Source organism: Acuticoccus kandeliae (assembly GCF_003073115.1).
Map to the genome: position 1 here is coordinate 461,053 of NZ_QBBV01000004.1, position 115,343 is coordinate 576,395.

The 115,343-nt window shown below is 68.8% G+C and carries 101 protein-coding genes, 1 tRNA gene and 1 pseudogene (2 of these 103 only partly in view); 36 read left to right on the forward strand and 67 right to left on the reverse strand.

The annotated features are described in order from the left end of the window. On the reverse strand, positions 1-462 hold the start of the coding sequence (locus DBV35_RS25310) for a methyltransferase (protein WP_342752399.1). It extends 612 nt beyond the left edge of the window; 462 of the gene's 1,074 nt are visible here — the first part of the coding sequence; the start codon lies at positions 460-462; the stop codon falls past the left edge of the window. A 238-nt stretch (positions 463-700) separates the two neighbouring features. Then, a complete protein-coding gene (locus DBV35_RS25315; RefSeq protein WP_108663169.1) occupies positions 701-1,057 on the reverse strand; it encodes a GFA family protein in 357 nt (118 codons plus the stop codon). 334 nt (positions 1,058-1,391) lie between these two features. Between DBV35_RS25315 and DBV35_RS25320 the strand changes: the two genes are divergently transcribed. Continuing rightward, positions 1,392-2,429 (forward strand): FUSC family protein, encoded by a 1,038-nt coding sequence (locus DBV35_RS25320; RefSeq protein ID WP_108663170.1) that lies wholly within the window; start codon positions 1,392-1,394, stop codon positions 2,427-2,429. Positions 2,430-2,442: 13 nt separating this feature from the next. Here the strand turns inward: DBV35_RS25320 and DBV35_RS25325 are convergent, their stop codons facing one another. The 19 genes from DBV35_RS25325 to DBV35_RS25410 form a co-directional block, all read right to left on the reverse strand. Then, a complete protein-coding gene (locus tag DBV35_RS25325) occupies positions 2,443-3,273 on the reverse strand; it encodes a transporter (RefSeq protein WP_245944084.1) in 831 nt (276 codons plus the stop codon). 138 nt (positions 3,274-3,411) lie between these two features. After that, positions 3,412-4,770 (reverse strand): sigma-54-dependent transcriptional regulator, encoded by a 1,359-nt coding sequence (locus DBV35_RS25330; protein ID WP_108663171.1) that lies wholly within the window; start codon positions 4,768-4,770, stop codon positions 3,412-3,414. Continuing rightward, positions 4,763-6,223, reverse strand: coding sequence for a sensor histidine kinase (locus DBV35_RS25335; RefSeq protein WP_108663172.1), 1,461 nt, complete (start codon positions 6,221-6,223; stop codon positions 4,763-4,765). The genes DBV35_RS25330 and DBV35_RS25335 overlap by 8 nt, the downstream gene beginning before the upstream one ends. Before the next feature lie 30 nt (positions 6,224-6,253). After that, on the reverse strand, positions 6,254-7,459 hold the full coding sequence (mnhG, locus tag DBV35_RS31190) for a monovalent cation/H(+) antiporter subunit G (RefSeq protein WP_205648862.1): 1,206 nt from the start codon (positions 7,457-7,459) through the stop codon (positions 6,254-6,256). Then, a complete protein-coding gene (locus DBV35_RS25345) occupies positions 7,456-7,749 on the reverse strand; it encodes an MrpF/PhaF family protein (protein WP_108663173.1) in 294 nt (97 codons plus the stop codon). The genes mnhG and DBV35_RS25345 overlap by 4 nt, the downstream gene beginning before the upstream one ends. Then, positions 7,746-8,093: a Na+/H+ antiporter subunit E gene (locus tag DBV35_RS25350; protein ID WP_108663174.1), complete on the reverse strand. Its 348-nt coding sequence runs from the start codon at positions 8,091-8,093 to the stop codon at positions 7,746-7,748. Before DBV35_RS25350 ends, DBV35_RS25345 begins: the two co-directional genes overlap by 4 nt. Further along, entirely contained in the window at positions 8,090-9,610 is a 1,521-nt protein-coding gene (locus DBV35_RS25355; RefSeq protein ID WP_108663175.1) for a proton-conducting transporter transmembrane domain-containing protein, read from the reverse strand. Before DBV35_RS25355 ends, DBV35_RS25350 begins: the two co-directional genes overlap by 4 nt. After that, positions 9,603-9,986, reverse strand: a complete 384-nt coding sequence (locus DBV35_RS25360) for an NADH-quinone oxidoreductase subunit K (protein ID WP_108663176.1) — start codon at positions 9,984-9,986, stop codon at positions 9,603-9,605. The genes DBV35_RS25355 and DBV35_RS25360 overlap by 8 nt, the downstream gene beginning before the upstream one ends. After that, positions 9,983-10,384, reverse strand: a complete 402-nt coding sequence (locus DBV35_RS30740) for an MnhB domain-containing protein (RefSeq protein ID WP_205648863.1) — start codon at positions 10,382-10,384, stop codon at positions 9,983-9,985. The genes DBV35_RS25360 and DBV35_RS30740 overlap by 4 nt, the downstream gene beginning before the upstream one ends. Positions 10,385-10,387: 3 nt before the next feature. After that, positions 10,388-12,661 (reverse strand): hydrogen gas-evolving membrane-bound hydrogenase subunit E, encoded by a 2,274-nt coding sequence (gene mbhE, locus DBV35_RS25365; protein ID WP_245944086.1) that lies wholly within the window; start codon positions 12,659-12,661, stop codon positions 10,388-10,390. A 273-nt stretch (positions 12,662-12,934) separates the two neighbouring features. Further along, entirely contained in the window at positions 12,935-13,231 is a 297-nt protein-coding gene (locus DBV35_RS25370; RefSeq protein WP_108663177.1) for an antibiotic biosynthesis monooxygenase family protein, read from the reverse strand. A 74-nt stretch (positions 13,232-13,305) separates the two neighbouring features. Continuing rightward, positions 13,306-15,087 (reverse strand): potassium/proton antiporter, encoded by a 1,782-nt coding sequence (locus DBV35_RS25375; protein WP_205648864.1) that lies wholly within the window; start codon positions 15,085-15,087, stop codon positions 13,306-13,308. 185 nt (positions 15,088-15,272) lie between these two features. Continuing rightward, positions 15,273-16,034, reverse strand: a complete 762-nt coding sequence (locus tag DBV35_RS25380) for a siderophore-interacting protein (RefSeq protein ID WP_108663468.1) — start codon at positions 16,032-16,034, stop codon at positions 15,273-15,275. Between the two features lie 97 nt (positions 16,035-16,131). After that, entirely contained in the window at positions 16,132-16,683 is a 552-nt protein-coding gene (locus DBV35_RS25385) for a PadR family transcriptional regulator (RefSeq protein ID WP_205648865.1), read from the reverse strand. Positions 16,684-16,898: 215 nt separating this feature from the next. After that, on the reverse strand, positions 16,899-17,813 hold the full coding sequence (locus DBV35_RS25390) for a DUF2950 family protein (RefSeq protein WP_157961974.1): 915 nt from the start codon (positions 17,811-17,813) through the stop codon (positions 16,899-16,901). Between the two features lie 20 nt (positions 17,814-17,833). After that, a complete protein-coding gene (locus tag DBV35_RS25395) occupies positions 17,834-19,567 on the reverse strand; it encodes a DUF3300 domain-containing protein (protein WP_205648866.1) in 1,734 nt (577 codons plus the stop codon). Positions 19,568-19,764: 197 nt separating this feature from the next. Next, positions 19,765-21,168 (reverse strand): amidase, encoded by a 1,404-nt coding sequence (locus DBV35_RS25400; protein WP_108663181.1) that lies wholly within the window; start codon positions 21,166-21,168, stop codon positions 19,765-19,767. Beyond that, complete coding sequence (locus tag DBV35_RS25405; RefSeq protein WP_108663182.1) at positions 21,165-21,383, reverse strand: hypothetical protein; 219 nt, start codon at positions 21,381-21,383, stop codon at positions 21,165-21,167. Before DBV35_RS25405 ends, DBV35_RS25400 begins: the two co-directional genes overlap by 4 nt. 97 nt (positions 21,384-21,480) lie before the next feature. Then, positions 21,481-22,380: an IclR family transcriptional regulator gene (locus DBV35_RS25410; protein WP_170135039.1), complete on the reverse strand. Its 900-nt coding sequence runs from the start codon at positions 22,378-22,380 to the stop codon at positions 21,481-21,483. Positions 22,381-22,675: 295 nt separating this feature from the next. On the opposite strand from DBV35_RS25410, the gene DBV35_RS25415 reads away from it, so the two are divergent. From DBV35_RS25415 to DBV35_RS25455, 9 genes are all read left to right on the forward strand, one after another. After that, positions 22,676-23,713, forward strand: coding sequence for a 2,5-dihydroxypyridine 5,6-dioxygenase NicX family protein (locus DBV35_RS25415; protein WP_108663469.1), 1,038 nt, complete (start codon positions 22,676-22,678; stop codon positions 23,711-23,713). A 110-nt stretch (positions 23,714-23,823) separates the two neighbouring features. Then, positions 23,824-24,684, forward strand: coding sequence for an ABC transporter ATP-binding protein (locus DBV35_RS25420; RefSeq protein WP_205648867.1), 861 nt, complete (start codon positions 23,824-23,826; stop codon positions 24,682-24,684). Continuing rightward, complete coding sequence (locus DBV35_RS25425) at positions 24,677-25,501, forward strand: ABC transporter permease (protein ID WP_108663184.1); 825 nt, start codon at positions 24,677-24,679, stop codon at positions 25,499-25,501. Before DBV35_RS25420 ends, DBV35_RS25425 begins: the two co-directional genes overlap by 8 nt. Continuing rightward, the gene (locus DBV35_RS25430; RefSeq protein WP_205648868.1) at positions 25,485-26,693 is read left to right on the forward strand and encodes an FAD-dependent monooxygenase; all 1,209 of its coding nucleotides are present in this window, start codon (positions 25,485-25,487) and stop codon (positions 26,691-26,693) included. The genes DBV35_RS25425 and DBV35_RS25430 overlap by 17 nt, the downstream gene beginning before the upstream one ends. 75 nt (positions 26,694-26,768) lie before the next feature. Next, positions 26,769-27,770 carry an ABC transporter substrate-binding protein gene (locus tag DBV35_RS25435; RefSeq protein WP_205648869.1) on the forward strand — a complete coding sequence of 334 codons (1,002 nt, stop codon included), beginning with the start codon at positions 26,769-26,771 and terminating at the stop codon, positions 27,768-27,770. A 96-nt stretch (positions 27,771-27,866) separates the two neighbouring features. Beyond that, positions 27,867-28,724, forward strand: coding sequence for an FAD binding domain-containing protein (locus DBV35_RS25440; RefSeq protein WP_157961975.1), 858 nt, complete (start codon positions 27,867-27,869; stop codon positions 28,722-28,724). Beyond that, positions 28,721-31,006 carry a xanthine dehydrogenase family protein molybdopterin-binding subunit gene (locus tag DBV35_RS25445; RefSeq protein ID WP_108663188.1) on the forward strand — a complete coding sequence of 762 codons (2,286 nt, stop codon included), beginning with the start codon at positions 28,721-28,723 and terminating at the stop codon, positions 31,004-31,006. Before DBV35_RS25440 ends, DBV35_RS25445 begins: the two co-directional genes overlap by 4 nt. Then, positions 31,003-31,494, forward strand: a complete 492-nt coding sequence (locus DBV35_RS25450; RefSeq protein WP_108663189.1) for a (2Fe-2S)-binding protein — start codon at positions 31,003-31,005, stop codon at positions 31,492-31,494. The genes DBV35_RS25445 and DBV35_RS25450 overlap by 4 nt, the downstream gene beginning before the upstream one ends. Continuing rightward, positions 31,491-32,897 (forward strand): amidase family protein, encoded by a 1,407-nt coding sequence (locus tag DBV35_RS25455; RefSeq protein WP_108663190.1) that lies wholly within the window; start codon positions 31,491-31,493, stop codon positions 32,895-32,897. Before DBV35_RS25450 ends, DBV35_RS25455 begins: the two co-directional genes overlap by 4 nt. Positions 32,898-32,949: 52 nt before the next feature. Here the strand turns inward: DBV35_RS25455 and DBV35_RS25460 are convergent, their stop codons facing one another. Beyond that, a complete protein-coding gene (locus DBV35_RS25460; protein ID WP_108663191.1) occupies positions 32,950-34,272 on the reverse strand; it encodes an NAD(P)/FAD-dependent oxidoreductase in 1,323 nt (440 codons plus the stop codon). A 57-nt stretch (positions 34,273-34,329) separates the two neighbouring features. Further along, positions 34,330-34,941: a helix-turn-helix domain-containing protein gene (locus DBV35_RS25465; protein WP_108663192.1), complete on the reverse strand. Its 612-nt coding sequence runs from the start codon at positions 34,939-34,941 to the stop codon at positions 34,330-34,332. Positions 34,942-35,093: 152 nt separating this feature from the next. Here DBV35_RS25465 and DBV35_RS25470 point away from each other — a divergent pair, with 152 nt between their 5' ends. The 9 genes and pseudogenes from DBV35_RS25470 to DBV35_RS25510 all read left to right on the forward strand — a co-directional run. Continuing rightward, the gene (locus DBV35_RS25470) at positions 35,094-38,939 is read left to right on the forward strand and encodes a hydantoinase B/oxoprolinase family protein (protein WP_245944088.1); all 3,846 of its coding nucleotides are present in this window, start codon (positions 35,094-35,096) and stop codon (positions 38,937-38,939) included. Further along, a complete protein-coding gene (locus tag DBV35_RS25475; RefSeq protein ID WP_108663194.1) occupies positions 38,936-40,543 on the forward strand; it encodes an ABC transporter substrate-binding protein in 1,608 nt (535 codons plus the stop codon). The genes DBV35_RS25470 and DBV35_RS25475 overlap by 4 nt, the downstream gene beginning before the upstream one ends. A 61-nt stretch (positions 40,544-40,604) precedes the next feature. Continuing rightward, the gene (locus DBV35_RS25480) at positions 40,605-41,621 is read left to right on the forward strand and encodes an ABC transporter permease (protein WP_108663195.1); all 1,017 of its coding nucleotides are present in this window, start codon (positions 40,605-40,607) and stop codon (positions 41,619-41,621) included. Next, a complete protein-coding gene (locus DBV35_RS25485; RefSeq protein WP_108663196.1) occupies positions 41,618-42,565 on the forward strand; it encodes an ABC transporter permease in 948 nt (315 codons plus the stop codon). The genes DBV35_RS25480 and DBV35_RS25485 overlap by 4 nt, the downstream gene beginning before the upstream one ends. Beyond that, positions 42,562-43,584 (forward strand): ABC transporter ATP-binding protein, encoded by a 1,023-nt coding sequence (locus tag DBV35_RS25490; RefSeq protein ID WP_108663197.1) that lies wholly within the window; start codon positions 42,562-42,564, stop codon positions 43,582-43,584. The genes DBV35_RS25485 and DBV35_RS25490 overlap by 4 nt, the downstream gene beginning before the upstream one ends. After that, positions 43,581-44,348, forward strand: coding sequence for an ABC transporter ATP-binding protein (locus DBV35_RS25495; RefSeq protein WP_108663198.1), 768 nt, complete (start codon positions 43,581-43,583; stop codon positions 44,346-44,348). The genes DBV35_RS25490 and DBV35_RS25495 overlap by 4 nt, the downstream gene beginning before the upstream one ends. Positions 44,349-44,477: 129 nt before the next feature. Continuing rightward, positions 44,478-44,798 carry a DMT family transporter gene (locus tag DBV35_RS25500; RefSeq protein ID WP_108663199.1) on the forward strand — a complete coding sequence of 107 codons (321 nt, stop codon included), beginning with the start codon at positions 44,478-44,480 and terminating at the stop codon, positions 44,796-44,798. 107 nt (positions 44,799-44,905) lie between these two features. Continuing rightward, a complete protein-coding gene (locus tag DBV35_RS25505; RefSeq protein WP_108663200.1) occupies positions 44,906-46,084 on the forward strand; it encodes an MFS transporter in 1,179 nt (392 codons plus the stop codon). 100 nt (positions 46,085-46,184) lie between these two features. Further along, positions 46,185-46,967: pseudogene (locus DBV35_RS25510) on the forward strand (MFS transporter); the annotation flags it as partial. Here DBV35_RS25510 and DBV35_RS31495 read toward each other — a convergent pair. Continuing rightward, on the reverse strand, positions 46,967-47,245 hold the full coding sequence (locus DBV35_RS31495; protein WP_245944089.1) for a hypothetical protein: 279 nt from the start codon (positions 47,243-47,245) through the stop codon (positions 46,967-46,969). The pseudogene DBV35_RS25510 and the gene DBV35_RS31495 sit on opposite strands and share 1 nt — an antisense overlap. A 39-nt stretch (positions 47,246-47,284) precedes the next feature. After that, positions 47,285-48,169 (reverse strand): LysR family transcriptional regulator, encoded by an 885-nt coding sequence (locus tag DBV35_RS25515; protein WP_205648870.1) that lies wholly within the window; start codon positions 48,167-48,169, stop codon positions 47,285-47,287. A 284-nt stretch (positions 48,170-48,453) separates the two neighbouring features. Between DBV35_RS25515 and DBV35_RS25520 the strand changes: the two genes are divergently transcribed. Next, positions 48,454-53,637, forward strand: coding sequence for a cadherin-like domain-containing protein (locus DBV35_RS25520; protein ID WP_108663201.1), 5,184 nt, complete (start codon positions 48,454-48,456; stop codon positions 53,635-53,637). A 76-nt stretch (positions 53,638-53,713) separates the two neighbouring features. On the opposite strand, the gene DBV35_RS25525 is transcribed toward DBV35_RS25520, so the two are convergent. Genes DBV35_RS25525 through DBV35_RS25550 form a run of 6 tightly spaced genes read right to left on the reverse strand, consistent with a single transcriptional unit; the run spans position 53,714 to position 59,539 of the window. Further along, the gene (locus DBV35_RS25525) at positions 53,714-54,739 is read right to left on the reverse strand and encodes a Gfo/Idh/MocA family protein (RefSeq protein WP_108663202.1); all 1,026 of its coding nucleotides are present in this window, start codon (positions 54,737-54,739) and stop codon (positions 53,714-53,716) included. Next, on the reverse strand, positions 54,736-55,605 hold the full coding sequence (locus DBV35_RS25530) for an amidohydrolase family protein (protein WP_157961976.1): 870 nt from the start codon (positions 55,603-55,605) through the stop codon (positions 54,736-54,738). Before DBV35_RS25530 ends, DBV35_RS25525 begins: the two co-directional genes overlap by 4 nt. Then, positions 55,589-56,650 carry an isocitrate/isopropylmalate dehydrogenase family protein gene (locus DBV35_RS25535; RefSeq protein WP_108663472.1) on the reverse strand — a complete coding sequence of 354 codons (1,062 nt, stop codon included), beginning with the start codon at positions 56,648-56,650 and terminating at the stop codon, positions 55,589-55,591. The genes DBV35_RS25530 and DBV35_RS25535 overlap by 17 nt, the downstream gene beginning before the upstream one ends. 25 nt (positions 56,651-56,675) lie before the next feature. Then, positions 56,676-57,986 (reverse strand): TRAP transporter large permease, encoded by a 1,311-nt coding sequence (locus DBV35_RS25540; RefSeq protein WP_211100051.1) that lies wholly within the window; start codon positions 57,984-57,986, stop codon positions 56,676-56,678. Then, on the reverse strand, positions 57,983-58,546 hold the full coding sequence (locus tag DBV35_RS25545) for a TRAP transporter small permease (RefSeq protein WP_157961977.1): 564 nt from the start codon (positions 58,544-58,546) through the stop codon (positions 57,983-57,985). Before DBV35_RS25545 ends, DBV35_RS25540 begins: the two co-directional genes overlap by 4 nt. 15 nt (positions 58,547-58,561) lie before the next feature. Next, the gene (locus tag DBV35_RS25550; protein ID WP_108663206.1) at positions 58,562-59,539 is read right to left on the reverse strand and encodes a TRAP transporter substrate-binding protein; all 978 of its coding nucleotides are present in this window, start codon (positions 59,537-59,539) and stop codon (positions 58,562-58,564) included. 260 nt (positions 59,540-59,799) lie between these two features. On the opposite strand from DBV35_RS25550, the gene DBV35_RS25555 reads away from it, so the two are divergent. Together DBV35_RS25555 and DBV35_RS25560 are read left to right on the forward strand one after the other, a co-directional pair. Next, positions 59,800-60,441: a GntR family transcriptional regulator gene (locus DBV35_RS25555; protein WP_170135040.1), complete on the forward strand. Its 642-nt coding sequence runs from the start codon at positions 59,800-59,802 to the stop codon at positions 60,439-60,441. 2 nt (positions 60,442-60,443) lie between these two features. Further along, complete coding sequence (locus tag DBV35_RS25560) at positions 60,444-61,094, forward strand: aspartate/glutamate racemase family protein (RefSeq protein WP_108663208.1); 651 nt, start codon at positions 60,444-60,446, stop codon at positions 61,092-61,094. Positions 61,095-61,241: 147 nt separating this feature from the next. On the opposite strand, the gene DBV35_RS25565 is transcribed toward DBV35_RS25560, so the two are convergent. From DBV35_RS25565 to DBV35_RS25585, 5 genes are all read right to left on the reverse strand, one after another. Next, positions 61,242-61,853 carry a ferric reductase-like transmembrane domain-containing protein gene (locus DBV35_RS25565; protein ID WP_108663209.1) on the reverse strand — a complete coding sequence of 204 codons (612 nt, stop codon included), beginning with the start codon at positions 61,851-61,853 and terminating at the stop codon, positions 61,242-61,244. Between the two features lie 4 nt (positions 61,854-61,857). Then, the gene (locus tag DBV35_RS25570; RefSeq protein WP_108663473.1) at positions 61,858-62,370 is read right to left on the reverse strand and encodes a peptidase associated/transthyretin-like domain-containing protein; all 513 of its coding nucleotides are present in this window, start codon (positions 62,368-62,370) and stop codon (positions 61,858-61,860) included. A gap of 537 nt (positions 62,371-62,907) precedes the next feature. Next, on the reverse strand, positions 62,908-63,657 hold the full coding sequence (locus DBV35_RS25575; protein WP_483860589.1) for a GIY-YIG domain-containing protein: 750 nt from the start codon (positions 63,655-63,657) through the stop codon (positions 62,908-62,910). A gap of 437 nt (positions 63,658-64,094) precedes the next feature. Next, a complete protein-coding gene (locus tag DBV35_RS25580) occupies positions 64,095-65,048 on the reverse strand; it encodes a hydroxymethylglutaryl-CoA lyase (RefSeq protein WP_108663210.1) in 954 nt (317 codons plus the stop codon). Positions 65,049-65,104: 56 nt separating this feature from the next. Beyond that, entirely contained in the window at positions 65,105-66,028 is a 924-nt protein-coding gene (locus DBV35_RS25585) for a LysR family transcriptional regulator (protein ID WP_108663211.1), read from the reverse strand. A gap of 318 nt (positions 66,029-66,346) precedes the next feature. On the opposite strand from DBV35_RS25585, the gene DBV35_RS25590 reads away from it, so the two are divergent. The 5 genes from DBV35_RS25590 (at position 66,347) to DBV35_RS25610 (ending at position 71,478) form a co-directional block, all read left to right on the forward strand. After that, positions 66,347-67,324, forward strand: coding sequence for an SMP-30/gluconolactonase/LRE family protein (locus tag DBV35_RS25590; RefSeq protein ID WP_170135041.1), 978 nt, complete (start codon positions 66,347-66,349; stop codon positions 67,322-67,324). Positions 67,325-67,462: 138 nt separating this feature from the next. Then, positions 67,463-68,461, forward strand: a complete 999-nt coding sequence (locus DBV35_RS25595; protein ID WP_157961978.1) for a TRAP transporter substrate-binding protein — start codon at positions 67,463-67,465, stop codon at positions 68,459-68,461. 21 nt (positions 68,462-68,482) lie between these two features. After that, on the forward strand, positions 68,483-69,007 hold the full coding sequence (locus tag DBV35_RS25600) for a TRAP transporter small permease (protein ID WP_108663214.1): 525 nt from the start codon (positions 68,483-68,485) through the stop codon (positions 69,005-69,007). Next, entirely contained in the window at positions 69,001-70,278 is a 1,278-nt protein-coding gene (locus tag DBV35_RS25605; protein ID WP_157961979.1) for a TRAP transporter large permease, read from the forward strand. The genes DBV35_RS25600 and DBV35_RS25605 overlap by 7 nt, the downstream gene beginning before the upstream one ends. 15 nt (positions 70,279-70,293) lie before the next feature. Next, positions 70,294-71,478: a CaiB/BaiF CoA transferase family protein gene (locus DBV35_RS25610; protein WP_108663216.1), complete on the forward strand. Its 1,185-nt coding sequence runs from the start codon at positions 70,294-70,296 to the stop codon at positions 71,476-71,478. A 46-nt stretch (positions 71,479-71,524) separates the two neighbouring features. Here the strand turns inward: DBV35_RS25610 and DBV35_RS25615 are convergent, their stop codons facing one another. Beyond that, entirely contained in the window at positions 71,525-72,433 is a 909-nt protein-coding gene (locus tag DBV35_RS25615; protein ID WP_157961980.1) for a LysR family transcriptional regulator, read from the reverse strand. A 104-nt stretch (positions 72,434-72,537) separates the two neighbouring features. On the opposite strand from DBV35_RS25615, the gene DBV35_RS25620 reads away from it, so the two are divergent. The 7 genes from DBV35_RS25620 (at position 72,538) to DBV35_RS25650 (ending at position 82,435) form a co-directional block, all read left to right on the forward strand. Beyond that, the gene (locus DBV35_RS25620) at positions 72,538-73,245 is read left to right on the forward strand and encodes an HpcH/HpaI aldolase family protein (protein ID WP_157961981.1); all 708 of its coding nucleotides are present in this window, start codon (positions 72,538-72,540) and stop codon (positions 73,243-73,245) included. A 53-nt stretch (positions 73,246-73,298) separates the two neighbouring features. Beyond that, a complete protein-coding gene (locus DBV35_RS25625) occupies positions 73,299-74,267 on the forward strand; it encodes a tripartite tricarboxylate transporter substrate binding protein (RefSeq protein ID WP_108663219.1) in 969 nt (322 codons plus the stop codon). A 27-nt stretch (positions 74,268-74,294) separates the two neighbouring features. Beyond that, complete coding sequence (locus DBV35_RS25630) at positions 74,295-74,720, forward strand: tripartite tricarboxylate transporter TctB family protein (protein ID WP_108663220.1); 426 nt, start codon at positions 74,295-74,297, stop codon at positions 74,718-74,720. Positions 74,721-74,736: 16 nt separating this feature from the next. Then, complete coding sequence (locus tag DBV35_RS25635; RefSeq protein WP_108663221.1) at positions 74,737-76,251, forward strand: tripartite tricarboxylate transporter permease; 1,515 nt, start codon at positions 74,737-74,739, stop codon at positions 76,249-76,251. Then, positions 76,248-76,907, forward strand: a complete 660-nt coding sequence (locus DBV35_RS25640; protein ID WP_108663222.1) for an RraA family protein — start codon at positions 76,248-76,250, stop codon at positions 76,905-76,907. Before DBV35_RS25635 ends, DBV35_RS25640 begins: the two co-directional genes overlap by 4 nt. A 538-nt stretch (positions 76,908-77,445) precedes the next feature. After that, a complete protein-coding gene (locus DBV35_RS25645) occupies positions 77,446-81,336 on the forward strand; it encodes a beta strand repeat-containing protein (RefSeq protein WP_108663223.1) in 3,891 nt (1,296 codons plus the stop codon). Between the two features lie 364 nt (positions 81,337-81,700). Further along, positions 81,701-82,435 carry a helix-turn-helix transcriptional regulator gene (locus DBV35_RS25650; protein ID WP_157961982.1) on the forward strand — a complete coding sequence of 245 codons (735 nt, stop codon included), beginning with the start codon at positions 81,701-81,703 and terminating at the stop codon, positions 82,433-82,435. Between the two features lie 150 nt (positions 82,436-82,585). Here DBV35_RS25650 and DBV35_RS25655 read toward each other — a convergent pair whose 3' ends face one another. The 14 genes from DBV35_RS25655 to DBV35_RS25720 form a co-directional block, all read right to left on the reverse strand. Continuing rightward, positions 82,586-83,872 (reverse strand): TRAP transporter large permease, encoded by a 1,287-nt coding sequence (locus tag DBV35_RS25655; protein ID WP_108663225.1) that lies wholly within the window; start codon positions 83,870-83,872, stop codon positions 82,586-82,588. Further along, complete coding sequence (locus tag DBV35_RS25660) at positions 83,869-84,342, reverse strand: TRAP transporter small permease (RefSeq protein ID WP_108663226.1); 474 nt, start codon at positions 84,340-84,342, stop codon at positions 83,869-83,871. The genes DBV35_RS25655 and DBV35_RS25660 overlap by 4 nt, the downstream gene beginning before the upstream one ends. 85 nt (positions 84,343-84,427) lie before the next feature. After that, entirely contained in the window at positions 84,428-85,462 is a 1,035-nt protein-coding gene (locus DBV35_RS25665) for a DctP family TRAP transporter solute-binding subunit (protein WP_157961983.1), read from the reverse strand. A 290-nt stretch (positions 85,463-85,752) separates the two neighbouring features. After that, the gene (locus DBV35_RS25670) at positions 85,753-86,556 is read right to left on the reverse strand and encodes an IclR family transcriptional regulator (RefSeq protein ID WP_245944091.1); all 804 of its coding nucleotides are present in this window, start codon (positions 86,554-86,556) and stop codon (positions 85,753-85,755) included. Continuing rightward, the gene (locus DBV35_RS25675; RefSeq protein ID WP_245944092.1) at positions 86,493-88,016 is read right to left on the reverse strand and encodes an NAD-dependent succinate-semialdehyde dehydrogenase; all 1,524 of its coding nucleotides are present in this window, start codon (positions 88,014-88,016) and stop codon (positions 86,493-86,495) included. Before DBV35_RS25675 ends, DBV35_RS25670 begins: the two co-directional genes overlap by 64 nt. After that, positions 88,013-89,659 (reverse strand): GMC family oxidoreductase, encoded by a 1,647-nt coding sequence (locus DBV35_RS25680; RefSeq protein WP_108663230.1) that lies wholly within the window; start codon positions 89,657-89,659, stop codon positions 88,013-88,015. Before DBV35_RS25680 ends, DBV35_RS25675 begins: the two co-directional genes overlap by 4 nt. After that, positions 89,656-90,477 carry an N-acyl homoserine lactonase family protein gene (locus tag DBV35_RS25685; protein ID WP_108663231.1) on the reverse strand — a complete coding sequence of 274 codons (822 nt, stop codon included), beginning with the start codon at positions 90,475-90,477 and terminating at the stop codon, positions 89,656-89,658. The genes DBV35_RS25680 and DBV35_RS25685 overlap by 4 nt, the downstream gene beginning before the upstream one ends. After that, positions 90,474-91,478 carry a glutamate cyclase domain-containing protein gene (locus tag DBV35_RS25690; RefSeq protein ID WP_108663232.1) on the reverse strand — a complete coding sequence of 335 codons (1,005 nt, stop codon included), beginning with the start codon at positions 91,476-91,478 and terminating at the stop codon, positions 90,474-90,476. The genes DBV35_RS25685 and DBV35_RS25690 overlap by 4 nt, the downstream gene beginning before the upstream one ends. Then, positions 91,475-92,395, reverse strand: coding sequence for an NAD(P)-dependent oxidoreductase (locus DBV35_RS25695; RefSeq protein ID WP_108663233.1), 921 nt, complete (start codon positions 92,393-92,395; stop codon positions 91,475-91,477). Before DBV35_RS25695 ends, DBV35_RS25690 begins: the two co-directional genes overlap by 4 nt. After that, positions 92,392-93,144, reverse strand: coding sequence for an ABC transporter ATP-binding protein (locus DBV35_RS25700; protein ID WP_108663234.1), 753 nt, complete (start codon positions 93,142-93,144; stop codon positions 92,392-92,394). Before DBV35_RS25700 ends, DBV35_RS25695 begins: the two co-directional genes overlap by 4 nt. Beyond that, a complete protein-coding gene (locus tag DBV35_RS25705) occupies positions 93,137-93,910 on the reverse strand; it encodes an ABC transporter ATP-binding protein (RefSeq protein WP_108663235.1) in 774 nt (257 codons plus the stop codon). The genes DBV35_RS25700 and DBV35_RS25705 overlap by 8 nt, the downstream gene beginning before the upstream one ends. After that, positions 93,903-94,889, reverse strand: coding sequence for a branched-chain amino acid ABC transporter permease (locus DBV35_RS25710; protein WP_157961984.1), 987 nt, complete (start codon positions 94,887-94,889; stop codon positions 93,903-93,905). The genes DBV35_RS25705 and DBV35_RS25710 overlap by 8 nt, the downstream gene beginning before the upstream one ends. Beyond that, entirely contained in the window at positions 94,882-95,748 is an 867-nt protein-coding gene (locus DBV35_RS25715; protein WP_108663237.1) for a branched-chain amino acid ABC transporter permease, read from the reverse strand. Before DBV35_RS25715 ends, DBV35_RS25710 begins: the two co-directional genes overlap by 8 nt. Positions 95,749-95,772: 24 nt before the next feature. Then, positions 95,773-97,050, reverse strand: coding sequence for an ABC transporter substrate-binding protein (locus DBV35_RS25720; protein ID WP_108663238.1), 1,278 nt, complete (start codon positions 97,048-97,050; stop codon positions 95,773-95,775). Between the two features lie 350 nt (positions 97,051-97,400). Here DBV35_RS25720 and DBV35_RS30745 point away from each other — a divergent pair, with 350 nt between their 5' ends. Beyond that, positions 97,401-97,571 (forward strand): hypothetical protein, encoded by a 171-nt coding sequence (locus DBV35_RS30745; protein ID WP_205648873.1) that lies wholly within the window; start codon positions 97,401-97,403, stop codon positions 97,569-97,571. Positions 97,572-97,875: 304 nt separating this feature from the next. Here DBV35_RS30745 and DBV35_RS25725 read toward each other — a convergent pair. From DBV35_RS25725 to DBV35_RS25765, 9 genes are all read right to left on the reverse strand, one after another. Further along, positions 97,876-97,952 (reverse strand) — tRNA-Arg (locus tag DBV35_RS25725). A gap of 112 nt (positions 97,953-98,064) precedes the next feature. After that, on the reverse strand, positions 98,065-99,303 hold the full coding sequence (kynU, locus tag DBV35_RS25730) for a kynureninase (RefSeq protein ID WP_281262246.1): 1,239 nt from the start codon (positions 99,301-99,303) through the stop codon (positions 98,065-98,067). 2 nt (positions 99,304-99,305) lie between these two features. Then, positions 99,306-99,719 (reverse strand): TfoX/Sxy family protein, encoded by a 414-nt coding sequence (locus DBV35_RS25735; RefSeq protein ID WP_108663239.1) that lies wholly within the window; start codon positions 99,717-99,719, stop codon positions 99,306-99,308. After that, complete coding sequence (locus DBV35_RS25740; protein ID WP_157961985.1) at positions 99,716-100,573, reverse strand: isocitrate lyase/PEP mutase family protein; 858 nt, start codon at positions 100,571-100,573, stop codon at positions 99,716-99,718. Before DBV35_RS25740 ends, DBV35_RS25735 begins: the two co-directional genes overlap by 4 nt. A gap of 97 nt (positions 100,574-100,670) precedes the next feature. Further along, positions 100,671-101,504 (reverse strand): alpha/beta hydrolase, encoded by an 834-nt coding sequence (locus tag DBV35_RS25745; protein WP_108663241.1) that lies wholly within the window; start codon positions 101,502-101,504, stop codon positions 100,671-100,673. A gap of 7 nt (positions 101,505-101,511) precedes the next feature. Further along, positions 101,512-103,131: an indolepyruvate oxidoreductase subunit beta family protein gene (locus DBV35_RS25750; protein WP_108663476.1), complete on the reverse strand. Its 1,620-nt coding sequence runs from the start codon at positions 103,129-103,131 to the stop codon at positions 101,512-101,514. Between the two features lie 10 nt (positions 103,132-103,141). Continuing rightward, entirely contained in the window at positions 103,142-105,289 is a 2,148-nt protein-coding gene (locus DBV35_RS25755; RefSeq protein WP_108663242.1) for a thiamine pyrophosphate-dependent enzyme, read from the reverse strand. 145 nt (positions 105,290-105,434) lie between these two features. Then, the gene (locus DBV35_RS25760) at positions 105,435-105,926 is read right to left on the reverse strand and encodes a MarR family winged helix-turn-helix transcriptional regulator (RefSeq protein WP_108663243.1); all 492 of its coding nucleotides are present in this window, start codon (positions 105,924-105,926) and stop codon (positions 105,435-105,437) included. A gap of 8 nt (positions 105,927-105,934) precedes the next feature. Continuing rightward, complete coding sequence (locus tag DBV35_RS25765) at positions 105,935-106,714, reverse strand: cyclase family protein (RefSeq protein WP_108663244.1); 780 nt, start codon at positions 106,712-106,714, stop codon at positions 105,935-105,937. Positions 106,715-106,913: 199 nt separating this feature from the next. On the opposite strand from DBV35_RS25765, the gene DBV35_RS25770 reads away from it, so the two are divergent. Beyond that, the gene (locus tag DBV35_RS25770) at positions 106,914-107,240 is read left to right on the forward strand and encodes an NINE protein (protein ID WP_108663245.1); all 327 of its coding nucleotides are present in this window, start codon (positions 106,914-106,916) and stop codon (positions 107,238-107,240) included. Between the two features lie 196 nt (positions 107,241-107,436). On the opposite strand, the gene DBV35_RS25775 is transcribed toward DBV35_RS25770, so the two are convergent. From DBV35_RS25775 to DBV35_RS25805, 7 genes are all read right to left on the reverse strand, one after another. Next, on the reverse strand, positions 107,437-107,901 hold the full coding sequence (locus DBV35_RS25775) for a GNAT family N-acetyltransferase (RefSeq protein ID WP_108663246.1): 465 nt from the start codon (positions 107,899-107,901) through the stop codon (positions 107,437-107,439). After that, on the reverse strand, positions 107,898-108,932 hold the full coding sequence (locus tag DBV35_RS25780) for a Zn-ribbon domain-containing OB-fold protein (RefSeq protein ID WP_157961986.1): 1,035 nt from the start codon (positions 108,930-108,932) through the stop codon (positions 107,898-107,900). Before DBV35_RS25780 ends, DBV35_RS25775 begins: the two co-directional genes overlap by 4 nt. Further along, complete coding sequence (locus DBV35_RS25785; RefSeq protein ID WP_108663248.1) at positions 108,929-110,116, reverse strand: thiolase family protein; 1,188 nt, start codon at positions 110,114-110,116, stop codon at positions 108,929-108,931. Before DBV35_RS25785 ends, DBV35_RS25780 begins: the two co-directional genes overlap by 4 nt. Positions 110,117-110,153: 37 nt before the next feature. After that, entirely contained in the window at positions 110,154-111,110 is a 957-nt protein-coding gene (locus DBV35_RS30750) for a flavin reductase (protein ID WP_108663249.1), read from the reverse strand. Between the two features lie 252 nt (positions 111,111-111,362). Next, entirely contained in the window at positions 111,363-113,492 is a 2,130-nt protein-coding gene (locus DBV35_RS25795) for a putative bifunctional diguanylate cyclase/phosphodiesterase (protein ID WP_108663250.1), read from the reverse strand. Between the two features lie 95 nt (positions 113,493-113,587). After that, positions 113,588-114,424, reverse strand: coding sequence for an SDR family NAD(P)-dependent oxidoreductase (locus tag DBV35_RS25800; protein WP_108663251.1), 837 nt, complete (start codon positions 114,422-114,424; stop codon positions 113,588-113,590). Positions 114,425-115,129: 705 nt separating this feature from the next. Next, positions 115,130-115,343, reverse strand: partial view of a class II 3-deoxy-7-phosphoheptulonate synthase gene (locus DBV35_RS25805; protein ID WP_108663252.1) — the final stretch only. It continues 1,166 nt past the right edge of the window; only the last 214 of its 1,380 coding nucleotides appear in the window; its start codon lies off the right edge, out of view; it ends in the stop codon at positions 115,130-115,132.

Sequence of the window (115,343 nt, forward strand, 5' to 3'; positions counted from 1 at the left end):
GGAGAACCAGTCGGCATAGGACGCGGTCGCGTCTTCCGGCAGGTCGTCGGACAGGGCAAGGTCGATCTGGTCGAGCAACCGATACATCTGCCGGTCGACCTGGAGGCGCAGATAGTCGCCGAAATCGTACTTCGCGCCCTTCACGAGGAAGGCCTCGGCGGCGGGCGAGTTCTGGAACGCCTCGCCGTCCACCGACACGAGGCCGAGGCCGGCGAGGGCGGTCAGGAGGGTGCGGCAACGTTCGACATGAAGCCCGGAAGCCTCGGACAGTTCGGCGGGCGTCATCGTCCGGCCGGACAGGTGCGTGAAGACTTTATGGTGAAGCGCGGCGAACAATGCTTTGGATCCCATAAAGCCGAAGGCAATATCCGATATTTCTTCTGGCTTTGTCAGAATCGTCATGTACAGGTCTGTCCTTTCGGCAATACTGAATAGGCGCCGGAATCGGCGAGGATGGATCATCGGCGCTGCTGATGGCGAGGATGTGACGCCAAACGCCCCCATTTGGCAACCCTTTGGCACCTGGGGTGAGGCGAAACGCCAGACACGCCGCGCGCACGGCGCGCGATTCAGACGCGTGCGTTGCGAATATTCTGCGACCTCGGCGTGAAATCATCACCGTCGTCGGGATCGATTGACGGTCCCTCTCCCGACCGGCCAAACACCGCAAAATCGGCCCGAAATCAGAGGCTTCGCGTGCTCAATCGAGGTCGTGAAGGGCGGGCATCCCGTCGAGCTGGCGGATGGGGACGGTCAGCATCACGATCGGGTCCATCATCCGCGCGTTGATCCCCATCCGGTCGACCTTGGGGTTCAGCGATTCCCAGTGGGAGACGCAGCCGCACGTGGCGCAATGGTGCATCGCGATGGACGGCTTGTCCTGGACGTAAGGCACCAGGATCTCGGCGCCCGAAACGATGATCACGTCGAACGGCGTGTAGTAGGCCCACACCCCGCCGATGCGGCGACAATAGGAGCAATGACACGCCGTCAGGACCGACGGCATATGCGGGAGCGCGAGACGAACGCAGCCGCAATGACAGGACGCCTTGATCATCCGCCCCCCAATCGTCCCGCTCGTTGGCCGAGTTTCCCGCGCGCCTGCGGCCCACGGTCAGGACTCTTCTTATGTGCGCCGCCAGGATTGGAAACATGATCGCGTGCGACCGCCGAGCCGCGGGAACATCATCCCGGCAGCGCCTACGATCGTCGTCATGAAGCACGACAAGGCAGAACAGGCGATTAAACGGACGCGTTTACAGGCAGCGACTATGAACGAGAAATTGAATAATGCAAATGAAGCCGCGCGACGGAGGCGGAATTCAGAGCCGTTCCACTTCTGCCGGACCTTCCTGTAGGAAGAGCGCGTCACCCATCGCCGGAGCCTGCCGTTGGCCGACACCCCGCCCGCCGACCCCGCGACACCGCCCTTCTGGTTCGGCGACCGGCTCCTCGCGCGCTCGCTGCGCTTCACCTTCACCGCCATGGCCCCGCTCGCCGCGATCATCGCGATCGAGCCCGGCACCTGGCTCGCCTACGCGATCCTCACCGGCATCCTGGGCTTCCTCCTCGACACCGGCGGCCCCTCGCGCGCGCGTCTCGGCGCGATCGGCGTCGCCGGGGCGGTGGTGATCGCCGGCACCGCCATCGGCACCCTCGCCCACGGGCATGGGCTCGCGGTGATGATCGTCCTCGCGGCGAGCGGCCTCCTCTACGGCCTCGTCGAGAGCATCCACCCAAGCGCCGCCTTCGCCGGCCGCTTCCTGTGCCTCTCCCTCGCGATCGGCGCGCTCTACCTGCCGCTCGAGGGGCAGGATGTCGTCGCCGTCGCGCTGATGGTCCTCTACACGTGGCTCGTCTCTGTGCTGTGGGACACGGCGAGCGGTCTCTGGCGCCCCTCCACCGCCCCGCGCTGGCGCGAGGTGGTCGACGCGGTGCGCGCGAGCCGGCTGGAGCGGTGGGTCTTCGCCCTCATCGTCGCGGCGATCGTGGCGCTCGCCTATTTCGTCACGGGCCGGCTGGGCCTCGAACGGGCGAACTGGTCCCTCCTCGCGATCGTCATCATCCTGCGCGCAGACCCGTCACAGAGCGTCGGCATGGCCGCGTCCCTTCTCGTCGGCACGCTGATCGGCGTCGCGATCGGGGCCGCCTACGCGCACGCCTTCCCGGAGCCGAACGCGCTGATTTTCGGGATGATGATCGCCGCGCTCGTGCGCTGGCCTGCCCAGCAATTCGAGGGCGTCTTCGGCATGGCGGCGATCACCGTCTTCATCGTCCTGCTGCTCGACTTCGTCGCCCACCATGCCGGAGTCACGACGCACGCGCCGGCCGAGCGGCTGATCGACATCGCGATCGGCTGCGCCTTCGCCGTGATCGCGCTCGGCCTCAACCAGATCGCGCAGGGGCTGATCCGGCGGCCGCAATCCTGAAGGGCGCCGCCCCTCACTTCGGGAAGAGCATCGTGAAGTTCGCGCGCAGGCCCCAGTCCGGCCCATTCTCCGGCCGGTTCACGTAGACGCGCCCGCCCACCTGGAAGCTGACCGGCTGCTTCCCGATGGTCGTCACCTTCGAATACATGAGGTTCAGCGGGACGGTCGCCTGCTTGGCATTCCAGTCGTAGGTCGTCTCGCTGTTCAGCGCGATCGTCTGCCCGCTGCCGAATGCGTAGCTGAGGAAGGGCTGAAAGAAGGTCGCGTTCACCTCCGCGTCCTTGTCGACGGTCCAGATGTGGTTGGCGAGCGCGCCCATCGTCCACGGCCCCTTCTGGACGAGGCCGACCGCCGTCGGGCCGAGGCCGAACTGGCCGGTGCCGAGATATTCGTCGGTCCCGGTCGGGATGTAGAAGATCGGGCCGATGCCCCAGATGAGCCCACCCGGCCCCGGCGCACTCGGCGACAGGAAGAGGCTCTGCGTCAGGTCGCCGAGCCCGAAAACGTCGCGCGGATAGATGTCCGTCGCCCACCGCACCGGGACGATGGTGCGCGAGATGATGTTCCAGTCCTCGTTGATGCTGATCGGCAGGACGGGCTGGATGTTGAGGGTCTGGTTGATGCCGTTCCCGTCCGGCCCGAGGCCGAAATCGATGTTGTACTGGAACGGGACGCTGATGAGGCTCGCCACCGGGTTCGAGAGCTGCTTGGCGAGCTGGTTGGCGTCGTCCGCCTCGGCACTGCCTGTCATGAACACGGCGGCCGCGAGGCCGAGGACGCCGAAGCGCGAGGCACGGTGCGCGATCCGCGACGCGGTCTTCGAGACGTTCGAAAAGATCCCCATGACGCGGGACTCCAACATGAACGCGATGGTGGAGTGTACAGCGCACGGGCCTTTGCAGCATGAAAGGACGGACGCGAACCGCCCCGCACGGCTCGCCTTTCGCGCGAACTGCGCCTTCCCGACAACACGGGGGTTGGCTCAGGGGCCGTCCGGGTCGCTGCGCCCGGCGAGGCCGTAGCGCGTCATCTTCTCCCACAAGGTGGTGCGCGAGATGCCGAGGCGCTTCGCCGTCTCGCTCGCGACCCCGTCCGCCCGCTCCAGCGCGCGCTTGATGTGGGCGCGCTCGGCCGCCTCGCGCGCCTCGGAGAGCGGCACCTCGGCGCCGATCAGCGAGACCTCCGCCCCCTGCCGCTGCTGGTCGGGGAAGAGGTCGGCGGCGTGGATCTCCGGCCCTTCGCTGAGCGCCACCGCGCGGTCCACCCGGTTGATCAGCTCGCGCACATTGCCCGGCCAACCGTGGAGGCGCGCGCGGGGCAGCGCGTCGGGGCCGAGCGCCATGTCGGGCCGGCCGAAGCGCGCCGCCGCCTCCTCGAGCCGCCGCTTCAGATGGCGCTCCACGTCGAGCGGGCGCTCTGAGAGCGGGGCGAGCGTGCAGCTCACCACGTTGATGCGGAACCACAGGTCCTCGCGGAAGCTCCCGTCGGCGACCATGGCGGCGAGGTCGCGGTTCGTCGCGCACACCACGCGACCGCGAAAGGCGAGGTTCTGCTTGCCGCCGAGGCGGCGGAACTCGCCCGTCTCGAGAAGGCGCAAAAGCTTCACCTGGAGAGAGAGCGGGAGCTCGCCCACCTCGTCGAGGAAGAGCGTGCCCGTCCCCGCCTCCTCGGCGACGCCGACATGGCTCGCCGCCGCGCCGGTGAAGGCGCCCTTCTCGTGGCCGAAGATGATCGACTCGGCGAGTTCGGGCTGGAGCGCGCCGCAATTGACCGCCACGAACGGCCGCCCGGCCCGCTCGCCCGCGCCGTGGAGATAGCGCGCGGCGACCTCCTTGCCCGTCCCCGTCTGGCCGAGGAGGAGGACGGGAAGGTCCGTGTTCGCGACGCGCGAGAGGGTGCGGGCGAGATCCTGCATCTGCGGCGAGACGCCGAGCGCGGAGGCGGCGTCCGGCGGCGGCGCGGCGTCGCGCACGCGCTTCGCCGCCGCCTCCAGCGTCTCGATCAGCGCCTCCACCTCGAACGGCTTGGTGATGTAGTTCCAGGCTCCCTCGCGCACGAGGCGGACGGCCTGGTCGATCGACCCGAACGCCGTCATGAAGACGATCGGCACCATCCCGCCGGCGCGGAACTGATCGCGCATCACGTCGTCCCCGTCCCCGTCGGGAAGGCGGATGTCGCACACGACGAGGTCGGGGCGGGCGCGGCGGATCGCGCGCGCCGCCTCGCGGGCGCTGCGCACCCAGGTGACGGCGAACCGCTCCAGCGTCAGGCGGTCCTCCAGCGAAGCGCCGAGGATCTCGTCGTCTTCCACGAGGAGGAGGTTCGGCCGCGTCTCAGTCATCCAGTCCCTCTTTCGGCGCGGCGCCATCGGCGGGGATGATCACCGTGACCGCCGTGCCCTTGTCCGGCGCGCTCTCGATGGAAAGCTCGGCGCCGATCCGCTCGACGAGGCTCGCGACGAGCCAGATGCCGATGCTGCGCTCGTGCTCGATCCCCTCGGTCCCGCCGCCGGTCAGCGCCGCGATCTGTGCAGGCGACATGCCGTCCCCCTCGTCCCGCACCCTTACATGGCCCCCGGTCCCCGACCCGGCACCCCGCAGCGACACCGTGACGTGGCTGCCGCGCGGCGTGACGCGGATCGCGTTGAGGAGGAGGTTGAGGAGGATCTGGCGCAGCCCGTCGGCGTCCGTCTCGATCCAGTCCTCGTCGGCAAGGTCCCAGCGGACGCTGACATCGGCGTGGCGGGCCTGGCTCGCGATGAGGAGGTCGAGCTCGCGCACCTCGCGTCCCGTCAGCCGCCGCCGGCCGGAGCGCCGCCGATAGGCCGCGAGCGTCACGTCGACGATCGAGCCGATGGAATCGAGCCCGCGCGCCAGGAGGTCGAGATTGCGCTGGCGCACGTCCGCATCCTCGCCATAGCGGCGCAGCGTCGAGACCGCGTTCATGAGGCCCGCCAGCGGGTTGCGCACCTCGTGGGCGAGCGTCGCGGCGAGACGGGCGAGCACCGCGTCCCGCTCCCGCTCGGCGGCGGCCGACAGGGATTGGCGCCGCGCCGCCTCGGATTGCTCGCGCAGCGCGAGGGCGGCTTCGAGGCGCGTCAATTCGGTGCCACGCAGATGCGGGTCGGCCTCCGCCTCCCCGCTCGCCGCGAGGCGGGCGATGAAGCCGTCGAGAGGAGCGAGTGTGCGGCGGGTGAGATAGTAGGTCATCAGCGCGGCGAAGACGGCGACGAGGATGTCGATCGCGAGGGCGACGAGCTCGGTCCGCCGCGTCCCCTCGAAGACGCCGCGCGCGTCGAAGGTGGCGGTGATGACGAAGGCGCCGGCCGGGCTGTCATAGATCCGCGTCGCCTCGGCCTGCGCCTCGCGGCGGTTGAAGACGACCTTCGTCATCCCGCTCTCGGCGTCCGACACCGCGTCGAGATTGGCGCGCAGGATGGCGTTGTCCGTCTCGCCGATGAAGACCGTCTCCGACGCGCCGTCCTTGCCCTTCCAGCGGATCGCCATCGCCTCCTCGAGGAGTGCGGTGCGGTAGACGAGGAGCGGGGCGGCGGCGGCGGCGACCCCGTCCCGCCCGCCGGGCAGCGCCATCGCGATCGCCCCCGCGACGGCGTCGAGATAGACGACCGCCTGGTTGCGCAGGATCTCCTCCTCCGAGGCGCGCAGGATGCGCACCCCGATCTGGGTGGAGCCGACGGCGACGATGAACATCGCGAAGGCGATCGTGAGGGGAAGGAGCGTGCTCAGCGACACGCGCCGCTCGAGGCGCAGCAGGCGATCCTGCGATCGGCTCATCCCGTCTCCTTCCCGGCGGCGCGGCGCCGCCTAGCCCTTCTCCATCGCGAGGATGTCGCCGGAGAAGCCCGGCGCGAGCCGCTCGGTCCAAGCCATACCGTACCAACGGGCCCGAAGGGGACGCGGCATGGTGGCGAGGAGGACGGCTTCGGCATCGGGCGGGACCGCCGCCATCGGCGAGACCGTCGCGCCGTGGTCGGCGGCAAGGTCGGCGATCGCGCGGCGGCGCGCCTCCCCGTGACGCCCGACGAGCGCCACCTCGCGCACCGGCCAGAGCCGGGTCGCGAGCGCCCAGTCGAGGAGGCCGGGCAGATGCGCCTCGCCCCGGTCGAGGATCGCGATGCGCCCCGCCCCGGCCGCGCGCGCCGGACCGGCATAGAGGACCGGCCCGTCGTGGATCGCGGGAAGGTGCAGGAGCGCGTCCGGCGCCCAGCTCATCCCCGAATGGACCGGGTCGACCCCGTGGTGGAACCACCCGTCCTGCGGCGCGACGAGGAGCGCGCGGCCCGCGCCCTGGTGGCGCAGGAGCGTCTCCGGCGCGCCTTCGTCATAGCGCACGGTGAGGTCGACGCCCGCCGCGTCCACCTCGGCCTGGAGCGCGGCCATTGCCCGCCCGCACGCCTTGCGCATCTCGGCGCGTGTGCCGGCGGGGTCGTCGGCCGCCTCGATGGTGCGGCTGTCGAGGATCGCGTGGGCGGTCAGCGGGCTGTCGTTCGCCGCACCGATCGCGTGCGCGCGGCGGAAGACGTGCCGCTCCTCCCCGCAGATCACCGTGAAATGGACGCTTTCGAGCCGCTCCAGCCGGGTGTGCGCGGCCGGCGCCGGAACGAGTGCGCTCGTCCCGCCGAGGCCCGGCAGGGCGGCGGCCGGACCATCCGCGACGAAGCGCTCGCCGAGGGGCTTCGCGGCGCGGTCGAGAACGCCGTCGAGCGCGTTGCCCCCCGTCAGTTCGCCGAGCGGCGTGCCGGAGATGTAGGCCGCACGCCCCAGGAGATGGCCCGCGACCGGCACGGTGAGGAGGAGGAAGACGATCGTCAGTCCCCCCATCACCGCGACGTCGGTCGCCTGCTGGCCGACGAGCGTGCCGAGGACGACGAGCCCGGCGCCGAGCGTCCCCGCCTTCGTCGCGGCATGCATCCGCTGGAAGGGGTCGGAGAGGCGCATCACGCCCACCGCCGCGATAAGGAGGAAGGCGACCCCGCCGATCTTGAGTGCGAGCGCGATGAGGGCGGTCACGACGCATCTCCTTCCAGCCGTTCGAGCAGGCCCGCGAAGGCGCAGGTCGCGAGGAAGCCGACGAGGGCGAGCCCGAAGGCGACGTCGAGGAACTCGCGCCGCCCGGTCGCGGCGGTGACGAGCGCCGCCGCGGCGACGGCGATCGCCGTCACCATGTCGAGCGCGATGAAGCGGTCGGCATAGGATGGGCCACGGATCATGCGCATCGCGGCGAGGCAGAGCGGGATCATCAGGATCCCGATCAGCACGGTGGCGAAGGTGGTGATGTGCGCGTCGATGGTCTCGATCATGCCTCGATCTCCTTGATGCGGCGTTCGAACTTGGTCTTGATCTCATCCACGACCGCCTCCTCCGAGGTCGCGTCGAGGACGTGGACGTAGAGCGTGCGCCGGTCCTCGCTGACGTGCAGCGAGGTGGTGCCGGGTGTGAGCGTCACGCAGTTGGCGAGGGTGGTGATCCCGGCGTCGGTGGTGATTTCGAGCGGGACGGCGACGATCGCGGACTCGGACCGCGGGTCGGCGCGCAGCACCGTGCGGGCGACGGCGATCGAGGAGACCACGAGCTCGCGCAGGAACACGGCGGCGAGGAGCAGCGTGTAACCGACGCGGCGCGGGGCGCTTGCGAGGCTGGTCATTGGTCATTCTCCGCAATTCGGGTCTCGCCGAAGACGGCGGCGATGTAGTCGGTGGGATCGGCCATCGCGTTCGCCGCGTTGTCGGCGAAGGCGATCAGCGGCTCCGGGGAGAGGCTGATCGCGATGGTGATGGCCGCGAGGCCGCCGATCGCCGCGAGCATCGGGCGCGGCACGCGGCGCGGCGTCTCGCGCGGCCCGGCCGGCGCCTTCCAGAAGGCCTCGATCCAGATCTTCGTCATCGAGAAGATGGTGAGGAGGCCGACGAAGAGGCCGATCGCGCCGAGCCAGGCCGCATCCACGCGGAAGGTCTCGTCGATGACGAGGAACTTCGCCCAGAAGCCCGAGAAGGGCGGGATGCCCGCCAGGGACAGGGCCGGGATGAGGAAGAGGACCGAGAGGAGCGGCGCCGTGCGCATCAGGCCGCCGGCCTTGCGCACGTCGAACGTGCCCGTCGCGCGGTAGATCGCGCCGGCGACCAGGAAGAGGTTCGCCTTCACGATGATGTGGTGGACGATATAGAAGATCGCCGCCGCCATCGCAGCCGGCGTCGCGATCGCGAGGCCGAGCATGATGTAGCCGATCTGGCTGACGATGTGGAAGGACAGGATCCGCCGCACGTCGTACTGGGTCGCCGCGCCGAACACGCCGAAGAGCATTGTCCCGGCGGCGAGGATCGCCACCATCGGCCGGATCCCGCTCCCCTCCACCTCGAAGATCAGCGTGAAGACGCGGAAGGCGGCGTAGAGGCCGACCTTGGTGAGGAGGCCGGCGAAGACCGCCGACACCACGATCGAGGCCGTGTGGTAGGAGGCCGGGAGCCAGAAGAAGAGCGGGAAGAAGCCCGCCTTGATCCCGAAGCCGAGGAGGAAGAGGAGCGCCGAGATGGTGAGCGCGGCCGAGGGCTCGGTCTCCGGCAGCACAAGCGCGAGGTCGGCCATGTTGAGCGTGCCCGCGACCCCGTAGAGGAGCGCGATCGCCATCAGGAAGAGGATCGTGGAGAGAAGGTTCAGCACCGCATAGCGCAACGCCCCGTCGAGCTGGGCACGGGTGCGCCCGAGCGTGATGAGGCCGAGCGCGGTGATGAGCATCACCTCGAACCAGACATAGAGGTTGAAGATGTCGCCGGTGAGGAAGGCCCCGTTCACGCCGACGAGGAGGCCGAAGAAGAGCGGGTAGAAGCCGGCCCTCACCTCGCGCCGCTTGAGGTCGGCGAGGCCGAACACGGTCGCCGCGAGCGCCAGGATCGAGGTGATGACCACCATGCCGGCGCTGAACAGGTCCGCGACGAAGCTCACGCCGAACGGCGCGGCCCAGCTGCCGAACTGCTTCGCCTGGACGCCGTCCTCGAGGACGAGGCGCAGGAGGAGGAGCGCGCTCGCGGTCATCGCCGCGAGGCCCGCCGCCGCCACGAAGGCCTGTCCGCGCGGGTTGCGCCACAGGACCGCCGTCAGCGCCGCGACGCCGAGCGGGACGAGGAGCGGCAGCAGGATCAGGGATGCGTCGAGATGATCAGCCATGGGACTTCCGGGTGGTGAAGGGGCTGCCGAGATCCTCGGCGGCGGTGAGCGCGGCCGTGTCGATCGTGCCGGTCGCGCGATAGAGCTGGAGCGCGAGGGCGGCGGCGAAGGCGACGAGCGAGAAGCCGATGACGATCGCCGTCAGGATCAGCGCCTGCGGCAGCGGGTTCGCGGCGTCGGCGGGGAGCATCTCGACACCCTTCTCGATGACGGGAGGCGCGATCGCCTGGAGCCCGCCCGCGAGGAAGATGAGGAGATTGGTCCCGGCAGAGAGCAGCGAGAGGCCGAGGATGATGCGCATCACGTTGCGCGACAGGAGGAGGTAGATCCCCGAGGCGATGATCGCGGCGATGGCGAGCGAATAGACGAGGCTCACGGCGCGACCTCCTCGTAGAGACGCAGGACGAGGCAGAGGACGCCGCCGAGCACCACGAGATAGACGCCGATATCGAAGATCGTGGCGGTGCCGAGATGGACCGCCCCGCTCGTCCACCAATGGGTGAGATAGGAGGCGTCGCTGAGGAGGCCCGGCAGGCCGCTGAGGCAGGCGATGGTGAGGCCGGTGCCGAGGAGCACCACGGGGTGGATCCGCAGACGCCGGCGCACCGCGCCGACCCCCTCGGTGAGGGCGAGCGTCGCGAACGCCGCCGCCGCCATCAGGCCGCCGACGAAGCCGCCGCCGGGGTCGTTGTGCCCCCGCATCAGGATGAACACCGAGCCGGCCAGCATCAGCGCGAAGAAGACTCGGGACATGGTCGCAAAGATGATCGGCATGGATCAGCCTTTCGTGGGTTGGTTGGCCGCGCCGCGGCGCAGGAGCGCCCAGGCGGCGAGCGTGGCGAAGGCGACGACCGCGACCTCGCCGAGCGTGTCGATCGCCCGGAAGTCGACGAGGATCACGTTGACGACGTTGCGCCCGTAGGCCTCGAGGTAGCTGGTGGCGCCGAAGAACTGGCTGAGGGCGAGGTCCGGCGGGGTCGACGACATGCTCGCCGCGCCGATGAAGACGATCACCCCGAAGAGGCCTGCGATCGCCGCATCCCGCCGCCGCTCGCGCGCCGTGCGCGAGTGGCTCCGGGCGAACGGCAGGCGCAGGAGCACCGCCGTCAGGATCACGACGAGCAGCGTCTCCACCGCGAACTGCGTGAGGGCGAGGTCCGGCGCGCCGTTGAGGAGGAAGATCAGCGCCGAGGTGAAGCCGACGATCCCCACCGCGACGAGCGCGCCGATGAGGGAGCGCGCGAACGGGGTGGCGACGGCCCCGGCCACCGCGATGACGAGCACCGCGACGAGGCTGAAGCGGATCGGCCCGGCCGCCGTCAGCGACAGCGTCTCCCCGGCGAAGACGAGGCCGAGGACGAGGAGGCCGACGACGCTCGTCATCACCACCGCCGTGTAGCGGTGCTGGTCGCCGTTCTGGAGGAGCTGGGTGGAGCGGCTCGCGAGCCCCAGCGTTCCGTCGAAGGCACGCTGGTAGAAGCGGTCGCCGAAGACGGTGTGCAGGATCCGCCGGCGCCGGAGCGTGACGTGGATCGGCGTCCAGAAGACCGCGATCGCGATGCCGGTCGCGATGACGACGCCGCTGAGGAGGAGCATCGGCGTCACCCCGTGCCAGAGCGCGAAGGAGACGTCGACCGGCGCGCCGGTGAGGGCGAGCGCCGCGGGCGCGATGAGAAGCCCGGCGACGACGTTCGGCACGATGCCCATCGCGATGCCGCCGAGCGCGAGCGCGAGCGGGCCGACGAGGAGCAGCGGCGTCTCGCCGTGGCGCACCTTCAGGGGGCGGCGGCTCTTCATGAAGAAGGGCCGGATCGAGACGACGCCCGCGACGCCGACCATCACCGAGTTGACGATCACCGCGACGGCGACCGGCACGATGTTCCAGTCGCTCGTGAGCTGCGCCTCGAAGAGATATTCCTTCGAGATGAAGCCGATGAAGGGCGGCAGGCCCGCCATCGAGAAGCTCGCGAGGACGGCCGCGAGCGCCGTCACCGGCAGGATCCGCGCAAGGCCGCGCAGGCGCCCGAGATGGGCCTCGCCGGTGGCGTGGATCGCGTTGCCGGCGCAGAAGAAGAGCGCGGCCTTGTAGAAGGCGTGGGTGATGAGGAAACCCACCATCGCGACCACGGCCACCTCGCCGTCGAGCCCGATCAGCATCACGAGGATGCCGAGCGAGGCGACCGTCGACTGGGCGAGCACCGCCTTGAAGCCTGTCGCCCGCAGCGCCTCGAAGGAGGCGACGAGCATGGTGAGGCAGCCGACGATCACGAGCGCGCCGCCGAAGGCCGGAACGTCGGCGAAGACGGGGTCGAAGCGGGCGAGCAGGAAGATGCCGAGCTTCACCATCGTCGCGGAGTGGAGATAGGCCGAGGCCGGGGTCGGCGCCTGCATCGCGTTCGGCAGCCAGAACTGGAACGGCACCTGCGCCGATTTCGTGAACGCGCCGAGGAGCATCAGGACGATGATCGGGGCGAGCCAGGGGCTTGCCGCGAGCTCGTCGGAGCGGGCGAGGATCTCGGTGTAGGAGAAGGTGCCGAGCGAGATGCCGATGAGGAGGATGCTCGCAAAGAGGGCGAGCCCGCCGCCGCCCGTCACGATCAGCGCCTGGAGGGCGGCCTTTCGCGCCTCGCCCTTGTGGCTGTCGAAGCCGACGAGCAGGAACGAGGTGAGGCTCGTCATCTCCCAGAACAGGAACATCACGACGAGATTGTCGGCGAGCACCGTGCCGAGCATCGCCGTCATGAAGAGGAGGATGAGGGAGAGGAAGCGGCCCGCCGTCGCGCGCGGCTTCTCGGCGAAATAGCCGCCCGCATAGAGCGTCACGAGCGTGCCGATGCCGGTGATGAGGAGCGCGAAGAGGAGCGAGAAGCCGTCGAGGCGGAAGGAAAGCTCGACGCCGAGCGAGGGCACCCAGGGAAGGCTGGCCGTCAGCACCTCCCCGCTGGCGATGAGCGGCTGCTGCCGCGCGAGCAGGATGAACGCGGTGAGCGGGGCGAGCGCCATCACGGGCGCGCCCCACCGTCCGAGATGGATGAGCGCGGGTCGCGCCAAGATCGCGGCCGCGCCTCCGAGCAACAACAGGATTGCGAAGAACAAAATCAGGCCTCTCGAGCTTCGTGTGTCGAGATCGCCTATCGCAACCGGTGTGCCAGCCTGGGAAATCCAGGATTTCCGGGAATATTACTTAGCGCGCGCGACGCCTCGGTTCAGCAATACGAACCGCCATCGCAGGTACGTTCGGAAAAGCGAACGCGCGAGCTGCGACATGCCGCGCACAACCTCGACACGCAACAGAAGCCCGACCCGGCCGGAAATAGCCGTCGCTCAGAGCGCGACGAGGTCGTAGTGGCGGATCGAGCGGGATTCCACGAGCGCGGCCTCGGCCGGGTCGACGTGCGGGCTCGCATAGTCCTCGCCGACAAACGCTTTCAGCGCGTTGAGATCCTTCCACACCATGACGAAGCTGAACTCGCGGGGGCTCTCTGCCCTCGCCGCGCCGGGCAGGATTTCGACGAGACCCTCGGTGCGCTTCATCAGCGGAATGGCGGTCTCATGGAAGAACTTGCCGAACTCTTCCTCCTTGCCGGGCCGCGTGACGACCTGAAAGATGCGCATGATCATGGGCCGATCCTCCACTCATCTCTCCAAGAAACGAGGGTAGCACGGCGCGGGCGCGGGGTCCGCCCGTGGGGCGATCAGCGCAGGCCGAGCGCGGTGACGAGCTTCTGCCAGGGCGAGGTGCGCCCCTCCTCCTTGCGCAGGACCGAGTCGAGGAGAAGGCCCACCTCGGTGATGGTGCCGGAGCTGTCGACCGCGCGGACGACCACCTCGAACGCGCCGAGCGACAGGCGGTCGCCGACATGGGGCTGGCCGTGGAACTCGCGCGAGAGCACCTCGCCGAGCGTGCGCTCCGCCGCGTTCGCCGAATAGGCCGCGCCATATTCGCGGGCGACCTCGCCGATGGTGGTGTCGGGCTTCAGCACCAGCTCGCCGAGGACCTCGCGCTCGTCGATCCCGCCGGGCGAGGTGTAGACCTTGTCGAGGAGTTCCAACTGCCGCGCGGTCGCGAAGAGGTAGACTTGGTCGTTCGCCTGGAGCGGTCCGGCATTGTGGACCGAATAGGTCTTCCCGTTGCGGATGATGATGAGCGGGCGCGCCCAGCGCGGGATGCGCGCGCCGGTCGCCACCGTGCTCTCCGGGTGGATGCGGTAGCCGACGAGCTCGATCTCGGCGCGGCCCGGCAGCTCGAACTGGACGCGGTCCATGATGCCGGGCGTCGGCGGCGCGAGGAGGCGCAGCCAGCGCGCGGCGGGCGCGATGGTCCACCCCTGCACCAGCAGCGAGATGAGCACCATGATGAAGACGACGTTGAAGAAGAGGAGCCCGTCCGACATCCCGCCGAGCCCCGGCAGGATGGCGAGGAGGATGGAGACCGCGCCGCGCAGGCCGACCCAGCCGACGAAGGCCACCTCGCGCACCGTGAAGCCGAACGGCATCATGCACAGCCACACCGCGAGCGGGCGCGCGACGAAGATGAGGATCAGCGCCAGCAGCGTCGCCGGGACAACCACCTCGCCGAACTGGGACGGCGTCGCGAGGAGGCCGAGCGTGAGGAACATCCCGATCTGGGCAAGCCACGTCATGCCCGACTGGAAGCGCCGCACGCGCGCGGCGAAGCGGACCTTGCGGTTGCCGGCGACGACGCCCGCCACATAGGCCGCGACGAAGCCGCTCCCGCCGAGAAGGCTCGTCGCCGAGAAGACGACGAGCGCGGCCGCGAGCGCGGTGATCGGGAAAAGGCCGGCCTCGAGGTTGCCGAGCCGGTTGAGGAGGGTCGAGATGCCGATCCCGCCGACGACGCCGAGCACGATGCCGACCCCGATCTGGAGGACGAAATCGAGGAGCAGCGTCCAGCCGGGCAGCGTCGTCCCGTTGGTGGTCGCGACGGCGACGCCGACGAGGGTCGCCGTCAGGAAGATCGCCATCGGGTCGTTCGCGCCCGACTCGATCTCCAGCGTCGCCTTCACCCTCTCGCGCAAGGTCGTGCCGCCGACCCGCAGGAGCAGGAAGACGGCCGCCGCATCCGTCGAAGCGACGATGGCGCCGAGAAGGAAGCTCTCGATCCAGTCGAACCCCATCAGGAAATGTGCGGCCGCGCCGACGAATCCCGTCGTCAGCACGACGCCGATGGTTGCAAGCGTCAAGGCCGGGCCCGCCGCGAGGCGGTAGCTCGAAAGGGGCGTTTCGAACCCGCTGTCGAAAAGGATGATCGCGAGCGCGATCGAGCCCACGAAATAGGCCGCGCCACCGCTGTCGAACTCGATGCCGAGGAGCCCGTCCTCGCCGGCCAGAAGCCCGATCGCGAGGAAGATGAGCAGCAACGGTGCGCCGATCCGCTGGGCGACGAGGCTCGTCAGCGCGCTCGCCGCGACCAACCCCGCTCCGATCAGGATGGCAAGGTTCATGGCGTCGAACATAGCGGCGGCGTTTCCTCAGGGTCTGTCTGCGCTTGGGACGGCTGCGGCCGGTGGGTCCCCGTGCGCAATTTGCGGTGCCTTTCGACCCGCAAGCCCCAAAGTTGCCCTTAGCATGGGGGAACCGGAAAGCGACGTCCATATGGCCGAACGGCGCAGCTGGAACGCGTTTTCGCGTTCCCGTGCCGTCAGTCGAGCGCCTTGTCGCTGCCGTCGGCGATGCCCTCCTTCCAGTATCCGGCCGCCTTCATCCACGCGCGCGGGTGGCCGCGCACGTCGAGGAAGTGGTCGCGCAGCGCCCGCGCGACGCCCGCCTCGGCCGCGATCCACACGAAGCCGTTCCCCTCCGGCAGCGTCAGCGCCGCGACCGCGTCGAGGAGCGGGGCCGGATCGGCGGCGGCCGCGACCGGGCGGTGGACCCAGTGGGCGCTGTGATTGGCCCCGGCCGCGAAGACCTGCTCGTCAGCCGCGCTCGCGACGGCGGCGAGGGTCACGACCTCCGCATCCGCCTCGCGCAGCTCCTCGGCGCGGCGGGCGATTGCGGGCAGCGCCGTCTCGTCGCCGATGAGGAGCCACCAGTCGAAGAGCGGGGCGACGACGGCCGAGCCGCGCGGGCCGCCGACCACAACGGTGTCGCCGGGCCTGGCGTCCAGCGCCCACCGCGTCGCCGGACCGGCCTCGTGGACGGCGAAGTCGAGGGTGAGGCTGCGGTCCGCGCGGTCGAAGGCGCGGGGGGTGTAGTCGCGCATCGCGCTCCCCTCCCCGCTCCCCGCCTCGCCCGCCGGGACGAAGATCTTCACGTGGTCGTCGGGCGAAAGGCTCGTGAAGTCGGCGAGGTCGTCGCCGGAGAGGATGATGCGGATCATGTGGGGCGTGAGGCGGTTCACCTCGCGCACGGTGAGGGTCCGGCGCTTCAATTCGTGCCGGTGTCGGGTGACGATCTGCTGCATGGTGTCCATTGCGTTGGGGCCGGGCGTGGCGCGGCCGCATGCGCGGCGCGCCGGGCTGCCGGCGGCTCGGTGTGTCGGGGTGGCGGCGGAGGGGCCGTCAGCGCTCGGGGTGTGGGTCCATCGCGTCGATCGCAGCCGCTGCGGCGTCGATCGCGGCGGCGATCCCGGCGACGGTCTCCTCCGGAAGCGGCGTCTCGGCGATGTGGCGGCGGAGCGCGCGCTTCAGATTGTCCATCGATCGCAGGACCGCCTCCGGCGTGTCGGCCGGGGGACCGGGCGGCGCGCGGCGGGTCAGCAATTCGTCCGCCATCGCGCGGTTCGCGGTGAGGAAGGCGCGGCCCTCCTCCGTCACGACATAGCTTTTCCGCGAGTCTCCCTCGGCGGGGGCGACCTCGGCGTAGCCCATGTCCTCCAGCCAGGAGAGCGTCGGGTAGATGACGCCGGGGCTCGGCGTGTATGCGCCGCCCATCTGCTCGTCGATCGCCTTGATCAGCTCGTAGCCGTGGCGCGGGCGCTCGGCGAGCTTGGCGAGAAGGAGGAGCCTCAGCTCCCCATAGTCGAAGGGGCGCTTCCCACGCCGCCCCCGACCGTGATGGTCGCGCCCATGGCGATGGCCTTTCGGCCCTTCGTGACGGTGACCATCATGCATGCCTCTGTGTCTCATGCGGCCAATCTAATTCTCGATATATCGGAAATCAAGATATATCGAGAACGAATTCTCGATGGTGCGCGAAGTCCTCGTCGGTTCGATCAGACGCCAACCCGCCCGGCCGTCCGGCGGGAGATCGCACAACGAAAAACGCCGCCCGAAAATCGGACGGCGTCGTTGAATGCGGCGCTTGGGACCGGCCGGAGGCCGGAGTGTCAGTCGACCGGGACCCACTCGTCGTCGGGCTGGAAGCGGTCGATCTCGGCGCCCCTCGCGAGCGTCTCGTCACCGAGGTCGGCCTCGTAGATCGTGCCGTTCTCGCCGACCATGAAGCTCATGATGCCGGTCTGCCCGTAGTCGGACGGGATCGCGAGGATCGCGTGGCCGGCGACCATGTGGCCGTTGATCGCATAGTCGTAGGCGCCGCCGGGGGCCGCGTCCCCCTGCCCGCCGAGGATCTTGTAATAGTAGCCGAGATAGGGCTCGGCGTCGGCATCCTGACCGTCGACGCTGTAGCCGCTCGCCGCCGCGCGGGCCATGAAATCGCCGATCGGGCTCTCGGGGCCGCCTTCCTCGGGCGGCCAGTAGAGGCCGTTGCGCTGGCCGGGATCGCTGAGGATCGCGGAGGCGAACTCCATCACCCCGTCGCCGTCATAGTCGACCTCGCGGAAGGCGAGCTGGGCGGCGACGTACTGGCGCAGCAGCGCCATCACGTCGAGCTCGTTGTCGCCGATGCGCCGGGCGAGCACCTCGTCGCGCGCCTCCTCCGCGTCGAAGCGCCATTTGCCGTCGTCCCCCTTCTCGAGCGGGGCCGGGAACGGCCACTGGTCGTCGCCGATGAAGAGGGTCGCGAGATTGCCGCTCTCGTCGATCGCGATGCGGTGCATCTCGTTATAGGCGGAGAGGAAGTTGCCCCACGTCTCGCGGTCGGTGTCCGCATCGCCCGTGAGAGCCACGTCCTCGAACTCAGGCCCGAAGACGGCGACGAGGGCCGTCGCGTCCCGCGCGTCGAGCGCGCCGATGATGGCCTCGACCGCCGCCTCTGGCGTGTCGTAGGCGGCGGGCTCGGCGAGCGCGGTCGTCGCGAGGGGCCAAGCGAGAAGTAGCGCCGCAATCGGCAAGCGTGCCATTCGTCTCTCCATCATCTCAATCACCGCCGCCGTCCTCCGCCGCGCTTCCCGCCGCCGCCGCCACCGCGGTGGGCCATGCTGCGCCCGCCGCGCGCCTTCGAGGCCGCCGCGGGACGCTTCTGCTGGGGCTTGTGGAAGGCCGACTGGCGCGGCGCGGCCTTGCGCGTCGGCGCCTTCGATACCCTCGGTTTCGCGGCCTTGGCGCGCGAGGCCCCGGAGGGCGCGGCGCGCTGCGCGGGCTTCCTCGCCTTCGCCTGGCTCGCCTTGCCGCGGGCGGAGGCGTTCTTGCTCTTCGTCATCCCACCCTGGCCGTGGCCGGTGAAGGCGGTGGACTTGCCTGGGGCCTTGCGTTGGGCGGCCTGGCCGCCCCCGCCGGCGCGGGTCGCCTGCCGGCCGCCGCCCGACGAGCCGGCCTTCAGGCGCGACTCGATGCCGGCGCGGTCCGGCCGCGCGGCCGGCGTGTTGCCGCCCGGACGGCGGTTGGCCGCGGCCTGTCGTCCGCCGCCGGCGCCACCGCCCTTGCGGTCGGCGATCTTCTGGCGGGCCTGGTCGCGCTGCTTGTCGTTCGGCCGCCAGCCATTGTCCCCGCCGGGCCGCTGGCCAGGCCGGTTGCCGGCGAGGCCGCCATCGAAGCCCGGCCGGTCTCCAGGACGCAGCGGCCTGTCACCGGGCCGATCGCCAGGGCGGAAAGGCCTGTCGCCCGGACGGTCGCCGGGCCGGAAGGGCCGATCGCCCGGCCGGCCGGGACGCCCGATATTCACGTCGCCGCCGATGTCGATGTCGACGCCGGGACGGTAGCCGGGTCGCGGATAGAAATTGTCGTAACGCCAGTCGATCCGCGGCGGGCCGTACCAATAATCGTTCCAGTTGTTGTCGAAGACGCTGCTGACGGCGTAGCCGGCCGCGAAGGAGATCGCGCCGGTCGCGAGCGCCGCCCCCGCGTCGTAGCCGCTGCTGGTGGTCTCCACATAGACGGGCGCACTCGCCGCGGGCTGCGTGTAGACCGTCTGCGGATCGTAGGTCGGCACGTAGACGACGTCGGGCTTCGCCGGGGCGATCGAGATGGTGTTGTCCACCACCTGGACGACCTGCGCGTCATTGTCGGAGAGGTTGCCGACGGCCTGGGCGCGCGCCCGTTGGCGCTGCACCGCGTCGAGCACGTCGTCGCTCTGGACGATCACCGCGTCGCCGAGCGACTCGGTCGTGTCGAGATCCTTCGCCATCTGCTCGATGACGGTCGGGAAGCCGGTTGCGAGCGCGGCGACGCTCTCGTCCCACCCTTCGGCGTTGGCGGCTTCCGCCCGCTTGTCGGCGGCGAGGTCCTCGTTCGCCTCGATCCAGCGCTCCGCCTTCACGATGTCGAGGGGCACGGTCGCCGCCACCAGCACCTGCGCGAGGACGGCGTCCGGATAGAGCGCGATCGGGGCGACGAGCGCGTCGAGCTCCTCGTCGGAATATTGGGGCGGCTCGCCGGTCGGGGCGGCGGCGACGTCCGCACTCTCCTCGGCAAGCGAGGGCGGCTCGGTCTCGGTCACGTAGCGCCCGCTCACGAAGCCGGTCACCCCGTCGACGGCGATCGCGCACCAGCCGTTCGCGTCGCACGAGTCGATGTCGATCACCGTGCCGTTCGGGAGAACGCCGAAGGATTCATCGCCCGTGCTGGGGCCGGCGCGGAAATTGACGTCCGCCGTGGTCACGCCCGGGGCGGACAGCACCTGTGACGACGCTATGGCCGGGATCAAGACAAGGGCCAAGGTCTTCTTCATCCCGCACCTCATTCAGTCGACCTGAACGATGCGGCGCCATTCCGCACCGCATGGAAGGCGAATTTACCATGATTTGTCAGCGGCGCGAGCGATCAGTTTAGAAAAGTTTCGTTTTGACGATCCCTTATTCAAGACTTTCGCTTATCAGTTTGTCATTTCGGAAAGATGCGCGGGCGAATCCACCCTCAGACAGCAAGCTGCGGGCGGCGCGCCAGCCAGTTTGTCGCCCCCTCATAGGCGGCCCCGGCGCGCAGCAGTGTCGCCTCGTCGAACATGCGCCCGACGAGCTGGAGCGACAGCGGCAATCCGCTGGCGCTGAAGCCCGACGGCATCGACATCGCGGGATTGCCGGTGATGTTGAAGGCGTAGGTCGTGAGGCCGAGCATGTGCATCGGCTCGTCCGGCATCTCGTCGAAGCGCCAGGCGGGGCGGACGGCGGTGGAGGTGAGGAGCACATCATAGCGGCTCATCACGGACTGGTTGAAGGCGAGCGCCAGCTTTCGCCGCACGCGCAGCGCGTCGACATAGTCCGACCCGCGGGCAAAGGCGCCGACCATCAGCCGCTCGCGCGCCGGCCGCTCGTAGAGCTCGGGGCAGCGCAACAGCGTCTCGCGGTGGATCGCGTAATATTCGGCGATCAGGATCGTGCGTCCGACGGCCAGGAAGATGTCCTCGTCCTCGAAGGCGGCCTCCTCCACCGTCGCGCCGAGATCGCGGAAGGTGTCGGCGGCGGCGTCGAGCGCGGCGAGCACCTCGGGATCGGTGATCGGGTCCTTCGCCGGCCAGGACCGCAGATAGCCGACGCGCAGCCCCCGGACACCGGCACCGAGCGCAGCGCGATAGTCGCCCGCCTCCACCATCGCGCTCGCGGGATCGAGGGGATCGGGACCCGCCATCCCGCCGACCGCGATCGCCGCGTCCTCGACCGAGCGCGTGATCGGCCCGCAATGGTCGAGCGAGTAGGAGAGCGGGAAGACGCCGCGCCGCGAGACGAGGCCGTAGGTAGGCTTGAGGCCGACCGCGCCGCAGAAGGCGGCCGGCCCGCGCACCGAGCCGCCGGTGTCGGAGCCGAGCGCGATGCGCAGGAGCCCCGCCCCCACCGCCGCGCCGGACCCGGTGGACGATCCGCCTGTGTAGCGCTCCCCGTCCCAGGGATTGCGCGCGGGCGGGAAGAGCATTCCTGGGCTCGGGCCACCCGTCCCGAATTCGGCCGTCGCGCACTTGCCGATGAGGATCGCCCCCGCCGCCTCCATCCGCTCGATCGCGACGGCGCTCTTCGCCGGCACATGGTCGCGGCGCATGTGGGACTGGCAGGCCGTCAGGATGCCGGCGCTGTCATAGTTGTCCTTCGTCGCGAAGGGGATGCCGTGGAGGGGCCCGCGATGCCGGCCGGCGCGGATCTCCGCCTCGGCCGTGCGGGCGGAGGCGCGGGCCTTGTCGGCGGCGAGGGTGACGAAGCTGTTGAGTGCCCCGTCGTGCGCTTCGATCCGCGCGAGCGTCGCGTCGACGAGTTCCACCGGCGACAGCGTGCCGGCGGCGATGGCGGCGGCGGCCTCGGCGACCGGCCAGGTTGAAGGATCGCCGCTCACGCGCTGCCCTCCCCCGCCCGCAGGATCGAGGCGACGGCGTAGGCGTTCGCGGGCTCGTCGCCCGGCACGGTCTCGTAGGCGCGGATCGTCTCGCCCCAGGCCCGCACCTCGCGGAAGGCGGCGAAGAGGACCGGCAGGCGGTCCTCCGGCAGGCTCAGCCCGGAGCTGCGGAACAGGGTGATGAACTCATCCCAGGAGGGGTCGGAATCCGGCACGGGTCGAGGGTCCTCAGCGCGTCGAAGATCGCAGGACCCTCTCACCCCGTGCCCGGCCGCAGAAATGACTTTGCCGCATCGTTTCGATGCAGCGCCCCTACTCGGCCCCCGCCGCGTGCGCCTCCATGCGCTCCACGTAGCTCTCGCCCGGCGCGTGGTGCCACCAGCCGAGCCGCTCGGAGACGCCGTCGACCGCCTTCAGGAGGATCTCGGTCGGCGAGCTCGGCTCCTCCGGCTGGACGGATTTCGACGCGCCGATCACCCCGATCGCCGCCACGAGCTGCCCCTGATGGTCGAAGATCGGCCCGGCGAGCGCGCTGAGGCCGGGGACCACGTCGCCATAGGTCGCGCCGAGACGGCGGGCGCGGACCTCGCTCACCACGTCGTCGACATCGGCGAGCGAGCGCACGCGCGCCTGGGGGAGCTGGGCGAAGCTCGACTGAAGCTCGCGCTCGACGAACGGCGCCACCGTCTTGCGCGGCATGTAGGCGAGGAAGACGCGGCCCGTGGCGGAGCGGAAGAGCGGCAGGTTCGCGCCGACCTTCATGCTGGTGATCACGAGCTCGGAGGAATCGCGCAGCGCGACGACCGTCGGCCCGTGCGTGCCCCAGACGGCGAGGAAGCTCGTGAGGTCGAGCTGCTGGTTGAGGGTGCGCACCTCCTCCGTCGCGATCTGCACGACATCGAGCCGGTTGAGCGCGGTGAGGCCGAGGCGCAGCGACATGCCGCCGAGATCATAGTGGCCGCTCACCGGCTCCTTCTCAACGAGGCCGCAGCGGATGAGGCTCACGAGATAGCGGTGCGCCTTGCTAGGCGTCATGCCCGCCTCGGCGGAGAGGTCGCGCAGCGAGAGCGGGCCGGACGAGCGGGCGAGCACCTCGAGGAGGATCGCGCCGACCTCGATCGACTGGATGCCCTGGCGTTCGTCACCCTTGTCGCGGCCGTTCCTGTCGCCGAGATCCTCGGCGGCGAGCGGCAGCGCGGCCGCCTCGCTCACGGGCGCGCCCCGCGCGGTGGCACCGCCGCTCCCCTTGGACTTGCGGCCATCCTTTGCGGCTGAAGGCAAAAAATCTCTCCGAGCGTTCCGGCATGGGGTGTCGAACCACGAGGATCGTCGGCCGCACCCCAGCACGTTAGTCACCGCGTCCCGCGAGGGTCAATCGCGCGATCGGCGGTGAGACATTGCAGTCAATAGTGAATGAGTTGCATAATATGCAACAACCGACGCCTCAAAAGGAGGCGTCTCGCCCAGCGGCGCGCCCTCGGTCCGCGCCGCTCCAACGGAGATGCCGATGCCCGTCACCCACATCCAGCACACCGCCGCCTGGCGCGAGGTCCTCACGCTGTCGAAGCTCAAGGCGGGCGAGCGGGTCGTCATTCTGACGTCGGTCAACTCCAATCCCGATCTCATCGCGGCCGCGACCCACGCCGCCTCCGATCTCGGCGCGGTGGTCGTCCGCCTCGACATTCCGCCGGTGTTCGACCTTGCCCAGCTCGGCACTGACCCGACGGCCGTCACCGGCGCGTCGCCGATCGACGGCAACCCGGTCGCGATCGAGGCGATGAAGGCGGCCGACCTCGTGATCGACCTCGTCTTTCTCCTCTTCACGCCCGGCCAGAAGGAGGTGCTCGCCTCCGGCACGCGGATGCTGCTCGCCTACGAGGACCCGGAGACGCTGGTCCGCCTCGTCCCGACCGAAGACGACCGCCGCCGCGTCCTCGCCGCGAAGGCTGCCTTCCATGCCGGCCGCACAATGCGCGTCACCTCCGCCGCCGGCACCGATCTGCGGGCCGAGATCGGCGACAACCCGATCACCGCGGAATACGGCTATGTCGACGAGCCGGGCCGCTGGGACCATTGGCCGAGCGGCTTCGTCGCGCGCGTGCCGAACCGGGACACCGCCGAGGGCACCGTGGTGCTCGCGCCCGGCGACATCATCCTGCCCTTCAAATCCTACGTGCAGAGCCCGATCAATCTGACGATCGAGAAGGGCCTCATCACCAGGATCGAGGGCGGCTTCGAGGCCGATTTCATGCGGCAATATATCGAGGACTTCAACGAGCCCGACGCCTTCGCCATCTCCCATCTCGGCTGGGGCCTGCAGAAGCGGGCGCGCTGGACGGCGATGGGCCTCTACGACAAGCACCCGACGATCGGCATGGAAGGGCGCGCCTTCGCGGGCAACTTCCTGTTCTCGACGGGACCGGGCAATGGCCGCAAGACGCGCTGCCACCTCGATATCCCGATGCGCAACTGCTCCTTCTTTGTCGACGACGTGCCGATGACGCGCGATGGGCGCGTCATTCCGTCCGATCAGATTGCGAATTGATATTCCTCAAATCCATTGTCCTCCTCGTGAATGTGTTGCACTATTGTGAACATGATGCGTTGGCCGGCTCCTCGGCCAGCGGGCTGCACAATTCCCGAGGAGTGGCGTGAATGGATCAGCGGGTGAATGAGGCCCCGGACGGCGGCGGAGGCGGTGCAACGACGATGCCGCCCGAGTCGCGCCTGTCGATCTGCGGGCTTCACAAGACCTACCGCAAGACGGCCGTCTCGTTCGGCCGCCGGCGGCCGGTCTCCAGCCTGACGGCCCTGTCCGACATCAGTTTCGACGTCGCGCCCAACTCCGTCGTGACCCTCCTCGGCCCCTCGGGCTGCGGCAAGACCACGCTGCTGCGCATCATCGCGGGCCTCGGCAAGGCCGATAGCGGCAGCCTCCTCCTCGACGGCAAGCCGGTGACGGGGCCGAGCAAGGACAAGGCCTTCGTCTTCCAGCATTTCGGCCTCCTCCCCTGGCGCACCGTCATCGACAATGTCGCCTTCCCGATGGAGCTTGACGGCGTCCCGCTGTCGGAGCGCCGCGACGTCGCCGAGCGCTATATCCGCCTCGTCGGCCTCGCCGGGTTCGAGCAGCACCACCCCCACGCCCTCTCCGGCGGGATGCAGCAGCGCGTCGGCATCGCCCGCGCCCTCACCCGCGATCCGCGCCTCCTCCTCATGGACGAGCCGTTCGGCGCGCTTGATGCGCAGACGCGCGAGATCCTGCAGGAAGAGCTGATCAACATCCTCGCCACGACCCACAACACCGTCGTGTGCGTGACCCATTCCATCGCCGAGGCGGTGATGATCTCCGACCGCGTGGTCGTGTTCACCCCCTCACCCGGCACCATCAAGCGCATCATCGACATCCCGCCCCGCGCCCGTGGCGCGGAGGGTCGCCTCTCCCGGACGGCGCCCGAGCTGAAGGAAATCGAGAGCGAGCTTCGCGAACTTCTGCGGGAGGGACACGGTGAGTGACAGGCCCGTCGACGCGCCTGAGGCGCGCTGGGAACGCATCCCCGTCAAGGAGCTGTTCCTCGTCTACCCGAACCTCGTCCGCACCGCCTCGATCATCGTCTTCCTGATCCTGTGGGAGATCGTCGGGCGGAACATGGACCCGCTGTTCATGACCTACCCGACGGCGATCTTCTCCGCCTCGATCGAGCTCCTCCAGACCGGCGAGCTTCAGAAGGCGTTCGTCCAGAGCCTCATCCCGCTCACCATCGGCATGGTGATCTCGATCGTCGGCGGCATGGTGATCGGCCTCGCGATGGGCCTGTCGCGCGTCGTCGAGTACGCGATCGACCCCTACGTCAACGGCCTCAATGCGATCCCGCGCATCGCCCTCGTGCCGCTCATCATCCTGTGGTGCGGGCTCGGCCTCACAGCGAAGGTGGTGATCGTCGTCTCCGTCGGGATCTTCCCGATCATCATCAACACCTTCGCCGGCGTGAAGGACGTGCAGGGCACGCTCGTCGATGTCGGCCGCGCCTATTCGGCGTCGCAGCGCCAGGTGCTCTTCAAGATCATCCTGCCGGCGGCGCTTCCCTTCATCATGGCGGGGATCCGGCTCGGCTTCGGCCTCGGCATCATCGGCATGATCGTCGCCGAGTTCTTTACCGCGGTCAGCGGCCTCGGCGGCATCATCATCGACTACGGAAACACGTTCCAGACGGCGAAAATGTTCGTCGCCATCATCGTCATCGGCGCCCTCGGCATCGTCCTGTCCGGCGCGGTGATGATGCTCGAGCGGCGCTGGACCGGCTGGCGGCAAGGACATGGCAGTGGTGAATAGGATCGGCCTCTCGACCCGGCTCGGACCCGCGTTGGAGGACAAGCCCCGCGTTGCGATCGTGGGCGGCGGCATCGGCGGCGTGACGGCCGCGATCTTCCTCCAGCGGGCGGGCTTCCCCGTGAAGGTCTACGATCAGGCGCCCGCCTTCGCGCGCGTCGGGGCCGGCATCAACCTCGCCCCGAACGGGATGCGGGTGCTCGAAAGCCTCGGCCTCGGCGACGCGCTTGCCGCGGTCGGCGTGCGACCCCGCACCAAGCTGAGCCGCGAATGGCAGAGCGGCGAGATCCTCTTCACCGTGCCGGTCGACGACCTCGTCGCCCTCTATGGCGCGCCGTTCATGGCCTTCCACCGCGGCGACCTCCAGGAGGTCCTCGTCGGTGCGCTCGATCCGGACACGCTCGTCTTCGGCAAGCGCCTCGTCGGCCTCGAGACCCGCGGCGAGGCGAACACGCTCGCCTTCGCCGACGGCACCAATGCCGAGGCGGACATCGTGATCGGCGCCGACGGCGTCCACTCCAAGGTGCGCGAGGCCCTCTTCGGCGCGGCCGCGCCGCACTATCACGGCCTCATCGCCTACCGCGCGATCTTCCCGACCGCGCGCCTCGGCGGAACCGACATCGTCGACAACACCAAATGGTGGGCGCCCGACCGCTATTTCCTCAATTATTTCATGAGCGAACGGCGGGACGAGCTCTACTTCGTGACCGGCGTTCCGGCGGTCTGGGAGCACTCCGATTTCTCCCCCCGCGCCGCGAGCAAGGAAGAGGTCCGCGCCGCCTTCGAGGGCTTCCACCCCGAAGTGCAGGCGATGATCGAGGCCGCGGACGAGATCTCGTCCTGGGCGATGCTGGAGCGCGACCCGTTCACCCCGTGGAGCGAGGGCAACGCCGTGCTCCTCGGCGATTCCTGCCACGCGACCACGCCCCACATGGGCCAGGGCGCCGGCATGGCGATCGAGGACGGGGCGATGCTCGCCCGCGCGCTCGACGAGGCGTCCGACGTCGCGACCGCGTTCGCCCTCTACGAGGCGAGCCGGTTCGAGCGCACCGCGCGCATCCAGCGCGAATCCCATCGCAACGAGTGGAGCAAGAGCTCCATGGATCACAAGTGGGTCTATGGCTACGACGCCGTGAACGAGCCGCTGGCGACGCCGGCCGGCCGCGACAGCGCCCCCCTCTCTTTGCGTCCCTGAACCCTACCCGGCGGCCCCGCCGCCCCCACCCACGCGCGCCATGTCGCGCATCTGTCGAAGGAGAGCCTTGTCATGATGGCTGGAAGACGGACGTTCCTTGGTCTTGTCGCGGGTACGCTGCTGATGGCGGGCGCCGGGGCACCGGCGCACGCGGCCGACTATGAGATGGATTTCGTGATGCCGACCGCGGCCTCGCCCTATCTCCTGCCCTTCTTCATCGCGCAGGATCTCGGCTGGTACGAGGAGGCGGGCCTCACGGTGAACGAGGCGGTCGTCACCGGCGATACCAACTGCATCCGCGCCGTCATCACCGGCGAGGCAGACACCACCTTCATCGGCCCCAACACGATCATGCAGGCCTTCGTGTCGGGCGCGCCGATCAAGATCATCGGCTCCTGGCAGCCGGTGGTGGACTATCAGATCGTCGCGAAGCCCGGCTATGGCGACAGCCTCGCCGACCTCGCCGACAAGCGCTGGGCGATCTCCTCGGTGGGCGGCATGGTCCAGTCGCTGCCGCAGATGGCGATGAAGAAGCACGGCATCGACCCGGACAGCGCGCAGTTCATGTCCGTCGGCGGCTACGCGGCCCGCTACCAGGCGCTCGCCGCCGGCACCGTCGACGCCACCCTCCTCGACACGCGCTTCATGATGACGGGCCTTGCCGAAGGGCGACTTGAGTCGGTGAGCGCCATCGTCGACGACTTCCCGAAGATGGGCTTCGTCTATCTGCCGGTGATGGAGCGCGAGCTCGCCGATCCGGACAAGCGCGCCGCGCTGGAGATCTTCCTGCGCGAGGCGCTGCGGGGCGTCCGCCTCATCATGGACGAACCGGAGGAAGCCGCGAAGGTGATGGCCGCGCGCCTGAAGATCGACGACGTCGAAGGAACCGCGAAGGTGCTGGAAGAGATGACGAAGCTCGGCGTGTGGGGCGCCAATGGCGGCCTCGACCGCGACGTCTTCGAATTCTCCGAGGACGTCTATCGCGAGCACGGGGACGTCACGAAGGACGTGCCCTATGAGGCGCTCGTCGACACCTCGATCGCCGATGCCGCCGTCGCCGCGCTCGGCGCGCGCTGATCGCCTGACCCACCGGCCGGCGGCGCGTCCGCCGGCCGTCTTGCATTGCGGGGGTGGCTCGGTACCCCTCGGATGCCGCCTTGGAGTTCGACGCCCGTGAAGCCTGCCCCGTTTGGCTATCGCCGCGCCCGGAGCCTCGAACAGGCGGTCGCGATGCTCGCGGCCGAAGGGGAGGATGCCCGCATCCTCGCCGGCGGGCAGAGCCTCGTGCCCATGATGAATTTTCGCCTCGCCCGGCCGCCCGCGCTCGTCGACATCAACGATTGCGCCGACCTTTCGACCATCAGCCTCGACGGCGAGACGCTCACGGTCGGCGCGACCGTGCGCCAGCGCGCCGCCGAGAATGATCCGCTGGTGCGCACCCACGCCCCCCTCCTTGCCGAGGCGCTGGCCAATGCCGGGCCGGCGACCGTGCGCAATCGCGGCACGGTGTGCGGCAGCCTCGCCAACGCCTATCCGCTCGCCCATTCCCCGAACGCCGCCCTCGCCCTCGGCGCCACCCTCAGGATCGTCGGGCCGGACGGCGCGCGCACCGTGCCGATCGACGAGTTTCTGGTGGCCGCGATGGTGACCGCGGTGGAGGCCGGGGAGATCCTCGCCGCCGTCTCGATCCCGGTGCTGCGCGCCGGCGAGCGGATGGCCTTCGCCGAGGCGCGCAACCATCGCGGCGGCGCAGCCACCGCCCTCGTCTCGATCCGCGCGAGCCTCGCCGAGGGCCGCATCCGCGCCGCGCGCGTCGCCGCCTCCGGGCTCGACGACCACGCGATCCGCCTTCCCCATGTCGAGGCCGCCCTCGCCGACGGGGCCGACATCGAAGCCGCCTATCGCGCCGACCTCGCGGACCGCCCCTTCGCGGCCGACGACGAAACGACGCGCCATGCCGAGCGCGTCGTGCCGACGCTCATCGCGCGCCTCCTCGCCCGGATCGGCGCCGACACGGAGGACGCACGATGAGTGCGAACGGGATCGGCGCCTCCCTCCCCCGCGTCGAGGACGAGCCGCTCCTGCGCGGCAAGGGCCGCTTCTTCGACGATCTCGACCCCGGCCCCGGCACGCTCCATGCCGCGTTCGTGCGCAGCCCCCTCGCGCACGGGATCCTGAACGGCATCGACACGGAAGAGGCGCTCGCCCTCCCGGGCGTCGTCGCCGTCCTCACCGCCGCCGACCTGCCGCGGCTGAAGCCGATCGTCGCCGACACCGAGCGGCCGGGCTTCGTCGCCACCACGCGGAGTGCGCTCGTCGGCGACCGCGTCCGCTTCGTCGGCGATGCCGTCGCCCTCGTCCTCGCCGAGGACCCCTATGTGGCGCTCGACGCGGCGGAGCTTGTCCTGCCAGACATCGACCCGCTCCCCGCCGTCTCCGACGCCGGCATCGCGGCGGCGGACGATGCCCCGCGCCTCTTCGAGCCCGGCAACGTCCTCTTCGAGACCGCCTTCGAATCCCCCGGCTTCGCCTCCGCGGCGGACGCCGCCCCGCACACCCTCTCGGCGACCTTCCGCGCGGCGCGGATGGCGGCCGTCTCGATCGAACCGCGCGGCGTGATCGCGACGCCCGACGGGGCGGACGGGCTCACCATGTGGTCCTCGACCCAGATCCCGCACATCGTGCGCACCACGCTCGCGGAGCATCTGGGGCTCGACCCCGAGCGCGTGCAGGTGGTGACGCCCGACATCGGTGGCGGGTTCGGGATGAAGGCGGTCGTCTATCCGGAGGAGATGGCCGTCGCCGCCGCCGCGCTCCATCTCGGCCGCCCGGTGAAGTGGCTGCAGGACCGCTATGACGACTTCCTGACGAGCGCCCACGCCCGCGACCACCGCTACGCGGTGAGCGTCGGCTTCGACGACGCGGGCGTCGTCCAGACGCTCGATGCCGATGTCCTCGTCAATATCGGCGCCTATCCGACGCTGCCCTTCGGGGCGAGCTTCGAGGCCAACGGCGCGCCGCGCAACATGCCCGGCCCCTATCGCCTCTCCCACTTCCGCTACCGAACCCGCGCGGTCGCGACGAACACGTGCCCGACCGGTGCCTATCGCGGCGTCTCCGCCCCGCTCGCCTGCTTCGCGGTGGAGGGGATGATGGACCGCATCGCGCGCCATCTCGGCCTCGACCCGGCCGAGGTGCGGCGGCGCAATCTCGTCACAACCTTTCCGTTCAAGAACGTGCTCGGCATCGAGATCCGCGAAGGCTGCTTCCTCCCGGCCCTGGAGCGGGCGCTCGCGGTCGCCGATGTCGACGCGCTCCGCGCCGAACCGGTGGCGGCGGACGGGCGGCGGCGCGGCGTCGGCCTCGCGGTCGTCACCGAGCAGACCGGCATGGGGTCGGTGCGCTACCAGCAGCGCGGCCTCTTCCGCGTGCCGGGCTTCGAGACGGCGGCGGTCCGCCTCGAAGCCGATGGCCGGATCCGCGCCTCGACGAGCCAGGCCGCGATCGGCCAGGGGAGCGCCACCGCCTTTACGCAGGTGCTGTGCGAGACGCTCGCCATCGCGCCGGACACCGTCGCCGTGCAGACCACCGACACGCGCGACACCCCGGCCGGCTCCGGCACCTTCGCGAGCCGCGGCATGGTGATCACCGCCGCTGCAGTGGCGCGCGCGGGCCGGTCGCTCGGCGAGGCGATCGCCGCCGCCGCGGCCGAGCGGCTGGAATGCGCACCGGGCGACATCGTCCTCGCCGACGGCCGCGCGCACGTCGCGGGCGCTCCGGCGCTCGGCCTCTCCTTCGCCGAGATCGGCGCCGCGACCGGCGGCCTTGCCGCGACCGAGAGCCACGACACGCCCTCCACCGAGGTCGCCTCCGCCGTCCATGTCGCGAGCGTCCTCGTCGACCCGGCGACCGGTGAGGTGGCGGTCGAGCGCTATGTCGTCGTCCACGATTGCGGACGGATGATCAATCCGGCCCTCGTCGACGGACAGGTCCACGGCGCCGTCGTCCAGGGGCTCGGCGAGGTGCTGATGGAGGAGGTCCGCTACGACGAGGACGGCCAGCCGCTCTCCATCAGCCTGATGGACTACCAGATCCCCCGCAGCCTCGATGTGCCCGAGATCGTGGTCGAGGCGCTGCACAGCGCGGAGGGCGAGCGCCTCGTGAAGGGCGTCGGCGAGAGCGGGACCATCGGCGCGGTCCCGGCGCTCGCGAACGCCATCGCCGACGCACTCGCGCCCCTCGGGGTCGACGTCGCGGCGCTGCCCCAGAGCGCCCGCGCGATCCGCGCCGCCATCGAGGAGAACACGCAATGAGCGCGACCATCGACATCGAGGTGACCGTCAACGGCCGCCCGGTGCGCGCGGCGGTGGAGCCGCGCCTCCTCCTCGCCGACTTCCTGCGCCGCCATGCCGGGGCGACCGGCACCCATATCGGCTGCGAGCATGGCGTGTGCGGCGCCTGCACGATCGCGCTCGACGGGGTGTCGGTCCGGAGCTGCCTCACCTTCGCCGTCCAGGCGGACGGGCGCGCGGTGACGACGGTCGAGGGCCTCTCCGGAGACGGGCCGCTCGGCCACCTCCAGGCGGCCTTCCATGAATGCCACGCCCTCCAGTGCGGCTACTGCACGCCGGGCTTCCTGATGCGCCTCACCGAGTTCCTCGACGAGTGCCCGGCGCCGAGCGAGGCGGAGATCGCCGAGGCGCTCTCCGGCAATCTGTGCCGCTGCACCGGCTACCAGAACCTCTTCGCCGCCGTGCGCCTCGCCGCCGCCCGCGCCGCCGAAGAAAGGGCCGGCCGATGACCCCCGCTTTCGCCACAATCGGCGACCTCATCGCCGCCTATCGCGCAAGAGAGACGACCCCCGTCGCCGTCGCCGAGGCGGTCTTCGCCCGCATCGAGGCTATCGACTGCGAATTGAACGCCATGGTGCGCCTCACCCGCGAGAGCGCGATGGAGGCGGCCGCCGCATCCGCCGCGCGCTGGGCGAACGGCACGCCGACGGGCGCGCTCGACGGCATCCCGATCACCGTGAAGGACACGCTGTGCGTGGCGGGCGTTCCGTTCCGCCGCGGCTCGCGCGCAACGCCGGAGACGCCGGCCGCCGCCGACGCCCCCGCCGTCGCCCGCGCGCGGGAGGCGGGCGCGGTAATCGTCGGCATCACGACGACGCCGGAGTTCGGCGCCGGGCCGCTGACGATCAGCCCCCTCACCGGCGCGACGCGCTCCCCCTGGGACACGGCGATGAATTCCGGCGGGTCGAGCGGCGGCGCGGCGGCGAGCGTCGCGGCGGGCTACGTCCCTGCCGCGCTCGGCACCGACGCGGGCGGCTCGATCCGGATCCCGGCGGGCTTTTGCGGCGTCGTCGGGCTGAAACCGACGGGCGGGCGCGTCCCCGCCTTCCCGCCGAGCGCGGCGGGCGCACTCGCGACGCCGGCCGCGATCACCCGCACGGTCGAGGACGCGGCGCTGCTCCTCTCCATCATCGCCGCGCCCGACCCGCGCGACCCGGACGCGCTGCCCCCCGTCGCACCCGACTGGCTCGACGCGCAGGACGCGCCGGTCGCGGGCCTCAAGGTCGCGCTCTCCACCGACCTCGGCTATGCGGCGCGCGTCGAGCCGGAGATCGTCGCCGCCATCCGTGCGGCGGGCGCGATGATCGCGGACCTCGGCGTCAGCCTCAGCGAGGCGCACCCCGACGCGGCGGACCCGATCGGCGCCTACAACACGCTCTTCCAGTCAGGCTTCGGCTACGCGCTGCGCGCCTATGATGCGGACCAGCGCACGCTCGTCGGCGAGCATCTCCTGGCGACGGCGGACAAGGGCGCGGCCGTCGGCCTCCACGCCTATCTCGGCGCGCAGGATGCCCGGCGCACCCTCGCCCGCGCCTACGAGGATTTCTTCCGCCGCTTCGACCTGCTCGTGACGCCGATGCTCGCCACCACCGGCGTGCCGGCGACCGAGTGGGTGCCCCCCGCCTTCGCCGACCTCCCGGACCCGCGCGCCTGGACGCCGTTCGGCTACCCGGTCAATCTTGCGATGGGTACGGCGATCACCCTCCCCATCGCCCTCTCATCGGAGGGGCGGCCGATCGGGCTTCAGATCATCGGGCCACGCTTCGCCGAGGGGCGCGTCCTCCAGCTCGCGCGCGCCATCGAGGCGGCGCGCGGCCCCTTCCCCACCCCGCCCGCCTACCCGGCCGGCTGATCGCATGGCGGCGCCGCGGATCGATCCTCCCCGCGGCCCGCCCGACGCCCCCTCACCCGTCGCGGCGGCGCTCCATCTCGTCGAGCGTGCGGAAGGCCGAGCCGACGGCCGGCAGGAACCACGGGTTGCCGGTGTAGAGGGGATGGGACGGAAACGCCTCCCGGTCGAACCCGCAGATCGGACGCGGGTCGCCCGCGAGCATCTCCCCCGCCTTCGCGCCGAGATAGGAGAGGAGCGCGATGCCGCTGCCGTTGCAGCCGAGCGCGTAGTGGATGCCGTCCTTCATCCCGACATGGGGCAGCGCGTCGAAGGTGAAGCCGGTGAAGCCGGACCAGGAGTGCGTGATGCGCGTGCCGGCGAGCTGCGGAAAGCGCTTCAGCATGAAGCCGTGCAGCACCGCGCCCGCCATGCGCGGGTCGACGGCGGTGAATCGCGCGCGCCCGCCGAACACCATGCGCGTCCCGTCCGGGCTCACGCGATAATAGCAGAGGACGCGCCGGGAATCGGAGAGCGTGCGGCCCTTCGGGCTCAGCGACGCGGCGATCGCCGGGTCGAGCGGCTCGGTCGCGATGACATGGCTTGCGATCGGCACGATCCGCCGGCGGAGCGCCGGGAAGAGCGTGCCGGTGTAGCCGTTCGTCGCGGCGAGCAATTTGTCGGCGAGGATCGTGCCCTTCGCGGTGGTGACGCGGAAGCCTCCCCCCTCGCGCGCGAGCCCGGTCGCCGCGGCGTTGGCGTACACCTTCACCCCGCGGCGCAGGCACGCATCGAGGAGGCCCTTATAATAGAGGGCCGGATCCAGCGCGCCCGAGCGGCGCACCACGAGCCCACCATGATAGAGGTCGCTGCCGATCTCCTCGCGCTGGCGCTCGCGCGGAATGGCCTCGAGGCCCTGCCCGCCGGAGGCCTGGTCGGCGGCCGCCCGCGCCTTCTGCTGCTCGAAATGCTTGCGCGTCCAGGCGCCGACGAAGCGGCCGGTGCGCTTCCAGTCGCAGGCGATGCCCTCCCGCTCGATGATCGTCTCGATGTGCTGGAAGGCGGCGGTGCTGTCGGCGGCGATCGCAGCCTGCATCGCCTTCGGATAGGCCATCCGCTTGCCGGTGAAGGTCTTGCCGGTGTTGACGCCCGCGCTGACGCCGCCGCCATTGCGCGTGCTCGCCCCCGCGCCCGGAAGGTCGGCGTCGATGACGGTCGCGAGGATCCCGCGGTCGGCGAGCGCGATCGCGGCGTTGAGGCCGGTATAGCCGGCGCCGACGATGAGCACCGGAGTCTCGCGCGGCAAATCGCCCGCCTCGCCCTCCTGCGGCCGGTAGCTCTGCCACCAATAGGGCTCGGCCGCGAAGTCGGGATGCAGGATCGAGCTCAGGTCAGGCATGCGTCTTTTTCATTGAGAGTATGCGCCGCGCATCATCATTATAATGAATTACGGCGCTCAGATGTGGGCATCGGGCCGCGACTGCGCGATGATCCAGAGGACCCGCGCCTCGACGTCCTGCTCGTTGCGGATGCTGTGCGGCTCAGCGCCGTTGAACTGAAAGGAGTCGCCTTCGCGCAGGCGCGATTCCTCGTTCCCGACGCGCAGGATGATCTCCCCCTCGATGACGAGGCCGCCCTTCTCGGCCGGGTAGGAGACCAGCGTCTCACCGGACCGCCCCATCGGGCGAACGTGCAGGATCATCATCTGGAAGGCCGTCGCGAGGACTGGCGACAGGATCTCCTTCGCGAAGTGTTCCGGCCCGAAATCCAAGAAGGGCCGGGCATTTTTGCGTCGAACGAAGCGCGCCTCGGGATCGGACTGGGAGACGAGTTCGGCGAATTTCACGTCGAGCGCGAGGCACAGCTTGGTCAGCGTCTTCAGCGACGGATTGCCCATGCGGCGCTCAAGCTGGCTGATCATGCCGACCGACACTTTCGACCGCTCCGCAAGCTCCTGCACGGACCAGCCGCGCTGGCGCCGCAGCTCGCGAATCCGGGTCGCGACCAGCACCGCCTCGTCATCCACCGCCGCGCTGTCGGGCGCGTCCTCGACGTCCATCTCGTTCATTATTTCGCCTCTTTTAAGTTCATTATCTTGACAGTTGGCCGTGTTGTCCAGCACGCTCGGCGAAACTGGACAGGCAATGCACTGTCGCCCCAACGCCCGGCTCCCAAACGGACGCCCGTTCCCGCAGTTGTGGCACTCTTACGGATGGCTCTGTGACCAAACGCTACAGTATCGGATTCGATATCGGTGGGACGTTCACCGATTTTGTCATGCTCGATCGCGAGACATCCGATCTCTGGGTCTACAAACATCTGTCGACGCCGCACGATCCCGCTGAAGGCGCGCTGAAGGGACTTGAGGCAATCGTTGCCAATTCCGGCGCGGACTTTGCCGACGTCGATGAAGTGATCCACGGCACGACGATCGTCACCAACGCCGTCATCACCCGAAACGGCGCCAAGGCGGCGCTTCTCACCACGCGGGGCTTCCGCGACGTCATCGAGACCGCGAGCGAGCAGCGCTACGACATCCACGACCTCTTCCTGACCTTCCCCGCCCCGCTCGTCCCGCGCCACCTGCGCTTCGAGATCGACGAGCGCATCGCCGCGACGGGCGAGATTGTCACCCCGGCGGACGAGGCCGACATCCGCGCCGCGCTCCAGGCGGCGACCGACGCGGGCTGCACCGTCGTCGCCGTCTGCTTCCTCCACGCCTTCACCAACGACGCGCACGAGCGCGCGGTCGCCGCGATCGCCGCACGCGAATTCCCCGACCTCCTCATCTCCCTCTCCAGCGAGACCTCGCCGACGATCCGCGAATATGAGCGGGCGACGACCACGACGGCGAACGCCTACGTTCAACCGCTCGTCGGCCCGTACGTCACGCGCATCGAGACCGCGCTCGCCGCGCGCGGCTTCACCGGCCGCTTCCGCCTGATGCAGTCTTCCGGCGGCCTCGCGACGGCGCAGATGGCGACGCGCTTCCCCGTCCGCCTCCTGGAATCCGGCCCCGCCGGCGGCGCGATCGCCGCCGCGGCCTTCGGCAAGTCGGCCGGGCGCGACGACGTGATCGCCTTCGACATGGGCGGCACCACCGCGAAATTCGCGATGATCGTCGACGGCGCGCCCGAGGTCGCCCCCTTCATCGAGGCCGGGCGTGAGGACCGCTTCAAGCCCGGCAGCGGCCTGCCGATCCGCACCTCCGTCGTCGACATGATCGAGATCGGCGCGGGCGGCGGCTCGATCGCCCATCTCGATGCGCTCGGCCTCCTGAAGGTCGGCCCGCAAAGCGCCGGCGCCGATCCGGGCCCGGCCTGCTACGGCCGCGGCGGCACCGCGCCCACCGTCACGGACGCCTCCCTCCTCCTCGGCCATCTCGACGCCGACGCCTTCCTCGGCGGGCGCATGATCCTCGACCGCGCGAAGGCGGAGGCCGCCTTCCAGCCGCTCGCCGACGCGATGGGCATCAGCGTGCTGGAAGCGGCCTGGGGCGTCTTCTCCATCGTCTGCGAGACGATGGCGAGCGCGGCGCGCGTCCACATCGTCGGCAAGGGCTACGACCCGCGCCGGTTCGCCATGATCGCCTTCGGCGGGGCGGGACCGTCCCACGCGGTGGAGGTCGCCCGGCTGATCGGCGCGCCCACCGTCATCGTGCCCCCCGCCTCCGGTGTCGCCTCGGCGCTCGGCTTCCTCGCCGGCGCCATCTCCAACGAGGCGACGCGGTCCCATCCGACGACGCTCGACAAGGCGGACTTCGCCGCGATCGGCTCCCTCCTCGCCGACCTCGAGGCGGACGGGCGCCAGTTCCTCGACGAGGCCGGCATCGACGCCGACGCGGTCACCGTGACGCGCCATGTCGAGCTGCGCCTCGTCGGCCAGATCCACGACATCAAGGTCGCCCTTCCGGCCGGACGCCTCGGCCCGCAGAGCATTCCGGCGATCCGCGAGGCGTTCGTCGCGGAATACACCCGCCTCTATGGCCGCGAGCCGTCCGCCCTCGGCCTCGAGGCGAGCAACTGGTCGGTGATCTGCGCCGCCCCGTCGCGCTCGGCCGCCTTCGCCCGCATCGTGCGCGAGGCGCCCGAAGGCGTCACGAAGCCCGTGCGCCAGCTCTACTTCCCCGGCGCGGGCCTCGTCGAAGCGCCCGTCCACGACCGCTACGGCCTTCGCGAAGGGGACACCATCGCCGGCCCCGCGGTGGTGCTGGAGGACGAGTCCGCCACGATCCTTCCGCCGGGTTCACACGCGACGGCGGACGCCGCCGGCAATCTCGTCATCCAGCTCCCCGAGCGTGTCGCGAGCGTCGCCGGGCGCGAGACCTCGCTCGAGGACGACCCGATCGCGCTCGAGATCCTCTGGAGCCGCCTCGTCACCATCGCCGAGGAGTGCTGGACGACGGTCATCCGCACGGCCTTCTCGCTGATCATCGGCGAGTGCCAGGACTTCGCCTGCGAGATCCTCGACAAGGACGGCAACTCCCTCGCCCACTCCCCGCGGGCGATGCCGATCTTCAACATCACCCTCATGACGGCCGTGCAGGAGATGCTGAAGACGCATCCCCCGCAGTCGCTGAAAGAGGGCGACATCCTCATCACCAACGACCCGTGGGCGTGCGCGGGCCACCTCTTCGACATCGCGATCGCGATGCCCGTCTTCCGGGACGGCGAGGTCGTCGCCTTCGTCGGCGCGGTCGGGCATGTGAGCGACATCGGCGGCACCAAGGACCGGATGCGCGCCCGCGAGATGTACGAGGAAGGCCTCTACATCCCACCGCTGAAGTTCGCGAAGGCGGGCGTGCCGAACGACGATCTCGTCGCGATGATCGCCGGCAATGTGCGCAATCCCGACCAGGTGCTCGGCGATCTCGACGCGCTGGTCGCCTCGGCGACGCTCGGCTCGGCGCGGCTCCACGACTTCTTCGACGAGTACGGGCTCGACGTCTTCGAGCAGCTCGTCACCATCGTACAGGACCGGGCCGAGGCGGCGATGCGCGCCGCGATCGAGGCCATCCCCGACGGCACCTACGAGAACGCCATCAACGTCACGAGCGCGGGCCACAAGGTGACGCTCCCCGTGCAGGTCGACGTCAAGGGCGACACGCTCTCGGTCCGCTATGACGGCGCGCCGGCGCAGCTCCCCTTCGGCGGCCTCAACTGCACCATGCGCTACACCGAGGCGGAGACGCAGTTCGCGATCAAGTGCCTGCTGTCGCCCCATGTCCCGGCCTGCGCGGGTGCCTACCGGCCGCTCTCCATCACCGCCCCGGCGGGCAGCATGCTGAACTGCGACCGCCCCGTCGCGGTGGGCCTGCGCCACATCACCGGCGCCTACATCTGCGGCGATTTCTTCCAGGCGCTCGGCGGCGCGCTGCCCGAAAAGGTGCGCGCCTTCACGGGCCTGCCGACCAACATCTCCTTCTTCGGCAACGAGGGGACGCGCTTCTTCAACGAGCACGTCTTCATGGGGGGCGGCCAGGGCGCCTCGCAGATGCGCGACGGCAAGTCGGCGATGCTGTGGCCGACGAGCGCGGCAACGGGCTCGGTCGAAATCATGGAGACGCGCGCCCCGGTCCTCATGATCGAGAAGATGCTCGTCACCGATTCCGGCGGCGCTGGCCGCACGCGCGGCGGTCTCGGCCAGCGCGTGCGCTTCCGCCGGCTTCGCCCGGACGCCGCGAACGTCAACTCCAACTTCTATCCGAAGGGCGTCGGCCTCATCGCCGACGGCCTCTTCGGCGGCCGCAACGGCGTTCCCGCCCGCTGCACCCGCTACGACGTCGACACCGGCACCGAGACGAGCCTCGGCGAGGGCGCGATGGTGCCGCTCACCGCGCTCGACGTTCAGGTGGAGGTACAGGTCGGCGGCGGCGCGGGGTTCGGCCATCCCGCCGAGCGCCCGATCGAGGCCGTCCAGCTCGATCTCGACGGCGACTATATCAGCGCCGAGGCGGCCCGCGCGATTTATCGCGTCGTCATCGGCGCCGACGGACGCATCGACCCGGAGGCCAGCGCGGCGCTCCGCGAATCCAGCTTGGTTGAACAGGAGATGTCCAGCAAATGACGGTCCTCACTCGCCGGCGGGGCCTCGCCGCCGCCGCCGCTGCGATCGCGCTCGCCGCGATCGTGACGGGCCCGGTCGCCCCGGCGCACGCCTACGAAACGGTCAACGGCAAGAAGGTCATCGTCTGGGGCGCCCGCACCCCGGTCACGAACCTCGATCCGCACCAGCGCTACGACAACCCGCACCATCTGGTGCAGTCGATGATCTACGAGCCGCTGATCAAGTATGAGGGCGACCCGGCCGAGCTGGTGCCCTGGATCGCGACCTCGTGGGAGATGTCGGACGACGCCAAGACCTGGACCTTCAAGCTCGACCCGAACGCCAAGTTCCAGAACGGCGACCCGATCGACGCCGAAGCCGTGCGCTACTCGTTCGCCCGCGCGCTCCAGATCAACAAGGCCGTCTCGTGGATGCTCGCGGACGTCCTCTCCCCCGAGGGCGTGTCGGTCGTTGACCCCGAGACCGTGAAGTTCGAGCTCGACGTCCCCTATGCGAGCTTCGCCGGGTTCCTCCCCTGGTGGATGATCGTCAACCCGAAGGAGATCGAGCCGCACGCCGTCGACGGCGACATGGGCCAGGCCTGGATGGCGGAGAACACCGCCGGCTCCGGCCCCTTCAAGATCGCCCGCTGGGAGCAGAACCAGTACTATTATCTCCAATCGGACGAGACCTATTGGAACGGCTGGCCGCAGGGTGCGGACAAGGCGCCGGGCGGGGTCATCTACCGCATCATCCGCGAGCCGTCGGCCCAGCGCTCCGCGCTCCAGACGGGCGAGGTCGACTTCGCCGAGGGCCTCAGCCAGGCCGACTATGTGCAGCTTCGCGACGCGCCCGGCATCGTCATCGAGAACAATCCCGGCAACAGCGCCTTCGCGATCAAGTTCAACACGCAGAACGGCCCGGTCGCGGACCTGAACCTGCGCAAGGCGATCGCCTACGCCTTCCCCTACGAGTCCTTCATCGACCTTTATGATGGCGACGCCATCCTGATGACGAGCCCGTTCCCGCAGATCGTCAACGGCCACATCGACGTCGACGGCTTCCCGCGCCAGGACCTTGAGAAGGCGAAGGAATATCTCGCCAAGTCCGCCTATCCGGACGGCGGGATCACGCTGAACTACGTCCACCAGAACGTGAACGACGAGACGCGCCGCGTCGGCCTCCTCCTCCTCGACGCGCTGAAGCCGCTGAACATCGAGGTCAACATCGTCCCGACACTGTGGGCCAACATGGTGTCGAGCGCGCAGAGCCCGGAGACGGCGGCCCACATGACCGGCCTCTTCACCTCCACCTTCTCCACCGACCCGGACAACGTCGCCTACCAGTTCACCAAGAGCGCCTGGGGCCAGTGGTTCGGCATCAGCTTCTACGACAATCCCGAGGTCTCGAAGCTCATCGCCGACGCCCGCGCCATCGCGAGCTGGGACGAGCGCGCGCCGATGTACGCGAAGGTCCAGGAGATGATCACGGCCGACCAGCCGGAAGTGTTCGGCTACCTGCGCAACTCCAAGCTCGCCCACCGCGATGCGGTGAAGGGCTTCGCGTTCACGCCGATGAAGCCGGCCGCCTGGGCCGACTTCCACGCCCTCTGGATCGAGGACTAAGCGTCGTGGGACGGCGCCCCAAAGGCGCCGTCCCGTCCAAGCGCCCGACTGGGGAAACTCGATGATCCGCTTCCTCTTCAGCCGCGCCCTCGAGCTCGTCGGGCTGCTCTTCGGCCTCCTGGTGCTGACATTCCTCATCGCGAATGTCGCGCCCGGCGATCCGGCCGGCCTCGTCGCCGGCCCGAACGCCACGCCCGAGATGGTCGAGACGATCCGCAAGGAATACGGGCTCGACCGCCCCCTCTACGAGCAGCTCGTCGCCTATGTCGGGGACGTCCTCCAGGGCGATCTCGGCCGCTCCCTCTCCACGACGCGCGACGTCGTCGACGAGCTCGCCGAGGCGCTGCCGAAGAGCCTCGAGCTCGTGCTCGCCGCGCTCGTCATCGCCGTCTTCGGCGGCGTTACGCTCGGCGTCCTCTCCGCCGTCTTCCGCGACAGCTGGATCGACCACGGGATGCGCATCTTCGCCGTCTCCGGCGTCGCGCTGCCGCTCTTCTGGTTCGGCATCCTGCTGCAGCTCTATTTCGCCGTGCGCCTCGGATGGCTCCCGGTCTCAGGCCGCATCGGCTTCCTCGCCGACATGCCGCAGCCGGTCACCCACATCCTCCTCATCGACTGCATCATCGGCGGCAAATGGGAGACGGCGCGCGAGGCGCTCGGCTACCTCATCCTGCCGGCGATCGTGCTCGCCTTCCCGAGCCTTGCCGCGATCACCCGCATCACCCGCGCCGAGATGATCGAGGTGCTCGGCAGCGACTTCGTGCTCGGCGGGCGCGCGCACGGGCTCGCCCCCTGGCGCATCGTCTGCCGCCACGCGCTGCGCAACGCCATGCTGCCCATCCTGTCGCTGACCGCGCTGCGCTATGGCTGGATGCTCGAAGGCTCCATCCTCGTCGAGACCGTGTTCGACTGGCCGGGCCTCGGCACCATGGCCGTCAACGCGGCGCTCCTGTCCGACTTCAAGCCGGTGATCGGCGTGACCCTCGTCATCGGGGCCAACTTCATGATCGTGAACTTCCTCGTGGACGTCGCCTATGCCTGGCTCGATCCGCGCCTGCGCCAGAAGGGCGCGCGATGACGCTCGCCGAGTCCGAAGAGGCCCTCCCGGCCGACCACCCGCACCGGCCGAGTGTCGGGGACGAGGTGCCGGCGCCGCGCCCGCGCCGCCGCTTCGAGGGGCTGCGCTACGCGTTCTATCTCCTGCGCCGCAGCCCGTCCTCGATGCTGGGGGCGTTCATCGTCGGCCTCTTCGTGGTCGCCGCCCTCTTCGGCCGCTGGATCGTCCCCTATCCGGACGATCTCGGCGGCGCGGTCGACATGGCGAACCGCCTCCAGCCCCCCTCCGCCGCACACTGGTTCGGCACCGACGATGTCGGCAACGACATCTTCTCGCGCGTCGTCTACGGCTCCGGGATCTCGCTCCAGATCGGCCTCCTCGTCACCTCCATCGCGGCGATCATCGGCGCTCCGCTCGGCATCCTCGCGGGCTATGCGGGCGGTGCGACGCGGCGCGTCATCATGTGGGTGACGAACCTCTTCCTCTCGGTTCCGGGCCTCGTCCTCGCGATCGCGCTCGTGGCTGTCATCGGCCCCGGCATTTTCAACGCCATCGTGGCGCTCGCCCTCGTCTGGTGGCCGGGCTATGTGCGCCTTCTCGACGCCAAGACCCAGGCCCTCAAGGAGGAGACGTTCGTGGAGGCGGCCCGTTCGCTCGGCGCCGGTACGCCCCGCATCGTCTTCCGCTATCTCCTGCCGAACTGCGTGTCCCCGCTGATCGTCAAGGCGAGCATGGACATGGGCACCGCGATCCTCGCCGCCGCGAGCCTCGGCTTCCTCGGCCTCGGTGCGAAGCCGCCGACTCCCGAATGGGGCGCGATGCTCTCGGTCGCCCGCGCCTACCTGCCGCAATGGTGGTGGTACGCCTTCTTCCCCGGCATGGCGATCTACCTCTCGGTGCTCGGCTTCAACCTGCTCGGCGACGGTCTGCGCGACATCCTCGACCCGCGGAGCCAGTCCAAATGAGCGCAGGCTCCCCGATCGCGACGCCCGCGGACGGCGGCCCCCTCCTCGCCATCGAGGAGCTGTCGCTCGCCTTCGACGGCTATCACGGCACCTATCACGCGCTCGACCGCGTCTCACTCACCATCCGCGAGGGGGAGACGGTGGGTCTCGTCGGGGAGACGGGGTGCGGCAAGTCGGTGCTCGCGAAGTCGGTGCTGCGGCTCCTGCCGGAGAGCGCGCGCTACCCGACCGGCGCGATCCGCTGGCATGGCGGCGAGGACATCATGACGATGTCGAAGCGGCGCCTGCGGTCCCTGCGCGCGCTGGAGGTCGCGTTCGTCTTCCAGGACCCGATGACCTTCCTCGACCCGCTCTTCACGATCGGCGACCAGCTCACCGAGATCATGAAGACGCACGATTCCCTCTCGGGCGCGCGCCGCACCGGCCGCCAGCGGCGCGAGGCCGCGATCGCCCTCCTGGAACGCATGATGCTGCCCGACGGGGCGCGCGTGATGGCGAGCTACCCGCACGAGCTCTCCGGCGGGATGCGCCAGCGCGTGCTGATCGCGATGGCGCTGTCGGGCGGAGCGAAGCTCCTCATCGCCGACGAGCCGACCACCGCGCTCGACGTCACCGTGCAGCGGCGCATCCTGTCGCTGATCGCCGACCTCGTGCGCGATCTCGGCCTTTCCGTCCTCCTCATCTCGCACGATCTCGGGGTGGTCAAAACGGTCTGCCGCCGCATCGCGGTGATGTATGCCGGACGCATCGTGGAGGACGGCCCGGCCGAGACGGTGCTCGGCGCGCCGTCCCATCCCTACACGGCCGGCCTCCTCGCCGCCGCGCCCCGGCTCGATGCCGAGAAGCGGACCCTCGCCTCGATCCCCGGCCAGATCCCGGATCTCCTGCGTCCCCCGCCCGGCTGCCGCTTCGCCCCCCGCTGCGCCCGCGCGCTCGACAGATGCCGGCGCGACGTCCCGCCGCTCGCCGGGCCCGGCGCGCGCGCCGTCGCCTGCCACAACCCGGTCGTCCCCGCATGAGCGCGCTCTCCGAGGCGATCGGCCTCACCAAGATCTTCGCGACGCCCTCCGGCCCCTTCACCGCCGTCGACGACGTGACGCTGCGGATCGGGGCGGGCGAGCGCGTCGGTCTCGTCGGCGAGTCGGGGTCGGGCAAGTCGACCGTCGGCCGCCTGCTCCTGCGCCTCATCGAGCCGAGCGCGGGCGATGTCGTGTTCGACGGGACGAACCTCTCAAATCTCGACCGCCGGTCGCTGCGGGCCGCGCGCAAGAACTTCCAGATGGTGTTCCAGAACCCGCACACCTCGCTGCATCCGCGCATGACGATCGGCGACGCGCTCGCCGAACCGCTGCGCATCCAGGGGGGTTATGGGCGACGGGAGATGGCGCGGCTCGTCTCCGAGATGTTCGACGTGGTCGCCCTGCCGGCGGCCTTCCGACACCGCTACCCGCACGAATTGTCGGGCGGGCAGAAGCAGCGCGTCGCGATCGCCCGCGCCCTGATCCTCAACCCGAAGCTCATCGTGTTCGACGAGCCGACCTCCGCGCTCGACGTGTCGGTCCAGGCGCAGATCCTGGAATTCGTGCTCAGCCTGTGCGCCGAGAAGGGCATCGCCTACCTCTTCATCTCGCACAATCTCGCCGCAGTGAACCACATGTGCGAGACGATCTACGTCATGCGCCACGGCAAGGTGGTGGAGAAGGGGCCGGCGCAAAAGGTCCTCCTCCACAGCGAGAACGCCTATGTGCGCGAGCTGATCGAGGCCGCGCTCGCGACGAGCTGACCTCCATTGCGCGGATCGGGTTGCCCCGCGAAGGGGGCGTTGGTAGAGGTCCCCCAGTGAGGTAACGACCTCGCCCATGGTGGGAGTGAATGCCCGGGAACGGCCCGGCCCAATCAAAGGGGCCGGTTCATGCCGTGGGCCTATTTGCTTCTTGCAGGTTTTCTCGAAATCGGTTGGCCGCTCGGGCTGAAGATCGCCCAGAGCCCCGGCGCGCGCTGGAGCGGCGCGCTGATCGCCGTCGCGTTCATGGCGGCGAGCGGCGCCATGCTCTTCCTCGCCCAGCGCCACATCCCGATGGGGACCGCCTATGCGGTCTGGACCGGTGTCGGCGCCGCCGGCACCTTCCTCGTCGGCATCCTCGCCTTCGGCGACGCGGCCTCGGCCGGCCGGATCATGGGCGTCGCGATGATCATCGGCGGGGTGATCGTGCTGAAGCTCGCGAGCCACTGAATGAAGGCGCGCATCCTCAAGAGCCCAGCGACGCCGCGAAAGGGACGCTCGGTCGGACACATCATGTCGTGCGGATCGGAGATCATCTCGCCGGGGGCCGACAGGCCATGACTGGCGATCGCGATGCGGACGCGCCGCTTCCCGGCGGCGCGCCCACCAGCCCGTGGCGACTCGTGCGCTGGCTCGCCTCGTCGGCGACCATGGCCGTGCCCGTCGCGGCGGGTCCGGTCGCCTATTCGCTGGTCGCCCTCAGCGTCATCGGCGACGCGACGGGCGGGGCCGCCATCATCCTCGCGATGACGCTCGCGCAGGTCGCGGGGGCCGTGCCGGTGACGCGGCTCGGGCGCACGCTGCCCGCCGCGACCTACCTCCGCCTCCTCGTCGGCTTCCGCACGCTGGCGCTCATCGCCGTCGCGCTCGCCGCACACCTTCAGGCGCCGTTCGCGGTCCTCGTCGCCCTCGCGGCGGTGGCGGGGACGGTGACGGGCGCCGCCTACGGCTATCTGCGGCCCCTCCTCAACCATCTGACGCCGCCGGCCCGCCTGCCGCGCGCGCTCGGCATCGCCGCGACCCTCAACGAATTGGTCTTCGTCCTCGCGCCGGTCGCCGCCTCCGGCCTCGGCACCGTCTCGCCGGTGTTCGCCGTGCTCGCGCTGGCCCTCGTCGGCGGCCTGCCGGTCCTCCTCATCCCGAGCGTCGGGGAGACGCACGTGAAGACGCCGCCGCAGCCCGGATCCTCGGCGCTCAGCCCTGCCATCCTCCTCTGGCTCGTCTGCGCGGCGGCGAGCGGCGGGACGGTCGCATCCATCGAGATCGGCGCCGTCGCCCTCGCGCTGGAGTTCGGCTACGAGCCGGCGCTCGCCATCTTCTTCACCGTGCCGCTCTGCCTCGCCTCCGTCTCCGGCGGGGTGTGGATCAGCATGCGCAACCGCATGTCGAGCCGGCGGGCGGTCGTCGCGCAGTTCGCGATCATGTCGCTCGGCGTGACGCTCGCCGCGCTCGGCCTGTCGCTGACGACCACCATCGTGGGCGCCGTGCTCGTCGGCTCGGTGCTCGCACCGCTCGGCACCTACTACACGCTGATCCTCGACACCCTCGCCCCGCCCCACAAGCGCGCCGAGGTGTTCGCCCTCCTGCGCACGGCGAACGCGGTGGGGGTCATCTTCGCGAGCGCGGTCCTCACCGCCGCGTCCCTCTCGACGGCGCTCGCGACGGTCGCGGTCACGATGATCCTGGTGACTTCGGCGGTTGCCTTCGCCTCGTTCGGCCGCCGCGGCGGGTCCTGACGGAACGAGCGGCCTTGTTGCGGCCGCCAAGCAAGTGGAGGATCGGCATCCCGCCCGGCGCGCCCGCCCCCGCGCACCACACGCTCGAGGATGCCGAGAGATGCTGTCCGTTCTCGCCAACCCGGTCTATCGCCACCTCTATGCGGCGCAGGTCCTGTCCCTCCTCGGCACGGGGCTGACGACGGTCGCGCTCGGGCTCCTGGCCTTCGCGCTCGTGGGGCGCGATGCGGGGCAGGTGCTCGGCACGGCGCTCGCCATCAAGATGGTCGCCTACGTCTCGCTCGCGCCGATCGCCGGGGCGCTCGCGGGACAGGTGCCGCGCCGCGCCTTCCTCGTCGGCCTCGACCTCGTGCGCGCGGGGATGGTGCTCCTCCTCCCCTTCGTCACCGAGATCTGGCAGATCTAGGTCCTGGTCTTCGCCTTCCAGGCGGCCTCGGCGATGTTCACGCCGATCTTCCAGGCGACGATCCCGGACGTTCTCCCCGAAGAGGGGGACTATATCCGGGCCCTCTCGCTCTCGCGGCTCTCCTACGACCTCGAATCGCTCGTCTCGCCAATGCTCGCGGCGGCCCTCCTGACGGTCATCAGCTTCCACTGGCTCTTCGCGCTGAACGCGGTCGGCCTCCTCGCGTCGGCGGCGCTGGTGCTGAGCGTCGCCCTCCCCGCCTTTGCCCGCGCCACGCCGCGATCCTTCCGCGAGCGGCTGACGCGGGGGATGTGGATCTACCTCGCCACCCCGCGCCTCAAGGGGCTCCTCGCCATCTCCTTCGCGGTCGCCGCGGCGGGCGCGATGGTGATCGTCAACACGGTGGTGATCGTGAAGGGAACGCTCGGCGGCAGCGACCGCGAGGTGGCGCTCGCCTTCGCCGCCTACGGGCTCGGCTAATTGGCGGTCGCGCTCTCGCTCCCGCGGCTGATTTCGGGATCGGGCCGACCGCCATCGTCCTCGCGATCGCTGCCGCGGGCGGCGTCGTCGCGGCGCTCATCCTGTGGCGAAGCGCCGACCCGGACATCCTGGAGCACGCGCACGCGCCGCTCGCCCACGCCCACGGCACGGCCGACGCGCCCCATCATGACGGTTCGATCGAGGCGGCGGACGCGGCCGGATGGCACCGCCACGGGCCAGTCCGCCACGCCCATGCCTTCGTGATCGACGACCACCACCCCGTCTGGCCCCTCGACTGAGGCCGCGAGGCGCCGTCAGAGGCCGCCCACCTCCGGGCGGAAGGTCTCGACGGCACAGGCGAGGAAATCGGCGACGATCGGCAGACGCCGGTGCTCGTCATTGCAGACGACATATTCGTCGATGCCGATCGCGGCGTCGGCGAGGGGGATGTAGCGCAGGCGCGAGTCGAAGCCGAACTCGAGGTCGGCCGTGACGCCGACGCCGAAGCCCGCCGCCACCGCCTCCCGCACACCCTCGCGCGAGACCACCTCCAGCACGGGGCCGAGCCCCACCCCGGCGCGCGCCAGATTCTGCTCGAAGATCGCCCGCGTGCGCGAACCCCGTTCGCGCAGGACGAAGGCCGCGCCCTCCAGCTCCGCGAGGTTCATCCCTGTCCGCTCCGCCCACGGGTGCTGCGCGGCGACGAACACACCGAGCCGCATGCTCGCGAGCGAGCGCACATGGAGACGGTCGTCGCGCGGAAGCTGCGCGGTGATGCCGATATCGGCGCGATATTCGAGGAGCGTCTCGATCACGCTCTCCGAATTCTGGACCGTCAGCGAGAAGGCGAGGTGCGGACGGCGCGTCTTGAGGAGGCGCAGGATCGGCAGGCAGTGCACCACCCCGTCCGCCGCGACGCGCAGCCGCCCGCCCGCGGTGCGCGGCTGCTTCAGGAGCATCCCCGCCTCGGCGAGGGCGGCGAACATGCGCGAGGTGATCTTGTAGAGCGCCTCCCCGTCCGCCGTCAGCGACACGCCGCGCGCCTTGCGCTCGAAGAGGGCGACGCCGGACGAGGTCTCGAGCTGGCGCACCTGGCCGGACAGGGTGGACTGGCTGATCGCCATTTCCCGCGCCGCCTGGGTGTATCCGCCGGCCGCAGCAACAAAATGAAACGCGCGGAGCTGCGTCATCGAGATCATGACATGCCCGCGATGTCAGGCCGGCAGCCAAGGTCGCGCGCCCTCGAACGCACGGGAAAAGTCGGAACACTTGCAATCATAGGGCGATACAGCACAGGTCTCGTCTCAAGACTTACTTATCGGCCCTGATCGAACGTTTTATGACGTATTGAAAATAGCGATACCGCCCATGGAATATCGGGATATCGGCGGCGACTCGATTTCAAGAACCTGTCACACGCGGCAACTACCCCGGCGGCCATGTCGTCGGCGCCCCAGCGGCGCCCAACAAGGACCGACCCGCCATGGTTGCCATCACCGCCCCCATTCTCGACTTCATGACCCAGCGCGGATCGGACGACCGCGTCATCGACCTCAGCACCGTCTTCTCCGGCGAAGGCCTCTCCTTCTCGATCGAGAGCAGCGACCCGACCGTCGCGGGCGTCACGATCGAGGACGGGCTCCTCACGATCGACTTCCTCGAGACGCTCGGCTTCACCGATCTCGAGATCACCGCGACCGATGCCTCCGGCGAGAGCGTCACCGATTTCGTCCGCGTGCGCGTGACGGGCGAGAACGCCTACACGATCGCCGTCCTGCCGGACACGCAGGACTACACCTCGAACCCCGACCTCTACGACATCTTCGGGAACATGACGGAATGGCTCGTCGCGAACGCCGACAGCCTCAACATCCAGTTCGTGACCCATGTGGGCGACGTCACGCAGCGCAACTCGGCCGAGAATTGGGCCATCGCCGAGGAGGCGCTGCGCAAGCTCGACGGCGTGATCCCCTACTCGCTCGCCCCCGGCAACCACGACCAGAGCACCGACGGGCGCGCGAGCGACCACTCGACGAGCTTCCTCGACAGCCTCTTCTCGCCGGAGAAGCAGGCCGAGGTGAACAGCACCTTCGGCGGCACCTACGACCAGGACCCGACGAGCGCGGCGAACACCTACCACACGTTCGACGCGCCGGACGGGACAGAGTGGCTTGTCCTCTCGTTGGAGTTCGGTGCGCGCGAGGACGTGCTGCGCTGGGCGGGTGATGTGCTGGAGGCCCACCCCGACCACCGCGTGATCATCACCAGCCACTCCATCACCAACTTCGCGAGCCGCCACGATCCGCTCGGCGACCCGGTCTATGCCGAGGGCGCGGGCTACAATTACGGGATGGGCGACGAACTCGCGAACGCCACCGACGGCGAGACGCTGTGGCGCGAGCTCGCCTCCAAATATCCGAACGTCGTGATGACCTTCTCCGGCCACATCTTCGGGGACGGCGCCGAGACGGTCACGAGTTACAACCAGTACGGCCAGCCCGTTCACCAGATGCTGGTGAACTACCAGAACGGCGTCGCGCGCGAGATCACCGGCAACGGCGACGCCTCGCAGGGCTCCAAAGGCGGCAACGGCGCGATCCGCCTCGTCACGATCGACCCGGAGGCGGGCACGATCTCGACCCAGACCTACTTCACCGAGTTCGATGCATACCTCACCGGCGGCCGCACCGAGGGTGAGCTGACCGGCGACTACAAGGAGCACCAGGAGGTCATCTCCGGGCTCGATCTCGGCCCGGTCGTCCCGCAGGCGCTGGCGCTCGCGGGCGACGATCTCTTCCTCACCGCCGAGGCGGGCGAGGAGACGCTCGCCGTCCAGCTCGACGCCGGCCAGTCGCTCGACCCGATGGGCGACATCGTCGAATATCGCTGGCTCGACGCGGACGGCCATGTCGTCGCGACCGGCGAGGCGCCGCTCGTGGATCTCGCGATCGGCCAGCACGTCCTGACGCTCGAGGTGGAGGACGCCGCGGGTCAGGTCACGCGCGACAACGTGCGCGTCGTCGTCAACGGCGACCGGACTCTCTTCTCGGAGAATTTCAACGACGGCGGCGCCGAGGGCTGGACGACGGTCCGCCCCCTCCTCGCCCAGGCGACGAAGTTCGAGACGGCCTCCGAAGCCGGCGCCCCGGCGCTTCCGGGGGGCGATGCCGACATCATGACGATGCCGGCGCTCGAAGGCACGCAAGGCTATCTCGTGCAGCCGGGCTTCGACCCGTCGACCGGCGACGATTTCGAGTCCTACACCATTATGATGGACATCCTGGTCTATGACGGCCAGGGCGACTACTTCTCCTTCTTCCAGAACGACCTGTCGAACGAAGAAGACGCCGTCATCTTCATCGAGAACAACGACGACGGGACGGGCAGCCTGGAAATCCTGCGCGGCCGCCACGGCACGATCAATTATGGCGAGTGGCACCGCGTCGCCTTCACCGTGGAGAAGGTCGACGGCGAGACCGCGACGCTGAAGAAGTACATCGACGGCGTGATGGTCGGCGAGCAGTCCGTCCCGCTGGAGCGGATGGCGATCGACGGCGAGGGCGGCTTCCTCCTCTTCGCCGACGACAATGGCGAGAGCGGCAAGGCCCATGTCGGCAGCGTCGTCTTCTCCGACCGCGTCTTCACCACCGAGGAGATCGAGGGCTATGGCGCGGCGAACGCCGCGGCGCCGCTGACGAGCGTCGACGAGCGGACGGTGCAGTTCGACTTCGCGAACGGCTTCGAGCCCAGCCTCGGGGAGGCGACCGTCACGATCGTCGACCCGAAGGGCGATGCGCTGGAGACGCTCACGGAGTTCGGCACCACCGAGGAACTCGGCGCGCCGGCCCTTCCGGGCGGCGACGGCGACATCATGTTCTTCCCCGCCCCCGGCGAGAAGCAGGGCTTCGCCGTGCAGCCGGCGTCCGGCGAGGCGGAGATCAAGACCTACACCATCATGATGGACATCATGGTGCCCTCCGGCCAGGGCCGTTACCTCTCCCTCCTCCAGACCGACCCCGACAACGCCAATGACGGCGACATCTTCATCCGCAACAAGAATGACGGATCGGGGACGGCCGAGCTCGGCGGCGGCGGCTATGACGGCACATTCGCCTACGACGAATGGCAGCGCGTCGCCCTCGTGGTCGAGGAGCAGTCGGACGGCAGCCTCACCCTGTCGAAATATATCGACGGCGCGCTTGTCGGCACGCGCACCAACATCGACGCCTCCCGCTTCACCCTCGACGGGGAGAAGGGCTTCTACCTCTTCACCGACGAAGACGGGGAGATGAACGACGCCTATGTGAGCAGCGTCGTCTTCAGCGAGACCGCCTTCAGCGCAGAGGCGATCGCGGCGCTCGGCGGCGCGGACGCCGACGGCATCCTCGATGCCGCCCCGGACGCGGCGACCACGCAGTTCGACCTCGCGGGCGATCTCGACGCCACCTTCGGCGACGCGACGCTCGACTTCCGCGACGAGTCCGACCTCGGCCTCTGGATGGTGAAGGGCAGCGTCCACTCGCGCGTCGGCGACCAGACCGGCCTCTCCGCCCCGGAAGGCGCGCTCTATTATTCGCAGGACAATGCCGACAAGACGCTGATCTGGAACGACCCCGCCGCGCTCGGCTGGTCCGACTATGTCTTCGACCTCACCATCCGCTCCACGGACGACGACACGATCGGCGCGGTGTTCTACTTCCAGGACGAGAGCAACCACTACCGCGTCACCTTCGACGCGGCGCAGAACACGCGTCAGCTCGTCAAGGTGGAGGACGGCGTCGAGACGCTGCTCGCCGAGGCGACGGGCGGCTATCGCTTCAACGACGACATGGCGCTCAGGATCGCGGTCGTCGGCGATGAGATCACCGTGCTCCTCGACGGCAAGGACGTGTTCGACGGACCGGTGCGCGACGCGACGCCGCTCGATGGCGGCACGGTCGGCGTCTATGCGAGCAACGAGCGCAGCGCGATCTTCGACAACCTCACCGTCAACGCGGTGAGCCTCACGGCGCACGGGGAAGCGGCGCTCCGCACCATCGACGAGGACGGCACGGGCGCGGCCTATGTCGACCTCTCCGCCTCGTCGAGCTTCGGCCCGGACGAGATCCGCACCTATCGCTGGATGCTCGACGGCGAAGAGATCGCCCGCGGCCGTGAGGTCTCGGTCGCCCTTCCCGCCGGCACCGAGGGCGTGACGCTCGAGGTGATCGACGCGAAAGGCGCGGTCGCGACCGACTTCGTGAAGGTCGACGTGGTGGGCGCCGAGGACGTCCTCTTCAGCGACGATTTCGAGGGCGAGAGCCTCGACAATTGGACGATCGTCGACGAGGGCGATCTCGGCGGGCCGTCCGACTGGCAGCTTGCCGACGGGCGCCTCTATCAGATGTCCGACATCCACTCGAAGGAGCTCGTCTTCGAGGGGGCGTCCGCGTCCGACCCGTGGGAGCGCGGCTGGAGCCCGCTCGGCGATGGCGCGAACGCGCTGCGCAAGGGCACCTACGCGCTCTATAACGGGGAAGAGGCGGCCGACTGGGCGCACTACTCGGTCGAGGCGCGGATCGAGACGCCGGACACCAACGGCTTCGGCGTACTCTTCCACTACCAGGACGCCGAAAACTACTACAAGCTCGAGCTCGACAACGAGAGCGGCCTCTTCCACCTGCGCCGCATGGTCGACGGGTACGAGAAGACGCTGGCGCAGGTTCCGGCCCAGTACGAAGTCGGCGCCCCGATCGACCTGCGCGTCGACATCGTCGACGGGAAGATCCAGGCCTACGTCAACGGCGAGGCGCTGTTCGCCCTCCCGATCGAGGACCACGCCCTCGAAACCGGCACGTTCGGCCTCTATTCGTGGGCGAGCGAAGGCATCTCGTTCGACGATGTGAAGGTCGTCGCCCTCGCCGGCACGCCCGTCAACACCGACCCGGTCGCGGCGGACGATACCGGCTTCACGACGGCGGTGGACACCGCGCTCACGCTCGCGGCGGCCGCCCTCCTCGCCAACGACACCGACGCGGACGGCGACGTCCTCTCGATCGTCTCGGTCGGAAATGCGGTCGGCGGCGCGGTCTCGCTCGACTTGGACGGCAACGTCCTCTTCACGCCCGAGGCGGACTTCACCGGCGAGGCGACCTTCACCTACGAGGTCTCTGACGGACGCGACGGCACCAGCTCGGCGACCGTGTCGGTCTCGGTCACCGACCCCTATGAGGGCTGGACCGTCGGCACCGACGGCAACGACCTGATGCGCGGCCGCCTCTTCCGCGCCGACCAGCTCTATGGCGGCGAGGGCACCGACGTGATCCGCGGCGGCGCGTTCGCCGACGTCATCGACGGCGGGGCGGGCAACGACCGCCTCTTCGGCGGCCTCGGCGACGATGTCATCATCGGCGGCGAGGGCAACGACCGGATGCGCGGCGGGTTCGGCGCCGACACCTTCGTGTTCGGCGAGAATTCCGGCACCGACATCATCCTCGACTTCGACCCGCGGATGGACCGGATCGACCTGTGCGGCCTCGGCTTCGACAGCTACGAGGACGTGCTCGATGCGATGCGCGCCACCTCGCGCGGCATCACGATCACCCTCGACGAGGGCGAGAACGACACCGTCTTCCTCGACGGGATCCGCCTCGCGCGCCTTGCCGAGGATGACTTCCTGATCGGCTGACCGGCCGCTACGAAAAAGGCGGGGCCGGTCGATCCGGCCCCGCCATCTCTCGGGTGCAACAGAGCCCCGCCCCCGCCTATCCCGCGGCGTCCGCGTAGGCCGCCTCCAGGAGGCGGATCGTCTCCAGATTGTCCGCGACGTCGGTCTCGAAGGGTTCGCCCGAGGCGAGGCATTCCACGAAATGGCGGATCGCGGCGTCGAAGCTCTCCTGGTACGCCGTGTCGTGCTCGTAGCCGATCGTCTCGGCCCGATCGCCGAGCAGCGAGAGACGATCCTCGCACATCACGATGCTCGCGCGACTGCCGATCAGCTCCACCCGGTCGCGGCTCGATGGCGCGAAGCCGGGGCAGGCATAGTTCCCGTCGATCACCAGGGGCGCGCCCTCCCCCGTCTCGAAGAGGAGCGTCGCCAGCGTCTCGCCGGTCACCGCATCGCTCATCCGCCGCCGCCGCGCCGCGACGAGCCGGAGCGGGCCGAAGAGCCAGCGCGCGACGTCGATATGGTGGATCAGGCTCTCGGCAATGAGGAGGCGCGGCTCGGTGCGGAACATCGGCTGGCGCTCCAACGCGGGGGACCGGCCCGTCGCGTCCGGCAGGATGCCCGAGCTGCGGATCGAGATCGTGCCCGATGCCAGTTCCCCGAACCGGCCCTCGGCGAGCCAGGCGGCGATCTGTCGATAATAGGGCCGGAAGCGCCAGTTCTCGTGGACCATCAGGCGGATGCGGTCGGCGACCTCGGCCGCGAGCGCCTCCGCTTCGGCAAGGTCGACCGCGAGCGGCTTCTGGCACAGGACTGCGATGCCGTGGGCGGCCGCGGTGCGCACCAGCGCCGCGTGCGTCTCGCGCGGTGTCGCGATATCGAGGGCGTCGATCTTCTCATGCGCGAGGAGCGCGTCGAGGCTCCGATAGTCGCGCGCGATGCCGAACGCCGCCGCCCGCGCGCGGGCGCGCTCCGCGTCGGGGTCGATGATCGCGCAGAGCTCGACCCCGTCGACCCGGCTCCAGGCGATCAGATGATAGAGGCTGATCATCCCCGCCCCCGCGATCGCGACGCGCAGGGGCCTGCCGGACGGAAGCGGCCGCCCGCCATGCGGCGCGCTCATCGGAACAGCGCCTCCGGGTTGTCGCGGAAGAGCCGCGCGGCGTGATCGCCGGCAAGGCGCAGCGCGATTTCGGCCTCGGCGACGTCGTCGACCTCGGCGAAGCCGGACTGGCCGTCGCCGAGCGGCGTGTGCGGCCAGTCCGAGCCCCACAGCACCCGCTCCGGCGCGACCTCGAGGAAGCGCGCGAAGGCGGCCGCCTGATTGGCCCGCACGTGGGGCGCGGGCGCCGCGCGGCTGACGCCCGACAGCTTGACCCAGACCCCGTCCTCGCCCGCGATCGCCGCCGCCCGCGCGAGCGCCGGCGCGAAGTCGGCCGCGGCAAGGTCGAGCCCCATGAGATGGTCGAGGACGAGGCACACGCCGAAGGGGACGACCGCCTCCACGATCGCCTCGGCGAAGGCGGCCGTCGTGTTCACCTCAACATGCCAGCCGGTGCCTTGGAGACGCCGCGCCAGCGCTGAGAGGTCGCCCGGCACGGCCCCAACATCGGCGATGCGCCCGCGCGGATTGACGCGGACCCCGCGGACCCCCGCATCATGCCAGCGCGCGATGGTGCGATCGTCGAGGCTGTCGGCGCTCGCGGCGATGACGGCCCGCCCCTCGCGCCCGAGCCCGCCCAGCGCCTCGAAGAGGCAGCCATTGTCAGCCCCGTAGACGCTCGCCTGGATCAGCACGATGCGCGCGGCGCCGATCCGCGCCGCGTGGGCGCACGCGTCCTCAAGGCGCGCCAGCCCCGGCGTGTAGCGGCGCGTGGCGGCAAGGGGATGGCGCGCCGGGTCGCCGAAGACGTGGACATGGCAATCCCACGCCCCGCCGACCGCGGCGAGCGGCGGCCGAGGCGCCGCCATCTCAGGCCGAGACGGCATCCGCCACGACCTTGGCGAAATCGCGGGTGCCAAGCGCCCCGCCGAGATCGCGCGTCCGCGTCGCCGGCTGCGCGAGCGCGGCATCGATCGCCGTGTTGATCGCGGCGGCGGCGTCGGCGAATTCGGGCCGCCCCTTCGTCTGGGCGAGCCAGTCGAGCAGCATCGCGGCGGACAGGATCAGCGAGGTGGGGTTCGCGATCCCCTGCCCCTCGATGTCGGGCGCCGAGCCGTGCTGCGCCTGCGCGACGCACATCGTCTCGTTGGCGTTGATGGAGCCGGCGACGCCGAGCCCGCCCGACAGCTCCGAGGCGAGGTCGGAGAGGATGTCGCAGTAGAAATTGGTCGACACGATCACGTCGAAGCGCGAGGCGTCGCGCACCAGCCAGGCCGCCATCGCGTCGACGATATATTCGTCGAGCGTGACGTCCGGATAGTCCGCCGCGACGCTGCGCACCTCCTCCAGGAAGAGGCCGTCAGTCAGAATGAAATTGTTCGCCTTGTGGACGGCGGTGACGTGCTTCCTGCGCCGCCGCGCGAGCTCGAACGCGGCGATTGCGATGCGCCGGCAGCCCTTGCGCGTGATCTTGCGCATCGAGATGGCGACGTCGTCGGTGGGCATGAACTCGCCCTTGCCCTTCACCATGTTGCGGTCGGGGTACATGCCCTCCGTCGCCTCGCGCATGATGACGAGGTCCATGTCGGTCCCGCGATGGGGAACGCCCGGCCGCGTGCGCGCCGGCCGGACATTGGCGTAGAGGTCGAGCCGGGTGCGGAAGGCGGCCGAGACGTTCACGCCGCCCTCGTCGCGCCCCGGATAGTCGAGGTGCGAGATGGGGCCGAGCACGGTCCCGTCCGCGGCGCGGGCGATGTCGAGCACCGCGTCGGGGAGCGTCGTCCCGGTCGCGTGATAGGAGGCCCAGCCGATCTCCATCGTCTCGTATTCGAGGCCGAGGCCGAAGCGGCGGTCGGCCGCGTCGAGCACCGAAACGGTCGCCGCGGTGATCTCCGGCCCGATGCCGTCGCCGGGCAGTATCAGAAGTTTCATCATGTCCTTCGAGCGGTTGGGCGCCCTAGCCCGCGGCGCGGAAGCCGAGCAGGCGTGGCAGCCAGAGGCTGATATCGGGGAAGAGGACCAGGACCACCGTCAGCCCCAGGAGCATGACGATGTAGGGGAAGGAGGCGCGCACGAGCTGGTCGAAGCGCAGGCCCGTCACCCGGATCAGCGCGTAGAGCACCATGCCGACCGGCGGCGTCAGCAGCCCGAGCGTCAGCGCGAGCGTCATCACGATCCCGAAATGGATCTCGTTGATCCCGAAGCGCTGGACGATCGGCATCAGGATCGGCGTCAGGATGAGGACCGCCGGCGTCTGCGCCATGAAGCAGCCGACGATCAGCCACAGCACGAGCAGGAGCAGGAGGAGCACGCGCGGGCTGTCTGTGATCGAGGCGAAGAACGAGGCGAGCTCACCGGGCACGCCGCTGCGGATCAGGAGCACCCCGAGGACCGAGGTGAACGCGATGATCAGCATGATCACCGCCGTGTCGATGAGGGTGCCCCGCAATTCCTCCAGGACCCGCCGCAACCCGATCTCGCGATAGACGAGCGTCGTGATGATGAGGGCGTAGAGCGCCGCCACCGCCGCCGCCTCGGTGGGCGTGAAGAAGCCGGCATAGATGCCCGTCATGATGATGATGGGGGTCATAAAGGCGAGGAAGGCCGGGCGCAGGCTCTCCCAGATCGCGAGGAGCGTGACGCGCGACCCGGCCGGGAAGCCGTAGACCCTGGCGCTGTAGGCGACCCAGCCCATGAAGAGGCCCGCCATCAGGATGCCGGGGATGATCGCGGCGAAGAACAGGGCCGCGACCGAGACCTGCGCCTGCACCGCGTAGGCCACGAGCACGATGCTCGGCGGCAGGATCGGGCTGATCAGCGAGGACGCGGCGGTGATGCCGGCGCTGAAATTGTGGTTGTAGCCGGCGCGCGTCATGGCGCGGAACTCGATCTGCCCGAGCCCCACCGCGTCAGCGGTCGCCGAGCCCGACATGCCCGCGAAGAACACACTGCCGAGGACGTTCGCGTGGCCGAGGCCGCCGCGCACAGGCTGCGTGAGGACGGCGACGAAATTGAACAGCCGGTCGGTGATCCCGCCGGTGTTCATGAGGCGCCCGGCGAACAGGAAGAACGGGATCGCGAGGAGCAGGAAGTCGTTCATCTTGTCGAGGCTCGTGCGGGCGAGCATCGTCGCGACGCGCGGGTCGAGGATGTCGCCGAAGAGCCAGGCCGCGCCCGCGACCGAGGCGACGCCGGCGGCAAAGCCGACGGGCATCCCGAGGCAGATGAGCGCGATGATGAGGACGAGGGTGATGAGGGCGACCATCATCGCAATTCATCTCCCGCCTTGAGGAGACGGCCCTGCCGCACGATGTCGGCGAGGATGAAGACGATCATCATTGCGACGCCGAACGCCTCCACCGCATAGAGCGCGGCGACCGAGAGCCACGGCAGCGTCACGAAGATCGCGTTGGCGTTCAGCTGCATCAGGATGAGCGCGCCGCGCAGCCACAGGACGAGCAGCCCGATGATGGCGATGTCGAAGCACACCGTCAGCATCGCCTTCGGACGCGGCGCGAGCTTGCCGAAGAAGAAGTCGACGACGATGTGCTCCTCGCGGCGGACGGCGAGCGCCATCCCGATCATCATCGCGCTGAGGAAGACGACGCGCGCGAACTCCTCCGTCCAATCGGCGGAGATCGCGAGATAGCGCGCGAAGACCTGGGTGAGGGTCGAGAGCATCATGATCGCGAAGGCCGTCAGCGCGACGACCTCCATGACGCGGTCGACCCGGTCGAGGACGCCCTTGCGCGGGCGGGCGGCGCCCGCCGGACGGTCGGCGGGGCGCTCGGCGTCGGGGAGATCGACGCCCACGGGAGCTGGTGTCACGATCCGACGCGGCCTCTACTGGGCGGCCTTGCGGATATCGTCGAGGAGGCCCGGCCGGCAGTTCTTCGCGGCGAACTCCTCGACGATCGGCTGCGCGACCTTCTGGAAGGCCGGCACGTCCGATTCCACGACCTCGACCCCATCCGCCTTCATCTTCTCCAGAAGCTCGGACGATTCGGTCTTCACCGCCTCGTTCAGCCAGTCCATCGCCTCCTGGAGGGTCTCGTCATAGACCGTCCGCTGCTCCTCCGAGAGGCTATCGAGGAAGGCGGTGTTGGCGGTGACGACGTTGTAGCTCTGGACGTGGCCGGTGAGGTTGATCGTCTTCTGCACTTCGTAGAAGCGGTTGCCGAAGATGGTCGGGATCGGGTTCTCCTGCGCGTCGAACACGCCCTGGCGCAACGCGCCATAGAGCTCGGAGATCGGCAGCGGGCCGGGCAGCGCGCCGTAGGCGGAGAAGACCTGCGAGCGCAGCGGATTGGTGACGCGGATCTTGACGCCGGCAAGGTCGGCCGGCTCGCGGATCGGGCGGTCGGCCGTCACCTCGCGCGCGCCGCGGGCGCCGACGGCGACGATCTCGATCCCGTAATCCTCGCGCAACTTGTCGGACACCTCCTTGCCGAGTTCGCCCGTCCACACCCGATAGCCGTGGTCGGAATTGTCGTAGACATACTCGGCCTCAAGGCACTGATAGGCGGGCAGCAGGCGGTGGACGACCACCGGGCCGGCGATGTGCGCCTGGATTTCGTTGGTCGCGAGCTGCTGGAGGAGCTCCTGGTCGCCGCCCAGCGCGCCGCCGGACACGAAATCCATTTCGAGATCGCCCCCCGACCGCTCCGCGAGCGCATCGCGCCAGCGCATCATGGCGCGCGAGGAGAGGTCTTCCGGCCCGTTCGTGGTCGCGAGCGTGAACGTCACGGCGCTGGCGCCGGTGGTGCCCGCGACGATGGCCACCGCAGCGACCGTGGCGATTCCCAAGAGCTGCTTCCGCATAGCGTCCCTCCAAATTATGCGTTGTTTTTATTTACGTATGCGCATCGAACCATTGCGCATGGGCACTGTCAAGCAATCACCCCGCCACTGCGCCTGGAATTGGCACGCCGGATCGGAAAACGCCGCGGAATCAAGCAAGAGATGCGGAAATCCCGGCTATTCTCGGCTTATTGACGTATACGCTGCTCGCACTTACGCTCGCGCCATCGCGGCAGGGATTGGAACAGTCGATGTCAGGAGTGCAGGAGCGGCGGTCTCTGGTGGACACGGCCTATGCCGAGCTGAAGCGCCAGATCCTCTCGACCGAGCTCGCGCCCGGCACGCGCCTCCTTGAGGAGGAACTCGCCATCCGCCTCGGGATGAGCCGCACGCCGGTGCGCGAAGCCGCCATCCGCCTGCAGCAGGAGGGCCTCATCGAGATCGTGCCGCGCAAGGGTTTCCGCGTCACGCCGATGTCGAAGCGCGCCATCCAGGAGGTCAACGAGGTGCTCGAATGCCTGGAGATCCAGGCGGCCGAGCGCCTCGCCGCCCGCCGCATCTCGCCGGAGGATCTGAAGCTGCTGGAGGCCGCCGTCGAGCAGATGGACGAGGCGCTGGAGAAGGACGAGCCGCTCGCCTGGGCCGCGGCCGACTATGCCTTCCACACGCTCCTGATCGAATTGTGCGGCAACGCCCATCTCACCGAGGTCGCCCGCAATTTTCTCGACAAGGCGCACCGTTTCCGCCTGCTCACCCTGCCGCTGCGCGCGAAGCCCGTCTATTCCAACGTGAACCACGCCGCGGTGATCGAGGCGGTTCGGCGCAACGATCCGCAGACCGCCCAGGACATCCATCGCGCCCACAAGCGCCGCTGGGCGCGCGAGCTTGCCGAAATGCTCGAACGCCTCGACCTTCCGGAGTAGACATGACCCGTATTGCCCTCATCCATGCCGTCGCCGTCGCGATGGCGCCGGTCAGCGACGCGTTCGCGGCCCTGTGGCCGGACGCCGACGCGATCAGCATCTTCGACGAATCGCTGAGCCCCGATCGCGCCCGCGACACCGACCTCACCGACACGATGACGAAGCGCATCGGCGATCTCGGCCGCTACGCGCTCACCACCGGCGCGGACGGGATCCTCTACACGTGCTCCGCCTTCGGGCCGGCGATCGCGGGCTTCGCGGCGACGACGCCGAAGCCGGTGCTGCGGCCGAACGAGGCGATGTTCGACGAGGCGCTCGGCTGCGGGACGCGCCTCGGGATGCTCGCCACATTCGGCCCGTCCGTCGCTTCAATGGAGGCAGAGTTCCAGGAGGCGGCCGCCGAGCGCGGCGTCGCGGCCACGGTGGAGACCGTCCTCATCGAGGAGGCGATGCGTGCCTTGAAGGGGGGCGACGCGGAGACCCACAACCGCCTCCTCGCCGAGGCCGCGCCGCGGCTTGCCCACTGCGACGCGGTGATGCTCGCCCATTTCTCGACCTCGCGCGCCTACGAGGCCGTCTCGGCCACCATCGACGCGCCCGTTCTCACCGCCCCGCGCGCCGCCGTCGCCGCCCTGCGCCAGCGCGTCGGGTAGCGAGCGGTGCGGCCCTGGCGCGCTTGGCTCTGAGTTTGGAACAGCCTCACCGAAGAGCCATCGCGCCGGATTGATGAAGCGCGCACGCGTGTCCTGCTCGACTACATTCGGGCGGAGCGGCGTGCCCCTCCCCCGCCGCGGCGGATCTCAGCCGCCGTGGCGGGCGGGGCGCGTGCGTGCAAGCTGGTCGACGACCACCTTGGCGACCGCCGCGAGGACGAGCGCGCAGAGCGCCGCCTTCGACACCATCCCCATCGTCCCCTCGATCAGCATCGCGTGGACCACGCTGCCGACGGCGATCACCACCGCGAGCGACACGTGCCACAGCCGCCAGAGCGCCGGCCTCAGGCGCAGGCGCCGGCGCAGCAAGGCGAGGAGCGCCGCAGCGAGCACCGCCCACATGGCGATGACGCCCCACACCGAGAACGGCGTCGGCGAGCGGAAGAGCAGCGCGTCGAGGACGTCGGGCGGGCTCGTCAGCGCCAATCCCAGGACATGGATTGCCACCGCCGCCGTCAGCGCGGCGCCGACCCAGCCGTGGATCCGCCGCCCCCGCCGCGGCGAAATCCCAGGCAGGAGGCCGTCCGCCAGGAGCGGCTGGAGGAGCAGGAAGCCCATGCCGACGACGCCCGCGAACCCGGCGGCGATGTAGATGGGATCGCGCCAGGCAAGGAGCGGGCTCGCCGCCGCGACGGCGACGGGCACGACAAGGGCGGCGCCGAGCGCCGCCCAGGTCAGGATCGCGCGAAGGGGAATCACCCGGTCAGACGGGCCGCAGGACGAAATCGGCGCTGAGGCGCGTCTCGCGCGCGCTGCGCATCACCGGACGCAGGAACACGGTCTCGAAGCCGTTCTCGTCGAAGTCGGCATCATAGGCGAGGTGGCCGTGCGGTTGCCCGAAAGCGGGCACGATCTGCGGCATCTCCATGCGGAAGACGCCGTCGGCGCCGGTCATGGTCGCGCCATGGCTGCGCTCGTCGCGCTCGTGCCCCTCGGTGGTGTGCGCCCAGATCTGGATCCGGATCCCCTCAAGCGGGGCCCCGTCACCCGCGCGCCGCACCGTGCCGGTCATCCAGAAGCCACCGCCCCCGATGCGCGGAACGAGGGGCGCGCCGGGCCGATAATTGTTGGCGCCGCCGCGCATCGTCGGCGTCGGCGCAAGCCCGGCCGCCCGCGCCGGCACGACGAGCCCCGCGGCGCCCGCCGTCAGCGCCGCCCCGGCCGTCGCCGCCCCGGCCAGGAGAATGGCGCGACGGGTCTGCAGCGATTGAGCCATCATTCTCTCTCCTCTTGCGCGGGAGGATCGCCCCACCACGCCGTTCGAGATCAAACGCGCGCACCCGGCAGCGCTCACATGCAGCCCCCATCCGGGCCGCCAGCGCCCACCACACGGCGCGCGCCCCGGATCGCACCCCGGCCCAACGGCCACAAATGCCGCGAACGAGGCCCCGCCCAGGACGTCAGACACAGCAAAAGTCACCAATCCTCGGACCCACGCAATTCACGACCCCGTGCGCGCGCCATCGCGCCGCGCCGGGGTGCTGGGAGAGGGTGGGACTGGCCTTGGCGACTGCTTCCCGCGGATTGCGAGCTTATGTAGGGCGGCTCTGGCCCGACGCTGCGGGAGCCGGGTCAGAGTGGATGCGAAGACCACCTGCGACTGGCCGTTCGCAAAGTTTCGACGTCGCACGCGGGCCGATGTGCGCACTCGGCAAGTTGCCGAATGAGGGTCGCGCACGAGTCGATTTGAAGATTGAGCAGTCTTTAGGCTTATGTCGGTGATGATCGCAAGCGCCGCACTACCAATTGACGATCAAGTGCGCGCTTCGACCGCCAGAAGGAGCGTATTCATCCGCTCCAAAAAGGCTGGATCATATTTTTCGTCGACGTGGTTGTTATTCCAGAGCCCCGAGCCACGCACGCGTTCGCGATCACAATGATGCCCGAGCCAACTTGCCGATGGCGGGTCCAACGGCGCCTTGCCGAGATTGCTGAGGAGTGCAATCGCATTCCGTTCGATGTCGCCACGCGCACTTTGTGGGGCCGGGTCATCGTCTACGGCAAGCCACAACAAACTCATCGTGCCAATCGCGGCGCTGACCTTTCTCTCCATTTCCAATTCGGCAGCCCTAACCTCTGGAGATGCGACAGACCTGCGGTCGTCCCAGGTTGGGCAATGATCGCCATCCCTTGCTGCCAGGGCCGTACCAACCAACAGCCGGAAAATCGACCCGCGGTGATTACCACCGCCGGATGATTGGGGGCCACGGTGCTGTGAAAGTCTTGCCCAAAGGCTAGTCGAAGACCCCGTCCTCAAGGCATGGGTGCCGACCCGCACGATGCGAGGGCCGTTGCCGCTTTCGCTCCGATCCTCCCCATCTTCCATGAAAAAATAGACGCCGCGCTTGGGCCAGTTGAGATGCCCATTACAAGCGTTGAGTCGGACACCAGTGCCGCAAACGATCGAAAGACGGTCGATCATCCTGTAAAATTCTACAAGATGAGAAAGTCGTGCATGATCCATCATGAACCAGATAGTCAAATTACGTCGAGGGAATTGCATGCACCTTTTTGCAGGCCGGGCCAAGCTCTAAGAACCTATTCCCCAGGAGGGTACTCGTGATTTTCTAGATCAGATAAATTTTTCCTACCACCCGAACAAAAGCACCAAAATATTCATGACTAATACCTAGATCTTAGAGGGGCTCAGCGTCGACCTGGGCGCGCCCGTACGTGTGAGGCGGTCTCCAGCTGAGGAAGCCCAATGAGCATTGGAAGTGTTTTGCACGGATAGACCGTGGAACCTGCAAACTGCGTCGTGCTGAAAATTCCCCACACTCACAGGAGCCCGTGCCGCTTCGCTCGCCACCGACCCGCTCCCCCCAATTGAAGGCGGGTGACGCCACCTCCCGAACCAAGGCGGAGCCCACTCCGCCGCCAAGCCTAACCCCCAACCGTGGCACCACCAGCGGCGGCGCCACGGGCCGTACGCCCGGCCGCCTACGCGGCGACGGCCTGGCTCGGGGGGGTGCCGGTGAGGTCGGCGAAGAGGCGGGCGCGGGGGATCGCGCGGGCGTGGCTCGCCATCGGGGCGCCGCTTTCGGCCAGGATCATCGTGCCGGCGTCGAGCAGCTTTTCAAGGTCGATGCCCGTCGTCACGCCGAGGCGCTGGAACAGGTAGACGACGTCCTCGCTCGGGATGTTGCCCGTGGCGCCCGGCGCGAACGGGCAGCCGCCGAGGCCGGCGACCGACGTGTCGAAGGAGCGGATGCCGCCGTCCATCGCCGCCAGGATGTTCGCGATGCCGAAGCCGGCCGTGTCGTGGCCGTGGAAGCAGAAGCGCGCGCTGCCGCCGAAGGCGTCGATGCAGCGCTTGGTGAGGCTCTTCACGTGCGCGGGCGTCGCCATCCCGGTCGTGTCGCTGAGGGCATATTCCATCCCCTCGCGCATCGGCAGGATCTTCTCGATCGTGGCGAGCACCTTGTCCTCGTCCACCACCCCGTCGAACGGGCAGTGGAAGGTGGTGGCGAGGCCGACGCGGATCGGCAACTCGCCGAGCGGGTCGATCTCCTCCAGCATCGCCTTGAGGTCGGCGATGGAGGCGTCGGTGGCGCGGCGCACGTTGGACTGGTTGTGCGCGTCGGAGACCGAGATCACGAAGATCAGATCCCTCACCCCGGCCGCCAGCGCCCGGTGCGCGCCCTTGGTGTTCGGCACCAGCGTCATCCCCGCGACGCCCGGCAGCGGCGGCAGGCCCGCGATCACCGCTTCCATGTCCTGCATCTGCGGGATGGCCTTGGGGCTCACGAAGGAGCCGAGCTCCATGCGCGTGAAGCCCGCGCCGGCGAGACGGCGGATGAGGTCGATCTTCACCTCGGTCGGAATGAACTTGGCGATGTTCTGGAGCCCGTCGCGCGGTCCCACTTCGACGATTTCGACTTCGTTCTTCGTCATGGCGATCCTCCTCTTGTTGTGCCTTCCGGCCTAGAGGACCGCGCCGGGGGGGACCATTATTCGTTGGGAATGGCGGTCCTCTCCAGCCGATAAGCCTCCGCCTCGCTGCTGAGATGGCGCAGCATCAGGCGCACCGAGGCGTTGAGGCGGCCGGACGAGCGCATGCAGATCGACAGCGTGCGCCGCGCCCATTCGTCCTCGAGGGGGACGCTGACGACGCGCGGATCGTCCGGCACCACCCCCACCGGCATGATCGCGAAGCCGAGCCCGGCCGCCGCCATCTCGATCGCCGAGCCGAAGGTCGTCACCTCCAGGATCGGGTCGATGGTGATGCCCTGCGCCTCGGCCGCCTCCGAGAGGAGGATCTGGAGCGAGCTCCCCGTCTCCAGGCTGATGAAGGAGCGCTCGGAGAGGTCGCTGAAGCGCACCGAGGCGCTTTGGGCGAACGGGTCGGAGGCCGGCAGGAGGGCGATCAGCTGATCCTCCCGCCAGGCGATCGCCGAGAGCCCCGCCGGCAGCGACATGTGCCCGGCGACGACCCCGATATCGGCGATCCCGTCCTGCATCGACTGGAAGACGTTGGGCGTCGTCTCCTCCCGCACCACAACGCGGACCTCCGGATAGAGGCGGGTGAAGCTCGCGATCTCGCGCGGCAGGAACTGGTGCATCGCCGAGGAGTGGGCGTGGATGCGCACCTGCCCGCGCGTGCCGCCGGCATAGGTGGACAGGTCCGCCGCCATCTCGTTGACGGACTCGAACAGCGCCCGCGCGTGCCCGGCGAGCGCCTCCCCCGCAGGCGTCGCGCTCACCCCGCGCGGGTGGCGGTAGAAGAGCTGCACGTCGAGATCGGTCTCGAGGTCGTTGATGCGCTTGCTGACGGCGGAGGAGGCGATGTGCTCCTGCTCGGCCGCGCGGGTGAGGCTCTTCAGATTGTAGACCGCCACGAAGATTCGCAGCGTGGTGAGATCGAAGCGGATCATGGCCGCACCGGCCCTCTTGGCGTCCGCTCTGCCGGGAGTGACAGGGGCGCGGCGCGGACCCGCCGCGCGCTCGTGTCTGCACGTTTTTTCATCGTCTCGTGATGCTAAATCCGTCTGTCGCGGCTGGGAAGCGGGACCATGAATCGTGGTCTTCGCCAATTCAGAACGCGGGTGTTCCGAACCACGGCTTCTCCGATCCCCGCTCCCCGCAATAGCGTTCGGGTGGGCTGGCGCACCATCCGTCGCCGGCCCCTTCAGAAGCCCGCCGCGCTCCCGATTGGTGCGCGAAACGAGCGGGCCGGAGCCTGGGAGGACCTTATGGATGGCTTCACGTCGGGCATGCTCGGCGGGGTCGGCGACGCGCTGGCCCGGCCGGAGTGCGTGCTCACCACCCGGACCGGCGATCTCTACGTGTCCTATTGTGCCGGTGGCGGCGTCGGCGGCTTGAGCCACATCGCCCCGTCGGGCGCGACACGCCACATCGTCGCCAAGGACGCGCCGGAGGGGTTCCTGCCGAACGGCATCGCCCTCCTGCCCGACCGCTCCTTCCTGATCGCCAATCTCGGCCCCACCGGCGGCGTCTACCACCTGGCGGACGACGGCACGCTCACCCCGCGCCTCCTCGAGATCGACGGGCAGCCGCTCCCGCCCACCAACTTCGTCGGCATCGACACGAAGGGGCGGATCTGGGTGACGGTCTCCACCTGGCAGGTCCCGCGCGAGAAGATGATGTACAAGAATCGCGGCGACGGTTTCATCATCGTGATGGACCGCGACGGCGCGAACGCGCGCATCGTCGCCTCGGACGTCGACTTCACCAATGAGGGCGTCGTCGACCCCTCCGGCGAGTGGCTCTACGTCAACGAGACGATGGGCCAGCGCACCTCGCGCTACAAGATCGCGCCCAATGGCGATCTCGGCCCCAAGGAGCTCGTCGCGCAATACGGGCCGGGCACCTTCCCCGACGGCCTCACCTTCGACGCCGAAGGCGGGGTGTGGATCGTCTCGGTCTGCTCCAACCGCGTGGTGCGCACCCATGCGGACGGACGCCAGGAGATCCTCGTCGAGGATGCCGACCCTGACATTCTGGCCGACTGCATCGCCCGGTTCGACGCGGGCGAGTGCGCGCGGCCCCTCGTCGACACCGGCGGCAAACGTTCGCTCGGCAATCTCGCCAGCATCGCCTTCGGCGGGCCGGACCTCTCCACGATCTATCTCGGCACCCTCTTCGGCACGCGCATCTTCCACATGCCGGCCCCGGTGAAAGGGGCCGAGCCGGTCCACTGGCACTTCTAGACGCACGATCCGAAGGGCCGCGCCCGGCCCTCGCACCCTTTGCCGTCCCGGCGCGCCGGGAGGCACGGACGCCTTTGGCGCGAGGCGTCCCATCGCACCGGCAGCCGCCGGGCCAATAAAATGGGAGGAACAGAGATCATGAACAAATTCACCGCCGCCATCGCCGCGGCCGGCATCGCCGCCCTCACCGCGGTGCCCGCCTGGGCGCAGGACATGACCCTGCGCATGGGCACCTTCGCCACCGCCTCGAGCCCCTGGGGACAAGCGATGAAGGCCTTCTCCGACATCGTCGCGCAGAAGACCGACGGGCGCATCAAGATCGAGGTCTACACCGACGGCCAGATCGGCGGGATGCAGCAGCTCCTCACGGGCATGCAGCTCGGCACCATCGACATGGCCTATTTCGACGTGACCGTCGCCGCCTTCCTGAAGGGGGCCGAGGAGATCAAGGTCGCGATCGTCCCCTACCTCTTCAACAGCAAGGCGGACGCGGCGAAGGTCCTCAACTCCGACCTCTTCCAGAAGATCTACGAGGATATCGCCTCGCGCACCGGCGTGCGCATCTTCAGCGCCTACGGCGACCGCTCGCCCCGCGCGATCCAGACCACCAAGGGCCCGATCGAGACGCCGGAGGACCTGAAGGGCCTGCGGATGCGCGTCGCCGGCATCGACATCTACGAGACGACATTCGAGACGCTCGGCACGCAGATCACCCCGCTCGGCATGACCGAAATCTATAACGGCCTGTCGCGCGGCATCGTCGACGGCCAGGACAACGGCTTCGAGCTCGCCATCCCGCCGAAATTCCACGAGGTCGCCAAGTACTGGTCCGCGACCGACCACGTCTATGGCGTGACCGGCTGGTTCATCTCCGAGCAGGTCTGGAACCGCCTTTCCGACGCGGACAAGGAGATCTTCCGCGAGGCCGGCAAGGAAGCCGGTCAGGTCTCCACCGACGCCACCAACGAACTCGACGCCAAGGGCCGCGAGATCCTCGAAGAGGCCGGCGTCACCTACACCGAGCCCGACCTCGACGCGTTCCGCGACGCGCTGAAGGACGTCTACAAGGAGTACGAGGGCAAGGTCTGGCCCGAGGGTCTCGTCGAACAGATCCGCGCCCTTCAGGCTCAGGACTGAGCGGACAGGGGCCCTCTCGACATGCTCGGCTATCTCGCGCGGATTGAGGCGGGCCTCGCCTTCATTCTCAAGGTCGCGGCGATCATCGTCATGGTCATCGTCGCGATCTTCACGCTCGGCTCGGCGTCGGACCGCTACATCTACGACACCGCCTTCAACGCCTACGACCAGATCGCGCAGCTCGCGCTCGTCTGGCTCACCTTCATCGGCATCGTGCTCGCCTTCCGGGCGCGCACCAACATCCGCGTCGACCTCGTCGACGGCATGCTCCCGTCCCGCCTCCTCGCCGCCCGCGACATCATCAGCGACCTCGCCGCCATCGGCATCTTCGGCGTGATCCAGTGGAAGGTCTGGCGGCTCGTGGAAGTCGGGGCCGGCCAGGTGATCATGGGAACGCCCTTCTCCTCGGACGCGACCTTCCTCGCACTCGCGGTCGGCTCGGCGGCCGCCATCGCGATCCTGTCGATCCGCCTCGTGCTGCGTGTCGCGGGATGGAGCGCGCCGCGCACCGCAGACGGAACCGGCCCGGAGGACCAGGCGTGCTGACGATCATCTTCCTCATCTTCCTCGGCGCCGTCCTCGTCGGCTTCGATGTCGGCCTCTCGATGGTGGCCGCCGCCATCGTCGGGATGATCCTGCACCCGACCTACCCCGTCGACCTCATCATGGTGCCGCTCACCATGTCGAACGCGGTCAACGATTCCACGCTCGTCACGATCCCGCTCTTCGTGCTGGCAGCGGAGATCATGAACCATGGCGGGCTGACGCGCCGGCTGGTCGACTGGGCGCTGTCCGTCATCGGCCACGTGAAGGGCGGGCTCAGCCAGGTCTCGATCACCTCCAACCTCATCATGGCCGGCGTCTCCGGCTCGGCCGTGGCCGACGCCGCCGCGACGGGCGGCATCCTCATCCCGGCGATGCGCAAGGAGGGCTATCCGGAAGGCTATGCCGGCGCCGTCATCGCCTCCGGCGCGATGCTCGGCCCGATCATCCCGCCATCGGTGCCGATGATCATCTACGCCGTCATCGCCAACGTCTCGGTCCTGAAGCTCTTCATGGCGGGGATCGTGCCGGGCGTGATGCTCGCGATCGGCTACATGGTCATCTGCTGGCTGATCGCGCGGGCGAACAACTACCCCTCGCGGCCGCGCCAGACGCTGCGGACGATCATCGCGACGACGCAATATTCGATGTTCGCGCTCGGGATGCCGATCATCATCGTCCTCGGCATGCGCTTCGGCTACGTGACCGACATCGAGGCCTCGGCGCTCGCCGCGCTCTATGCGCTGCTCGTCTCGGTCCTCGTCTACCGGGCCATCGGCTGGTCGCAGCTCATGCGGGTGATCTTCCTCGCCACGCGCTCGGCGGCGGCGGTGCTGTTCCTGCTCGCGGCCGCGGGGCCGTTCGGCTGGCTCCTCGCCGAGGCGAAGATCAACGACGCCATCGCGGGCGGCATCCTGTCCCTCACCTCCGACCCGCTGATCGGGCTCATCCTGATCAACCTGATCCTGCTGCTGATCGGGTGCTTCCTGGAGCCGCTGCCGGCGCTGGTGATCTTCATCCCGTCACTCCTGCCGGTCGGCGTCGCGCTGGGGATCGATCCGGTCCATCTCGGCCTCGTCATGGTGCTGAACCTCATGATCGGGATGCTGACGCCGCCGGTCGGGCTCCTCCTCTTCGTGGTCGCCGGCATCGGGCAGATCCCGCTGATGAAAATCATACGGGCGGTGTGGCCCTTCCTTCTATGGTCGCTCGTCGTCCTCGGCATCGCGACCGTCTTCCCGGCCGTCGTCCTGTGGCTGCCGGGCCAGGTCTGATCATTGGAGCGTTTCATGTCGCAAGGCCCGCTCGCCGGCATCCGTGTCGTCGACCTCACTCGCGTCCTCGCCGGCCCCTTCTCCACCATGCTGCTCGCCGATCTCGGCGCGGAGGTCATCAAGGTGGAGACCCCCGCCGGTGACCAGATCCGCGGCCAGGGGGGGATGCGCGACGGCTTCTCCTGGTATTTCGCCGGCTTCAACCGCAACAAGCGCTCGGTGAAGCTCAACATGCGCGCGGCGGAGGGGATGGCGATCGTCAAGGACCTCATCCGGACAGCCGACGTGCTCGTGGAGAATTTCCGCCCCGGCGTGCTCGGCAAGATGGGCCTCACCGAGGAGGTGCTGAAGGCGCTGAAGCCCGACCTCGTCGTGTGCTCCATCTCCGGCTACGGCCAGACGGGCCCCTACAAGGACCGCCCGTCCTTCGACTTCATCGCCCAGGCGATGAGCGGCTTCATGAGTTCCACCGGCTATCCCGGCCGCGAGCCGCTGCGGGCGGGCCTGCCGATCTCCGACCTCATCGCCGGCCTCTATGGCGCGCTCGCCGTGTCGGCGGCGCTGCGGCGGCGGGAGGTGACCGGAAAGGGCGAGCGCATCGACGTGGCGCTCGTCGATTCGATCCTCTCCTTCTCGTCCTATTTCGCGGCCAATTATCTCGCCACCGGCAAGGAGATGGAGCGCACCGGCAACGACCATCCCGTGGTTGCGCCCTATGGGGTGTTCCGCGCCAAGGATGGCGACGTCGCGATCGCGCCGAGCAACGACCAGATCTACGGCCGCCTCGTCGACGCGCTGGGGCTGCGCGAGGCGCTCTCCGGCCCCGACTTCGACACCAACGCGGCACGGATGAAGAATCGCGCCCGCGTCAACGCCATCATCGATTCCAAGATCGGCGAGGACACGCGCGACCACTGGATCGACGTCCTCAACGCCGCCGGTGTGCCGTGCGGGCGCGTGCTCACCTATCCGGAGGTGTTCGAGGATCCGCAGATCCTGGCGCGCGAGATGGTGTGCGAGGTGGACCATCCCGGCCGCGGGCCGGTGCGCATGGTGGGCTTTCCGATGAAGCTCACCGAGGCGCCGTGCGAGATGCGCGAGCCCGCGCCCGAGCTCGGCGCGGACACGGCCGGCGTCCTGGAAGCGCTCGGATACGGGCCGGAGCGGATCGCGGCGCTGCGCGACGGCGGGGTGATCTGACGCGCCTGCCGTGTTTATCGGCGGGGCGCACCGGCGGACGCCCCCCTCAATCCGGCAGGAAGAGCGCGTTCTCCACGATGAGCTGGCGGGCGAGCGTCACGACGGCCTCGATGCCGGGGCCGATGCTCGCCGACTGGTAGCAGATCGACACGCTGTGCCCCTCGATCGGCGGCGACACGTTGAGGCGGCGCACCGTCGCGCGCGTCGCGTCGCGCTCCATGACGCTGACGGGGACGACGCCGATCGCCGCCCCCTCCGCGATCGCGATCGCCATCACCGAGAGATTGTTGCAGGTGCTGATGCGCGAGGGGGTGACGCCGCTCGCGGCGAACCAGCCCGTCACCGTGTCGTAGAGGCGGGAGGGCGGCGGGATCAGCATCACGTGCTCGCCCGCCAGCCGATGCGGGCTGACATCGCCGCCATGGAGGCCGAGATTGGCCGCCGCGAACCACGCGAGCTCGTTGCGCCCCACCGGCACCTGCTGCACGTGCGGCTCCACGTCGGGTTCCGATACGACGGCGATGTCGATCGCCTGGTCGTTCAGCATCCGGCTCATGACGCTGCTGTTCTCGATCTGCACCGAGACCTTGAGGAGCGGGTAGCGCATTTCGAGCCGCCGCATGAGGTCGACGAGGCAGACGAGCCCGAAGCTGTCATTGGCCCCGAGCCGCAACAGCCCCTTCAGGGGATCGCGGCTCTCGAACCGCTCCGCCACCTCCGCCTCGATCGCCAGCATACGGGCGGCATAGTCGAGGAGCGCCCGCCCCTCGATGGTGAGGCTGATCTTCGGGCCGCGGCGGGTGAAGAGGTGCGCGTCCAGCGTGCGCTCCAGCTCGCGCACGCGCTGCGAGATGGACGGTTGGGTGAGGCCGAGCTCCCGCGCCGCCGCGTGGAATGTGCCAAGGCGCGCGATGCGCTCGAAGGCGCGGAGCTGGTCGAGGTTCAGCCGCTTCATGATCGGCAAAGCCTATCATTACCCGGCATTATAATCGATTTTTTTTCACCCTTGCACCGCTGCTAAGCTTTCCGGACATGGACGAGGCAGGAAAGACGCGCGCTTTGGAGACCAGCAGCATCAGGACGGCGATCAGGGCCGGGCGCACCATTCGCGGCGCGCACATGATCTACCCCGCGCCGCGCATCGTGGAGGTGCTCGCGGCCCTCGATCTCGATTTCATCTATCTCGACGGCGAGCATGGCTGCTTCAGCCCCGCCGACCTCGCCCAGCATGCCTTCATGCTGCAGAAGCTCGGGATCACGCCGATCGCGCGCGTGCCGAACAACACCCGCGCCACAATCACCCATTTCCTCGATCGCGGCGTGCGCGGCATCGTGGTGCCGCACGTGGAGAGCGTCGAGGATGCCAAGCGCGCGGTCGAGGCGACCTATTTCGCGCCGCGCGGCGACCGCTCCTATGGCGGCGCCTTCCCGGTCGAGCGGGACAAGAGCGAGCTCGAGGACTTCCTCGGCGAGTGCAACGAGGCGGTGACGCTGAGCGTCATGATCGAGTCCCGCGCCGGTATCGAGGCGGTCGACGAAATCGCCGCCATCGACGGCATCGACTATCTGAGCTTCGGCATGATGGACGTGGCCCAGCAGCTCGGCCACCCCGGCCGGCCGGACCATCCGGCCGTGCAGGAGGCCGTCGCGGACGCCTCGGCGCGCATCCGCGCCGCCGGCAAGCCGGTCCGTGAGGATTTCATGCGCTTCGCCTGGATCGACGACATCGTCCTGACGGGGGCGAAGGCCCTGCTCGGGGCCGCCTGAGCGCTGGCACGCGCACACACACGACACAAGAACGACAACAACGGGAGGGGACTATGAACAAGAGAGAGTTGGGCAAGGCGCTGTTGGCCTCGGCGTTCGCGCTGGCCGTCACCACGGGCACGGCCGCGGCCTACCCGGACAAGCCGATCACGCTGATCGTCCCGTTCTCGCCGGGCGGCGGCACCGATCTCAGCGCCCGCATGATCGCGCCCTATATCGAGAAATATCTGGGTGACGGCGCCGAGATCGTGATCGAGAACCGCGCCGGTGCGGGCGGTGATGTGGGCGCGACGGCGATCGCCCTCGCTGAGCCCGACGGCTACACGATCGGCTTCATGAACGTGCCGAACACGATGATGAAGTCGCACGAGCGCGAGACGCGCTGGACGGTGGACAGCTTCGACCCGATCGCCAACCTCGTCCTCGACCCGGCGGTGCTGACGGTGCGGGCCGATTCGCCCTTCCAGACGCTCGGCGACGTGATCGAGGCGGCGAAGGCGCGGCCGGGCGAGATCACCGTCTCCTCCGCGGGCGTCGGCTCCAACACCCATCTCGACCTCATGCGCCTCGAGACCGCGGCCGGCGTCGACTTCACCCACGTCCCGTTCGACGGCGGCGCGGCGGCGCGCAACGCCCTCCTCGGCGGCCATGTCGATCTCGCCGCCTCCGCGCTCGGCGACATGCAGCGCTTCTCCGACGATGGCGAAGTGCGCATGGTCGGGATCCTCACCAGCGAGCGCTTCCCCCTCGCCCCCGACGTGCCGACCTATGCCGAGCAGGGCTATCCGCTCGAAGGCGGCGCGGCGCGCGGCCTCGTCGGCCCGAAGGGGATGCCGCAGGAGGCGATCGACGCCATCGCGAGCGCGGTCGAGAAGGCGCTCCAGGACCAGGAGCTGATCGACAAAACCAAGGAGATCGCCCTCCCCCTCCTCTACATGGGCCCCGCGGCCTATGGCGAATATCTCCAGCGCTCGGACGCCGAGCTCGCGGAAGTGTGGGCGAGCACGCCCTGGGTCGAGTAAGCACCCACTCGGGACTGTGCTGTCGTGATGACCTCTCGTCGTCTGGAGATCGCCGCCGCGCTCGGGTTTCTCGGCCTCGCGGCGGCGGGCTGGTGGGCGAGCGCGGCCCTTCCGCCCGATCCGCGGATGATGCCGCGCCTCGTCCTGGCGCTGATCGCGCTCGCCTCGGCCTTCTGGCTCTTCCGCCTCCTGCGGGCCGCGCGCCCGGCGCCCGAACCGGCGGAACCGGTCGCCGAGGCGCTGAAGATGCCGGCCGTCTTCGCCCTCACCGGCGTCTATGCGGTCCTCGTCGTCAGCGTCGGCTTCTTCATCCCGACGCTCGCCTACATCGTCCTGATGGCCCGCCTTCTCGGCGAGCGGCGCTGGGTCGCGAGCATCGCCGCCGCCATCGGCTTCGCGATCGTCGCCTACCTGCTCTTCGTCGTGCTCTTCGAGCGGCCGGTGCCGCTGTGATCGGACCGTTGGCCTGATGAACGTCTTCCACGAACTCCTGGCCGCCGCCTCCGCCATCGCCACGTTCGACAATGTCGTCGCGATGGTGCTCGGCACGATCGCCGGCATCCTCGTCGGCGCGCTGCCGGGGATCACCGCGGCGATGTCGATCGCGATCCTGCTCCCCTTCACCTTCACGATGGACCCGATCGTGGCGCTCGGCATGATCGCCGGGATCTATAACGGGGCGATGTATGGCGGCGCGATCCCGGCGATCCTCCTGCGCATCCCCGGAACGCCCGCCGCCGTCGCCACCACCTTCGACGGCTACCCCCTCGCCCAGGAGGGCAAGGCCGGGCTGGCGCTGCAGGTGTCCAGCTATTCCTCCGCGATCGGCGGCATGGCGAGCGCGGTCGCGCTGATCTTCCTCGCTCCGCCGCTCGCCGTCGTCGCCCTCTCCTTCGGGCCGCCGGAGATGTTCTGGGTCGGCGTCTTCGGCCTCGCCTCGATCGCGCTCCTCCTCGGCGACAAGCCCTATAAGGGCCTCCTCAGCGTCGGGGTCGGGCTGCTCCTCGCCATGGTCGGCACGGACAAGGTGTCGGGCCACGAGCGCTTCGTGTTCGGCCGGATCGAGCTCGTCAGCGGGCTCGACATCGCCGTCGTCCTGATCGGCCTCTTCGCCCTCCCCCCGGCGATGGCGATGGCAGAGGCGGCGACCCGGCGCGGCGCGACCTCGGGCGTGCCGGTGATCAAGGGCGCGATGAGCCTGTGGCGCGCGCTCGGCACCTTCCGCGTCACCTGGCTGCGCGCCTCCCTCATCGGCATCGTCGTCGGCATCCTGCCGGGCGCCGGCGGCAACGTCGCCGCCATCCTCGCCTACAACGAGACCAAGCGGAACGCGCCCGACCGCAGCACCTTCGGCAAGGGCAACACGCAGGGGCTCGCCGCGGCCGAGTGCGCCAACAACGCCGACAATGCCGCGGCGATGATCCCGGCCCTCACCCTCGGCGTTCCGGGCACGATCGTCGCCGCCCTCATCCTCGGCGCCCTGATGATCCAGGGTATGCAGCCGGGCCCGCAGCTCTTCCGCGAGCGGCCGGACGTCGTCTACGGCTTCATGCTGCAGATGCTGCTGACCTCGGTTCTCATCATCCCGCTCGGGGGCCTCCTCGCGAGCCGCATCTTCGCGCGCCTGCTGCTCATTCCGCCGACGCTTCTGATGCCGCTGATCGTCGCCACCACGGTGATCGGCGTCTACTCGATCAACAACAGCACCTTCGACATCGTGGTCCTCTTCGGAGCGGGGATCCTCGGCTGGCTGTTCGAGAAGCTCGACATTCCGCTGGCGCCCGCCGCGCTCGGCTTGATCCTCGGGCCGATGATCGAGGCGAACCTGCGCATCTCGCTCCTCCTGTCGCGCGGCGATCCCCTCATCTTCGTCACGCGCCCGGTCTCCCTCGCCATCATCGGCGCATTGCTCGCCGTACTCGCCATTCCCTTCCTCGCCCGGCTTCTGCGCCGCGGCCGCCGCTCGACAAAGGACGCAGCATGACCACCGACACCCGACTGAGCCGCCTCCTCGAGGTCGAGACCGGGATGATCTCCGACTGCATGATGCGGCTCGGCCTTCACGGCTGGATGGACGGCGTGAAGGCCGTGCAGGGGCCGAAGGCGCGGCTCGCCGGCCGCGCACGCACCATGCTGTTCGGCCCCAAGCGCGGCGAGGGCCAGTGGCCGGTCTCGATGTACCGCACGATCGCCGAGCACCTCGAGCCCGGCGACGTCTGGGTCATCGCCGCCGGCGGCACGGACGAGAACCTGATGGGCGACAATGTCGTGACGCAGGCCTCGCTCCACGGCCTCGCCGGCATCGTGACGGACTCGCTGGTCCGCGACGGCACTGGGATCGCGGCGATCGACCTCCCGGTCTTCTCGCGCGGCGTCACCACGCGCCTGCCGATGACGATGGAGCCGATCGCGCTCGACGTGCCCGTGGTGTGCGCGGGGGCCCAGGTGCGCCCCGGCGACACGATCGTCGGCGACGCCGACGGCATCCTCGTTCTCCCCACCGCCCGCCTCGACGACATCCTCTACCAGCTGGAGGACGTCGCGGTGATCGAGAAGGAACTCGCCGCCGCCATCGCCGCCCGCCACCCGCTTGAGGCGCTCGAAGGGGTGATCAAGCGGAAGAAGGCGCGCCGCGCCTGAGGCGTGGGGACGGCGCCGCGTCGGTGCGGGGCCGGGGGGCCCGAGGCCGATCGAGCGGGAGGGTTTCGCCTTCCCGCTTCGGCCCAGAGGCGGCCCGGCGGTCGCTGTGATGGATGAGGCCGACCGGCGGGCATTGCCGTTCTATCGCCATCCTAAGCGCGTGAATGCGAGTCGCCTATTGATCCTGGCACTCCCCGCATGGACGTCCCGGATGGGCCGGAGCAAGGCCCTGTTCTCGCAGGCGCGGCGGATCTCCGGACGCTTGCGCCAATCATAGTGCCCGCTCGGCAAGATCCCCAGCACCTGGCACAATATCCGAGCCGGAACCCGGATTGTCACCGGGAACTCAAACGGGGTTGGATCACTCACCCGCGTTTCGTTCCTTTGACCTGCAAAGATTGCGATTTGCCGCCCGGAGATCTGGCTGGCTCCGCAGGTCCCATAGTCCATTTGCATCATGACACGCGTTGCTCATCGGCGTCAGACTTGACACCGCGGCGACTGCTTTTGATCCCAAATATTACTTTGGTGCATTCCCATGGCTTACTCACTCGTACGTGGATCCTTCCGCTCTGACGAGATCATCGGAACCGCAGAGGACGAGTTGATTCTCGCAAAGGCCGGGCGGGATACGGTCAGCGGCGGCGTCGGATCGGACCACGTCCGGCTGGGCCCAGGTCGGGATCTCGGCCGCTATGTGCTGAGCGATGCCGAGCCTGGCGACCATGACCGCTATAATGGCGGCCGTGGCGTCGACACGCTTCGCCTCGAGTTCACCAGCGCGGAGTGGGCCGACGAGGCACTGCGTGCGGACGTCGCCGCGTTCCTCGAAAGCCTCGATGACGAGCCCGGAGCACGTCTCTTTGGCCAATCCGCGAAGTACGTGTTCTCGACGTTCGGTCTCACCGTGAGGGGCTTCGAAGTGCTCGAGGTCTATGTCGACGATGTGCTGATCACGCCGGAGGACGGAGAGACGACGGAGGTCGATCTCGGCAATTCAGAGTCGGACGAGGAGATCGATTTCAGCGCATCCACGACGCCGGCTTTCGTCACGACCGGCACGGGCAACGACAAGATCGTTCTCGGCTCGGGGAACGACACGGTCAACTCCGGAGAGGGTGACGACAACGTCTCAATTGGAGATGGCGACGATGTGGCCCGAACCGGTGAAGGCGACGATACGGTGGTCGCCGGGCAAGGCGGAGGCAACGACTTCATCGATATGGGGCCGGGCGAGGCCGACAAGATCGAATACCCGTCCGCGACCGCCGGCATCATGGTCGATCTGCGAGAGATCGACCGGTCCGGAAACACGACCGTGGCGTCGATCCTGACCAGCCCCGGCGTCGGCCTTCCCGCCGACACGCCGGTCGGCATCGCCACCGGGGCCGACATCGACACCGACGTGCTGATCGGGGTCGAGTACGTGGATGGCGGCTCCGGAGATGACACGATCACCGGCAACGCGTTCGACAATCTCCTGTTCGGGGCGGCTGGGTCCGATCAGCTTGACGGGCGGGAAGGAACAGACACGCTTCAGGGCGGAGCGGGCGACGACACTCTTGATGGTGGAAGCGGTACCGACGATGACGCCAACGGGATCTACGACGTCGTCGACTATTACGCCGATGCCGTCCTGGCGGGCGGAATAACGGGCGTCAGCGTCGACCTCGGCGCCGGCATCGCCACCGATCCGTTCGGCGACGCCGACACGCTGATCGACGTCGAGTCGGTCATCGGGACGAATTTCGCAGACACCCTCGTCGGCTCCACAGGCTCGGATCTTTTCGCGCCACATGGCGGTGACGATACGATCGATGCAGGGGATGAGTTCGACGCGCTCGACTACCACGGCGCCATCGCGGTCGGCGGCACGCAGGGGATAAGCGTGACATTTGTCGCCGAAGGGAGCGGAACCGTGATCGATCCGTTCGGCGACACGGACACCTTCACCGGCATCGAGCGCATCGTCGGAACGCTTTTCGACGACACCGTCGTCGGCAGCGACGGCCGCGATATCCTGCGGGGCTATGAAGGAAACGATATCTTCGACGCCGGTAACGGGTTCGACCGGATGGACTATCGCGGGCAAGGCGGCACGGAGGGTGTCGTCGCCGATCTCAGCGTGGTCGACGGGGACGGCTTTGCGACGATCAAGGATAATTTCGGCGACTTCGACAGCGTCCGCGGGGTCGAGGACATTCGCGGCACGAATTTCTTCGGCGACACGTTGATCGGCGACGACGTCGACAATTATCTCCTCGGCGACGGCGGTGATGACAGCATCGTCGGCAATGGCGGGCACGACGGACTGGACGGCGGGGACGGCAACGACACGCTCACCGGCGGTGAAGGAGACGACGAGCTCTCCGGCGGCGGCGGGACCGATACCGTCATCCTGCAGGGCGTTCAGTCCGACTACTCCGTCGAGATGACATTCACCGGCGCCTATGTCGTCGTCGACAATGGCGGCAACGGCGACGGCACCGATACGCTGCGGAATGTCGAGACGCTCGTCTTCTCGGATGGCACGGTGGATTTGTTCGACCTCTTCGGCGGACTGGAGATCTCCGGCACCGATGGCGACGACACGCTTGAGGGCACAGCCGGGGATGACTACCTCGCAGCGCTCGCCGGCGACGACCTGGTCCTCGGCCTGGCTGGTGCGGATTTTCTGTCTGGCGGGCGCGGAAACGACACGATCGACGGCACCGGCGTGGGCGACGATGAGAACGGCATCTGGGATACGCTCGACTACACCCAGGAATATCTCGATGCCGACGCCGACCCCGAGGTCGTCGCGCAGGGTGTCGTCGTCAATCTTGCGACCGGGATCGGCACCGACCCTTATGGCGATACCGACACACTCATCGATATCGAGCGCGTTCAGGGGACGAATCTCGCCGATTTCCTCGTCGGTGATGATGGCGTCAACGCGTTCGACCCCCACGCCGGTGCCGACACGATCAATGGTGGCGACGGGAACGACCAGCTCATCTACTACACCTCAGAGCATCTCGGGGGCACGCAAGGGATCCACGTCACCTTCAGCCTGACGGTCGAAGGGTCTGGTACCGTCATCGACACGTTTGGTGACACCGACACCTTCACCTCGATCGAGGTAATACGAGGAACGCGCTATGCCGACGAGGTGATCGGCGGCATCGGCGGCCAGACGTTCCGTGGATATGACGGTGCGGACATGTTCGACGGCGGCGCGGACACCGACCGGGCTGACTACATGTCAGACGCCGCGCGCGGCGGGACGGACGGCATCGTCGTGAATTGGAGCTCTCCAGATGCGGAGGGCTATTTCACGATCCGCGACGGGTTCGGCAATCTCGACAAGGTGAAGAACGTCGAGAATATCCGCGCGACCAATTCGAGCGATCAGATCAGCATCAACCACGGTGACGTCGACAATGATGTTGTCGCGCTCGACGGCGATGACACGATCTCCACTGGTGGTGGGAACGACAAGATTGATGGTGGTGACGGCAACGACACCGTGGTCGGTGGAACCGGGATGGACACCCTCGGAGGCGGAGGGGGCGACGACGTCATCGAGTTCGACGATATCGGCTTCGGCGACTTCGCCGACGGTGGCGCGGGCACGGATCTCCTCTTTGCCTTTCGCATTACAGAGACCGATCCGCTTTTCATCGATGCGAGCGGGATCGTGGATCCGTCAACTGGCGGCGACGTCGTGTTCACCGACGGTGTGTCGGAGACGATCGGCATTAATATCGAGGAGGTCTTCCTCATCGGGGGATTGGGGAACGACAGCCTGATCGGTGGTGCCGGCGACGACATCATCGGCGATTCCCACGCCCTCCTCTTCCCGCACATCGTGGCGCGTGGAGAGGACACTCTTGTCGGCGGCGCCGGTGACGACCTGATGGGTCTCCTCGATCCGAGCGTCGGCGACAGCGTGGACGGTGGCGACGGGACCGATACGCTTGTGGTGTACGTCGGCTTTGGGGCGACGTCGCTGATCGTCGACGGAAGCGGCATCACGGATCTCCTAGCCGGCGGGGACGTTCTGTTCGGCCCCTCTCTCATCACGATCGCGACCAACATCGAAGTTCTCGAACTCCACGGCACGGAAGGTGATGACAGCCTTGTCGGTGGCGCCGGCAACGACACCATCGAAGCGGAGGGCGGGAACGACACGCTGGGCGGTGGCGGCGGTGACGACTTCTTCCAGATCGGTGGCGGTACCGTCGTCATCACCGACTTCGAGCCGGGCGCCGCGGCAGGCGACCAGATCCACTTCAATGTCAGCAACAGTTTCAACGACGGCTCGGATGTGATCGCGGCAGCGGTGCAGGTGGGATCCGATACCGTGATCAACTATGGTAGCGGGTTCCAACTGACCCTCCTGGGTGTCCTCCCGAACGAGTTGGCCGAGTCCGACTTTTTGTTCTGATTTGTGGGCGTCGACCGACGCCCGATGCGACTGCAGAGGGATGCTGAACGGGGCGCGCGTCATCCTGCGCTCTGCATGATCGGAGAGCGCATCAACAGTGGACGTGCGCCGTGTTCGAAGATGAGCACGGTCTTGATGGCGGCGTAGGAGCGCCGCATAATCGATGGATATTCCTGCAGAGGCATCTGATTGCGGATGCGCTTTGCAGCCATTTTTTTTTACGATGAGAGCTTCCAGTTATGTTCGGAGCTGCACGTGCCCCGCGTGGACGGATTGTTCTGCCGGGGCTCTGTCCGACACCGAGGCGGAATCGAGCGTCGGCACAGTCCCTCACCAGGAGGCGGGTCGCTTCTCGGCCAATCGAGTGATGCTGCCGAACTGTCAACGCGAGCCGGGGCCGCCAAAGGATTCGCCGGCGTCTGGGGCGCGGATTCAACCAAGAGAGCTGCCCCTCTCGGTCAGGCGCGAGCTTCGCTTTCATGCCGCCGATGCGTCGTTCGAAGCCTTCAACCATGCTGATCCGGCAGCGGCCTGCTTCATCATCACGAGGGAGTGCGCCGTCCTACGGGTGAACGCCGCAGGAGAGGCGTTGCTCGAGTCCGGGGACGTCGTGCATGCAAGCTGTGGCCGCCTATCGATGCGCAATTCTGAGGCAGGGCGGCGGTTCGTGCACGTTGTCGCCGATGCGCAGAAGGTGTCGGATTTGGCGACGATCGTCACGCGCACCACGACGCGCGCGACCCCCTTCATCGTGAGTGTTCATCTGATCGAATCGGAGCAAAAAGGTGAGCATGAGGTTCAATGCGAAGCCGATTGGCCGCACGCCATCGTCATGGTGCGGGATCCCCTCGACGCGCCGGTCGCGCCGGCCGATGAGATTGCCAAGGTGTTCGGCCTGACCCCGGCGGAAGCCCGGCTCGCCGAGGCATTGTCCGGGGGTGCGACAATTGCCGAGGCCGCTGACGGGCTCGGCATTCGCGTGAACACCGCGCGGAACCAGCTCTCTGCGATATTCCGCAAGACCGACACGAACCGGCAGGGCGAACTCGTACGCCTTCTGCGTCCATTGTCGGCACCACAGTCGCCGCGACCGAAATAGTGGCAGTCCGCTTGGAAGTTCACCTCGCCTCGATCCGTTCGGCAATCTTGTTCTGGCCGGCGTCGTAGCGAGGTGACTCCATACCAGACACCCCTGCGAGAATTGCTCCTCGCTTCCACCGGCCAATCCGCTCTCGGCTGACGGACTCCATCACATCGTGGAAGGTAGCCAAACCGAAATTCCAGGCAGCAGCGTCAGCACGATCAGGACCGCGATCATCACCAGCACGAATGGCGCAACGCCCCGGATCACCTCGCCCATTCGCGCTTTCATGATGCCTGAGACGACGAAGAGGTTCAGCCCCACCGGTGGCGTGATCTGAGCCAGTTCCATGCAGACCGTCATGACGATGGCGAAGTGAAGCGGATTGATCCCGAGTGCCAGCACAATCGGAAACAGCACGGGTAGCGTGATGAGAATGATCGAGGCCGCTTCGAGGAACGTGCCCAGCACCAAGAAAAGGATGCACACGAACACGAAGAAAGTGGCGACCGTGATGTTGGCGTCGAATACCCAGTCGGTGACGAGCCCGGGAATACGCATCTGGACGAGGTAGAAGCCGAAGAGCTTCGCGCCCGCGATAATCATGAAGATCATCGCGGTGACGACGACGGTTTCCCGCAATGTCGCCCGCCAATCGTCGAGGGACATCTCGCGATAGACGAACAGGCTGATGATGATGGCGTAGGCCGACGAGATCGCGGCCGTTTCCGAAGGCGTCGCGACACCGCCATAGATCGACCCGAGGACGATAACGGGGAAGAGCAGTCCCCAGATCGCCTTCCGTCCGGCCTGCCAGCGCTCCGACCAGCTGGACCGCGGGAGCCGGCCATATCCCGACGCGCGCGCGTGCAGGATCGCGTAGACGATGAGCACCACCGTCAAGAAAATGCCCGGCACGACCCCGGCCATGAAGAGTTGGCCGATCGACACATTGGCCGTCACCCCGAACAGGATCATCGGAATGCTGGGCGGGATGAGAATTCCAAGCGTCGCGGCCGCGGCAACCAGGCCCATCGCGTATTTTCGATCGTAGCCGTTCGCGATCATGCCGGGAATCACCGTCCCCCCGACCGCCGCGACCGTCGCCGGACTGGAACCCGAGATCGCGGCGAACATCGCACAGGCGAGGACGGCGACGACCGCCAGCCCTCCGGGGATGTGCCCGACGATCGTGCGCATGGAGTGGATGAGGTGCTTTGCCATACCGCCGCGTCCCATGACGGCGCCGGTGAACACGAACCCGGGGATGGCAAGGAGGGCGACGTTGTCGATGCCGGAATAGAGCCTCTGGGCGAGGACCCACATCGTGAAGTCGCCGTTCAAAAGAAAAGCGAGGACGGCCGCCGCGAAGAGGCTGAACGCGATGGGCACGCGCAAAAGCGCGAACGTCGCGAAAAGTCCGAGAAGGACGCTCGCGCCAAGGACGGGATTCATTGCTTCCCTCCTGCCGCGCTGACGGCGTTCAGCATGAAGTGCAGGAGGATCAGAGCACCCGACACGGGGATGATCGCATAGACGAGCCACATCGGCAGCCCGGTGCCAAGAGCGGCGCGACCGAGCTTGTGGTTGACCCGGACGAGCTCGACCCCGCCATAGACGAGAAAGAGACCGCAACCCGCTCCGATCACGGAGGCGACGATATCGAGAATACGCCGCCCGCGCGCGTTGAGCGCATCGTAGAGCACGTGAAGCGAGATGTGGGAGCCTTCGCGGACGCCGATCGCAAATCCGATCATCACGCCCCAGACGACGAGGAGGAGAGCCGCCTCCTCCCCCCACTCGATCGGGGCGTTGAAGACGTATCTCATCAACGCACCGAACAGGTAGACGCCCAGTCCGCCCACCAGCAGAATTGCTGCCACGAGATCTTCAAGACCGGCGGCTATTTTCGCCAATGCTTTCATTTGGTTGACCAATTTTGCTGGTAGAACGAGGGTCGAATTCAGGCCGATAGCCGGTCGAACCCGCGAGGATGGGTCGACGCGGCGCCTACTTGAGACTGCGGACGCAGGCGATCAGGTCGTCGCCGACGGCGGAGCCGAAGGCGTCGTAGACCGGGCGCATCGCCTCCTCGAAAGCGGCACGCTGGTCGGCCGTGAGAATGGTGACGTTCATCCCCGCCTCTTTCAGCTTCGCGAGGCTGTCCTTCTCCGCCTGTTCGGCGAAGTCGCGGGCGAAGAGGGAGGCTTCCTGCGCCGCCTTCTCGAAGATCGCACGCTGTTCTTCAGAAAGGCCGTCGAACCATGCCTCGTTGGTCAGGAGCAGATAGTCGAGGTGTCCGTGGTTGCTGACGGTGAGGTAGTCCTGCACTTCGAAATAACGCTGGGTCAGGACGTTGTTCAGGGTGTTTTCCTGCCCGTCGATCGTTCCCTGCTGCAGGGCCGTATAGACTTGGCTGAACTCCATCACGACGCCGGCGGCGTCGAGCGCCTTCATCTGCGCGTCGATGACGCCACCACTCTGGACGCGGAATTTGAGGCCCGCGAAATCGGCCGGCGTCTCGAGCGCCAATTCGTCGTTGGTGAAGGCCTTGAAGCCGTTCGGCAGGTACGCAATCGCCTTCAGCCCGGTGCCCGAGAGTTTGTCGCGCAGCTGGTCGCCGCACGTGCTGTCGAAAAACAGTGAGACCTCGGCGGCGTCTCCGAACAAGAACGGCATGTCGAAGATCTGGAACGCCGAGTCGAAACCCGCGAGCAGCGCACCTGACGGGGCGATGAACTGGATGTTGCTGGAAATCAGCCCATCAATCTCCTCGCTCGTCGAGTAGAGAACCCCGTCCGGATAGACCTCCACCTTCATCGCACCGTCGGACAAGGTCTCTACCGTGTCCGCGAAACGCTGGGCGGCCTGGCCTTTGGGCGAACCGGCCGTCGTCACCAGCGAAAGCTTCGCCACCAACGGCTCCGCCTCGGCCCCGGTGGCGGAAATCGCCGCCACGGTGACGAGGGCGAGTGCCGCGGCAACGCCGCGCGAAACGGATGCATGCGGGCTCCGGGCCCCCGCTCGGCCAACCAGGTTCTTCAAAGCAATCTCCCTTGGTCTGTTTGACAGAACTTGTGTTCTATTTTTAAAATCGGTAACACCCTTCCCGGACCGGGGCAATCAGCAATTCAGAATTTGAGGCTATTTCGACTGAGCCGAGACACAAATCATCAGACTTCCACCGACGATTGAAAGTCGGCGTGCAGCCTCGCGATAGCTAACCCAACAATCGGGAGATTCTTGGCGGATCCTTTACGTGAAGAACATCACGCGACGGCTCGAATTCCGATGGTTCAGCGCCAATTTTTCGATCGAATTTTCACCGAAACCGGTCAGTCGTTGCGACACGACCCGCCGAAGACCAACGTCAACTTCTTCGCTGCGGCCAGAAGCAGCGGAATCATGGTCTCGACGTTCTCGGCCGTGAAGCGGTCGATGGGCCCTGAGAGAGACAGGGCACCGATCAGATTTCCGTTCGACCCGAAGACGGGACACGCCAGTCCCGCGCAAGACGGGTCGCGTTCCCCTCGGGATTTGACGATCGAATCCGCCCCGACCGAGCGGTGCAGATCGACCGCCCCCGCATAGGCGGCGACCACCTTCCCGGCAGCACCGCGCAGGGGAAGAAGTTGGCCGGCGCGCACGCTGTCGAGCGTCGAATGACCGGAGTCCCGCCGCAACAGGCACAAGCGGTTGTCCTCCGCGTAGGGCACGTGGAAGGACGCACTTTCCGTGCCGGCGGCAACCAGATCGTCGAGCACGGGGACGATCTGGGCGCTGATGTCGTTGATGCGGTCATAGGCCATCCCCAGCCTGCCCGCCATCGGACCGAGCGCGTATCGTCCGTCATTGAGATGGGTGACGTAGCGCGCGCGCACGAGGGTTTCCAGAAGACGCAATATCGTACTCTTGTACAGCCCCGTAGCTCTTGAGAGCTCGGAGAGCGTCATGCTTGGAATTTCTCCCGCCAGAACCGATACGATCAGCAAAGCTCGCTCAACAGCAGCCACGCCTGACTTTGGCTTATCATTCAGATCTTGCTCAACAAGATCGACTGCCGCACCCGTTCGCTTCATCGTGTGGAATGCACTGTAGGTCTGGTGAGATGAGAGATATTCTTGGCTGAAGTATAGCACAAGAGTCCTTCAATACCACCTTCCCGGCCGTAACCGCTGTCCTTGACGCCACCGAAGGGCGTCTCCGCCGACGAGGCGGTATAGTGGTTGATCGCAAGATTCCCGCATTCGACGCGTGCGGACATGGCCGCGACGCGGTCCGCGTCATGCGTGAAGCCATACGCGGCCAGGCCGAAAGGCAGCGCGTTGCCCTTGCCGATCGCCTCGTCGAGGTCGCCGAAGGGCGTGATCAGGGCGAGCGGGCCGAAAGGCTCCTCGACCATGCATCGCGCATCGTCCGGCAGATCCTTGAGCACCGTCATCGGATAGAAATACCCGCGATTGCCGTGCCGCGCGCCGCCGGTCACGGCGACACCGCCACGCGCGACAGCATCGAGGACCAGATTCTCCATCGCGTCCAGCCGGCGGCGGTTCGCGAGCGGTCCCATGGTGACATCTGGATCGAGCCCATCGCCGATGCGCAGCGTCGCGGCATGGTGGGCGAAGGCTTCCACGAAGGCATCATGGATGCGCCGATCCACGTAGAACCGGGTGGGCGCGACGCACACCTGTCCTGCGTTGCGCGCCTTCACCATCGCGGACTGCCGCGCGACTTCATCGACATCGACGTCATCGCAGACGAACACCGGGCAGTGGCCGCCAAGCTCCATGATCGCCGGCTTCATGTGCTCGCCGGCAAGACTCGCGAGACGCTTGCCGACGGGGACAGACCCCGTGAATGTCACGAGGCGAACGGCGGGACTGGCGATGAGGTGGCTCGAGATTTCCGACGGCACGCCGAAGACGAGGTTGAGCACACCATCGGGCAGGCCCGCGTCCTGGAACGCCCTCGCGAGGAGGACGGCACTCGCCGGCGTCTCCTCGGCGGCCTTCAAAATGACGGAACAACCGGCCGCGAGGGCGCCGGCGACCTTTCGCGCCGGTGAGCTGATCGGAAAATTCCAGGGCGCGAAGGCCGCGACAACACCGAGCGGCTCGCGCACGACGATGTGGGTCATGCCCGGTCCGGCCGGGATCTGGCGACCATAGAGGCGCCGACCTTCGTTCGCGTCCCAATCGATGATCTCGCAGGCACGCAGGATCTCACTGCGCGATTGGGCGATCGGCTTCCCCTGCTCCAGCGTCATGACATGGGCGATCTCGTCGATCCGCTCACGCAGGAGATCCGAGGCGCGCAGCATGATGCGGCACCGCGCGTCGGGAGAGGTGGCGCGCCAAACCGCAAAGCCCGCGACTGCGGCCGCAACGGCGTCATCGAGATCGGCTGCAGTGGCCCGAGGCACTCGGCCGATTTCGCAATCGTCGGCCGGGTTGAGCACCGGCGTCGTCGCAGTGGTCTGTCGCCATCCACCTCCGATGAAAAGGCCGATCTGCGGATATGCGGGCATCGAGTGTTCTCTCAGATCCAATTGGGTTGGGGCACCGCGGCTGTCGGTGCTGCATGGGATGGCCGTGGTCACGCCGGAGCCGCCTCGGCTCGGATGAGGTCGGCAGCCTTCGCGCCGATGACCTGACTGATGGCGTTCAGATTTCCCGAAATCATCCGCGGCAGGATCGACGCGTCCGCGACGCGCAGACCCGCGATGCCGTGAACGCGCAGGCGATCATCGACCACCGCCGTCCGGTCCTCTCCCGGCCCCATCGCGCACGAGCAGGCGGGGTGGTAGGTCGAGTTGCCCTTGCGCCGCGCGGCATCGAGCAGCTCGTCGTCGGTGCGGACATCCGGGCCCGGGAATTCCTCGAAGTCGTAGTATGGACGGAAGGGCTCCGTCTCCAGCAGCCGCCGCGACAAGCGCATCCCGGCGACGAGAACCCGCCGGTCGATCTCCGCCGAGAGGTAATTGTGCTGGATCCGGGGCGGCGTGAACGGGTCGCCCGAGCCGATATGGACCGACCCCCTGCTCTCGGGACGCTGCTGCCAGACGGCGACGGTCATGCCCGGCGTCTCGGCGAGACGGCCGATCACCCCCTCGTCATAGCTCGCCGGCGTGAAGGTGAACTGGAGGTCGCACGTCTCGGGCGTCACCCCCGAATGCCATGCGCCATAGACGAGGGTCGGCGACAAGGAGAGGATGCCGCGGCGCGTCAGCAGCCATTTCGCGACCTCGACGCAAAGGCGCGGCCCACGCGAGATTTCGTTGATCGTCGCGATATTCTTGATCCGCACCACGGTTCGCGGCGCGTAATGATCCTGAAGCCGCTCCCCGACACCCGGCAGGGCATGACGGACGGTGATGCCGTTCGCCTTCAGGATGTCGGGATGTCCGATGCCCGACAGCTCCAGAAGCTGCGGCGTGTTGTAGGCACCGCCAGACAGGATGACCTCGCGCCGGGCGCGCACGGTGGCGACCCCACCGGAGCGCCCCCCTTTTCTGAAGCGTATCCCGACCGCCCGGCCGCCCTCGAAAAGGATCTCGGTCGCATGGGCGTGGGTGCGCACCGAAAGGTTCGCCCGCCGCATCGCGGGCCGCAGGAATGCCGTTGCGGCGCTGACGCGACGCCCGTTCCGGATCGTTCGCTGCGCGTAGGAGACCCCGGCTTGCGAGGCCCCGTTATAGTCCGGATTGCGCGGCAGCCCGATCTCTTCCGCGCCCTGGAGGAAAGCCTCGCAAAGCGGATGCGACTCCTCGAGGTCCGTCACGGTGAGAGGACCCTCGCGACCCCTGAGCGCATCATCCCCGGCGCCGACGCGCCCTTCGAGCCGCTTGAAGATCGGCAGAAGGTCCGCGAACGACCAGCCGGCATTGCCGAGCTGCGCCCACGTGTCGAAGTCGGCCGGTTGTCCGCGATTGTAGATGTGGCCGTTGATCGAGCTCGACCCGCCCAAGGTCTTCCCGCGCGGGGCGAGCAGGACGCGGCCCGCCGTGTTCGGCGAGGGTTCCTGCCTGTAGCCCCAGTTCACCGAGGATTTCTCGAACGTCTTGATGAAGCCGGCGGGGATGTGGATGTACGGGTTCATGTCCGGCGGGCCAGCCTCGAGCAGACACACCGTGACGGAGGGGTCCTCCGAGAGGCCGCTCGCCAGAACGCACCCCGCCGATCCTGCACCGACGATGACATAGTCGAAGGTCGCCTCGGCGCCCTCCCCCTCGCTGCGCGTCACCGCCGCTCCCCATCGTCGTTCGGCTCGACATCGAGGCGCACGACCACGCCCTCGAGGTCCGACGACGGCGCCGGATAGCGCTGCATCACCAGCGGGTCATGGCCGGGGATGACGTGCTTCGGCGAGCTCGCCAGCTTTTTCAGAAGGCGGTAGCCGTCGAGCATCTCATCGATCCGGACGACGTTCGGAAAGGGTCGACCGGTCTCGAAATGCTCGTAGAAGTGGCTCGCGTCGGAGGCGAGCACGACCCAGCCGCGCGCGGTCAGGACCCGCACGCATTGCAGGCCGCGCGAGTGACCGCCGACGAGATGGACCGACAACCCTTCGGCGATCTGCGCGTCGCCGTCGTGGAACTCGACCCGGTCCTGATAGACGTGGCGCACCATCCCGACCACATGCTCGACGTCGAACGGATGGCGCAGCCGGGCGTGGCCCATGTGCCGCCCCGTCGCGTAGGCCATCTCGATGTCCTGGAGGTGGAAACGCGCCTTCGGGAACAGGGCGAAATTGCCGATATGATCATAGTGGAGGTGGGTGACGATCACATCCTCAACCGCCGCCGGATCGACCCCGATCGCGGCGAGTGCGGTGGCTGGATCGCGCACCAACGTACGACCGCGACGGCGCGCGGTCTCCGCGTCGAACCCCGTGTCGATGACGAAGGTTTTGGTGCTGTTACGGGCGACCCACACATAATAATCGAGCGGCATCGCCGCGTCGTGGGGGTCCCCGTCGATGAAGTTGTCGCTTCGCTGGCGGTTGTGCGTCGCATAGCGCAGAGCGAAGACTTCGAACGGCTCCGGGCGGGTGTCGCTCATTGCAGGTTCCTCCCCTGAGCGGCAACCTCGAGGCAGAGCCGGTAAACCGCTTCGCTGGCTTCGATTGAGGTCCCGTCCACCGAGTTCACGTTCTCACCGGAATAGCCGTCATTCGCGCCGGCTTTCATCGACGCGTTGACCGACGCGCTCACCGCCTCGATCGGCGGCAGCCCTTCGAAGCGTCCGGTCACAAGACCGAGCGCCACCGCCACCCCGTAGGCACCCCAGTTGGAGGTCGACGCCGACACCAGGCAGTCGACCATCGTGGCGTTGGCGATGCCGCCACCGCAGCCGCAACCGCAGTCGCGCGCTGCGGGCAGCCCCGCCTCCAGCGCGCGGCCGACCCGACCGAAGCCGATCTCGTTGCCCCCGTCTCCAATCCCCAGCGTGACGGAGCCCGCGGCCGTCAACGCCTCCGCAAGGAGATGGAGATGCGCGACGCTTTCGGGATCCTTCGCCTTGCCCGCGCTGGTGTGGAAGACGCCGAAGACATTCGGCCCCGGCTTCTCGATGAAGAGCCCGGCGATGATCCCGGGATGCTCGGCAAGCAGCGCCGACGTCTTCTCTTCCCCCGCCTGCGCGCCGAGCGGAAATGCCTCGACCAGGATGCGATCACCGCGCCCGTCTTCGCCGATCGACAGACCCGTCGCTCGAAAGGCCGCGACGATCCCGGGCAGGAAGGCCGCATCCGACAGGACGAGGATCCGGTGCCCTCGCGCCCACAACATGTGCGCGAGGAACGCGGCCCCCGACGGCCCGTCCGTCTCTCCCTCCGGGAGCGTCACCGGGTTGCCCGCACCGGTGGTCACGACCACGGAGCCTTGCGGCGGCAACCCCGCGAGCAACCGCGCCGCGGCATGGACGAGTGGCCCGTCGGCGGCGGCTCGGGCCGCGTCGTAGCGCACCCGCGTCCCGCCGAGCATCGGCCGCTTCGCCTTGAATTCGAGGTTCACGATATCGTCGAGCGACTGAAAGAAGGCCTGCGGCAGGTCCTGCGTCATGCCTCGTCCTCCTGCGCGAAGCGGACGTCGGCCCACTTCTCCCAGAGCTTGGCGATGATCGCATAGTCGGCCGTCTCCATGCCCTCGCGTGCACCGACCTCATAGATGGAATGGGCCGCCTGGATCGCGAAGACCGGCACCTTCAGCCGCTGGGCCGTCTCCATGAAGAGCCGGGAATCCTTCAGCGCGTTCGCCGTCGACATCCCACCGGCGAAGTCGTCGCGGAAAAGGCGCTCGCCCACCCTGTGCGTCAGCGGTCGCATCAGCCCCGACTCACGCGCGAGCAGGCGGTAGAGGGCCCCGAGCGGAACGTCCTGTGCGGCCGCGACCGACAAGGCCTCGGCGAGGACGACATAGACCGCGTGCGAAACAGCATTGGCGACGAGCTTTGCCCGCATCCCCCCGCCGAGCCGGTCGAAGAAGAAGAGTTCCGCCGCCAGCGCGTCGAGCACCGGCAGGATCGGCGCCGCGTCAGCCTCGGTCGCTCCGACGAGAAACACCGCCCGTCCCTCTGACAACGCCTTGATGCCGCCGATGACGGCGGTGTCGACGACACGGGCGCCGCGCGGCGCGAGACACTCTTCCAGTCGGAAGACGTCCTCCGCCGCGACTGTGCTCGACTCCGCCACGATGAGCCCAGGACGCACCGCATCCGCGATTTCCGCCGCCACCGCTTGCGACGCCTCGGGCGTCGGCAGGCACAGGAGGAGGAGATCCATCGCCCCTGCCAGATCCGACGCCGAACCCGCGACACGCACTGCCCCGCTCGCGACGAGCGGATGCTCTGCGCACTGCGCGGTTTGGACGTCGTAGACGCTCACCTCGAACGTCGGCGCGAGGACGCCCGCGATCGCCTTGCCGACCTGGCCGAAGCCCACGAGCCCGACGCGGCGCACATCCGTCACCGGCGCACTCATGAGGACCGCGCCGCGTTTGCCGTCTCGGCGCCGTGGCCGAGATAAGCGGCGAGGATATCCTCCTGGCCTTCCGCCGAGCGCATCTCGTCCGCCCGCTTGTGGCCGACGATACGGCCGTTCCGCATGAAGTATGCGCTGTTCGCGATTTTCATCGTCATCCAGTAGTTCTGTTCCACCAAAAGGATCGTCAGATCCGACTTCCGCAGTTCTTCGAGCCGCTCGAACACGCGATTGACCAGCAACGGGGCGAGGCCGAGCGATGGCTCGTCCAGAAGCAGGAGGCGGGGGCCGGACATCAGCGACCGGCCGATCGCAAGCATCTGCTGCTGTCCCCCGCTGAGTTGCCAGGCCGGCGAGGCGAGGCGTTCCGCGATTTCGGGAAACAGCGACAGGACGAGATCCATCCTGCTGGCATTGTCCTGTTTGCTGCGGGTGATGCCGCCGAGCAGCAAATTCTCCCTGACGGTCAATGCTCTCGCGATCGCGCGGCCCTCGGGCACGTAGGAGATGCCGACCTCGACGTGCCGCCGCGCCGACCAGCCGGTCACAACCTCGCCGCCGAACCGGACTTCGCCCGAATAGGGCGTGATCAGCCCCGCAACGGCCTTCATGAGGGTGGACTTGCCGGCGCCGTTCGCCCCGAGAAGCGCGGTCAGAGACCCATTCTCGACGACCATCGACACGTTCTCGATAGCCGGCTTGCCGTCATATCCGCAGTGGAGCCCGGTGATTTCGAGGTCGTCAGCCATGGCTCGCTCCAAGATAGATTTCCGCGACCTTCGGGTCCCTCTGGATTTCGCCTGGTGTTCCGGAGGCGACCACCTCGCCGAAATTGAGAACATGGATGCGGTCGCAGACGCTCATGATGAGTTCCATGTCGTGCTCGACGATGACGACCGCCCTGTCAGGTGCGCGCAGCATCGTGACGACCTCGCCGCAGGCCGCCGTCTCCGCGGAGTTGAGTCCGGCCGCAGGCTCGTCGAGGAGGATCGCGCGGGGTTCGCCGACGCGCGCGCGGGCGAGCTCCACAAGGCGCATGACGCCGGGCGCCGCCTCACCCGCGAGCACATTCTCACGGTCGGCGAGCCCCACCGACCGGAGCGCCTCGCGGGCACGCGCGCGCGCCTCGTCGCGGTCCGTCCAGATCGCCGGAAGCGGCAGCAGCGCATCGAGCCAGCCGGTGCTACGCCTCATGTTGAGGCCGACGACGACATTCTCGAGGAGGGTGAGCTCGGGCGACAGGGCGGCGTGCTGGAACGTGCGTGCGATGCCGCGGCGCGCCCGTCCCTCGGTCGGGATGTTGGTCAGGTCCTCACCGCCGAAGACGATGCGGCCGCTCACTGGCCGATAGTGACCGGTGAGGCAGTTGAAGAAGCTCGTCTTCCCGGCCCCGTTCGGCCCGATGAGGCCCGTGACCTCGCCCGGAAGGAACTGCAGGCTGACGTCCTTCAGGACCGTGAGGCCACCGAAGCTGAGGCTGACATTCTGGGTCGCGAGGCAAGTTTGGTCAGACATGGCGCCCCCTCCTCCTGCGAATGCGGGCAATCAGCTGGGGCACGACCACGTTGGACAGAAGGATCACGCCGACGAGGGCGACGCCGTAGATGATCGAGATGAGCGGCCCGTAGTCGGACAAGACCTGCGGCACCAGTGAGATGAACGCCGCGCCGATGACCGCGGCATAGATGCGCGTCGCGTAGAGGCTCACCACCGCCCCCACGAGAAGCGTCACCGCGTTCCAGAACGTGAAGCCGTTGGGCGAGACCATGGAAGTGGTGAAGGCGAGCACCGCCCCGCTGAGACCCGCGATCGCCGCGCTCATCGCGAACACTGTCAGTCGGGCGGTCACATTGGTCATCCCGAAGGAGGCCGCCACGTGCGGATGATCACGGGAGGCGAGGATCGCGAGCCCGATCCGCGAATGGCGGAAGCGATGCACCACGAACGCGGCGACGATGATCGCCAGGAGCGCGACATAATATTGCTGCAGCTCGACGGAGACACCCGGCACGACGGTGGAATCGAGGAACAGCCCTTCGTAGCCGCCGGTGAGGTCGGACCAGTAGAGCAGCACCTCCGGCACGCACAGGCCGAGCGCCAGCGTCGCCACGACGAGGTAGACCCCCGAGAGGCCCCGCGAGGGCCAGGCGAAGACGAGCCCGGCCGCCATGCTGAGAAAGACCGCGACCGGAACGCCGACGATGAAGGGCAAGCCGATCGCGTTCTGCAGGATCGCGACGGTGTAGGCTCCCACGGCCACGAAGAAATTGTGCCCGATCGAGACTTCGCCGCTGAAGCGGATCAGAAAGCTGATCGAGAGCACCGCGACGCTCTGCGACAACAGCAGCGAGGCCGAATAAAGCCAGTATCCGCTGGCCCAGGCGGGGACGAGGACGAGGCCGAGGACGGTCGCGACTGACAGAAGCCGCCGATCGAACACGGCGAGGCCGCGCGCGGGGCGGAGGGGAACGGAGGACATCGACGTGTCAGACACGGGCGCCCACCGTCTTCGACAGGATGCCGCCCGGGAACAGGCTGAGCGATGAGAGGATGAAGACGAGGAGAAACGCGTTCAGCAGCTCCGGGGCTACGTAGTAGCTGAAAAGGTTGCACGCGACGCCGACGAGAATACCGCCGATCGCACTCCCCGGAAGGCTGTCGAAGCCCCCGATGACGGCGGCGGCGAACGCTTGAAGCATGAATGTTTCCACTGTGGTGGAGCTCAGGAAGGTGGTCGGCACGATCAGGAGAGCCGCGATCACTCCGAGTGAGGCGGACACGATCCATGAAAAGAGATGGACGCGCGTGATGCTGAGCCCGCAGACGCGGGCGGCAAACGGGTCTGTCGAGACCGCACGGAACGAGATGCCGAGCCGGGTGCGGTCGATCAACAGGAAGAGAAGCGCGACTGCGCACGCCGCGACGATGAGAACGGTGACGTCGTACGACGTCACCGTGAGGCCGAAGACGACGAACGAGTGGCCGGGCAAGGGAAGGTCGAGGCGGAAGATGTTCGACCCGAATTGCCAAAGGATGAGCCCCTTGGCGATCAGACCGAAGCCGAGGGTGGCGATCTTGGCGGTCGGGTCGGACCGCTTCAGGAGCGGTGAGATCGTCAGATAGATCAGGACCGCAAGCCCCGCCCCGGCGGCGAGCGCGACCACCACCGCGATCGCCCAAGGCCAGTTCGCCCCTCCAACCGTCAGCGCGTAGACGAAGAAGGCTCCGAGCCCCGCCAACGCGCCGTGGGCGAAATTCACCATCTTCGTGCTTTTGTAGATCATGACCAATCCGAGTGCCCCTAGCGAGTAGAGGCAACCCGTGATGAGCCCTTGCCAGACAACAGGCAGCATCGATACGTCCCCGAACCCTGGCTCTTACTCGGCGATGGCGTTGAAGACCGCCTCGGGATACGGTGCGAAGCCGCGAACTTCAGTGAATTTTCCGTCCTTGGCCTGGATGATCATCTCCTGGCGGGTACCGCGATGGTCGCCCTCCTCGAAGGTCACCTTGTCGGCAGCTCCGGCCGGGACTCCGTCGAGCGCGTTCATCACGGCGATCATGTTGTCCCGCGTCGGCGCCTCGCCGCTCGAGATGAGCGTCTCGAAGGCGACCGCAAAGAGCGAGGCGGCCGACCAGCCGTTGAGGCCGAACACGCCCAACTTGTCGTTGGGGTAATAGTCCGGAACGACGGAGCGGTAGGTGACGATCGCCTCCCGATCCGAATCCACCGGCATCAGCCATGAGGAGAAATAGACGCCGTCGAGCAGCTCCCCCGCCAGATCATAAGTCGCGGGATCGGCGGTGAAGAAGGGCGCGAACCAGTCACCCTCCCAGGAGATCCGGTCTGCCGCGCGCAGCGCGCTGGCAAGGTGGGCGTTGGACCCGAACAACAGGATGACCTCGGCGCCGGCGGCCGAAACGCGCTGGAGCTGCGGTGACAGGTCCGTCATGGCGACATCGAAGGACACGTCCGCGACCGGGGCGAGACCGCGGGAGTCCAGGAAAAGCTCCAGCCCGTATTTCGCGCGGCGCCCGAGCTCGTCATTCTCCCAGATCAGCGCGATCTTTTCCTTGCCGAGATTGTCCAGCGCATACTGCGCGGAAGAAGCGGCGGACAGCGCGTAGTCGGGAAGCAGGGGAAACATGTTGGGCTGGGCGATGATCTTCGGCGAACCGCCGCTCGGGGCGATCACCGGCAAGTTCTTCGACCGCGCATAGGGAATAACGGCAACATTCGGCGCCGTGCCATTGCTGGCGACGAGGGCGAAGACGTCATCATTGTCGACGAGACGACGCGTTACCGCGAGGCTTTGAGCCGGGTCGTAGCCGTCGTCTCGAATGATGTACTCGACCTTCCAGCCCGAGATCCCGCCCTGCTCGTTCCGATGCTTAAAATACGCGTCGGCGGCATGATTGATTGTCGCGTAGAACGGCACGGGTCCGGTGATGGGCGCGAAGGCGCCGACGCGAACGACCTTGTTCGCCTCGTCGATGCCCGGGAGAGACTGCGCCCAGACGGGCGTCACCCCCGCGAGGACCGCCAACGATACGCCAGCCAGGATCACGCCCCGCCGACTGACCCGTTTCACGAGTCCAGCATCCGCGGGACGGCTCACGGGATACCGAGACCCCAGCACACCGAGTTCGCTCATATTCCCCCCCTTATATGGTCTGTCTAGCAGACCGCTTGTTCTATAATTGGTAAGAGGGCATCGCCGAGCCGTCAATCAAATTTTATTTTTGCATTGCTTCCTCGAGTAAATTTCCTCGCCCGTGTTGGACGCGGCGTCGCTGAGCACGACCTTTCGCAAGGCAGCTGGCGCTTGGGCCAAGTCATCGTGAAATTGACGCGGCCGACCTCGAACGGGGTCCCTCCCAAACCCCTCATCGTCTGGAGTTGGCGGGGCCTGTCTCGTCAAACGCTTCGACGGGGCCGCGTTGATGGTCGGCGCTCTCGCCGCCGTCATCGGCGGTCACTCGAAGAGGAGAAGAACCGCGGGCGATGGGCCGCCATGCGCCTTACGACGATGCGACTTGCGCGAAGAAGGAGACCGCATCGGCGACCCCCTTCCCGTTTCAGGCGCGCCACCTTGACGGGGAAGGCGTGGGAAACGCCCACATCCTCGCCAGCGATCTGGCCGTCGATCTCATGCGGCACCGCACGCTCACTTGAGCGCCGCATGCCACAGATAAAGGGAAGCCAGTGCACCGGCCCCTTCTCGAGGCGGTCGAGGGCGGCGACGCAAACACCCACCTCAAGCTGATCGAGGTGACGCTCGCAGTGCGTAGGGATTTCACGAACTGAGGCTGGGCAGCGGACGGGCCCTACATCAGGCTGGTCGCCGGCCATCTCTCCGGCGCACCGCTCTTACTCGCCCCGCGGATTGCACCCCCGCCGGCAATTGCGCCGCGTGCTCGCCATTGCGCGCACCCCGGAGTGGGGCCGGTCGAACCGTCCGCTATGTCATTGATTTTATTGGCGCGCCGGGGAGGATTCGAACCCCCGACCCCCAGATTCGTAGTCTGGTGCTCTATCCAGCTGAGCTACCGGCGCCTGCCGTGGTCCGCCTCTGGGGCGGGCCGCCGCGCGAGGTCGTGCGCGGGAGCCCTCATCTAGCGGGATGGATCGGGATTGGCAACACCGTCCCGCATCATTCTCGGCGATTTCACGTCACGGCGGCGCGCCTGTGGAAAGCCTCGGTGTCCCATGTGCGCCGCTCCAGGATGTCGACCAGCACCTCCACCGCGTCGAAGACGTCCACGAAGCGCGTGTAGAGCGGGGTGAAGCCGAAGCGCAGGATGTCGGGCGCGCGGAAATCGCCGATCACGCCCGCCGCGATCAGCGCCTGCATCACCGGGTAGCCCATCTCGCAATGGAGCGAGACCTGGCTGCCGCGACGGTCCGCCTCGCGCGGGCTCGCGAGCGGGAGCGCGCCGCCGCAGCGCGCGTCGACGCGGGCGATCATCAGGTCGCACAGCGCCACCGATTTCTGCCGCACGAGGGTCATATCCACCGCGCCGAACACGTCGAGCGCGGCGTCGAGGGCGGCCATCGCGAGGACGGGCGGGGTGCCCGTCAGGAAGCGGTCGATGCCGGGCGCGGGGCGGAAGCCCGGCTCGAAGGCGAAAGGGGATTGGTGGCCGAACCAGCCCGACAGCGGCTGCGTCGCGTCCTGGTGGCGCGGGGCGACCCAGACGAAGGCCGGCGCGCCGGGCCCGCCATTCAGGTATTTGTAGCCGCATCCGATCGCGAAGTCGGCCCCGGCCGCGTCCAGCGTCACCGGGAAGGCGCCCGCCGAATGGGCAAGGTCCCAGATCACGAGCGCCCCCACCTGGTGCGCGCGCGAGGTCACCTCCGCCATGTCGTGGCGGCGGCCGGTGCGATAGTCGACCTCGGTCACCATCACGACGGCGACGGTGTCGTCGATCGCGCCGAGGATGTCGTCGGTGAGGCGAAGCTCGGCCCCGTAGAGCGGGCCGACGCCTTGCGCGATATAGAGGTCGGTCGGGAAGTTGCCGCGCTCCGAGAGGATCACCGTCCGGCCCTCCCGCGCCTTCTGCAGCGCGGCGGCGAGGACCTTGAAGAGATTGACCGAGGTGGAATCGGTGACGATCACGTCCTGCGAGGAGACGCCGATGAGCGGCGCGATCTTCGCCGCGATGGTGCGCGGCAGGTCCACCCAGCCCGCCGTGTTCCAGGAGCGGATGAGCCCCTCCCCCCACTCTTCGGCCACCGCCGAGGCGACGCGCGCTTTTGCGCTATGCGTCAGCGGGCCGAGCGAGTTGCCGTCGAGATAGATGACGCCCTCGGGGAGGATGAAGGCCTCGCGCATCGGCGCGAGCGGATCGGCGCGGTCGAGGGCCTCGGCCTCCGCGCGCGTGGACACCGTCAGGGGGGACAGCACGCTCAAGTCTCCTTCTTCGCGCGGCGCCTGGCTCCAGCTGGCTTCGGAGCCCCGGCCGGCTTCGCGGCACCGGTTGCCTTGCGGGCGCGTGGCGCTTTCTTCTCGGCCGCGCGCTCAGAGGCGGCGAGCGCGCGCCCGGTGAAGGCGGCGCGCGTCGCCTCGTCCTCGAACGCGTCGTCCGGCAGGCGCCAGTAGCTCGTCACGACGGTGCGGGTGCCGCTCGTGTAGGAGAAGGGCACCGAGCCCGCCGCCTCGAACGCGGCGACGGATTCGCCGTCGGTCTTCAGATAGAGTTCGCCATAGGCGACGAGGGCGAACATGCGCCCCTCGTGGAAGACGCCCATGCCGCCGAACATCCGGCGCAGCGTGACCGGCACCATCGGGGCGAAGAGGTCCTCGACATCGGCTTCGGTCATGACGCGTGCGAGGGGGTGAAGGCGGCGTTCATCGAGGCCGAATCGACGGCGCCGTCGAGGCGGATTTCGCCGTCTTTCAGCGCGCGCGCCGCGCCGAGGAAGGCGCCGAGCGCGACCTTGATGAGGTTGGAGCCGAGCGAGATGCGGGTGACGCCGAGCGCCTCCAACCGGGCGAGATCGTTGCTGACCCCGCCGAGCCCGGCGATCACGTTGACGGGCACCTTCACCGCGTCGACGATGGCGGCGACATCCTCCTCCCGCGTCATCCCCGGCGCGTAGACGACGTGTGCGCCCGCCGCCTCGTAGGCCTTCAGCCGCTCCACCGCGACCGCGTTCTTGCCCGGCATGTCGGTGAAATAGACCTCGGTGCGGCCGGTGAGGACGAAGTCGCTGCCGGAGCGCTCGATCGTCTCGCGCGCCGCCTCGAGCCGGCGGCAGGCCATCGAGAGGTCGTAGAGTGGATCGGGCCGGTTTACGGCGAGATCCTCGATCGAGCAGCCCGCGACACCGGCGTCGATGGAGGCGAGGATCGTGTCGCCGATCTCGGCCGGGGTCTCGCCATAGCCGGACTCGAAGTCGCCGTTCACGGGAAGGCCCGTCGCCTGCGCGATCTCCACCGCGTGGGCGATCGCGCGCTTGCGCGTGATGCCGCCATCGCGCCGGGCGAGCGTCCAGGCGAGCCCCGCCGAGGACGTCGCGATCGCCGAGAAGCCGAGATTGGCGAGGAGCTTCGCGGTCCCGGCGTCCCACGGGTTCGGCATCACGAAGAAGCCGGAATGGAGCGCGCGGAAACGCGTCGACGCGTCCGGGACGGAGACCATGGGTTCGAGCGGTTCGGGATGCATTCCGGGCATGGGGGCTCTCCGATCTGGCGTCGCCTGAACCTCACTCATACCGGGATGGAGACGGTCCCGCATCCGGGAACATTTCGCTCCCGGTCGAAGTCTCGCATCAGCCGAGGAGCGCGGCGGTGAGCGCGGAGCGCGGATCGCGGAGATCCTCGATCACGTCGAAATGGTGCCGGTCCGGCGCTTCCACGTGGCGGACCGAGCGGGCGAGGCCTTCCCAGATGAGCGCGAGGAGGCGCGTCTGGCGGCGAAGCTGCGGCCGCTCGCCGTCACCGACCCAGGCGACGATGTCGATGTCGGCCGGGTCGAGCAGCGCCGGGCTCTCCCGCCGCGCCTCGGCAAGGTCGAGATGCAGCGTCTCGTTCATCCGCGTCGCCAGCAGCGGGCGGAGATCGTGGAGGCCGGAGATCGACACGACGCGCGCGATCCGTGCGGCGATTTCGGCCGGCAGCGGGGCGTCGCGGCAGGCCATGCGCGCGGCGAGGTGGCCGCCGGCGGAGTGGCCGGCGATGACGATGGGGCCCGCGACGGTGTCCGCCGCGTGCGCGATCGCGGCGCCGACCGAGGCGACGATGCCGCCGATCCGGACCTGCGGGCAGAGCGGATAGCTCGGCAGCATCACCGCCCAGCGATTTTCGAGCGCGCCTTGGGCGAGATGCGACCAGTCCGACTTGTCGAAGGCCATCCAGTAGCCGCCGTGGATGAAGACGGCGAGGCCGTGCGGCTCTCCCGCCGGCAGGAAGAGGTCGTAGCGCTCGCGCGGGTCGGGGCCGTAGGCGACGTCGATGCGGCCGTGATGGGCCTCGCGGAAGCGCGCCGCCGTCTCGGCCCAGTGGCGCGTGAACGCCGCCGCGCCGGGGATGTAGGCGCTGTTCTCGTAGGCGCGGTCGATGGCGTGCTCGGGCGCGTGCTGGGTCTCTGGCGCGTCCTCGCTCATCGCCGGCTCACGCGGCGGGCGACGCGGGCGCGTCGAGGGTGGAGACCGTCTTCAGCGCGCCGTCGAGCTGCGTCCCGGCCTCGTCGAGGAGCGCCGCCTCGCGCAGCCGACGCAGCCAGTCCGCCCCGTCCGCCCGCCCTTCCAGGACCGGGAGGGCCGAGAGGACGCGGTCGAATTTCGAGGCGCCCCGGTCGTGCGTGTCGCTGTAGCCCTTGATGAGGCGGCGGCACTTCAAGACCTCGACGGCGAGGTCGTAGTCCGTCACGGCGAGGCGGTTGGCGGTGCCGAGCCACTCCTCGAGGTGGGCAAGCTCGACCTGGTGGCGCAGGAGGCGGCGGCGCATCGGCCGCATCGCGGAGACAACATAGAGCGGGAGGAAGCCGCGCAGCCGGTCGGTCCGCACGCGGCGGCCGCGATTGACGATCGTGTCGAGGAGATTGAAGGCCCAGCGCCGCTTCTCGATCGCCGAGCCGAGCCAGGCCGGCAGCGTGCCGCACACCTCCTCGGCGCGCGGGTGCATGTACTCGGTGAGGGCGAGGAGCTGCGTCTCGCCGACGCCGACCTCCTTCTTCACCCGCGCCATGCGCGAGGCGCGGACCTTGATGTCGGCGACGCGGATCACATCGTCATAGGCCATCGCGTTGGCGATCGCCTTCGCCGCGGCGGTGGTGAGCGCCGCGCCCTCGCGGCCGGACGCCCGGTCCAGCGCGGCGACGGTCTCGACGCGGGCGAGGTACTCCTCGCCATAGACGACGTCCTGGAAGTCGACGACCTTTTGAAGGCCCCGACGCGCCATCTCGCGCGCGCCCTCCGGCAGCGCGTCGGCGCGGACGAGAAGGCCGGCATAGGCCGCGCGCAGCGTCTCCGGGCCGGTGAGGCCCTCCGGCACCGGCACGTCGGCCGGGGCGTGGCCGGCCGTGAGGGGCGCCTCGGCGGGCCCCTCCCCCGGCGCGGCCATGTCGGCGGCGGGCGCGGGGCCGGCGCGCACGGCATCGTGGCCGGCGGCGAAGGCGGCAAGGCTCGCCTTCACGCCCTTGCCGGACCGGCGGATCGTCTCCTCGAACGCCGCGCGGGGGAAGGGCAGCGCCTCCGATCCCGCGAGGGCGCCGAAGAGGCTCGCCGAGATCACCGAGCCGTTCGCGACGGCGAGGCGGTCGAGATCGGCCGAGAGAAAGCGGAGCGAGGCCTGAGCGGCGGCCTCCAGCACAGGCTCGGCGTCGAGGATGCCCCGCCCCGGCGCGGCCTTCTCCGACACCGCATAGGCGCGGTGGCTGGAGGCGATCAGCGTCGTGCGCCCCGGCGTCACGAGCCCGCGCTGGATCGCGCGGCCCGCCTCCATCAGCTCTGCCGCGAGCACGATGTCGACATCGCCGGGCGAGGGCATCAGCGATAGGATCGGCGTCGCGCCGGTCTCCGGCACCATCTCCACATAGTAGACGGTCGCCCCGGTGCGCTGGGCGACGCCCGGCACGGAGGTCGCCTGCGCGTAGTAGCCGTTCTCCTCGGCGAGATCGATGAGCCAGTCGGTGACGACACCGCCGCCCTGCCCGCCGACGGCGAGAATGGCGAGCTTGATCACCCCGCTCGTCTGGTCCCCACCCCGCCGCGGCTCGACGTGAACGTTCATCCCGCCCTCCTCAGCGCGCGAAGACGAGGCGGCGCGCGTCGCGCCGGCGCTGGAGCCAGCCAATCACCCGGCCGCGCCAGCGCGCAAGGCGCGTCTCGAGGCCACGCGGATTGTGGACGATGTCGGCCTGATAGAAGGAGGGGCACAGGACCGCCGCCTCCGCGACCTCGCCGCAATTGCCGCACCCGACGCAGGAGGAATCGATCGCGGCGACCGGGTCGTCCCGCAGCGGATCGTCGAGCGTCTTCACCGACAGGGACGGGCAGCCCGAGAGGCGGATGCAGGCGTGGTCGCCGGTGCACACGTCCTCGTCGACCCCGAAGCGCGGCTTCACCGTGCGCTTGCCGTCCTTGATCGCGGCGGCCACCAGCGGCTTCTCCCGCCGCTGCCGGTTCAACATGCACTCGGACGAGGCGACGATGACCTTCGGCCCCGTCTCGGTCGTCGTCAGCGCCTCGGTCAGCGTGTCGCGCATCTTGCCGACATCGTAGGTGCGGTCGATCTGGCGCACCCATTTGACGCCGACGCCGCGCACCGCCTCGGTGATCGGGTGCTTGGTGGAGCGGCTCTTGTTCGTCGCGCGGGAGGAAAGGATGTCCTGCCCGCCGGTCGCCGCGGAATAATAGTTGTCGACGACGAGGATCACCCCGTCCTGCTGGTTGAACACGGCGTTGCCGACGCTGGTGGCGAGCCCGTTGTGCCAGAAGCCGCCGTCGCCCATCACCGAGATCGGCCGCTTCTTGGCCTTCACGTTGAAGGCGGAGGCGGAGGCGGGACCGAGCCCATACCCCATCGTCGTCGCGCCGAGATTGAAGGGGGGCATCGAGGAGAAGAGGTGGCAGCCGATGTCGGCCGCGATGTGGTGCATGCCGAGATCCTGCTCGACCATCTTCATCGCGGCGAAGATCGGCCGCTCGGGGCAGCCGGTGCAGAAGCCGGGCGGGCGCATCGGCACCTTGCCGTTGAGGTCCGGCAGCTCGGCGCGCGCGTCGGGCGCGTTGGGGGCGCGCTCCTGGTCGGGCAGAAGCTCCGGCGCGTAGGCGCGCAGGAAGTCGGTGAAGCCCTGCAGCATGACCGTGCCGGTATATTCACCGGCCATCGGGAGCATGCCCTTGCCCTCGAGCTTCACCGTCCCGCCGGCCTTGTAGAGCATCGCGCCGACGGCCTGCTCGATATGCTCGGGCTGGCCCTCCTCCACGATGAGGACGGCATCTTTGCCGGCGCAGAAGGCGACGATCTCGTCGTCGATCAGCGGATAGGTGACGTTGAGGCAGTGGATCGGCACGTCCGAGCGGCCATAGAGGTCGGCGAGGCCGAGCCGCTGGAGGGCGCGCACGACGCCGTTGAACATGCCGCCCTGGCAGATGATGCCGACCTTGCCGTCGGCCGGGCCGAAATGCTCGTTCAGCTTGCGCGTCTTGATGAACTCGACCGCCTTCGGCCAGCGCGCCTTCACCTTCTCGTGCTCGTGCATGAAGGAGGCGGGCGGGAGCACGATGCGCGCGGTGTCGCGCTGCGGGTTCTCGAGCGCCTCGGCCATCGTCATCTTCGGGCGCTGGTTGTCCTTGGCGATGAAGCGGCCGTGGACATGGCAGGAGCGGATCCGCACCTCCAGCATCACGGGCGTGTTGGTCGCCTCGGAGAGGTCGAACCCGTCCTCCACCGCCTTCACGATGGATTCGAGGTTGGGGCGCGGGTCGAGGAGCCAGACCTGGCTCTTCATCGCGAAGGAATGGCTGCGCTCCTGCATGATGGAGGAGCCTTCGCCATAATCCTCGCCGACGATGATGAGCGCCCCGCCCTTCACCCCGCCCGAGGCGAGGTTCGCGAGCGCGTCGGAGGCGACATTGGTGCCGACGGTCGACTTCCAGGCAACCGCCCCGCGCACCGGATAATGGACCGAGGCGGCAAGCGTCGCGCAGGCGGCCGCCTCGCTCGCCGAGGCCTCGAGGTGGACGCCGAGATCGGACATGATCTCCTCGGCGTCGGCGAGCACGTCCATCAGGTGGCTGATCGGCGCGCCCTGATAGCCGCCGACATAGCTGACGCCGCATTGGAGGAGCGCCTTGGTGATGGCGAGAATGCCCTCACCGCGGAACTCCTGCCCCGCGCCGATCTTGAGCTGCTCGACTTCCTTCGCAAAGGACCGCTCGGCCATGGCTCGCCCTCCCCTTCGAGGTTCGATCTATTCAAATGCATAGATCAGGCCAGCGTGCAACGGATCGATGCCGCACCACTCTACGCCCCTTCCCGCCCGTCCGCCGCTGCCGATTGGCGCGCGCGAACCGGCCGGGCGCTGCCGCTCAGAACGGGTTCTTGCGGATGTTGCGCAGGATGATGTGGAGGCTCGCAAGGAAGGCCGCCCGGTCGGCAGCCGAGAGGCCGGAGAGCATCCGCGCCTCGGCCTCCATCATGGTCGGCTTCACGTCCTCGAAGGCGGCGAGGCCGTCCGCCGTCAGCGCCACTTCGCGCACGCGCGCATCCCCCTCGCGCGGGGTGCGGGCGACGAGGCCGGCGGCCTCGAGCGCGTCGAGGGTCCGGCTCATCGTCGACTGCTCCATCACCGCATAGATCGCGAGTTCGTTGACGGTGATGTTCGGGTGGATCGAGAGCACGGCGAGCGCGCGCATCTGCGGCGTCGTGATGCCGCGCGCCTTCAGCGTCTCGGCAAGGTCCGCATTGTAGCGGGCCGAGATGCGGTTGATGAGGTACGGCGCGAAGGATTCAAGGTCGAGCGGGGTGGCGACCGGCGCCGCCTCCGCCGCGAGCGCCGCCTCCTCGCCGCCTCGGCTCATCGCGCGCGTCAGCCTTCGACGAGCGCGATCGCGCGGATCGGGCTGCCCGTGCCGTGGACGATCTTCAACGGCGTCGCGACGACGATCGCCCCCTTCGGCGGGAGCTGGTCGAGATTGGCGAGGCTCGCGAGGCCGTAGCGGCCGTTCTTGTGGAGGAGATTGTGCGCTGGGAAGGGCGGGTTCATGCCGCCAGCCTGGCCGGCATCGGTGCCGATACACTCCGTCCCCCACCCGATCGCGCCCCGCTCCACGACGAGTTCGATGCAGTCGACCGAGGGGCCCGGCGAATGGGGGCCGGTGGCGTCGGCGTTGAGGAAGGCGGCCTCGGACCCGTTGCGCTTCGACCAGTCGGTGCGCATCAGCACCCAGGAGCCGGGCTCGATCGCGCCGTGCGCTGCCTCCCACGCGCGGATCGCGTCGGCGGTGAGGAGATAATCGGGATCGGCCGCGACCTCGGCCGAGCAGTCGATGACCGCGGCGGGGGCGACGAGGCGGCCGACGGGGAGCGTGTCGGTGGTGTTCTGAGGCAGATCCTTGCCGGTGATCCAGTGGGCGGGCGCATCGAAGTGCGTGCCCGAATGCTCGCCGAGCTTCAGCCAGTTCCAGGCCCAGAAGGGGCCGTTCGCGTCATACTCGGAGATCTTGTGGATCTCGATCTTGGGGGTGTCCACCGCGAACTCGGGCGGGAGCTTCAGGAGCGGCGTGTCCGGCCCCAGCGGCGCCGACAGATCCACCACGCGAACGCCGCCCGACGCGAGCCCCGCGGCCAATTGCGACAATGCCGACATGCGAAATCCTCCCAAGGGTGCGAAAGCCTAGTGGGAGTTTCGATGCAAATGCAAATGTCTTGAACGGCGGCGCGGCCTGGCGGCGCGGCATGGCCGCGCGCGGCTGGACAGGGGCCGGGGCCGTCTCTACCTCACCCCATAGGCGGCGGGGCCCGGCCGGCACCTCGGCGCACCGCCCCCGCCCTCCATGGAGCCCGCGATGACCGTCGAAACGTCCGTCCGCCACACGCTCGAGCAGAAATTCTGCTACCGCTGCGGGACGTCGATCGCCCTCGACGCGACCGCCTGCCCGGTCTGCGGCGCGCCGCAGGCGCCGGTCTATCCGCGCAAGAACAAGGTGATCGCGGCCGTCCTCGCCTTCCTCTTCGGCTCGTTCGGCGCGCACCGCTTCTATCTCGGCCAGATCGGCTGGGGGATCCTCTACCTCATCTTCTTCTGGACGGTGATCCCCGGCATCGTCGCGATCATCGAAGGGATCCTCTATCTCGCGATGTCGGAAGAGGCGTTCGCGCGCAAATATGGCTGACCCGGCACCGCCGCGGGGCCCCGGTCCATCATGCGGCGAGGCTGGCCCTCTGGGCGGGAGCCATCAAGGGCTGCGCCCTCCTCCACTAACGTTCCGGCCCTTCGGGTGACGGCTCCCACCCAGAGGGCCGTCCGAGGCGCATGACGGCTCCGGAGGAATGACAGGGCCCGACTCTCCAAAGGAATGAGGGGGCGCCTCACCCCCCCGTGAGGTCGAGCTTCATGCCGAGATGGGTGCCCTTGAAGCCGAGGCGCTCATAGAAGGCGTGGGCGCGAGTGCGGCTCTTGTCGGAGGTGAGCTGGACCATCGCGGCACCGCCCTCGCGCGCCATCGCGACGAGATGGGCAACGAGTTCCGCCCCGATCCCGCCGCCCCGCGCGCTGGAGGCGACGCGCACCCCCTCGATCAGCGCCCGGACCGCACCCTGCCGGCTGAGGCCGTGGAGGAAGGTGAGCTGAGCGCAGGCGACGACCTCCCCGTCCTGTTCGGCGAGGATCAGGTGGTCGTGCGGATTGGCGCGGATCGCTTCCAGCCCGGCGAAATAGCGGGGGTCGGGCGGGTCGGACACCGTCTCGCGCGCGGCGCCGAGCATGTCGTCGGCGAGCATCGCGACGATGGCGGCGACATCGCGCGGCTCGGCCTCTCGGAAAGTGATGGTCATGGGGGTCCCTGTTCCTCGGTGCCGAAGGTGGCGTCGCGCACCCGCTCGAAGCCGAGCGGGTCGGCGCTCCATCCGGCGAGCGCGGCCTCGGCGCGTGGGCCGAGCGCAGCGTATTCGCGGGTCGCCCCGCAAAGCTCCGGGATCGACATGGCGAGCGCCTCGGCCTCCGCGCTGTCGTCGTAGAGGAGGGTGACGACGCGCACCCCGTGGGGGCGGAGGCGCTGGCGCGCCGAGGCGACGAGGCTGAAGGCCGCCGCGGCCGCCGCCGCGCCGCCGCCATCGCCCGGCAGCGGGGCGAGCGCGCCGTCGGGGATCGCGGCGATCAGCGTCACCGGGGCGTGCCCGGCTTTCTTCAGGAGCCCCGCAGAGGCGGCGCGCAGGTGATCGGCCATCCGCTCGGTCGCAAGGAGGAGGTCGCCGAAGCGCGCGTCGCGGGCACCGACCTCGATCGGCTCGAAGGCGCGCAGGAGGACGAGCGCCCCGTCGACGGGCGTGCCGATCCCGTCCTGCTCGAAGACCGTGCAGCCGATCCCTTCCAGGATCGTCGCGATCTGTGCGTCGGTGCCGTAGAGCGCCACGGATTTCGGTGTCATCGCCAGCCCCAGACTTTCCCGCACTTCCGCCGCGCTCGGCTGCCCCGAGCCGCGCGGCGCGGCGACGAGGACGGCGCGGCCCGAGCGATCGAGCTCGGCGCGCACCGCGACCCGGTCGCCGTAGGTCACATTGACATGGGTGAAGGCGATCACCTCACCCCCGAAATCGAGATGGACGGTCGCGATCGGCACCGGGAGGCGCATCGCGTGGGCGCGCGGGAGATCGTGGAGGAGGGTCACGGCCTGCACGCGCCCGTCCGCGCCGATCTCCGTCCAGGCCGGCCGGTCGAGCGCGTGGCAGCGTCCGCACACCGGACGCGGCGGCCAGGCGATCTCGCCGCAATGGTCGCAGAGCGGCAGGCGGAGCGGGCCGCCGCGGATGGCGACGCGGTCGAGCGCGTCCATCAGCGGGCCGCGCGCCGGCGCATGCGCCGTCATGGCGCCGCCTCCGCGCCGCGTCCGGCGAGGATCGCCGCGCACGCCGCAAGGCCCCGATCATAGGGGAGCACGCCGAAGGCGGAGACGAGGCCGACCGAGGCGCCCGGCACCTGCCAGGAGACGGGCGCGCTCTCGTCGCCCTCCGCGGCGGTGCCGGTCACCTGGCGCAGCGCCTCGACGAGGCCATAATGGCCCGCCGCCGCGCCCGGCTCCCCGCCCGCGAGGAGGCCGCCCGCGGTGTTGTGCGGGAAGGAGCCGGTCCGCGTCAGGCCGTGCTCGCGCACGAAGGCGGGACCGTCACCCTTGGCGCAGAAGCCGAGATCCTCGAACTGGATCATCGACAGGATCGGGCAGGCATCGTGGGTCTCGACGACGTCGACCGCGCCCGGCCGCAGGCCCGCCATCGACCACAACTCGCCGATCTCGCGCGCCCAGCCGCCCCGCGTCTGCACGAGGTCGCCGCGATAGGCGCCGTGCCGCTCGATCGTGGCGAGGATGCGGGCGTAGGGGAGCCCGCCCGCGACGGCGTCGATCTCGCGCATGAGGAGGCAGCCGGCCGCGCCTGCGACGGGCTGCGGCCGGTCGTGCGTGACGAGCGGGTCGGCGAGCATTGGGGCGTCTTCATAGTCCGCTTCGGTGAGCGGGGTCGCGCCGAGGAGCGCGTGCGGCACGCCGGCGGCGTTCTCGCGCGCCGCGAGGCAGATCTTGGCGCAATCGGCCCGCGTCGCGCCGAAGCGGCGCATGTAGTTCTGCGTCAAAAGCGCGAGTGGGACGAGCGCGCCCGGACCGCCATAGGGGGCGAGCGCGTCGAGCGTGAAATCGGGCAGCGCCGCCGGCCCCTCCCCCCGATCGGCGGCGATGATCGCCACGGTGTCGATGTCACCGGCCGCGACCATGCGGGCCGCGCGGCGCACGGCGGCGATGGCGCTCGCCCCGCCGAGCATCGGCTGGTCGAGATAGCGGCAGGAGAGGCCGAGCTGGTCGGCGACGGTGGCGACGGTCTCCCCGCCGAGCGAATGGCTCGCAAGGCTCAGCCCGTCGAGGAGCGCGTGGCGCAGGCCCGCCGCGCGCAGCACTCCGGCGAGCGCCGCGGCGGCGAGCGAGACGGTCGAGCCCTCCGCGTGACGGCGGCGCGCCAACGTGAAGGGGGCCGCGAGGACCACGCCATCATAGGGCGCTCTCACAAGAGCCCGCGCCTCGTCGTCGGCGCGGCTGCGGTGCTCACTGGTCCGCCTCGTGATGGAGGACGAGCTTGCGCAGGAGAACGCGCAGCATCTCCACCTCGGTCGCGTCGAGGCCGCTGGTGCTGTCGCGCTCGCGGCGGGCGGCGTGGCGCAGGAGGTCGGCGAGCTTCGCCTCGCCCGTCGCGGTGATCGCGAGCGCGTCGCCGCCGGCCGGCCGCACATAGGCCTGCGCGATCAGCGCCTGGCACGCCTCGTCGAACCGCGTCTCGGACAGCATCGTCTTGGTGAGAAGCTCGCCCTCATCGACGGGGCCGTGCGAGGAGAGGATCGACAGGATGCGCATCTGGCCGCCGTCCGAATCTTCGGCGACGAGCGTCTCGGCGAAGGCCTTGAAGAGGTGGTTGTAGGCGCGGAAGAGGAGCGGGACGAGGAAATCGTCGTACGGGTGGCGCGCATCGCTCACCTCCTCCACCGGCACGCCGCCGGTGCCCGGATGCGGCGCGATCGCCCCGTAGCGCCCCTCGGCGAAGACGAGGCCGCGCCGCTCGTAGCGCACGAAGCGCTCCACCCGGCCGACGATGATGAGATGGTCGCCACCATCGAAGACGGTGTGGCGGCGGCATTCGAAGTGGGCCGCGGGATCCGGCAGCAGCGGCACGCCGCCGAGGCCCGGCTCCCAGGCGACCTCGCCGAACTTGTCGGCGCCGGGGCGGGCGAAGCGGTTGGAGAGCTCCACCTGGTCCTGGGCGAGGACCGAGAAGGCGAAGCGGTCCGCCTCGGAGAAGGCGGCGAAGCTGCGCGCCCGCCGGTCGAGCGACCACAGGACGAGCGGCGGGTCGAGGGAGACGGAGGCGAAGGAGTTCGCCGTCATCCCGTTCGGCACACCGTCCGGGCCGAGGCAGGTGACGATCGTCACCCCGGTCGCGAACTGGCCGAGGGCGCGGCGCATCTCGCGCGTGTCGATCAGGATTTCGGGCGGGACCGAATCGTTCATCGCGAAGGCGGCACGGCGTGAGGGCGGGTGCGCGGGGAGGAACCGGACGCACGCCCTGGCGGCACTCTACGGGGATTGCGCCGCGATTGCGGGATCGCACGGCGCGCCGACGAAGCTGACATACTCCTCCTCCTATACAGCGAGGATAGAGCACAATTCCAGAGCGACGACCAAGGCGGCGATCACCGGAGAAGATTGTCTAAAAACAGGATTCTCCATTCGCCTGCGTGCGGCCGGCCGGCGCGCACGGGGTCAGGCGACGGAGGACTCCGGGAGCTCGGCCGCGAGGCGTTCGTGGAGGGCGTCGAAGGAGAGCGCAGGGGCGTACAAAAATCCTTGAGCGAGGTGCGCGCCGAGGCTGCGGATGCGGTGGGCCTGGGCGTCCGTCTCGATCCCTTCGATGACGAGGCGCAGGCCCAACGTGCGGGCGAGATCGATGATCCCGTGCAGCACCTTCTGGCGCGAAATGTCCTCCTCCAGCCCCTCGATGAAGCGGCGGGCGACCTTCACCTCCGCGATCGGCAGCGTCGCGATCTGCACGAGGGAGGCGTAGCCGCTGCCGAAATCGCCGAGCGAGACGCGGAGCCCCGCGTCCGCGGCGGCGCGGATCGCCTCGGTGATGGTGCCGGACCGGTCCTCCAGGAAGACGGCTTCGGCGATCTCGATGGTGAGGGGGCCCTCGATGCCGCCGCGGTTCGCGAGTTCGATCATGCGCGGCAGGACGGAGCCGCCATTCAGCTCCGTCAGCGAGGCGTTCAGCGAGAGGGAGAGGCGGCGCGAGAGCATCCGGTTGAGGGCGCCGATCTCGCTCGCCGCGCGGTCGGCCATCGCGTCGCCGATTTCGTTGGCGAGCTGCGGGTCGTCGAAGGCGGGGGCGAAGGTCTCCGCCGCGCGGACCCCCTCCTCCGTGACCCAGCGGGCGAGCGCCTCGACGCCGACGACCCGGCCCGTCGCGACATCCACCTGCGGCTGGTAGTGGGGCACGATCCTGCCGCGCGTCAGCGCCTCGCGCACCCCGGCGAGGAGGCGCGAGCGCTCCTCCACCATGGTGCCGAAGCCCGGCTCGTAGAGCGCCAGCGAGGGGGCGCGGATCGCCTTCATCCGGTAGAGGGCGATGTCGGCGGCGGCGATCAGCTCCGTCTCGTTGAGGCCGTGATCGGGGGCGAGTGCGGCCCCGGCGCTCATCGTGACGCGCATCGTGCGCTCGCCCCAGGTGAGGTGGACCTCGAGCGCGGATTTGAGGCGCGCGAGAATGAGGGGCAGGTCCTCGCGGCTGCGCACATCGTCGAGGAGGATCGAGAACTCGTCGCCGCCGGTGCGGGCGACGGTGTCGTGCGCGCGCGTCCCCTCGTCGAGGTGCTTGGCGACGAGGCGCAGGAGCTCGTCGCCCGCGCTGTGGCCAAACGTGTCGTTCACGATCTTGAAATCGTCGACATCGACGAGGACGAGGCAGACGAGCGTCTTCGAGCGCTTGCGCCGCTCCAGCGCCTTGTGGAACCGGTCGGCGAAGAGGGCGCGGTTCGGCAGGCCCGTGAGGTTGTCGTGGTTCGCGGTCCACCAGAGGCGCTCGTTCGCCTCCTGCTGGGCCGTCACGTCCTGGTAGATGCCGAGGAAGCGGTCGCGCCCATCGGCGGCGCGCTGCAGGTCGGCGATGACGCGGACCGTGCGCTTCGTGCCGGCGGCGGTGACGAGGGGGAGCGTCACGTCGCACGAGGCGCCGGTGAGGCGCAGCTCCTGGAAGGCGTCGCGCAGGCGGGTGCGGCCGGGCTCGGGATAGTAGGCCATCACCTCGTTGATGAGGGGCGGCAGGCCACCGGCGGGGATTTCGTGGATGCGGAAGACCTCACCCGACCAGAATTGCTCCTGCGTCGTGATGTCGGCCTCCCACACGCCGACTTTCGCCGAGCGCTCCACATGGTCGAACATCGTGATGTAGCGCCTGAGGTCGGAGCGGTAGCGCTGGATCAGCGCGTTTTCGGCGATGAGGCGGCTGCCGTGCGCGGCGAAGCGCTGGACGCGCCGCGGCGCGATGCCGGGCAGGATCGGGAAGACCATGCACAGGATCTGCCGCGCGGCGCACACCATCGCGATGTTGACGACGCGGCTGAAGGGCGGCGCGAAGGGGAGCGGCGTGCCGGAGAGCGGGGCGAGGCGTCCGGCGAGGGCCACCGGATCCGTGGCGGCGGCGCTTGCCGCGAGCTGGACGACGTGCGGCGTGATCTTGGCGGCCGATTCGCTGCATCCGATCAGCGTCGGACAGGGGTGGAGGTCGACGATCGCGACCGCCCCCGCGTCGAGCACCAGCTCCGCCATGTCCGCGAACCGGTCGAACGGCTGGTCGCGGGAGAGCTTGTTCAGCGCGGCATTGAAATAGTTCAGCATCGACGCCGAGGCCCCGTTCCCCGCGATGGAACGGTGACACTAGGAGCGCTCGCCCGCCCGAGGCTTGCGGCGCACGGGCGGGAGCGGGGACCGTCTCAGTAGGAGTCGCGGCGCGCGCCGGGCGGACGGCGCACCGCCGCCGCGCTCTGGGCGATCGACACGCCCATCCCCGCCGAGATGTAGCCGCCGTCGACATAGAGGGTCTGGCCGGTGATGTAGTTCGCTTCCGGCGAGGCGAGGAAGGCGACCGCGTGGGCGACCTCGTCCTCCGCGCCGAAGCGGCCGAGGGGGATGGTGCGCACATAGTCGGCCCGCGTCTCGGCGGTGTGGACCTCGCGCGACAGCGGCGTCTCCACCGGGCCGGGCGCCACCGTGTTCGCGGTGATGCCGTAGGGGCCGAGCTCCAGCGACATCTGCCCCATGAGGTGGATGAGCGCCGCCTTCGAGGTGCCGTAGGCGGTGCGCCCGTAGCCGGCGCGGGCACCGGAGATCGAGGAGATCGCGATCAGCCGGCCGGCGGACCCCGCCTCCACCATGTCGCGCGCGGCGCGCTGGAAGAGCACGAAGGCGGCGCCGACATGGACGGCGAACGCGCGGTCGAGCGCGCCGCGATCGGTGTCGAGGAAGGGGGCGAGCGGGACGATGCCGGCCGCGTGCACGACGGTGCCGACCGGCCCCAGCGTGTGCGCGATCTGCGCGTAGGCGCGGCGCAGGGCCTCGTCGTCCGTCACGTCGCAGGCGACGCCGATCGCGTCGGGCAGCTGGGCCGCGCGCTCCTGCGCATCCGCGCCGAGATCGATGATGCCGACCCGGTTGCCGGCGGCGGCGAGCCGCTCGCAGATCGCGAAGCCGAGCGCCCCGGCCCCGCCGGTGACGATCGCGGTGCGCGGCAGCGGCGCGGGCTCGTAGCTCGAGGATCCGTTGCCGATCATGCGGGACGGCCCGTCAGATCGGGCGCGACGCGGACGGGCGCGGAAAGGTGGGTGGCGGACGGGGGAGCGGGGGCACGGACGACGATGAGCACATTCCTTTGGCGCCGGCGCGTCGCAAGCCACGAGACCGCACCGGACGGGCGACCGCGCCGCAAGGACATCCCCGCCGAACGGCCGGGGCGGCGCGAACAAGAGCGCCCATTATAGTGCGGTGCGGCAAGAGAGCCAGAAGAAAGGCGGCGAAAGATTCCGGCGGAAGTGAAGAGGCGGCATGGTCCCGAAAGACCACGCCGCCAGGGGTAATGCCTCGCCAATTATAATTATCGTGTCAAATGCCCGGCCGCTGCAGAACCAAGGCATTGCCGCGAGGCAAACTCAAGTCATATTGCGATGCACAACACGAGATCTTGCCCCATGCTGCCGATCGCATCGACACTTCGCTCAGAAGCTGGACGAGGTTCGGGATAGACTGTCGATCCCCGTCCGCTGATCACGGAAACGTCATGCCAGTGTTTCGGCGGTACGTCCAGTGAATAACACCAACATTTGTTATATGCGCAGAGCTTTAGACATACCGCCCCGCGAAGCCTCTGCGATTTTGGCGAACCGCGGCGCCGGCGCATTGACACATGTCATACGCCCCGCACATCGCGACGCCCCAACGCAAACGCGGCCCCGGAGGGCCGCGCTGTTCGTCCGATCGGTTCACGCCGCGACGCGGGCGCTCCGGTCTTTCTTCTCCGCCTGGAGATTTTCCGCCATCAGGAAAGCAAGCTCGATCGCCTGCTCGGCATTGAGGCGCGGGTCGCAGTGCGTGTGGTAGCGGTCCGACAGCGTGTCGGCCGTCACCGGGCGCGCGCCGCCCGTGCACTCGGTCACGTTGGTGCCGGTCATCTCGATATGGATGCCGCCGGCGTGC

Coding starts and splice junctions, on each gene's coding strand:
- DBV35_RS25315 (WP_108663169.1), bottom strand. CDS start 1,057: ATGATCAAGGCGTCCTGTCATTGCGGCTGCGTTCGTCTCGCGCTCCCG.
- DBV35_RS25325 (WP_245944084.1), bottom strand. CDS start 3,273: ATGGGGATCTTTTCGAACGTCTCGAAGACCGCGTCGCGGATCGCGCAC.
- DBV35_RS25330 (WP_108663171.1), bottom strand. CDS start 4,770: ATGACTGAGACGCGGCCGAACCTCCTCCTCGTGGAAGACGACGAGATC.
- DBV35_RS25335 (WP_108663172.1), bottom strand. CDS start 6,223: ATGAGCCGATCGCAGGATCGCCTGCTGCGCCTCGAGCGGCGCGTGTCG.
- DBV35_RS25345 (WP_108663173.1), bottom strand. CDS start 7,749: ATGATCGAGACCATCGACGCGCACATCACCACCTTCGCCACCGTGCTG.
- DBV35_RS25350 (WP_108663174.1), bottom strand. CDS start 8,093: ATGACCAGCCTCGCAAGCGCCCCGCGCCGCGTCGGTTACACGCTGCTC.
- DBV35_RS25355 (WP_108663175.1), bottom strand. CDS start 9,610: ATGGCTGATCATCTCGACGCATCCCTGATCCTGCTGCCGCTCCTCGTC.
- DBV35_RS30740 (WP_205648863.1), bottom strand. CDS start 10,384: ATGCCGATCATCTTTGCGACCATGTCCCGAGTCTTCTTCGCGCTGATG.
- DBV35_RS25370 (WP_108663177.1), bottom strand. CDS start 13,231: ATGATCATGCGCATCTTTCAGGTCGTCACGCGGCCCGGCAAGGAGGAA.
- DBV35_RS25375 (WP_205648864.1), bottom strand. CDS start 15,087: ATGTTCGACGCCATGAACCTTGCCATCCTGATCGGAGCGGGGTTGGTC.
- DBV35_RS25380 (WP_108663468.1), bottom strand. CDS start 16,034: ATGCAGCAGATCGTCACCCGACACCGGCACGAATTGAAGCGCCGGACC.
- DBV35_RS25385 (WP_205648865.1), bottom strand. CDS start 16,683: ATGCATGATGGTCACCGTCACGAAGGGCCGAAAGGCCATCGCCATGGG.
- DBV35_RS25390 (WP_157961974.1), bottom strand. CDS start 17,813: ATGGCACGCTTGCCGATTGCGGCGCTACTTCTCGCTTGGCCCCTCGCG.
- DBV35_RS25415 (WP_108663469.1), top strand. CDS start 22,676: ATGCCCGTCACCCACATCCAGCACACCGCCGCCTGGCGCGAGGTCCTC.
- DBV35_RS25420 (WP_205648867.1), top strand. CDS start 23,824: ATGGATCAGCGGGTGAATGAGGCCCCGGACGGCGGCGGAGGCGGTGCA.
- DBV35_RS25430 (WP_205648868.1), top strand. CDS start 25,485: ATGGCAGTGGTGAATAGGATCGGCCTCTCGACCCGGCTCGGACCCGCG.
- DBV35_RS25435 (WP_205648869.1), top strand. CDS start 26,769: ATGGCTGGAAGACGGACGTTCCTTGGTCTTGTCGCGGGTACGCTGCTG.
- DBV35_RS25445 (WP_108663188.1), top strand. CDS start 28,721: ATGAGTGCGAACGGGATCGGCGCCTCCCTCCCCCGCGTCGAGGACGAG.
- DBV35_RS25450 (WP_108663189.1), top strand. CDS start 31,003: ATGAGCGCGACCATCGACATCGAGGTGACCGTCAACGGCCGCCCGGTG.
- DBV35_RS25455 (WP_108663190.1), top strand. CDS start 31,491: ATGACCCCCGCTTTCGCCACAATCGGCGACCTCATCGCCGCCTATCGC.
- DBV35_RS25460 (WP_108663191.1), bottom strand. CDS start 34,272: ATGCCTGACCTGAGCTCGATCCTGCATCCCGACTTCGCGGCCGAGCCC.
- DBV35_RS25465 (WP_108663192.1), bottom strand. CDS start 34,941: ATGAACGAGATGGACGTCGAGGACGCGCCCGACAGCGCGGCGGTGGAT.
- DBV35_RS25475 (WP_108663194.1), top strand. CDS start 38,936: ATGACGGTCCTCACTCGCCGGCGGGGCCTCGCCGCCGCCGCCGCTGCG.
- DBV35_RS25480 (WP_108663195.1), top strand. CDS start 40,605: ATGATCCGCTTCCTCTTCAGCCGCGCCCTCGAGCTCGTCGGGCTGCTC.
- DBV35_RS25485 (WP_108663196.1), top strand. CDS start 41,618: ATGACGCTCGCCGAGTCCGAAGAGGCCCTCCCGGCCGACCACCCGCAC.
- DBV35_RS25490 (WP_108663197.1), top strand. CDS start 42,562: ATGAGCGCAGGCTCCCCGATCGCGACGCCCGCGGACGGCGGCCCCCTC.
- DBV35_RS25495 (WP_108663198.1), top strand. CDS start 43,581: ATGAGCGCGCTCTCCGAGGCGATCGGCCTCACCAAGATCTTCGCGACG.
- DBV35_RS25500 (WP_108663199.1), top strand. CDS start 44,478: ATGCCGTGGGCCTATTTGCTTCTTGCAGGTTTTCTCGAAATCGGTTGG.
- DBV35_RS25505 (WP_108663200.1), top strand. CDS start 44,906: ATGACTGGCGATCGCGATGCGGACGCGCCGCTTCCCGGCGGCGCGCCC.
- DBV35_RS25515 (WP_205648870.1), bottom strand. CDS start 48,169: ATGATCTCGATGACGCAGCTCCGCGCGTTTCATTTTGTTGCTGCGGCC.
- DBV35_RS25520 (WP_108663201.1), top strand. CDS start 48,454: ATGGTTGCCATCACCGCCCCCATTCTCGACTTCATGACCCAGCGCGGA.
- DBV35_RS25525 (WP_108663202.1), bottom strand. CDS start 54,739: ATGAGCGCGCCGCATGGCGGGCGGCCGCTTCCGTCCGGCAGGCCCCTG.
- DBV35_RS25530 (WP_157961976.1), bottom strand. CDS start 55,605: ATGCCGTCTCGGCCTGAGATGGCGGCGCCTCGGCCGCCGCTCGCCGCG.
- DBV35_RS25535 (WP_108663472.1), bottom strand. CDS start 56,650: ATGAAACTTCTGATACTGCCCGGCGACGGCATCGGGCCGGAGATCACC.
- DBV35_RS25540 (WP_211100051.1), bottom strand. CDS start 57,986: ATGATGGTCGCCCTCATCACCCTCGTCCTCATCATCGCGCTCATCTGC.
- DBV35_RS25550 (WP_108663206.1), bottom strand. CDS start 59,539: ATGCGGAAGCAGCTCTTGGGAATCGCCACGGTCGCTGCGGTGGCCATC.
- DBV35_RS25560 (WP_108663208.1), top strand. CDS start 60,444: ATGACCCGTATTGCCCTCATCCATGCCGTCGCCGTCGCGATGGCGCCG.
- DBV35_RS25570 (WP_108663473.1), bottom strand. CDS start 62,370: ATGGCTCAATCGCTGCAGACCCGTCGCGCCATTCTCCTGGCCGGGGCG.
- DBV35_RS25575 (WP_483860589.1), bottom strand. CDS start 63,657: ATGCAATTCCCTCGACGTAATTTGACTATCTGGTTCATGATGGATCAT.
- DBV35_RS25580 (WP_108663210.1), bottom strand. CDS start 65,048: ATGACGAAGAACGAAGTCGAAATCGTCGAAGTGGGACCGCGCGACGGG.
- DBV35_RS25585 (WP_108663211.1), bottom strand. CDS start 66,028: ATGATCCGCTTCGATCTCACCACGCTGCGAATCTTCGTGGCGGTCTAC.
- DBV35_RS25590 (WP_170135041.1), top strand. CDS start 66,347: ATGGATGGCTTCACGTCGGGCATGCTCGGCGGGGTCGGCGACGCGCTG.
- DBV35_RS25595 (WP_157961978.1), top strand. CDS start 67,463: ATGAACAAATTCACCGCCGCCATCGCCGCGGCCGGCATCGCCGCCCTC.
- DBV35_RS25600 (WP_108663214.1), top strand. CDS start 68,483: ATGCTCGGCTATCTCGCGCGGATTGAGGCGGGCCTCGCCTTCATTCTC.
- DBV35_RS25610 (WP_108663216.1), top strand. CDS start 70,294: ATGTCGCAAGGCCCGCTCGCCGGCATCCGTGTCGTCGACCTCACTCGC.
- DBV35_RS25615 (WP_157961980.1), bottom strand. CDS start 72,433: ATGAAGCGGCTGAACCTCGACCAGCTCCGCGCCTTCGAGCGCATCGCG.
- DBV35_RS25625 (WP_108663219.1), top strand. CDS start 73,299: ATGAACAAGAGAGAGTTGGGCAAGGCGCTGTTGGCCTCGGCGTTCGCG.
- DBV35_RS25630 (WP_108663220.1), top strand. CDS start 74,295: ATGACCTCTCGTCGTCTGGAGATCGCCGCCGCGCTCGGGTTTCTCGGC.
- DBV35_RS25635 (WP_108663221.1), top strand. CDS start 74,737: ATGAACGTCTTCCACGAACTCCTGGCCGCCGCCTCCGCCATCGCCACG.
- DBV35_RS25640 (WP_108663222.1), top strand. CDS start 76,248: ATGACCACCGACACCCGACTGAGCCGCCTCCTCGAGGTCGAGACCGGG.
- DBV35_RS25645 (WP_108663223.1), top strand. CDS start 77,446: ATGGCTTACTCACTCGTACGTGGATCCTTCCGCTCTGACGAGATCATC.
- DBV35_RS25655 (WP_108663225.1), bottom strand. CDS start 83,872: ATGAATCCCGTCCTTGGCGCGAGCGTCCTTCTCGGACTTTTCGCGACG.
- DBV35_RS25660 (WP_108663226.1), bottom strand. CDS start 84,342: ATGAAAGCATTGGCGAAAATAGCCGCCGGTCTTGAAGATCTCGTGGCA.
- DBV35_RS25685 (WP_108663231.1), bottom strand. CDS start 90,477: ATGAGCGACACCCGCCCGGAGCCGTTCGAAGTCTTCGCTCTGCGCTAT.
- DBV35_RS25690 (WP_108663232.1), bottom strand. CDS start 91,478: ATGACGCAGGACCTGCCGCAGGCCTTCTTTCAGTCGCTCGACGATATC.
- DBV35_RS25695 (WP_108663233.1), bottom strand. CDS start 92,395: ATGAGTGCGCCGGTGACGGATGTGCGCCGCGTCGGGCTCGTGGGCTTC.
- DBV35_RS25700 (WP_108663234.1), bottom strand. CDS start 93,144: ATGGCTGACGACCTCGAAATCACCGGGCTCCACTGCGGATATGACGGC.
- DBV35_RS25705 (WP_108663235.1), bottom strand. CDS start 93,910: ATGTCTGACCAAACTTGCCTCGCGACCCAGAATGTCAGCCTCAGCTTC.
- DBV35_RS25715 (WP_108663237.1), bottom strand. CDS start 95,748: ATGCTGCCTGTTGTCTGGCAAGGGCTCATCACGGGTTGCCTCTACTCG.
- DBV35_RS25720 (WP_108663238.1), bottom strand. CDS start 97,050: ATGAGCGAACTCGGTGTGCTGGGGTCTCGGTATCCCGTGAGCCGTCCC.
- DBV35_RS30745 (WP_205648873.1), top strand. CDS start 97,401: ATGGGCCGCCATGCGCCTTACGACGATGCGACTTGCGCGAAGAAGGAG.
- DBV35_RS25735 (WP_108663239.1), bottom strand. CDS start 99,719: ATGACCGAAGCCGATGTCGAGGACCTCTTCGCCCCGATGGTGCCGGTC.
- DBV35_RS25740 (WP_157961985.1), bottom strand. CDS start 100,573: ATGCCCGGAATGCATCCCGAACCGCTCGAACCCATGGTCTCCGTCCCG.
- DBV35_RS25745 (WP_108663241.1), bottom strand. CDS start 101,504: ATGAGCGAGGACGCGCCAGAGACCCAGCACGCGCCCGAGCACGCCATC.
- DBV35_RS25750 (WP_108663476.1), bottom strand. CDS start 103,131: ATGAACGTTCACGTCGAGCCGCGGCGGGGTGGGGACCAGACGAGCGGG.
- DBV35_RS25755 (WP_108663242.1), bottom strand. CDS start 105,289: ATGGCCGAGCGGTCCTTTGCGAAGGAAGTCGAGCAGCTCAAGATCGGC.
- DBV35_RS25760 (WP_108663243.1), bottom strand. CDS start 105,926: ATGAGCCGAGGCGGCGAGGAGGCGGCGCTCGCGGCGGAGGCGGCGCCG.
- DBV35_RS25765 (WP_108663244.1), bottom strand. CDS start 106,714: ATGTCGGCATTGTCGCAATTGGCCGCGGGGCTCGCGTCGGGCGGCGTT.
- DBV35_RS25770 (WP_108663245.1), top strand. CDS start 106,914: ATGACCGTCGAAACGTCCGTCCGCCACACGCTCGAGCAGAAATTCTGC.
- DBV35_RS25775 (WP_108663246.1), bottom strand. CDS start 107,901: ATGACCATCACTTTCCGAGAGGCCGAGCCGCGCGATGTCGCCGCCATC.
- DBV35_RS25780 (WP_157961986.1), bottom strand. CDS start 108,932: ATGACGGCGCATGCGCCGGCGCGCGGCCCGCTGATGGACGCGCTCGAC.
- DBV35_RS30750 (WP_108663249.1), bottom strand. CDS start 111,110: ATGAACGATTCGGTCCCGCCCGAAATCCTGATCGACACGCGCGAGATG.
- DBV35_RS25795 (WP_108663250.1), bottom strand. CDS start 113,492: ATGCTGAACTATTTCAATGCCGCGCTGAACAAGCTCTCCCGCGACCAG.
- DBV35_RS25800 (WP_108663251.1), bottom strand. CDS start 114,424: ATGATCGGCAACGGATCCTCGAGCTACGAGCCCGCGCCGCTGCCGCGC.